Source organism: Pseudoalteromonas sp. SMS1 (genome assembly GCF_021530565.1).
Classification (GTDB): Bacteria; Pseudomonadota; Gammaproteobacteria; order Enterobacterales; family Alteromonadaceae; genus Pseudoalteromonas.
Map to the genome: position 1 here is coordinate 1 of NZ_JAKGBI010000008.1, position 115,343 is coordinate 115,343.

The 115,343-nt window shown below is 42.4% G+C and carries 87 protein-coding genes and 1 tRNA gene (1 of these 88 running past the window's edge); 18 read left to right on the forward strand and 70 right to left on the reverse strand.

Annotated features, from left to right (window positions below; genetic code table 11):
• Nucleotides 1-7 precede the first annotated feature (7 nt).
• Nucleotides 8-98, reverse strand: a tRNA-Ser gene (locus L1286_RS10905).
• A gap of 262 nt (nucleotides 99-360) precedes the next feature.
• On the opposite strand from L1286_RS10905, the gene L1286_RS10910 reads away from it, so the two are divergent.
• Genes L1286_RS10910 through L1286_RS10930 form a run of 5 tightly spaced genes read left to right on the forward strand, consistent with a single transcriptional unit; the run spans nucleotide 361 to nucleotide 2,395 of the window.
• A complete protein-coding gene (locus tag L1286_RS10910; RefSeq protein WP_235407057.1) occupies nucleotides 361-1,029 on the forward strand; it encodes a Bax inhibitor-1/YccA family protein in 669 nt (222 codons plus the stop codon).
• A gap of 54 nt (nucleotides 1,030-1,083) precedes the next feature.
• Entirely contained in the window at nucleotides 1,084-1,437 is a 354-nt protein-coding gene (gene tusD / locus L1286_RS10915) for a sulfurtransferase complex subunit TusD (protein WP_235407059.1), read from the forward strand.
• Complete coding sequence (gene tusC / locus L1286_RS10920; RefSeq protein ID WP_235407060.1) at nucleotides 1,434-1,793, forward strand: sulfurtransferase complex subunit TusC; 360 nt, start codon at nucleotides 1,434-1,436, stop codon at nucleotides 1,791-1,793. Before tusD ends, tusC begins: the two co-directional genes overlap by 4 nt.
• Nucleotides 1,790-2,062: a DsrH/TusB family sulfur metabolism protein gene (locus tag L1286_RS10925; RefSeq protein WP_235407062.1), complete on the forward strand. Its 273-nt coding sequence runs from the start codon at nucleotides 1,790-1,792 to the stop codon at nucleotides 2,060-2,062. The genes tusC and L1286_RS10925 overlap by 4 nt, the downstream gene beginning before the upstream one ends.
• 3 nt (nucleotides 2,063-2,065) lie before the next feature.
• Entirely contained in the window at nucleotides 2,066-2,395 is a 330-nt protein-coding gene (locus L1286_RS10930) for a TusE/DsrC/DsvC family sulfur relay protein (protein WP_235407064.1), read from the forward strand.
• A 38-nt stretch (nucleotides 2,396-2,433) separates the two neighbouring features.
• Here the strand turns inward: L1286_RS10930 and L1286_RS10935 are convergent, their stop codons facing one another.
• The 7 genes from L1286_RS10935 to L1286_RS10965 all read right to left on the reverse strand — a co-directional run bounded on the left by L1286_RS10935 (nucleotide 2,434) and on the right by L1286_RS10965 (nucleotide 14,324).
• Complete coding sequence (locus L1286_RS10935; RefSeq protein ID WP_235407066.1) at nucleotides 2,434-4,101, reverse strand: hypothetical protein; 1,668 nt, start codon at nucleotides 4,099-4,101, stop codon at nucleotides 2,434-2,436.
• A gap of 814 nt (nucleotides 4,102-4,915) precedes the next feature.
• Nucleotides 4,916-5,305, reverse strand: a complete 390-nt coding sequence (locus L1286_RS10940) for a hypothetical protein (RefSeq protein WP_235407067.1) — start codon at nucleotides 5,303-5,305, stop codon at nucleotides 4,916-4,918.
• A 98-nt stretch (nucleotides 5,306-5,403) separates the two neighbouring features.
• Nucleotides 5,404-8,088, reverse strand: coding sequence for an ATP-binding protein (locus L1286_RS10945; RefSeq protein ID WP_235407069.1), 2,685 nt, complete (start codon nucleotides 8,086-8,088; stop codon nucleotides 5,404-5,406).
• A 32-nt stretch (nucleotides 8,089-8,120) separates the two neighbouring features.
• Nucleotides 8,121-10,352, reverse strand: a complete 2,232-nt coding sequence (locus L1286_RS10950; protein WP_235407071.1) for a TonB-dependent receptor — start codon at nucleotides 10,350-10,352, stop codon at nucleotides 8,121-8,123.
• A 113-nt stretch (nucleotides 10,353-10,465) separates the two neighbouring features.
• The gene (locus L1286_RS10955; protein ID WP_235407073.1) at nucleotides 10,466-12,712 is read right to left on the reverse strand and encodes an NAD(P)-binding protein; all 2,247 of its coding nucleotides are present in this window, start codon (nucleotides 12,710-12,712) and stop codon (nucleotides 10,466-10,468) included.
• 16 nt (nucleotides 12,713-12,728) lie between these two features.
• Nucleotides 12,729-13,688: an acetoacetate decarboxylase gene (locus tag L1286_RS10960; RefSeq protein ID WP_235407075.1), complete on the reverse strand. Its 960-nt coding sequence runs from the start codon at nucleotides 13,686-13,688 to the stop codon at nucleotides 12,729-12,731.
• Between the two features lie 24 nt (nucleotides 13,689-13,712).
• A complete protein-coding gene (locus tag L1286_RS10965; protein ID WP_235407077.1) occupies nucleotides 13,713-14,324 on the reverse strand; it encodes a hypothetical protein in 612 nt (203 codons plus the stop codon).
• A 300-nt stretch (nucleotides 14,325-14,624) separates the two neighbouring features.
• Here L1286_RS10965 and L1286_RS10970 point away from each other — a divergent pair, with 300 nt between their 5' ends.
• Nucleotides 14,625-15,464, forward strand: coding sequence for a TIGR02285 family protein (locus tag L1286_RS10970; RefSeq protein ID WP_235407079.1), 840 nt, complete (start codon nucleotides 14,625-14,627; stop codon nucleotides 15,462-15,464).
• A 37-nt stretch (nucleotides 15,465-15,501) separates the two neighbouring features.
• Here the strand turns inward: L1286_RS10970 and ttcA are convergent, their stop codons facing one another.
• From ttcA to seqA, 7 genes are all read right to left on the reverse strand, one after another.
• Entirely contained in the window at nucleotides 15,502-16,395 is an 894-nt protein-coding gene (gene ttcA / locus L1286_RS10975) for a tRNA 2-thiocytidine(32) synthetase TtcA (RefSeq protein ID WP_235407080.1), read from the reverse strand.
• 204 nt (nucleotides 16,396-16,599) lie between these two features.
• A complete protein-coding gene (locus L1286_RS10980) occupies nucleotides 16,600-18,162 on the reverse strand; it encodes a dihydrolipoyllysine-residue acetyltransferase (protein WP_235407082.1) in 1,563 nt (520 codons plus the stop codon).
• 9 nt (nucleotides 18,163-18,171) lie between these two features.
• Nucleotides 18,172-19,149, reverse strand: coding sequence for an alpha-ketoacid dehydrogenase subunit beta (locus tag L1286_RS10985; protein WP_235407084.1), 978 nt, complete (start codon nucleotides 19,147-19,149; stop codon nucleotides 18,172-18,174).
• The gene (locus tag L1286_RS10990) at nucleotides 19,149-20,366 is read right to left on the reverse strand and encodes a thiamine pyrophosphate-dependent dehydrogenase E1 component subunit alpha (protein ID WP_235407086.1); all 1,218 of its coding nucleotides are present in this window, start codon (nucleotides 20,364-20,366) and stop codon (nucleotides 19,149-19,151) included. The genes L1286_RS10985 and L1286_RS10990 overlap by 1 nt, the downstream gene beginning before the upstream one ends.
• A 245-nt stretch (nucleotides 20,367-20,611) precedes the next feature.
• Entirely contained in the window at nucleotides 20,612-21,643 is a 1,032-nt protein-coding gene (gene astE, locus L1286_RS10995; RefSeq protein ID WP_235407087.1) for a succinylglutamate desuccinylase, read from the reverse strand.
• Nucleotides 21,644-21,712: 69 nt separating this feature from the next.
• Complete coding sequence (pgm, locus tag L1286_RS11000) at nucleotides 21,713-23,350, reverse strand: phosphoglucomutase (alpha-D-glucose-1,6-bisphosphate-dependent) (RefSeq protein WP_235407089.1); 1,638 nt, start codon at nucleotides 23,348-23,350, stop codon at nucleotides 21,713-21,715.
• 9 nt (nucleotides 23,351-23,359) lie between these two features.
• Nucleotides 23,360-23,911, reverse strand: coding sequence for a replication initiation negative regulator SeqA (gene seqA / locus L1286_RS11005; protein WP_235407092.1), 552 nt, complete (start codon nucleotides 23,909-23,911; stop codon nucleotides 23,360-23,362).
• 126 nt (nucleotides 23,912-24,037) lie between these two features.
• Here seqA and L1286_RS11010 point away from each other — a divergent pair, with 126 nt between their 5' ends.
• From L1286_RS11010 to fur, 5 genes are all read left to right on the forward strand, one after another.
• Nucleotides 24,038-24,811 carry an alpha/beta fold hydrolase gene (locus tag L1286_RS11010; protein ID WP_235407094.1) on the forward strand — a complete coding sequence of 258 codons (774 nt, stop codon included), beginning with the start codon at nucleotides 24,038-24,040 and terminating at the stop codon, nucleotides 24,809-24,811.
• 88 nt (nucleotides 24,812-24,899) lie between these two features.
• Nucleotides 24,900-25,121, forward strand: a complete 222-nt coding sequence (locus tag L1286_RS11015; RefSeq protein WP_023399386.1) for a DUF2788 domain-containing protein — start codon at nucleotides 24,900-24,902, stop codon at nucleotides 25,119-25,121.
• Nucleotides 25,121-25,399 (forward strand): LexA regulated protein, encoded by a 279-nt coding sequence (gene ybfE / locus L1286_RS11020; protein WP_023399385.1) that lies wholly within the window; start codon nucleotides 25,121-25,123, stop codon nucleotides 25,397-25,399. The genes L1286_RS11015 and ybfE overlap by 1 nt, the downstream gene beginning before the upstream one ends.
• Before the next feature lie 13 nt (nucleotides 25,400-25,412).
• Entirely contained in the window at nucleotides 25,413-25,940 is a 528-nt protein-coding gene (gene fldA, locus L1286_RS11025; RefSeq protein ID WP_235407096.1) for a flavodoxin FldA, read from the forward strand.
• A 116-nt stretch (nucleotides 25,941-26,056) separates the two neighbouring features.
• A complete protein-coding gene (fur, locus tag L1286_RS11030) occupies nucleotides 26,057-26,500 on the forward strand; it encodes a ferric iron uptake transcriptional regulator (RefSeq protein WP_235407098.1) in 444 nt (147 codons plus the stop codon).
• 61 nt (nucleotides 26,501-26,561) lie between these two features.
• On the opposite strand, the gene L1286_RS11035 is transcribed toward fur, so the two are convergent.
• From L1286_RS11035 to L1286_RS11125, 19 genes are all read right to left on the reverse strand, one after another.
• On the reverse strand, nucleotides 26,562-26,861 hold the full coding sequence (locus L1286_RS11035; RefSeq protein ID WP_235407100.1) for a hypothetical protein: 300 nt from the start codon (nucleotides 26,859-26,861) through the stop codon (nucleotides 26,562-26,564).
• A gap of 125 nt (nucleotides 26,862-26,986) precedes the next feature.
• Nucleotides 26,987-28,807, reverse strand: coding sequence for a protein kinase domain-containing protein (locus L1286_RS11040; RefSeq protein ID WP_235407102.1), 1,821 nt, complete (start codon nucleotides 28,805-28,807; stop codon nucleotides 26,987-26,989).
• Nucleotides 28,808-28,906: 99 nt separating this feature from the next.
• Complete coding sequence (gene glnS, locus L1286_RS11045) at nucleotides 28,907-30,568, reverse strand: glutamine--tRNA ligase (RefSeq protein WP_235407103.1); 1,662 nt, start codon at nucleotides 30,566-30,568, stop codon at nucleotides 28,907-28,909.
• Nucleotides 30,569-31,357: 789 nt separating this feature from the next.
• The gene (locus tag L1286_RS11050) at nucleotides 31,358-31,966 is read right to left on the reverse strand and encodes a hypothetical protein (protein ID WP_235407106.1); all 609 of its coding nucleotides are present in this window, start codon (nucleotides 31,964-31,966) and stop codon (nucleotides 31,358-31,360) included.
• Between the two features lie 46 nt (nucleotides 31,967-32,012).
• Nucleotides 32,013-32,504, reverse strand: coding sequence for a hypothetical protein (locus L1286_RS11055; RefSeq protein ID WP_235407108.1), 492 nt, complete (start codon nucleotides 32,502-32,504; stop codon nucleotides 32,013-32,015).
• Between the two features lie 81 nt (nucleotides 32,505-32,585).
• A complete protein-coding gene (locus L1286_RS11060) occupies nucleotides 32,586-33,161 on the reverse strand; it encodes a hypothetical protein (protein ID WP_235407111.1) in 576 nt (191 codons plus the stop codon).
• 226 nt (nucleotides 33,162-33,387) lie between these two features.
• Nucleotides 33,388-37,104, reverse strand: a complete 3,717-nt coding sequence (locus tag L1286_RS11065; RefSeq protein ID WP_235407113.1) for a contractile injection system tape measure protein — start codon at nucleotides 37,102-37,104, stop codon at nucleotides 33,388-33,390.
• A gap of 2 nt (nucleotides 37,105-37,106) precedes the next feature.
• Entirely contained in the window at nucleotides 37,107-42,089 is a 4,983-nt protein-coding gene (locus tag L1286_RS11070; RefSeq protein ID WP_235407115.1) for a hypothetical protein, read from the reverse strand.
• Nucleotides 42,086-44,758, reverse strand: a complete 2,673-nt coding sequence (locus L1286_RS11075) for a hypothetical protein (protein WP_235407117.1) — start codon at nucleotides 44,756-44,758, stop codon at nucleotides 42,086-42,088. The genes L1286_RS11070 and L1286_RS11075 overlap by 4 nt, the downstream gene beginning before the upstream one ends.
• A gap of 101 nt (nucleotides 44,759-44,859) precedes the next feature.
• Nucleotides 44,860-48,063, reverse strand: a complete 3,204-nt coding sequence (locus L1286_RS11080) for a hypothetical protein (protein ID WP_235407118.1) — start codon at nucleotides 48,061-48,063, stop codon at nucleotides 44,860-44,862.
• A gap of 151 nt (nucleotides 48,064-48,214) precedes the next feature.
• Nucleotides 48,215-48,616 carry a GPW/gp25 family protein gene (locus tag L1286_RS11085; protein ID WP_235407119.1) on the reverse strand — a complete coding sequence of 134 codons (402 nt, stop codon included), beginning with the start codon at nucleotides 48,614-48,616 and terminating at the stop codon, nucleotides 48,215-48,217.
• 13 nt (nucleotides 48,617-48,629) lie between these two features.
• Entirely contained in the window at nucleotides 48,630-50,219 is a 1,590-nt protein-coding gene (locus L1286_RS11090; protein WP_235407120.1) for a phage late control D family protein, read from the reverse strand.
• Between the two features lies 1 nt (nucleotide 50,220).
• The gene (locus tag L1286_RS11095; protein WP_235407121.1) at nucleotides 50,221-50,958 is read right to left on the reverse strand and encodes a CIS tube protein; all 738 of its coding nucleotides are present in this window, start codon (nucleotides 50,956-50,958) and stop codon (nucleotides 50,221-50,223) included.
• Nucleotides 50,959-50,960: 2 nt separating this feature from the next.
• Nucleotides 50,961-51,194: a hypothetical protein gene (locus L1286_RS11100; protein ID WP_235407122.1), complete on the reverse strand. Its 234-nt coding sequence runs from the start codon at nucleotides 51,192-51,194 to the stop codon at nucleotides 50,961-50,963.
• A gap of 17 nt (nucleotides 51,195-51,211) precedes the next feature.
• Nucleotides 51,212-51,673, reverse strand: a complete 462-nt coding sequence (locus L1286_RS11105) for a phage tail protein (RefSeq protein WP_235407123.1) — start codon at nucleotides 51,671-51,673, stop codon at nucleotides 51,212-51,214.
• Between the two features lie 48 nt (nucleotides 51,674-51,721).
• Complete coding sequence (locus L1286_RS11110; protein ID WP_039609825.1) at nucleotides 51,722-52,168, reverse strand: phage tail protein; 447 nt, start codon at nucleotides 52,166-52,168, stop codon at nucleotides 51,722-51,724.
• 120 nt (nucleotides 52,169-52,288) lie between these two features.
• Entirely contained in the window at nucleotides 52,289-53,989 is a 1,701-nt protein-coding gene (locus L1286_RS11115) for a phage tail sheath family protein (protein WP_235407124.1), read from the reverse strand.
• Between the two features lie 539 nt (nucleotides 53,990-54,528).
• Nucleotides 54,529-54,939, reverse strand: a complete 411-nt coding sequence (locus L1286_RS11120; protein WP_235407125.1) for a hypothetical protein — start codon at nucleotides 54,937-54,939, stop codon at nucleotides 54,529-54,531.
• Nucleotides 54,940-55,045: 106 nt separating this feature from the next.
• Complete coding sequence (locus L1286_RS11125; protein WP_235407126.1) at nucleotides 55,046-55,870, reverse strand: enoyl-CoA hydratase-related protein; 825 nt, start codon at nucleotides 55,868-55,870, stop codon at nucleotides 55,046-55,048.
• 122 nt (nucleotides 55,871-55,992) lie between these two features.
• On the opposite strand from L1286_RS11125, the gene L1286_RS11130 reads away from it, so the two are divergent.
• Both L1286_RS11130 and L1286_RS11135 read left to right on the forward strand, forming a co-directional pair.
• On the forward strand, nucleotides 55,993-56,598 hold the full coding sequence (locus L1286_RS11130) for a FecR family protein (protein WP_235407127.1): 606 nt from the start codon (nucleotides 55,993-55,995) through the stop codon (nucleotides 56,596-56,598).
• Nucleotides 56,599-56,954: 356 nt separating this feature from the next.
• Nucleotides 56,955-57,743, forward strand: coding sequence for a hypothetical protein (locus L1286_RS11135; RefSeq protein ID WP_235407128.1), 789 nt, complete (start codon nucleotides 56,955-56,957; stop codon nucleotides 57,741-57,743).
• A gap of 53 nt (nucleotides 57,744-57,796) precedes the next feature.
• Here the strand turns inward: L1286_RS11135 and L1286_RS11140 are convergent, their stop codons facing one another.
• The 17 genes from L1286_RS11140 to L1286_RS11220 form a co-directional block, all read right to left on the reverse strand.
• Entirely contained in the window at nucleotides 57,797-59,116 is a 1,320-nt protein-coding gene (locus tag L1286_RS11140) for a hypothetical protein (protein ID WP_235407129.1), read from the reverse strand.
• 528 nt (nucleotides 59,117-59,644) lie between these two features.
• Entirely contained in the window at nucleotides 59,645-62,479 is a 2,835-nt protein-coding gene (locus tag L1286_RS11145) for a hypothetical protein (RefSeq protein ID WP_235407130.1), read from the reverse strand.
• 119 nt (nucleotides 62,480-62,598) lie between these two features.
• Entirely contained in the window at nucleotides 62,599-64,074 is a 1,476-nt protein-coding gene (locus tag L1286_RS11150) for a hypothetical protein (protein WP_235407131.1), read from the reverse strand.
• Nucleotides 64,075-64,257: 183 nt separating this feature from the next.
• Entirely contained in the window at nucleotides 64,258-65,697 is a 1,440-nt protein-coding gene (locus tag L1286_RS11155) for a hypothetical protein (protein WP_235407132.1), read from the reverse strand.
• A 120-nt stretch (nucleotides 65,698-65,817) separates the two neighbouring features.
• On the reverse strand, nucleotides 65,818-66,525 hold the full coding sequence (locus L1286_RS11160) for a hypothetical protein (protein WP_235407133.1): 708 nt from the start codon (nucleotides 66,523-66,525) through the stop codon (nucleotides 65,818-65,820).
• Between the two features lie 158 nt (nucleotides 66,526-66,683).
• Entirely contained in the window at nucleotides 66,684-68,939 is a 2,256-nt protein-coding gene (locus L1286_RS11165; RefSeq protein WP_235407134.1) for a GNAT family N-acetyltransferase, read from the reverse strand.
• Nucleotides 68,940-68,964: 25 nt separating this feature from the next.
• Nucleotides 68,965-69,360, reverse strand: a complete 396-nt coding sequence (locus L1286_RS11170; protein WP_235407135.1) for a hypothetical protein — start codon at nucleotides 69,358-69,360, stop codon at nucleotides 68,965-68,967.
• A 33-nt stretch (nucleotides 69,361-69,393) separates the two neighbouring features.
• On the reverse strand, nucleotides 69,394-69,774 hold the full coding sequence (locus L1286_RS11175) for a hypothetical protein (RefSeq protein WP_235407136.1): 381 nt from the start codon (nucleotides 69,772-69,774) through the stop codon (nucleotides 69,394-69,396).
• 53 nt (nucleotides 69,775-69,827) lie between these two features.
• Nucleotides 69,828-70,247 carry a hypothetical protein gene (locus L1286_RS11180; RefSeq protein WP_235407137.1) on the reverse strand — a complete coding sequence of 140 codons (420 nt, stop codon included), beginning with the start codon at nucleotides 70,245-70,247 and terminating at the stop codon, nucleotides 69,828-69,830.
• A 144-nt stretch (nucleotides 70,248-70,391) separates the two neighbouring features.
• On the reverse strand, nucleotides 70,392-72,419 hold the full coding sequence (locus tag L1286_RS11185; RefSeq protein WP_235407138.1) for an Ig-like domain-containing protein: 2,028 nt from the start codon (nucleotides 72,417-72,419) through the stop codon (nucleotides 70,392-70,394).
• A gap of 17 nt (nucleotides 72,420-72,436) precedes the next feature.
• On the reverse strand, nucleotides 72,437-74,503 hold the full coding sequence (locus L1286_RS11190; protein WP_235407139.1) for a tail fiber domain-containing protein: 2,067 nt from the start codon (nucleotides 74,501-74,503) through the stop codon (nucleotides 72,437-72,439).
• A gap of 94 nt (nucleotides 74,504-74,597) precedes the next feature.
• A complete protein-coding gene (locus tag L1286_RS11195; RefSeq protein ID WP_235407140.1) occupies nucleotides 74,598-75,233 on the reverse strand; it encodes a DUF4255 domain-containing protein in 636 nt (211 codons plus the stop codon).
• A 1-nt stretch (nucleotide 75,234) separates the two neighbouring features.
• The gene (locus L1286_RS11200) at nucleotides 75,235-77,196 is read right to left on the reverse strand and encodes an ATP-binding protein (RefSeq protein WP_235407141.1); all 1,962 of its coding nucleotides are present in this window, start codon (nucleotides 77,194-77,196) and stop codon (nucleotides 75,235-75,237) included.
• A gap of 5 nt (nucleotides 77,197-77,201) precedes the next feature.
• The gene (locus tag L1286_RS11205) at nucleotides 77,202-77,636 is read right to left on the reverse strand and encodes a hypothetical protein (protein ID WP_235407142.1); all 435 of its coding nucleotides are present in this window, start codon (nucleotides 77,634-77,636) and stop codon (nucleotides 77,202-77,204) included.
• Nucleotides 77,633-78,148 (reverse strand): transcription termination/antitermination protein NusG, encoded by a 516-nt coding sequence (gene nusG, locus L1286_RS11210; RefSeq protein WP_235407143.1) that lies wholly within the window; start codon nucleotides 78,146-78,148, stop codon nucleotides 77,633-77,635. Before nusG ends, L1286_RS11205 begins: the two co-directional genes overlap by 4 nt.
• 324 nt (nucleotides 78,149-78,472) lie before the next feature.
• Nucleotides 78,473-79,054, reverse strand: coding sequence for an RNA polymerase sigma factor (locus tag L1286_RS11215; protein ID WP_235407144.1), 582 nt, complete (start codon nucleotides 79,052-79,054; stop codon nucleotides 78,473-78,475).
• A gap of 294 nt (nucleotides 79,055-79,348) precedes the next feature.
• Nucleotides 79,349-80,602 (reverse strand): hypothetical protein, encoded by a 1,254-nt coding sequence (locus L1286_RS11220; protein ID WP_235407145.1) that lies wholly within the window; start codon nucleotides 80,600-80,602, stop codon nucleotides 79,349-79,351.
• 210 nt (nucleotides 80,603-80,812) lie between these two features.
• Between L1286_RS11220 and L1286_RS11225 the strand changes: the two genes are divergently transcribed.
• The gene (locus L1286_RS11225) at nucleotides 80,813-81,883 is read left to right on the forward strand and encodes a DUF3083 family protein (RefSeq protein WP_235407146.1); all 1,071 of its coding nucleotides are present in this window, start codon (nucleotides 80,813-80,815) and stop codon (nucleotides 81,881-81,883) included.
• Nucleotides 81,884-81,915: 32 nt separating this feature from the next.
• On the opposite strand, the gene L1286_RS11230 is transcribed toward L1286_RS11225, so the two are convergent.
• The 10 genes from L1286_RS11230 to sdhC form a co-directional block, all read right to left on the reverse strand.
• Nucleotides 81,916-83,724, reverse strand: a complete 1,809-nt coding sequence (locus L1286_RS11230; RefSeq protein ID WP_235407147.1) for a diguanylate cyclase domain-containing protein — start codon at nucleotides 83,722-83,724, stop codon at nucleotides 81,916-81,918.
• Nucleotides 83,725-83,823: 99 nt separating this feature from the next.
• Entirely contained in the window at nucleotides 83,824-84,858 is a 1,035-nt protein-coding gene (locus L1286_RS11235) for a hypothetical protein (RefSeq protein ID WP_235407148.1), read from the reverse strand.
• Between the two features lie 333 nt (nucleotides 84,859-85,191).
• Nucleotides 85,192-86,064, reverse strand: coding sequence for a succinate--CoA ligase subunit alpha (sucD, locus tag L1286_RS11240; RefSeq protein WP_235407149.1), 873 nt, complete (start codon nucleotides 86,062-86,064; stop codon nucleotides 85,192-85,194).
• Complete coding sequence (gene sucC / locus L1286_RS11245) at nucleotides 86,064-87,230, reverse strand: ADP-forming succinate--CoA ligase subunit beta (RefSeq protein WP_023399327.1); 1,167 nt, start codon at nucleotides 87,228-87,230, stop codon at nucleotides 86,064-86,066. Before sucC ends, sucD begins: the two co-directional genes overlap by 1 nt.
• Nucleotides 87,231-87,415: 185 nt before the next feature.
• Nucleotides 87,416-88,903, reverse strand: coding sequence for a 2-oxoglutarate dehydrogenase complex dihydrolipoyllysine-residue succinyltransferase (gene odhB, locus L1286_RS11250; protein ID WP_235407150.1), 1,488 nt, complete (start codon nucleotides 88,901-88,903; stop codon nucleotides 87,416-87,418).
• A gap of 10 nt (nucleotides 88,904-88,913) precedes the next feature.
• Entirely contained in the window at nucleotides 88,914-91,727 is a 2,814-nt protein-coding gene (sucA, locus tag L1286_RS11255; RefSeq protein ID WP_235407151.1) for a 2-oxoglutarate dehydrogenase E1 component, read from the reverse strand.
• A gap of 88 nt (nucleotides 91,728-91,815) precedes the next feature.
• Nucleotides 91,816-92,541, reverse strand: a complete 726-nt coding sequence (locus L1286_RS11260; protein ID WP_063356399.1) for a succinate dehydrogenase iron-sulfur subunit — start codon at nucleotides 92,539-92,541, stop codon at nucleotides 91,816-91,818.
• Nucleotides 92,542-92,551: 10 nt separating this feature from the next.
• Nucleotides 92,552-94,324 (reverse strand): succinate dehydrogenase flavoprotein subunit, encoded by a 1,773-nt coding sequence (sdhA, locus tag L1286_RS11265; RefSeq protein WP_065788901.1) that lies wholly within the window; start codon nucleotides 94,322-94,324, stop codon nucleotides 92,552-92,554.
• Nucleotides 94,325-94,672: a succinate dehydrogenase, hydrophobic membrane anchor protein gene (gene sdhD / locus L1286_RS11270; RefSeq protein ID WP_235407152.1), complete on the reverse strand. Its 348-nt coding sequence runs from the start codon at nucleotides 94,670-94,672 to the stop codon at nucleotides 94,325-94,327.
• Nucleotides 94,663-95,040 (reverse strand): succinate dehydrogenase, cytochrome b556 subunit, encoded by a 378-nt coding sequence (sdhC, locus tag L1286_RS11275; protein WP_235407153.1) that lies wholly within the window; start codon nucleotides 95,038-95,040, stop codon nucleotides 94,663-94,665. The genes sdhD and sdhC overlap by 10 nt, the downstream gene beginning before the upstream one ends.
• Before the next feature lie 415 nt (nucleotides 95,041-95,455).
• Between sdhC and L1286_RS11280 the strand changes: the two genes are divergently transcribed.
• A complete protein-coding gene (locus L1286_RS11280; RefSeq protein ID WP_235407154.1) occupies nucleotides 95,456-96,742 on the forward strand; it encodes a citrate synthase in 1,287 nt (428 codons plus the stop codon).
• Nucleotides 96,743-96,862: 120 nt separating this feature from the next.
• Here the strand turns inward: L1286_RS11280 and yccX are convergent, their stop codons facing one another.
• From yccX to L1286_RS11295, 3 genes are all read right to left on the reverse strand, one after another.
• Nucleotides 96,863-97,153: an acylphosphatase gene (yccX, locus tag L1286_RS11285; protein ID WP_235407155.1), complete on the reverse strand. Its 291-nt coding sequence runs from the start codon at nucleotides 97,151-97,153 to the stop codon at nucleotides 96,863-96,865.
• 98 nt (nucleotides 97,154-97,251) lie between these two features.
• Nucleotides 97,252-99,918 (reverse strand): TonB-dependent receptor plug domain-containing protein, encoded by a 2,667-nt coding sequence (locus L1286_RS11290; protein ID WP_235407156.1) that lies wholly within the window; start codon nucleotides 99,916-99,918, stop codon nucleotides 97,252-97,254.
• Between the two features lie 223 nt (nucleotides 99,919-100,141).
• Nucleotides 100,142-100,585, reverse strand: a complete 444-nt coding sequence (locus L1286_RS11295) for an exonuclease III (protein ID WP_235407157.1) — start codon at nucleotides 100,583-100,585, stop codon at nucleotides 100,142-100,144.
• A 241-nt stretch (nucleotides 100,586-100,826) separates the two neighbouring features.
• Between L1286_RS11295 and xthA the strand changes: the two genes are divergently transcribed.
• Genes xthA through L1286_RS11310 form a run of 3 tightly spaced genes read left to right on the forward strand, consistent with a single transcriptional unit; the run spans nucleotide 100,827 to nucleotide 103,095 of the window.
• On the forward strand, nucleotides 100,827-101,636 hold the full coding sequence (gene xthA, locus L1286_RS11300; RefSeq protein ID WP_235407158.1) for an exodeoxyribonuclease III: 810 nt from the start codon (nucleotides 100,827-100,829) through the stop codon (nucleotides 101,634-101,636).
• 35 nt (nucleotides 101,637-101,671) lie between these two features.
• A complete protein-coding gene (locus tag L1286_RS11305; RefSeq protein WP_235407159.1) occupies nucleotides 101,672-102,292 on the forward strand; it encodes an energy-coupling factor ABC transporter permease in 621 nt (206 codons plus the stop codon).
• On the forward strand, nucleotides 102,289-103,095 hold the full coding sequence (locus L1286_RS11310; RefSeq protein WP_235407160.1) for a putative RNA methyltransferase: 807 nt from the start codon (nucleotides 102,289-102,291) through the stop codon (nucleotides 103,093-103,095). The genes L1286_RS11305 and L1286_RS11310 overlap by 4 nt, the downstream gene beginning before the upstream one ends.
• 62 nt (nucleotides 103,096-103,157) lie before the next feature.
• On the opposite strand, the gene L1286_RS11315 is transcribed toward L1286_RS11310, so the two are convergent.
• From L1286_RS11315 to L1286_RS11340, 6 genes are all read right to left on the reverse strand, one after another.
• A complete protein-coding gene (locus L1286_RS11315; RefSeq protein ID WP_235407161.1) occupies nucleotides 103,158-106,931 on the reverse strand; it encodes a PKD domain-containing protein in 3,774 nt (1,257 codons plus the stop codon).
• Nucleotides 106,932-107,170: 239 nt separating this feature from the next.
• A complete protein-coding gene (locus tag L1286_RS11320) occupies nucleotides 107,171-109,189 on the reverse strand; it encodes a Hint domain-containing protein (RefSeq protein ID WP_235407162.1) in 2,019 nt (672 codons plus the stop codon).
• A 23-nt stretch (nucleotides 109,190-109,212) separates the two neighbouring features.
• Complete coding sequence (locus L1286_RS11325; RefSeq protein WP_235407163.1) at nucleotides 109,213-112,317, reverse strand: M4 family metallopeptidase; 3,105 nt, start codon at nucleotides 112,315-112,317, stop codon at nucleotides 109,213-109,215.
• Between the two features lie 22 nt (nucleotides 112,318-112,339).
• Entirely contained in the window at nucleotides 112,340-114,265 is a 1,926-nt protein-coding gene (locus tag L1286_RS11330) for a calcium-binding protein (RefSeq protein WP_235407164.1), read from the reverse strand.
• Between the two features lie 6 nt (nucleotides 114,266-114,271).
• Entirely contained in the window at nucleotides 114,272-114,784 is a 513-nt protein-coding gene (locus L1286_RS11335; RefSeq protein WP_235407165.1) for an Lcl domain-containing protein, read from the reverse strand.
• A gap of 1 nt (nucleotide 114,785) precedes the next feature.
• Nucleotides 114,786-115,343 carry the end of a DUF1566 domain-containing protein gene (locus tag L1286_RS11340; protein WP_235407166.1) on the reverse strand. 1,509 nt of this gene lie beyond the right edge of the window, so only the last 558 of its 2,067 coding nucleotides appear in the window; its start codon lies off the right edge, out of view — the gene reads right to left on this strand; its stop codon occupies nucleotides 114,786-114,788.

Here is a 115,343-nt window from a genome sequence, read left to right on the forward strand (position 1 = left end):
ATTGTAGTGGCGGAGAGATAGGGATTTGAACCCTAGATACGCTATTAACGTATGCCGGTTTTCAAGACCGGTGCTTTCAACCACTCAGCCATCTCTCCGCAGCGGTGCGAATAATAGGGAAAGCGATCATGAATGTGAAGCTTTTTTTTTGCTTTTTTTACTGTTTGGCTAATTTTCAGCACTTTTGCTGCTAATTCCTGCAAACATGCCTATTTTTTTGCCAATTATTTGTAATTGTAGAACTATTTATCGCTTTTTATGGTCTACTATTCGAGAAAGGTTTGCTCAACTAATTAACTCTTGGTAATCTTTGGTAAGATTAATTTTCGGAACATCGTGTTTCTATTAAGGAGCTATAATATGGCGTTCAATCATTCGTACACTACTGAAAAAGCGGTAATGTCAACGACTGAAACTAACAAGGTGCTAAAAAGTACTTATTTTCTTTTAGCGATGACTTTGGCGTTTAGTGCCATCACTGCTGCAATCTCAATGACAATGGCGCTGCCTCGTTTTACAGGCATGATTTGTTCACTTGTTGCAATGGGTTTAATTTTTGTCATTCACAAAAAAGCGAATTCATCATCAGCGATTGGCCTGGTTTTCCTGTTTACTGGTATTTTAGGTTTTGGCTTAGGCCCGCTGCTCAACTCATACTTAAACTTACCTAATGGCGGCCTATTGATCGCACAGGCACTGGGTTCAACGGCTCTAATCTTCTTTGGGTTGTCAGCATATGCACTTACCACCAAAAAAGATTTCTCTTTCATGGGCGGTTTTTTAACAATTGGCATTTTAGTTACTTTTGGGGTGTCTATCGTGAATATCTTTATCGGTAGCCCAATGGTTTTCATCGCGATTAACGCCGTATTTGTGCTGCTGATGTCTGCAATGATATTGTTCGAAACAAGCCGCATCGTGAATGGTGGTGAGACTAACTACATACTGGCGACTGTTGGACTTTACGTTGCAATTTATAACTTGTTCACGTCATTGCTAATGTTGCTTGGCATGTCAAATGATGACTAATTGATTCATTCTGATAAAATAAGCCCCATCTGGGGCTTTTTTTATGGGTTTCTTTTGAGCCAGTTTATTATTTCGTTGCATTGTGGTCCAGATGCACACGACTCTTTACAATGTATGAACCGATTTGTGCAAGCCGCACTCAAACAGAATCATACGATTAAGTGCATTTTTCTGTATCAAAATGCGGTTCAACATGCGAGCCAACATATCCAGCTTGCAAGCGATGAATTACAACTAAACACGATTTGGCAAAATTTGGCCGAACAAGGCATTGCTTTAAAACTATGCGTCACCGCAGCTGAAAAGCGAGGGATCAATATTCAAGATACTGGCATTTTCACCGTTGCAGGACTTGCGGAATTTGCAATGGAAACGTGTAAAGCCGACAAGTGGATACAATTCAAATGAGTAAGAAAATTCTTGTTATCAGTGACGCAGCCCCATTTGATGGGCAACGAATTAGGGAGTGTTTAGATATGGCGCTTATTTTTGCCGCCATAGATCAGGAAGTAAGTTGGCTGTTTACAGGAGCTTCGGTACTCGCATTGACGGGTCAGAATAATCCGGGCGCTATAGACATTAAAGATTTTATTAAGCAACTCAAAACATTAGAAATATATGATATTGATAGCGTGTTTATTTGCAAAGACGCGATGCAAAACTACCGCCTTAGCGCTGAACATTTAAATGTGGATGCCACCGCTTTATCTTACTCTGCTCAGCAAGCGCTCATTGGCAAACAGGATTATGTGGTGAAACTATGAGTATCACAATTCATATTTTTTCGAGACCATTAGATTATTATGGACGCGGCTTTAACACCGCACTGGTTGGTAAAAATGACAAAGTACTGCTTCAACAGGATGCTTGCTATGATCATGCGCAGTTTGCAGACGTCTTCACAGACAATCTCTATATGTTAGAGACCTGCTCAATTGCGAGAGGGATTACGGCCACGGCTTCGGTTAAGCTGATTGACGATTTAACTTGGGTAGACCTAATTGCAACCAGCGATAAATCAATTACTTGGTAAATTATGTTAGTAATAGACAATAAAACAATAGAAACAGATAAAGAAGGTTATTTATTAAACCACCTAGATTGGTGCGAGGACCTCGCGCCAATTATCGCCGCAAATGAAAACATTACGTTAACCGATGCTCATTGGGAAGTCATTAAGTTTGTTCGAAGCTTTTATGAAGAGTATGGGACCAGTCCTGCCATTCGCATGCTGGTGAAAGCCATTGCCAAAAAACTAGGTGAGGACAAAGGAAAAAGTATCTATTTATATAAGCTCTTTCCAAAAGGGCCTGCTAAGCAAGCAACTAAAATTGCTGGCCTACCTAAACCAGCAAAATGTATCTAACTGCACAATAAAAAAGAAGGCCCAAGCCTTCTTTTTTATTATTCATCTGCAGGCCAACTAAAAGGGACATCCGGTACTTTAAGTCCTCTGGCAAGAATCGACTCTGCCACAGTGAGTGTTGGATCAGTAGGTGCCCATAAATCATTGTTGAATGACATGGCTGCATCTTCTTGCGATATATCTCCAAGCGCACCGCTCACATCAATATCGAATACAAAGCTGCCGGTTCCGTCATAATCGCAATTATTTGTGGGTGCGTATTCAATATTAGCACGATGCTCTGTTCCCAAATATGTACTGGTACTGCTGTCATATTCAAAAAACTGTCTTTGCGTATACGCTTGTAAGGTATGGTCATTACCAGGCCCTGCCCAATTACAAATAAACCCTTGGATTAAACCATTGGTTTGATCGATATCGGTGCCATAGCCAAAATGTGCTTCTCCATTCTCAAGCGTTGCATCATTAAAACCAATATTTAAAATGCGGCTATGTGAGTCATTCACGCCAGCTTGCCAAACATAAGCGTAATCACCTGCCAAACTCGTCAAATCAAAGTCGGCGCCAAAGATAGCAAAATTTTCACTCCAACCATCTGGGTTATCCGTCGAATGATACTTGTTTTGCACATTAACTTGTTGGTCGCTATTGAAGGCGCCACTCACCGAATGACCGCATAAGGTCGCAGTCCTTGCCTGAAGGGACATTTGTTGGTCTGCACGCTCATACGCCAGTGAACCAACCAAAGTACGTTGATTCTGAGAACAGTTTCCACCCGGGAATTCAATTCCCAACACACCAACTTCTCCTTCAACAGAATAATTGAGTAAACCCGCGTAATTCGATCTATCTCCGCCAGGCGTGTGTGTCATGGTCAGGTCGATATCATAGCGACTGCCGCCCACAGTATATTCTAAGGTAATATTGTATTGCCAAATACCGGAAGTAAGGCTAATAGATGCTGTGCTAAAGTTTACGTTAGCCAAACCTTTACTATTCATTTGAGTCGTGAGGTCAACAGAAGCTCCCTCCTCGGGCAAGCCAGAGCCATCATCGATTGCTGCTGAAACCATACTTGCTAAGGTCATCAGTGCCATTCTAGAGCGCTCTTTTGTTCCATCCAGTAGCGCATTGGTTTGCGCCACGGCACAAGCGTTCCCATCACTTTCACTTGCAAGCCACAAACCTAAATCACCTGAAGGAAGAGTACCAGAGTTAGTTGCTGGATCTGCTGAATTCGGATGCCCTTGATACACAACTTGGGGACCAAAACAGTCTGCATTTTTGCCGATTCTGTAGAACGACTGTATTCTAAACACATCTAGTAAAGGTGTTTCTCCATCAAGCAATGCATCAATTCTCCGTGTCGCCCAAAAATAAGTAGGTGACGCCGGGCCCCTAGACATATAAATGCGTTCTTGTTCATCGCTGCTGTCCCCGAAAGGCGACGCCACAACCATTGATTTGGGGAAGAATAAACCTCTATCAGTTACAATGGGTTCTTGCGTATCTCCACTTTGGTCTCCTGATGAATCATTATTCGTTCCACTATTTTGACCATTGCTTTGGGAATTCGAATCATCCGTCGGGGTTTGTTGGGTAGAGTCTTGATCTGTAGCCGTTGCCTGTTGTACATTTTCGTCGCCATCTGAGGACGAGCAACCTACTATAAGAGACGCCATAAGTACTGGAATATATGATTTCATGTCTGCATACCTCGTTTGTCTAACCTGTAACTAAGTTAATTCAAATACGACTGCCAGACAAAATTACGCCGTTTACAAGTGTGATTAAGTGTTTAAATAACACCTACTTTAGGATTGCTTTTTTAACTAATACCGAAACACCATAAAGTGAATATAAATTCACTTATTTCGAAACTAAATTCACAAACTCGATAACCTGCGGAATTTTTTTGAATTATCTCTGCATGTAAAATTTTAGTACAATCCAACAGGTTCAATACAATTTATTACATTTATCATTGAACTTTTTTGGATTCGCTGCTGGATTTACCCAGCTTTATGACGTGCTATCTTGCTATACTGATTGGCGCAGCACTTTTTCGTGGACCCGTCGTAAAAAAGGAGAAAGCCCCTTTAAACTGAATAAAAGTAAACCAATAGTGGCAAGTTAAGCTGTGATAAGAAGCTTAAGGCGTTTTTCAGTTGTTGTAGTGAAGTTCACATGATCGTACTCTTCTCAGTACAGTACCAAACGCAGCGGACTATCAGTATGATTCTTTACAGGTATAAAATGACAGAGCCCCGTCGCTGCAAGTCCAGAACCTTCCTTTTCCTTGCAAAACAACCTTCCCTCCCATCGCTATGCTTGCTAGCCGTTTTGATGCGATATTGCAGATAAAAGAGACGTGTATAAGATAAGTACAGCCATATTGTGAACTTGATAAAAATAAAAAGAGGCCATTTTAGAGGTAAAAGAAGGCCCAATATTTGGCCCTGTCTTTCATTAGGGTGGGATAACAGCCTCTAAGAAAACGACGGTAATGAATTAAAAAAGTTATTCGACCCGCTTCCAAACCTCGTATTCAATAAATTTGCCATCTTCAACCAGTTTGTGGTGCCATAAGCTATCTTTGACTTCGAAAGTAAACGCCATTTTCCTTCCGATTAAGCTTTCTACATTGCCTAATGTCACCGTCTCAATAAAGTAGTTGTCTTTAACAATGTAAGTGCCCCCTCCTGCATAGTGAAACTTATTATCACTACTCGTAATGTAGCTAAAATGAGTCTTATTAATTATTTTTGTGGATGTTACATGTGGCGAAGCAGCATGCACCCTCCCCTCTGGAGTTGCATACTCTCCTTTTACAAATTCCCATGTACCAACTAAAGGATTAGCCATTAAGTTAGTAGAAATACAAGCGGCAATCAAAGCCAAAAATCGCATGTTATTGTCCTTACTATTGTTATTTAAGGTACTCGCCAGTATATGTTGATGTACCGTATTACAACAATGCAAAACGTCCTAACATGCAGATTTTTCAGCTACACGGCTTGGTCGCAGTCAGACTCTTTAATTACCTGTGCAATCAGCTCAAATAGCCTGTTCAAAGCCCTTTCAACGTCGAGAAAGTTCTCTTGTTTCAGTAGTTGGTCTATTTGTGTCACTGTCTGATAGATCTCATGACAATCAAACATAGCTGACGTGCCCTTTAGCGCATGAATGGACTTCCCTAGCCCTTCATAGTCTTTGTATTTAAGCTGGTTTTGCAGTTGAACTAACTGCTCATGAAGGCCGTCAATATACTGCATCTTAAGCTGCTTGAACTCTGCATCAGGCAAGCTTAACTCTTCATCAACAGTGATATTCAAATAATGAGATATTTTCTGCGCAAATCTCGTCCTGTCTATAGGCTTCGCTAAATGATCAGTAAAACCGAGCTTGATGTAACGTTCAACCTCATGGCTCATGGTGTTCGCAGTTAACGCGATAACAGGTGCTGTACAGCCCGTAGCTTGAATAAAGTTAAATGCTTGCTCACCATCCATTACGGGCATTTGAATATCCATTAGAATCAGATCAAACTCGTTGTCTAAGACGGCCTGCACCGCCAATTGACCATTTTCTACTGCAGTAACATTTAGACCCATCCGTTCTAGTATTCTGGTTATGAGACGGCAGTTATCACTATGATCTTCTGCCAGCAACACCTCTCCTTTTAAGTCTTTAGATTCTACTTCTTCGGCCAATTGTTGGCTGATATCATTTGAGTGATGAATTTCATCGAAGGAGTTTACCCACGTAGTGCGCTCAGTTGTGAACAAGCTCAAAGATAAAGTAAATGAGGTACCCGAGCCCACTTCACTTTCTACCTCAATATCACCATCAAGTTTTTGCGCTAAGCTTTTAGAGATGTTCAAACCAAGACCTGTTCCACCATACTTACGGGTTGTAGAAGAGTCTGCTTGATAAAATGCGCTGAACAGTTCCTTTTGCTCTTCAGATGTCATGCCGATCCCAGTGTCTTTAACACAAATGTGCAGCCGGTCCCCCTGACAACTCACTTCGATTGATATTTTACCCACAGAGGTAAATTTGAGCGCGTTCGACGTTAAATTAAGTAGTATTTGTCTGAGCCTCGTAGGATCAATCACGACGTAATCAGGTAATGGGAATTGATAATTTAATTCAAACTCTAACCCTTTATCTCGAATTTGTTTACCGAGAAGAGATTCTACGTGTGCAATAGATTGAAATAAATTTGCTTCAATCAGTTCTACTTCCAACCTATTTGCCTCTATTTTGGACATATCCAAAATATCGTTGATCAATCCTAGTACGTGCCTAGAGTTTTGCAAAATGACCGTAATAGCATGGTTGCGCTCATGAGGTTTGATATCCCCAAGAATAATGCCATCTGCATAGCCAATTATTGAGGTCATCGGCGTTCGTATTTCGTGACTCATATTCGCAAGGAAACGGCTTTTCGCCTCACTGGCATCTCTAAGTTCAGACGCTAATTGCTCCAGTTCATACGTCCGTTTGAGTACTTTTGCCTCTAGGTTTTTATTAAGCTCAATGTTTTCTTCGCTGGTTAATCGGACTTTATCTGCCACAGCAAACGCCAAGAACATCGCGTCCAGTGCAACCCCAATGAGGCCAAGCAAATAAAGATTAACAGCAATAGGTGGCAATAAGCCTAAATTGGTAAAGTTGCCTATCATATTAGGGACTGCCATACAGACATAGGCGAGGATAAAATATCTAGCCGGCTTAAACCCTTCCAGAATTCTAAGAACACCAATATACAGCCCCAAGCACAATGCCACACCAGTGGACAAGGTTGCCCACAGGAAGCCAAAACCAGGGAACAATATACTAAATGGCGTACCTATTGCGGCCACTACACCAACCCATATAGACGCCGAAGATAAATTCGGGTGTGTTTCCTTAAGTTTTAGCAAACAATTGTAAAACAGCGCGTTACTTATTGGGGAAAGCGTGAAACCGAGCCAATGTAGATGCGGAGAATAAAAGCCAAATAATTGGTCCGATATATGGAAAAAATGGCTCCATGCAAACACCATCGTCGCCGCAAAAATAGCGTAGTAAAGGTGGGTTAAGTCTTTCGAGCCGATGTAAATTAACAGGTTGTAGAGCCCTAGTACAATACCGACACTGAAACAAAGTATCATGATCAAATTATCGATCACCACTTGCTTTTTGAAGTCAGGTACAGGCACCAGTTCAAGTTTTATTGGTGTATAAAAGAAGTCACTTTCAAATAACGTAACAATATAATACTTTTCGTTGGGATTGAGCTTAACGGTATTGCCGTAATGAAAAGCAAATTCATTCTGCACCATTCCGCCAGTATAATACCTCTCTACCGATGATTTAGAGTAAATCCGTGTTTCTATGTTGGACAAAACGGTGTTGTAAGGATATAGCACGAGCTCTTCGTACATAGACGTATTAACAATTTCAGTGACAAGCCAATATCGCCCAGAAAACAACGCCCTTTCTGTTTGGGGCTCCAAACTGTTAGCCCAAGCTTGCACGCTCTCAAAAGAATCTGGAAAGCGCATATCGTCTTTAGAAGCTAACACCAAACCCTTGTCATGCAAATTAATGCCTTTCTCAATACCGTTAAAAACATACTCCGTACTTTGAACATGCGCTGAAAACAGTACAACAATTGAGAACAAGATATATTTAATCAAGTGCATTAAAACACCTAAAATGAGCTTGTAGAGCTCGTTTAAAAGTTATAAGTAACATCCAATCCAATTCTCTGTCCTTCTCCCTTAAAGTCTTCTAACATGCCAAGGAACGAACTTAAATCAAACTTTAGATGGCTATACTCTTTGTCAAATAGGTTTTTTGCCCACACGCCTACTTGCCAATCGGCATATTGGTATGAGACATTAGCTCGCCATAGCGCATAACTACCCTGATATGCATACGGGTTTTGATTTTGATCGAAATAATAATCAGACTGAAAGTCCATACCTAATACTGCATCTAGTTCACCACCATTGATACTCATAGAATAAGACAACTCAGCCGCAATATTCCACTCTGATGTAAAGGGTAATCGATTGTCCGTCAGCTTATTACCCAGAGGGTCTGTAAACTCCTCAAAGTTTGCTTCTGGGATATACCCTAACGCTAGACGGCTAGAGAGTGTGTTGCTAATAGTGTAGTCAAGTTCAAGCTCCGCGCCATAAATCATAGACTCCCCCACATTTTCTAATAACTGTAATGGGGGGGCACCTGGTGTAGACGCAGCTTGGTTCATAAAAACTTGCTGATCTTGATAGTCATAATAAAATAAAGCCGCGGACAAAAAGTAGTCCGAACCACTTAATTTCAGCCCCAACTCATGAGACATCGTCTCCTCTGGTCCATAATCCGCTAGTTGAGCTTGCTCTGGAGATGAGAGTAATCCCCCATTGTACCCGCCACTCTTACTCCCATTAGCGAGTGAATAGTAAATTAGTATATGTTCTCTAGGTGTATAGTTCCAAGCAACTTTACCCGAAATGCCATCGTCTTCAACTTTACCTACCACAGTATAAAAAGGGATAATACTGCCAGCTAGATTCGCTGGGTTAGTCACGACATTTAGCCGAGAGATCGAGTCGTACTCTACCGATTCATCAGAGTAACGTAGCCCAAATGTCAACATATGCTTCTCAGAGAGTTGCCATTCATACTGAGAAAAAAGCGCGATAGAGTTAGTAATGATCTCATTGTCGTAGAAGAATGTCGTCGTTAATTGCGGTGCTAAAATGCCACGAAAATCGCGTAAGATATCATTATAATTATTTTGATAGATACGCTCTTCCAGTTGGAATACTCCTATCGTTATGTGGTCTTCATCAAATGCAGCTTGGTATCTCAATTCGTTTGAAATTAATTCGCTTTTTAGGCCTAATTCACCTTCGCATAGCCTTGCAGGGCTGCCATCACAATTAAAAGCATGGTCTCTATCAAGGCGGTTAAAACCATTCAAATAGGTTACATTGGCATTGTCGCTCGGCTGCCACTGTAGCTCGATACCCCACCCTTTATAAATGCTCAAATGTGGAGAGTCATTGTTGACGCTCACCGCCCAAAAGTCATCATTACCATCATTAAAACCAAAGCTATCGACGCATCCTATTTTACCGGCTTCAGCAGGTGTACAACGCACTTGATTAACCGGATCTTTAAAGATACCAATGTTACCTACTGGCTGCACTATGCCATCCCAGTGCCCATAATACCCTTTAACAAAGGCGCTCCATTTGTCCCATTCACCCAGGTAACTCAATCGCAAGTCACTTTGTTTGAGGCCAGCCTCAGGCGCGGACTCAAACAGATTGTAACTTGTGTATTCATAGTCTGTGTGGCTAAACGCGAACCTAATTGCGCTCTCGTCGTTTAGGCGACTATTATAAGCGCCTTGGGCACGTTTCCATGCATCACTACCAATTCCGAATTTGATATAGCCATAATCACCATCATCTGGCCGCTTTGTCCGAACGAGTAACGCCCCTCCGGTACTATTTCTGCCAAATAGTGTGCCTTGTGGCCCTTTCAACACTTCTACTTGCTCAATATCAAACAAGTTCGCAATTTGGTTATTTGCAGATCCAACACTGTGGCCGTCGACGTACATTGCAATTGGCGACGTGTTCGCTGTGTTATAGTCAAGCAGTCCAATACCGCGAATATTTATTGCAGGAGGTGTGCCTTCAGCAGCATTTTGGCTTATCTTAAGGTTTGCAACGAAAACCCCAAGCTCAGTCACGTCTTTAACGCCTTGGCTTTCTATTTGTTTGGCACCAATCGTAGAAATGGATACACTGACATCTTCAATATTTTGTTTACGCTTTTGAGCGTATACCTCGATTGTTTCCATCGAGTCCGAGTCAGCAGACAGACCTATGGATGGGTTAACGAATAGTAGGGATATAGATATTGATAAGGCAGAGAGTTTAAACATGTCCGTTCTCGTTTGTATTAGCGGTGTTCACTTTGCTCACTTGAGTATAGTCCAAAAGAAAAGACCTCCAATAAAATTGCAGGCCTTTTCTGTTACTTAACCTCTATTTTCGCTTAAGTTCCGTCTGGCTCAAAGCCATTTTCACCACTTATTTCTTCTGGTAGACCGCAAATTGCTCGCGAAGTTTGCATCCCTGCCATCACTGCGGCTTCAACACAACCGGCATTCACCCCTGTTTTAATCCAGTCTCCAGTAATATATAAGTTTTTAAATAGTGTCCCGTCTGTGGCAAGGCGGAAATCACTGCTACCAGTCACCGACAATACATATCTTTCGCTAGGATCGACATTGACCCGCCAATACTGAGTATCAAAGCGGACTGCCGTTGCAGACGCGTGAGGGTCATAAACCACATCCCAAATAAATCGGCCGACAGAGTCATACGCCAAAGGCCAAAGAGGCTGCATTTCACTTTCCAGTTTTTCGACTGCATTCGACTTTACTTTTGCCGTTTGTTCAGATGGGAATGTATGTTCACTACTGGGCGGATAATAATCACACGTAAACGCGCTGCAAAAATACGCAATATTGCAGGGCTTATCATTTGGCCAGTCTTCAACGTCAAGTAAATTAGACATAGCAGCCCAAGTATCAAATGGCTGTGAAAAAGCGCTTAAAATTGGTCGCTCTTCACTCGGTGGCGTATAACTAAAGCCAAGCTGTTCGTCCGTTTTGTTAAGCCATACTTGAAATGCTTGTGTTGCCACCGTTTTAATTTGCGTACTTTGCTGTTTAAATCCGTAGTCTAGGGCTAGTAATTCAGGACATAAATGCGCCAATGACCCCACCGAAATACCAAAGACAACTTTATCAAAATCACGCATTCTTTTGAGCGTTTTTCTCGGTAATGGGCGCTGATAGTGCTGTTCATAAATTTCAGGCCAATCCGTCCAAAAAGACTCAAGATTCACATTATGTTGTTGTAACAAAGCCACTTGCTCAGGTTCGATGTATTCGAAGTTTGGCTTAGCTGGCCAACATGGCAGCCCTTTTACATCAACAAATGGGTGGTAATGCCCATCCTTAAGTGCAACTTGTTCTATGACGGATATTTCTTCAACCACATAATCGCCATGCTCATCTTGTCCCGGCTTTAATGACTCAATTTGGTTAAAAAATTCAAACTTTACGCCGCGCTGACTCAGTAATTCATAGATTGGAGAGAAGATGATATCCCCCATGCCTGCTTGCATCTTCCACATGACACCGCCTTTATAGCACAGCATAATCCTCAGCATCGCCAACGAAGCCACGCCAGCTTCTACATCTCCGTTCTCAAAATCACCATCAACGTATCCAAAGACTAAATCATAGAACCCTCTAACAGGCGCTGATTCTACCGCATATTCTTTGTCTGCACCGTTTCTGGCAAGCCAGTACTTAAAGTCATATTGATTTAAAACACCAAATCCATTTGCATGCACTCTGTCACGTATCATGCCGACAGTCATCGCTATTGCCAAATCGGCACAAATATAGGCTCTTCTGACAGCGGGGTTTTCGTCAATCAAGTCTAGTGCCTCGCTGCGTAACCAGCGCTTTAATTTTCTTACAATATACCAAGTGACAAGTCTGTCTTTTGAATTCGACAGCTTTTTGTCCTTTGCTCTTAGGCTCATTAATTCATGTAATTGCGATATCAGCAACTTAGGTGTGGACAAGATATCCTGAGCTTCATCAACAGCACTGTCGAAGAACGACTTCACTTTATCTTCCACAGTATCAACAGCATCAGAAATTTCGCTTGCAAGATGCTGTAACAAACTTCTATCTCGGCTTTTACGAGTTTGAAGCGCGACTTGCCTGTGAGACGCCTCAATGGCCTCTTCAAGTTCATCAATCCACTTATGCAACCAAGCAACAACAAGCTCAATTAATTGCCAAAAGTGCAGATCTAAAGTCCCATCAGCAGGGTTGCCTTCGATCAGTGGAAAGTCAACGGGCCATGTTTCCCACTCATTTTCAATATATTCTTGCAAAACGACAAAGCTATGTGGTTTAAGTGCTTGCTGCCAAGTGTGAATGGGTATACTGCTTGGACGGTTTAATTCATTATATACTGTCTCAATTGCCCGAAATGAATTGACGTAGGCACCAAACCATACATGTAAGCCATGCTCCTCGATTCGTTCACCATATTTAGCATTTCGGCCACTCGCCCCTTTTCCTCCTAATCGCCAGCCCAACTGATATACCGTAATGTCATATAAGTCCTGCCAGTTTTCTTTCTCGGTAAGGTAAACTGCAGCTGTCATAGCCGACACTCCCCCTCCGAGGATCGCGATATTTTGTTTCGTCATGTCAATTCCTTAACGCCTACAAGTCGGCAGTTACAATTTCTTTAGCACCGTCTTGATCAAAGTCCATGCACAAGAAGTAAGGCAGCTTTGCAAACTGCTCACCCACCTTTATACCGAACATCTCTTCCAACGGGAAAGCATCAACCTGATTAAACGTGACTTTATATTCATCTTTTAAAAAGCCGAGTTTATGTATTTTTTTGACCGTCGACGGCGAGTGAACAACAGCACTATATACACTATTTTCTGCATAGCCATCTGGAAACTGTTTGAATAGGATCTGTGCAAGTTGAGGGTTCGAAAAACCTGTAAAGAGTTGTTTGAAGAAATCGATGCCAACCCCAAGGTCGTGAACGCTACTATGGATAAGTTCGGCAACCTCTTTTCCGATTTCTATGGCCTCTTCAAACCAAGTGTCGTCATCTGCAACCCTTTCGATCGAAAGTAGTTCATACCAAGCCATTTTTTTGTCTGCTTGAAATGGTTGAAACGTTTCTAAGCTCAACGAAAAGTAATCTGCACGATGCTGACTTGTTGGCATCTGGTATTTGCACAGATATTTGTTGTAACCCCACGTTTCTCTCCCATTTACCAGCGCATTAATATTATTGACCGTAATAAACGCAGGATACCAGTACAGATGCGTCATCTTATTTTCTTGTTTGCTAATTTGTGCGATCGGCAACCAGACAATAATATCCGTTTCTTGCATATAACCGTAATTGCTAAACGGTGGGACTTTAGAGGCAATGTTTTCAATGTCAGTAAAAGTTAAGAGACAATACGAAGATAGAGCTCTAAATGCAGTACTTTCGCTTGGTACTGAATTGAGAGTTAAATCGACGTAGTTTTGAATTGTTTCTAGCTCCCCTTTGACAAAAAAGCCATACATCATGGCATTGAGCATTCTGCATGGCGGCTTTGCAATCGGGTTACCGGGATAGTGTCGATAAGGAATACGAGGCTGATCTGACATACATAACTCCTTCTACTTTATGATTTACATAGTCAATTCTAGTCCACTTTTTATTCTCCGGTTGGCTAATTTTAACTTAATTGCTTGTGAGATATTCTGCTGACATATACTTGTATAATGGTGATAGGCTTCAGCAGAAAAGTTTTGTGACAGTGCATTCATAAAACCGTGCTGATACCTCGTTCTAAAACATTGAACCCCATTCACATCTGATAGGTGCGCGATTACTGGCTTGACATCAAAGTGGCTTTCTTCATACGGAAAGTAGATATCTACATCGCACTTGGGGTGTAACTGTAAGTGGTTGCGTATTTGACTAGGATAAAAAGCAATCAGCTTAGTTGCGCTTTTTATTGGCATCGCAGAAAGCGCTCGCCAGCTCGCCACTGCGCCGGCTGAAAAGCCAATTATCAAATCTGGCTGCTTACTTGAGATAGCCTCTACCACTTTTTCGACATACTTGTCATGTCCTGAGGTTTCTAAAAACTGCTCGTATGCAGACGATTCATCTCTATCGAGGTGCCCTTGACGGAAAGGGTAAGGTGAACAGATAGCGGTACTGCCATCGAGTTCATTAACAAAGCCTTCGAGGCTTTTTGTTTGACCGAATATATCACTCACTACAAGCGTAATCATAGCGTTTCTCTTATTATTGAAATTTACTTGATACGCCAACCCTGTATTTTACCCTAAGCGTTAAATTAAAACACTTTATACTCACATTAAAGCAAGACCAATCCTTGAACAAAGTCTATTGGCCACCGCACTTATTCCCACAAAAAGGTTGGTGTACAAACTCAAATGTAGCAAAAACAATAAAATTGTAAAATTAATTACAAATCCAAATTTCATAATTTAACGTAAGTAAGGTAGTCTAGGTTGGAAATTACACCGTTTTTGCTAAGCTTTATTGATAAGAAAATAAGAGAGTTAAGCGTGCGCAAAACATTATTTTTGTTATTAATGCTAATTGGGCCTGCTAAAGCCAAGTCTATTGACTGGATCATCACTGATTTCCCTCCATATTACATGATCAGTGACGATCTAGAAGGAACAGGTCGGGACGAGTTAGTGATCAATTTACTTCACAGTCACTTACCCGACTACAGTGAAAACAAAATATTCTTTCCTGCCAGCCGGGCCATTCGAGCGTTAAGTGATAAAAGAAAAACATATTGCATGTTGTCTCTTTACAAAACCAGAGAACGGCAAAAATTTATGCACTTTAGTGACAGCTATGCAACGGTGGGCCTATCCCCTACTCTGGCGATTTCGAATAAAACGCTCGCCGCGTTGAACAAACAGCAACTTGAAACTGTGAGTTTAAAACAATTTATTGAAAAACATAATTTAGTGCTAGGCGTGGCGATGCAACGCTCTTATGGCAGTGTGTTAGATGACATCATTAAATCTCTCCCTAAAGAGCAAGTACTTACAAGGCCAGGGCAAGATGCGTTGGAGAGCTTGACTAACATGCTCATTAAAAAGCGAGTAGACGCGGTCATCGGATATCCGAGTGAACACCATTACATACATAAACTTACCCATACCAAAGCTGAGTTATCACAACTGCTGCTTGATGACATATCACCACTGGCATATGGGTATGTAGGGTGTACAAAAAACGAAAACGGTAAGGAGATTATTGGTGTGATAAATGAAACCATACCTGTATTGACCAACTCACAAGCTTTTAAAAGCATCATGGTCAAGTGGCTGCCAAACTATTTAGAAACTAAACTAGATAACTTACTGAAAGGCAAAGTAAGTTCATAAATCAGATACGCGAAAATACGTATCTGATTCAGAATTTTTAGATGTTTGTCACATCAATAAATAAAGACTCATCAATGTTGGTTGACGACACCGTCGCTTCACTAAACTGATATTCGTCTCTTTGTGCTTCCCTATCTATTGGTAGATTTTCAAAATCAAATAGATTTGTATCAGCTAGTTGGCTTGGGCTCACATTTTGCAGTGATTTAAAAATACTGTCTACACGACCTGGCGTCTTGCTATCCCATTCAATCAACATCGCTTTAATATTTTGCCTTTGCAGATTTTCTTGAGAGCCACACAAATTACAAGGAATAATTGGAAATTGCTTGTGCTCTGCATACTTAATAAGATCTTTCTCACGGCAATATGTTAATGGTCTTATGACTACATTTCGTCCATCATCTGAGCGCAATTTAGGTGGCATGGCCTTTAACCTTGAACCATGGAACATGTTTAAAAACATCGTTTCAACGATGTCATCCATATGGTGGCCAAGCGCCAGTTTTGTCGCGCCAATTTTTTCAGCAAAAGAATACAAAGTGCCGCGGCGTAATCTTGAACATAAGCCACAAGTCGTTTTACCTTCAGGTACTTTCTCTCTAACCACTGAGTACGTATCTTTATCCACAATATAATAAGGGATATCTAAACTCTCAAAGTACTCAGGCAATATATGTTCAGGAAAGCCTGGTTGCTTTTGGTCTAGGTTAACAGCGACAACATCAAATTTAATCGGTGCAGCTTTTTGCAAGTTCAGCAATATATCAAGCATGGCAAAAGAGTCTTTACCACCACTTATGCAAGCCATTACAACATCACCTTCTTCGATCATATTGTAGTCTTTAATTGCATTCCCCACGTTTCTACGTAGTTTCTTTTGCAACTTATTAAATTCTAGTACTTCTTTTCTATCGTCTTTCTGATTCATTACGACTTCTCAAGGGCCCACAAAACGGTTTATTTAATTGCTACGGGTAAAAAAATTCAGGGTGAGCATTATACGGACTTTTACAACCAGTTGGAATATATCCTTGTAGATAAACTATGGCGACTAGGGTTGTTTCTATATAAAAGCAAAACGCCCCCAAAACAAGGGTTTTGGAGGCGTGTAAAGGACCTTTACAATCTAGATTTAGCGCATCGCCATCATCATTTTTGCAGGCTCTTCTAAGTACGATTTCCAAAGGTTATTGAATCGCGCAATGGTGCCGCCATCAATCACTCTATGGTCTCCTGACCAGCTTACTTGCATTATAGAACGTGAAACCACATTACCTGTCGCATCAAAACGTGGTAAATGCTGTAATTTGCCCAAAGCAACAATTGCCACTTCAGGTTTATTAATGATTGGCGTTGCAGTCGTACCGCCGATTGCACCGATATTGGATATCGAAATTGTGCCACCTTTCAGTGCATCAGGTGATACACGCCCTTCTCTTGCCGCATCTGTTAACTGTGTAACAGCTTCAGCTACATCTACTATCGACTTATTCTGACAACCCTTGATATTAGGCACCAATAAGCCCAATTTGCTATCTACGGCCATCCCAATATTGTGGTCATCGAAATAAGTAATTTCTGTACAGTCATCATTGACTTGCGAGTTTAGAATCGGGAACTCTTTTATTGCTAAAGACAGCGCCTTAATGAAGAATGGCATCATTGTTAGCTTAATACCTTGCTTCGCATACTGCTCTTTTAATGACAACCTCAGCGCAATCAGTTCTGTTAAGTCAATTTCGTCACTGTAGGTAAAGTGTGGAATAGTCGAGACCGAAGCAACCATCTGCTTAGCCATCGCAGCTTTCATACCTCGAATTGGTTCCACACGCGTGCCACCAGAGCGATTAACACTAGATTCTGGTGCAGAGACTTTCTCAGGCGAGGATAACACTGGTGCAGGTGCTTGACCGCCTTTCAGATAACTTTCCAAGTCTTCCTTATAAACACGACCATTTTTACCACTGCCCTGAACGAGACAAATATCAATATCCATTTCACGGGCACGTCTTCTTACTGCAGGAGACGCCACGGCTTTCCCAGAAACGGGCTTGCCATTTACCGGTGCAGGTTGAGGCTTATGGATCTCTAGCTGTGCTTCTACTGACTGAGACTGTTCACTGCCAGCCCCCCCATTGCCCGCAATGCGAACCTGGAATAACGGGCTATGAACTTGCGCAATGTCGCCCTTTTGATAGTAGAGCTTTTCAACTACGCCGTCGTACTTAGCTGGGATCTGAACCAGTGCTTTGTCTGTCATAACGTCACACACAGCCTGATCTTCTTTGATCTCTTGCCCTTCAGTTACTAGCCATTCAACAATTTCACACTCGACAATACCCTCACCGATGTCCGGTAAGATAAAGTCTTCAAGGTGCGAACCCGTTGCAGGTGCCTGAACAGTTGTATTTGCGCTTTCACTACTATTTATATCAGTGGCTTGTGACGCAGACTCGCCTGCGACATCCATCGCAAATAAAGGTTCATGCACTTTGGCAATATCCCCTTTTGCATAGTGTAGTTGAGTAATCACACCATCATGGACAGCTGGAATTTGTACAAGCGCTTTGTCCGTCATCACATCACAAATCGGCTGATCTTCTTTTACAGTATCGCCAACCGCAACCAACCACTCTACGACTTCACATTCTACGATGCCTTCGCCGATATCTGGTAAAATAAATTCTTTAGACATGACTTATCCTTAAAATTCCACTGACTTTTTAATCGCTTCAAACACTTTCAGTGCATCAGGCACATATTCTTTTTCAAGCGCTAATGGATAAGGTGTATCGAGTCCACACACACGCTCAATCGGTGACTCAAGATGCAGGAAACACTCTTTTTGGATTGTCGCCGCAATCTCAGCACCAAAACCATTTGTAATGGGTGCCTCATGGCTAATAACCAAACGTCCTGTTTTGGTTACTGACTTTATCAGTGTCTCTGCATCCCAAGGTAAAATTGAGCGCAAGTCGATTAGCTCACAGCTAATGCCTGCTTCTTCAGCTTTTTGAGCGGCTTGTTCAATAATTTCCATCTGCGCACCCCAGGCAAGTACAGTGACATCTGAGCCTGCTTTGACGACTTCAGCCGTACCTATTTCAATACTGTAATCTTCTTCTGGTACTTCGCCTACTGACGCGCGATAAAGTCGTTTAGGCTCAAAGAAAATCACTGGGTTGTCGTCTTTAATACACGCTCTTAATAGGCCCTTAGCCTGATACGGGTTACGAGGAACAACCAGTTTTAAGCCTGGTGTATGTGCAAAATAAGCTTCGGGTGACTGAGAGTGGTATAAACCACCTGCAATACCACCACCATATGGTGTGCGGATTGTTAAGTTACCGACATTAAATTCGTTACCTGAGCGGTAGCGGAATTTGGCTGACTCATTAACGATTTGGTCGAAAGCAGGGAAGATATAATCTGCAAATTGAATTTCAGCAAGTGCCGGCGCACCAAATGCAGCTAACCCGTTAGCAAAACCAAGTATGCCCTGTTCTGTTAAGGGGGTGTTGAAAACACGGTGCTTACCATACTTTTCTTGAAGCCCAGAAGTGGCCCGAAATACACCGCCAAAGTAACCGACATCTTCACCAAAGATACAAGCTTGCGGGTGTTCAGCCATACTGATATCAAGCGCCGAGTTAATGGCGTGTAACATATTCATTTTAGCCATTATTTAATTCTCCCTGCAGTTACTGGATAAGCGTCCGGATATTTTTTAATGTGCGCTTTTAGTTCTTCATATTGCTGTTTTAGCGCCGGAATTGGCGTGTCGTATACGTCAGAAACAAGTTCTTCTAATGCAGGCTTTTGTACCTTCTCGGCCACTTTTAGCGCAGCTAAGATCTCTTCTCTGATCTTGTCTTTGATAGCTTCGTCTTCATTTTCATCTAGCCAACCTTGTTTTAGTAACCAAGTTTTAAATCTTTCAACAGGGCAGCTATTTTTAAATTCAGCTTCTTCATCTTTTGTACGATAGCCCGACGGATCGTCTGATGTAGAATGGGCACCTAAGCGATAAGCAATAGACTCAATCAGTACCGGTTCGCCTGTTGTCACGGCAATTTCACGAGCTTTTTTAGTGGCCTCGTATACCGCGAGTGTATCCGCGCCATCCACACGGATAGTTTTAATACCATAACCTACGCCACGAGATGCAATGCCATCCCCTTTGAACTGCTCATCAGCAGGCGTAGAAATCGCATATCCGTTGTTACGGGCAAAGAAGATCACAGGTGCTTTGTGCACAGCTGCCATATTCAGGCCAGCATGGAAGTCCCCTTCAGAAGCGGCGCCTTCACCAAAATAACAGATCGTGACGTTGTCTATTTCTGAACTCAGTTCTCCCGAGGCTTTGTCGATATGCTTAAGCTTTTGCCCGTAAGCATACCCTGTCGCCTGCGGAATTTGCGTGCCTAATGGAGAAGAAATTGTTAAATAATGAAGTTCATTAGAACCATAATGAACTGGCATTTGACGACCTTTACCCAAGTCTTTTTCATTTGAAAAAAGCTGGTTCATAAATTGTTCTAACGTGAAACCACGATAGTGTAATGCCGCTTGCTCACGATATTGAGCCATGATCATGTCATCTTGTTTTAATGCCGCAGCACTTGCTGTAATTGCGGCTTCTTCGCCCAAACACTGCATGTAAAAACTGATACGGCCTTGGCGCTGTGCAGCTTGCATACGTTCATCCAACAAGCGGATAAATCTCATTGTGCTATATATCTTAAGCGCAGTTTCTTTATCTAGTTCTGGTGCTGCCGCACCGTCTAAGATATCTCCTTGTTCACTCAAGATTTTTAATGTTGGAATATTAAGCGCATGGCCATCGATGAATTCGAGTGCATGGCTTATATTTAACGATATGTTATTGGGGTTAGTCATAACCTACCTTCTCTTGTTGTCATCGCCAATTTGCAATACTTGCAGTCAATAGCATCGACATAAAGCCCGCGAATAGAGTTTTGAATAATTAGTGCGGTAAATGCAAATTACTTAAATTAAAGCTTTTGCCACTTTACGTTAACGTAAACGGTTATTCAACTAATCCTAGATGAATAACCGATAATTTGCATTTTTATTCTGGAAAGATTTCGATACGGTTATGAAAGAGCTTTTATTTCAGTAAGTTAAATGAAATCCTCGTTTACTTCCATAGGAATTACGGTTAACAATGCACGCTGGCCAAGGGCAACTTTAGCATTTGGGAAGATGATTGCTTCTCCTTCAACATCAGCAAAAACCTGTGTTTCACCATCAGTGGCTAATAATTCACCTTTAGCAAAACCGGTGAAATTTACAGCACTGTCGGGGAATGGGAAAGAAAAGTCTTCACATGTGCGGTTTATTGTTCTATGTACTGTAAATAGCTCGAAGTCACCTGCATCAAAATCCTTATAATTAACACTTTCTTGGCTAATTAATGCAGTCAATGTTTGCTTTGTCGCTTCAAAACTCGCCATATTATTCTCACCAAATGGCTTAACCTGACCAAGCTCCACGGTAAACGCATCTGCGCCAAATTGCTTTGACGAAAAATAGCTGAACGTCGTTGCTGCGGCGCTCATCATTAAGACGGTATTGACACCACAGGACAGCAAGAACTGAAGTTGCGACTTTTTCCAAGGCTTACCATGCAAGAACGGGTAAACAGCGAACTTTTCGTTTTTGGAGCCTCGTATAGCGGTATGTAAGTCATAATGAGCTCGGTATCTTCCTTCTTCAACACTTGTAAAAAAGGCACGTACATATGATTCTAACTTAGCAGCTCTAACTTGCTCTGGGTTGTCTGAGCGGTTTTCATGGGCGCCATTAAACAGACGATTTAGATTTTCATCCACAAAACGATGACCAATATTAATCGACTTAGGATTGCCATAAATAAATAATACACGCTGTTTTAATTCAAGTTTACCTTGAATAATCTGTTGAATAAGCGCATCACAAATTTCAATGGGTGCGGTCTCATTACCATGCACAGCACTGGACAACACAATGTCTTTCGTGGTCTTACAACATGGTGTGAACTCAATAACACCAGTGTCGATTACTTTAACCTCTGTCCCATTTGCCAAAGTAAACTGACTTGGCTCAAGTGAAAATTCATTTTCACGAGTAATGGTTAAAAAGTCCCCTGTGGTTTTTAATGTATCAAGGTACATACTGTCACCTTATGAGAGAAGAAAAAAGAAAAGGCCATTAAATTAATGGCCTTTAAGAATTGTACGACATTAACTAATCACACTATCTACCAGTGCTTTCGCTGCATTCTCAAGCTCAGCTAAATGTGCTTCGCCTTTGAAAGATTCTAGATAAATCTTGTAAATATCTTCCGTGCCCGATGGTCTTGCCGCAAACCAGCCTGACTCAGTCACGACTTTCAGCCCACCAATCGCTGCACCGTTTCCAGGCGCATGTGTTAAAATATCTGTAATTTGGTCACCCGCTAGCGTTGTTACTTTCACATCATCAACACTCAGCGCTTTTAATCGCGCTTTTTGAGAGCCTGTGGCAGGCGCATCAATTCGCTTATAACTTGGTGCACCGAACTGTTGTTCTAATTCCCGATAGCGCTCTGACGGTGTTTTTCCTGTCACCGCTAAAATTTCTGCCGCCAACAGCCCTAGAATAAAACCGTCTTTGTCAGTGTTCCAAACATCGCCATTCATCCTAAGGAAAGAGGCACCTGCACTCTCTTCACCACCAAATGCAAGCCATTTATCACTGAGCCCCTCGACGAACCATTTAAAACCAACAGGGACTTCGTAAACTTCATGACCGAGTTGGGTGACGACTTTATCAATCATGCCGCTAGACACTAGAGTCTTCCCAACCTTGACGTCTTTTGACCAGTCACGATGTTGAAGTAAATAGTCAATCGCGACAGCAAGAAAATGATTCGGGTTCATCAAACCATCTTTGGTTACAATGCCATGACGATCGTAATCTGGGTCATTCCCTATTCCAATGTCATAGTCATCTTTCAACGCAATCAGGTTTGCCATTGCAAATGGCGAAGAACAATCCATTCGAATTTTGCCATCTTTATCTAATGGCATAAATGCAAAGCGGGGATCTACTTCGTCATTCACAACAGTCATATTGAGATTATAGCGTTTCGCAATCACGGGCCAGAAATTAATCCCTGAACCACCTAGCGGATCGATGCCAATGTTAACACCGGCTTTAGCAATTGCGTCTAAATCAATCACATTAGCTAGATCTTCAACATAAGGGGTAATCAAATCTTCATATTTAATAAAGCCCGAACGTTTGGCTTTGGCATATGGAAACAGCTCCACTTCTACCAAGTCTTCACGCAATAACTGGTTTGCTCGTTGCTCTATCCAGTTCGTGACTTCAGTGTCCGCTGGACCACCATTTGGCGGGTTGTACTTAAAACCGCCGTCTTCGGGCGGGTTGTGTGATGGCGTCACAACTATGCCGTCAGCCAATTCCTGTGGGTGAGTTCTATTGTGGCAAACAATCGCATGGCTAATAACCGGGGTCGGTGTAAAGTCATCTCCTTCTTGGGTAATCACTTGCACTTCATTGGCAACAAGCACTTCTATAGCAGAATTAAAAGCGGCCTCTGAAAGCGCATGGGTGTCTTTACCCAAGAAAAGCGGTCCAAAAATATTGTTCGCTTTTCGGTAATCACAAATCGCCTGTGTAATCGCCAATATATGTGATTCATTAAACTTCACATTATACGAGCATCCACGATGGCCAGAGGTGCCAAAAGCAACACATTGCTCTGGGTTGACTTCGAGATCAGGCTCATTCAAATAATATGCCGAAACCAGCTTCGGAATATTCGCGAGCTGGGATTTGGGAGCTGGTTTGCCTGCGTTTGGATGGTTTGCCATCACATTTCCTTATAGGTAGTCTCTAATGGTTTCTGCTTGCTGCTGAGTGTAGCCTAGATTAAGCGCTACTTCGTGCAGCATCATCTTCTTGCGCGTGGTATTTGAATTGGTCATGACCCAATATTCACTGTCCGTGATATTTTTTGGGTTCATACTGCTCCCACTTTCAAGTAACGCTTCTTTGCTTTTGGCAAAGTAGATTCTGTCTCTACCCTTAATATCAAGTACTCGATTGAATTGGGCTTTGTGAGTTCTATGAAACGCAGCCAGAATGAATAAAAACCTGCCCACAACGCCCTTTTGCATTGCGAGTTCTTCTTTATTCAAAATATTAAACACATTGGCTGTTTCTTTAACGGGTTCTGGCACTTCCTCCACAGCTTCCGCTGACTGAGGTTGCTCAACTGCTTTTTCAACTTCGTTTGAAGCTTTAACTGAATCGCCTTGGGAAGGCTCTAATTCTAATAAACGACGCAGGATCTGTGAGGCGCTCTCACCAATACTCTGCGTATTGCTTGCAATGTATTGATATAGCTCGTCATCTATTTCTATTGTTTTCATGCTTGTCCTGTCATTTTGTACATATACCGCATCTGCGAGAGATTATATCTAAATTTATCATATTCCTCTACGGCTTTGATTTTTGAATTAACACTGGCAAAATAGCCGCGCAAACTTGGAGGTTGTATGTTACTCAATTTTAAACAAAGTGGTTTAGACCCAAATAATGCCAAAACTGTGATCTTGATTCACGGCTTATTTGGCTCACTAGAGAACCTAAATGTTATCGCTAGGGCACTGGAGCCAAGCTTTCATGTCATCAACGTCGACTTACGAAATCATGGCCGCTCCTTTAAAGGAGACAAAATGAGCTATGATGTGATGGCTGCAGATATTTTAGCGTTAATCGATCATCTTGGCTTGCACAATGTCAACCTTGTTGGTCACTCAATGGGAGGCAAAGTCGCCATGCAGGTTGCAATGATGGATGAACAGAAAGTTGAAAAGCTGATTGTTCTGGACATTGCCCCCGTAAACTATCACCCCAGGCATGACACAATTATCGCGGCGTTAAACCAAGTGAGCCAGCAAACACCCGCGAGCCGAGCCGATGCAGATAAAATACTGTCGGGTTACATTGAAGAGCTAGGGGTCAGACAGTTTTTATTAAAAAGCCTCGCCAAAAACTCTCAGGGTATACTGGAGTGGCGTTTTAACCTATCGGTTATCGAAGAAAATTATTCTAAGATTATCGCTAACATAGATACACCTCGTACCTGTTTGTGTGATACGCTCTTTATCAAAGGAAATAATTCCGATTATATTCTACCAGAGCATAGAGAGGCGATTGTCGGCGCTTTCTCCAAAGCAAAAGCTAAGATCATCCAAGGTGCTGGTCATTGGCTACATGCTGAAAAGCCAGAAGCTGTCAATCGTTCAATTATTGATTTTATTCAATAATTGTCAGAGATTTTTATGCGGGGCTGCTTAATTTATTGTAGATAGATATGCTATAGTAGCCGCCGTTTAAGGTTTTAGTAGTGCAAAGATGATCAGTCAATACATAAATGAGTTTGAAACTCTTGGTTTTTACTTTGCTCTCGCATGTATATTCTTTCTTATTGGAATGGCGATACAGGACGTTCTAAAGAAGGGTGACGTGCCTAAATTTGGTCGATACATCGTCTGGCTGGTGTTGTTTTTAGGTTGTTCAGGTTTCATAGCCAAAGGTGTCATCCAAGTGTTTTGGCAAGGTGCGGGTGTTGGTTAATGGCCAAGTCTGAATTAGATAGAACAACTATCGACTTATTTGAAAATGAAAAGCGCCCTGGTCGGCCCAAAACAAATCCCTTACCGAGGGAGATGCAGCTTAAGATCAACAAGCGCAATCAAATTAAAAGAGATAGAGCAAGAGGGTTAAAGCGCGTAGAGTTCAAAGTTTCTTCAGAACTTTACCAAGCGTTGAGTGATATGGCTGAAGAACAAAATATCAGCCGTAGTGCACTAATAGAAACCATCTTGCAAGAGAAATTAGCGATTAATAGATAAAGGTAAGTAATTAATGGCAAGCGTAGGTATTTTTTTCGGTAGTGATACGGGTAACACCGAGCACGTTGCTAAACAGATCCAAAAAGAATTAGGTAAAAAATTAATTGATGTAAAGGACATTGCTAAAAGCAGCAAAGCTGACATTGAAGAGTTTGACCTGATTTTATTTGGTATCCCTACTTGGTATTACGGCGAAGCCCAATGTGATTGGGATGATTTCTTCCCTGAATTAGAAGAAATTAACTTTGAAGGTAAGCTAGTTGCTATTTTTGGTTGTGGTGACCAAGAAGACTACGCTGAATACTTCTTAGATGCGATGGGCATGGTGAATGACATTGTTACAGAACGTGGTGCAATTGTTGTCGGTCACTGGTCAACTGAAGGCTATGAGTTTGAAGCGTCAAAAGCGCTTGTCGATGACAACCATTTTGTCGGCCTAGGTATCGATGAAGACCGCCAACCTGAACTTACTGAGCAACGTATTAAAGCTTGGTGTGCGCAGGTATATGATGAAATGTGCTTGAGCGAATTAGAAGATTAATTCTTTTAATTGATAAAACAAGCTTTGACTTGTTGCCCGTGCACGTTATTCTTAAGAAAATGGTCGTGCTTATTCTTAAGAATTGAAGTAAAAGAAAATAGATTGAGACAGATTAAATGACTGATCACAACTTAGAGCTTAAAAAGGCGGGCTTAAAAGTCACCTTACCGCGTATTAAAATTCTGGAGATTTTACAATCTCCAGAAAACCAACATATCAGTGCTGAAGACGTTTACAAAATATTGCTAGATAAAGGCGAAGAAATTGGTCTAGCAACTGTTTACCGTGTACTAAACCAATTTGATGACGCTGGTATTGTGACTCGTCACCACTTTGAAGGTGGAAAGTCTGTGTTCGAGCTATCGGGCAGCACACACCACGATCACTTAGTATGCTTGAAGTGTGGTAAAGTAATTGAGTTTGAAGATGATGTTATTGAAACTCGCCAGGTTGAGATTGCAACAAGCAATGGTATCAAACTAACTAACCACTCTTTATACCTATACGGTGAGTGCGTGGACGAAGAAGCCTGTAAAAAGTTTACTGAGTCAGACAACTGATAATAACGTAAACCTATCACGGAATCTAAGCCAGCATTGTGCTGGCTTTTTACTTTGCGATTTAAGTCGTTTCCAATCCGTATAGGGCATCAGCAACACGCTTTAAATCCACCTCCGTCACAAAATCATCCGACAGTGTTAAAATTGCATTGAGATTGTTTTTGAGCTTTTCTTTACACATGGGCTCTGGCTTAAGTGCAGTTTGTAATAAATGGAGTGACATATCAGCTATCAATAGGCGTTGCTTTTCCGGCCACGACTCATCTCCTTGCACAGCTTTATGACGCGTTATTGCCTGTTCCACTTCATCATGGATCCCCCAACTCAATGTTAAGATTTCCTGCCTTTTCTCTTTGTCCATAATTCCTCCTTTGTCTCAAGGGTGCAACATGCTGCTCAGAATTACAATTGACAATTCGTCATATACTATGAAAAAAGCCGCGTTGCATGCCAATCGAAAAGTAGGCACTAAGCATGGGAGTCGATCTAGGCAATGCAGGTTTTTGGGTTTTTCGGGTAATAATGTTCAGGCTGGCGAGGACACAGTGAAAATTCACGGGTATTCTTATAGGGCAGCTTCATAAAACCAGCGACGCCATAATCTTGGATACTTACCGTATACTGAATAATTTCTCGAAGTAAAGACGAGAATTTTTCTTCCTGTGCCGCATCTAGCAGTCGATAGTAATAGTGTATTTTTAATCTATCGCTTAATGATTCAAATATGATGCAGCCAGTGTGGTGAATTTTATTTAATTCAAATACGCACTGTATGATTTGTTTTGGTAAGTTAAGTTGTTCGTCAGGATCTTTACCATCCTCAAAATATGAATGTGGCCTTGTAACCTCTGAAGCAGTCACGTGACTGACACTATATTGCAGTTCAGGTAAGTTTTCAAAAATATACGCACCTGTATCATCTCGCTGTAGCTGAATAGTTTGGCGAGCATCAAACAAACAGCATTTAAACAGTCCTTTTTGCTCTATGCCTTGGGCCAACATGACGGTGGCATTAACTGCATCAGTAAAAGCGGAATTTAATGACTCATCGTGCAGCATCAAACTCGATTCAACAAATACAGACTCTGCCTGCCAGTGAAAGCTTAACCCACCAACCACCGGGTACTTTGCCAATCGACTGATGGAGGCCAAAAAGGCTTTTTCAGTATCTCCCGTATCAAACAAGAACTCTTTATAATACCTGTCCAGCTGGGCATCGTTCACATCTAATAATTGCTGATTATGATCCGCCCTTCGCAAAAATTGTTTACGTGAACTGTACACAACGGTATCGGGCTGCTCTTGCAAATGCGTAATCCAAAAAGGAATTGGCGCCTTATTCTGTGCTTTCTCTAGGTCTGGTAAATACGCTTTAGCCATCGCAGGCATATTACGCATAAAATAGTCACCAGCGCGATCTCTCACTACTTTATCCTTACTCAACATCCCATCAATTACCCGTGCAAACTCTTTAGGTAACCCTAAGCTTGTTGCTGGGATCACACTCGCACCAAAACGGCAAGATTGCGCACTTGCTAACGCATAAATGGTCGATGCGACTCCCTGTTCGTCAAACCGAGGAGAAGATCGAGCCCCTGACATCTGCTCATCTCCAATAAAGTACACATCGCCCATTCGAGCATTTGTACTGGCGATGTCTGACGACATTAAATCCATAATATTGCTCGCAATGGGTTCTCCATGCACATCAACCTGTGCATATACCGAGCTTCCCCAATCCACCAGTGCAAAAGAATCTGAAGACTGTTCCCATACTATGTTTGAGGGTTTAATGTCCCCATGTACTATCGGCTGGGGCGACATGCCATTTTTCCGAGCTCTGAGGTCAATCAAAACATTACGAAGCTTGAGTGCAAGCTGTACTAAATCTCGGGCAGTGAATCGTCCCTGCTTGATCGATATCTGTTCTAGATCTTCACCTTTAGCACGTGCCATCATCAAAATGCCCTGCTTCTTTACACGTTCAAACGCGAAAAACTCAGGCACCATTGGGTTATCAATTTGAGATAACATGTAAGCTTCGTCCTCAAGTCTGTCTCGAATACTTTGTGCTAAAGTAATACGCGAAAACTTAAATACCCACTCAGCGCCTCCCTCCTCGACGCCGGCAAATACAAAGCCGAACGCGCCAGAGCCAATCAATTCCACATCTTGATAACCAAGCAAGCTAAGTTGCTTTTTACATATATTTAGCCATTGACGGTGCTTTTTAGCATCATGGTGGGACAGCAAATAAATGGACTGCTGCTCATTAATATAGAAATTATGAATTGACTGTTTACTCACGGCGAGCACTTCTCAAACTAGTGTGATGAATATATTGAAAAAAAGGCCGACACTTGTCGACCTTTTTTATCATAAACGGCACATAATCTTTGCGACGCTTTATGCTTGTTCAATCTTAGCCCAAGAATCTCTTAAGCCAACAGTTTGATTGAAAGTTAACTTCTGCGCTTTGTTGTCACGGCTATAGTAACCGAGTCGCTCAAACTGGAAACCTTGTTCTGCGGCAGCGTTCGCTAGAGAAGGTTCTAGCTTCGCACTGTCGATGACCACAAGTGAGTCTGGGTTTAGTGTCGCGGTAAAGTCATCGGCTGCCGCTGGGTTAGGCACACTAAACAAACGATCATACTGGCGTACTTCAGCTTCGATACAGCGTGTCGCAGATACCCAATGAATTACACCTTTAACTTTACGACCATCCGCTGGGTTTTTACCCAATGTTTCGTCATCATAAGTACAATAAATTGTTGTAATATTGCCAGCATCATCTTCTTCAATGCGCTCAGCTTTAATGACATATGCATTACGCAGGCGTACTTCTTTGCCTAAGACCAAACGTTTGAACTTTTTATTTGCTTCAACGCGGAAGTCTTCACGCTCGATGAAAATTTCTCTGGTAAATGGCAGTTCACGCTCACCCATATCTAAAGTGGGGTGATTTGGTGCACAAAGCATTTCAACTTTGTCTGCATCGTAGTTCTCAATCACAATTTTAACCGGATCAAGTACCGCCATCGCGCGCGGAGCATTTTCGTTGAGGTCATCACGGATACATGCTTCCAGCATCCCCATTTCGACCATATTATCTTGCTTAGTGATACCAATACGCTTACAGAACTCGCGAATTGAAGCCGGTGTATACCCTCTGCGGCGCAGACCTGCAATTGTTGGCATACGCGGATCATCCCAGCCTTCAACCTGACCATTTTCGACCAAGTCATTGAGTTTACGCTTTGACATCACCGTGTATTCAAGGTTTAAGCGTGAAAATTCGATTTGCTGTGGCTTGCATTCAATGCTGATGTGCTCCAGTACCCAATCATATAAACGACGGTTGTCTTGGAACTCTAGTGTACATAGTGAGTGGGTAATGCCTTCCAATGCATCAGAAATACAGTGTGTAAAGTCATACATTGGATAAATGCACCACTTATCGCCCGTTTGGTGATGGTGTGCAAAGCGAATTCTGTAGATAATTGGGTCGCGCAAAACCATGAATGAGCTAGCCATGTCAATTTTTGCACGCAGTACACATTCACCTTCTTTGAACTCACCGTTTTTCATTTTTTCAAACAGGGCTAGGTTCTCTTCAACAGAAGTATCTCTGTGTGGGCTGTTTTTTCCTGGCTCTGTGAGCGTTCCACGGTATTCACGTGCTTGCTCTGGTGACAGAAAACAAACGTATGCTAGTCCTTTTTCAATGAGTTCAACAGCATAACCGTATAAATCATCGAAGTAGTTCGATGAGTAACAAATCTCACCGTCCCAACCGAAGCCTAACCACTTCACGTCGTCCTGAATAGAATGCACGTAGTCGATGTCTTCTTTTTCTGGATTAGTATCATCGAAACGAAGATTACAAAGACCTTTATAATCTTGTGCTATCCCGAAGTTAAGGCAGATAGACTTTGCGTGGCCAATGTGTAAAAAACCATTTGGTTCTGGCGGGAAACGCGTGTGGGTTGACGCGTGTTTACCGCTTGCCAGATCCCCGTCAATAATATTTCTAATGAAATTAGTTGGGCGATTCTCTGTATCCGCCATAGGAGGTCTTTCCTCTGAATTTGTAGCTTGTTAACTGAGGCATTATTACAAAATAATCTGGCAACGAACAGCGCTTATCTACTGATACTGTAGATTTATTTCGCGTTTTGTTTAAGTCGCTTAAATTATGCGCAAATATACCTATGCGGCGCCTGTAAAAAGTGGCTGAATAAAGTAAAACGTGATTTAAAATTACACTCACTTTTCATCCATCACTTGATATAGGGTCGCCTCCCAGATAACTCAACTCATGAACTTTGGCTTCAAGTAGGGTATTTATAATTTATGTTAATACGAACCGATTGATTAAGGTGCCCCCTTCAACAAGTCACGTACCCAATACACTCCAAGGCTCCATATTACAACAATGGAAATACGCACAATGATTGCGCGACAAAATAGCCAAGCATGGCTCCAAATCCCAAATAAAGACATCGATAGCCTTGGTTGTGTTGAGGCCGTGACGAGGACCAATAAACGATGTCAGAGGGTCATCTTGATTGGGATAACATTAAGAATCGAATCGAGCTCGCTGTAAACGATTAGATGTGGCGGCCCGCGAAATTAAGGTTCACCTAACCACCAGCCATGGGACAAAAAAGTAAATAGGGACAAAATTACCCCGGAAGTTACCTAAACAACTCGGACCCAGTTCTACAAACGACAGGATATTGCAACCATATTATGGATTACCAAATCAGTTCGACCGTCGTGAGCCATAATCGCGAGTCATATAAGTAACTTAGCAATCGCGAATACAATTGAAGCTGCACGTGCAGCTTCAATAAATTACGTCTGTTCGGTCAAATATGCTAAACGTTGTTTAAAACGTTCTCTGGGCACTTTGTGCCATAACTCTTTGTCAGACATTTCTTTGCTAAATGAAGTGATATCGTTTTGTGCTACATACCGTTGTATGCGACGACGCGTTGTCGGCGTGTAGTCTCCACGATATCTTAAGTCAATAATGATGTCTTTAATTTTTGGATGTAAGTTATCCCAATCCACTGCACCATAGGCATCTACACAGTCTGGTTTCTCACAAATTCGCTTGACATCGTGCGTCATGGCCGCATAAGTTTGTTCGAATAAATTAATTTGTTCTTGATGGCTTACTTCAAATTCTTCTAATCCATGGTCAACAATGAACTTCTGTGCAGCGTCACCGCACAGTCCCGCAGCATTTGATAACACTCGAGCAAGCTCTAGGGGTAGCCCTGCCATTAGCAGTGCATCAACGACATCGTTTGCACTTCGATGTTTTAAATCAAAACCTCGCCCTATGGTTAACCCTGAAAATTGCGACGGAACGTGTAAAGCTCGGCTATGATATCGTCCACCTTCGTGACCCTCTTGTTCAAATGTAAACTGTCCGACATTCGGTAATTTTTTGGTCATCTTTTTTCCCCAATTTACTGACTACACCCTAAAGCAATATGGTGTATTACACTGTTAATATACCTATATTGGGAACAATTCCACCCTTTACAGCACCTTTACCAGAAAATTTTTCATGTGTTAACGATCGCCGATCCGACACTAACTCATAATATGCCAAGCTCGCACTCAGCCACTGCTGTACTTTGCAGGCCGGCATGCTGTTAAGATGCTGTACCGTGCTGCTACACATTTCAGTACTTTGCTCAAGTCCCAAAAAGTATTGAAGTTCTCTTATCAAATCTTGTAACAATCCCTTGGATGCAATAAGTAATAATAAGCCCGCCGTTTTTTGATCAAAAATTTGCGCGCCACGAAGAATCCGCCAAAGTTCTAGGCCATATAGGCCATTAAAGATCGCATATAGCTCTTCTTGGGAGAACCCATTACGTTTGAGCATCTTCCAAAGGGGTAAGTCATTTAAATGAATTTGAATTTCACTCGAGTCTGTCAAGTCAAGTGCGAATGCGTATTCGAATGCTTGTTGATAATCCGCCACAGAGTCACCTCCTCTTTCAACTTACAGGGTTGACGCTTGTCAGTGACAACTGTGAAAAATTCTTTCAAACTTGTATGGAACTTAACTTAACTTCCCTCTTATTTGTAAAAACACCAAGCTTAAAAAATCGGATAACATCGACTTAAACTCACTATGTTCTTCAAAATTTGGGGGGCACGGCCAGTGAGGAAAATGCACTTCGGATGCTGGCAGATGTTTATAATAATAATCATCAGCAAAAAATAAGGGCTGAACCTGGCTAGTCACCAGCTCAGTAATATACTTTGAGTAGATAAACGAATGATTTGGCCGTGTAAAAATGAGAAGCCGATTTAGGCCAATGTCTGGTTCTTGTTGATTACCTGAAAATAGCAAAGTAACTTGAGTAATCACCTCAATAGCAGACTCTCCTTCAAAAAGTGTTTGCTTATCAATTTCAATTGACGCCGTATATCCTTGCTCTATTAGCAAAGTTTTTGCGGTTTCCAAATGCGGCAGAACTCTATTCTCAAACAAGCTATTCAAATGCTGTAAAAGGCTGTGCCGGTTATAATCCAAGTAGGATTGAACTTTTGATTCAGCCACTTGATATTGTTGATGGCGCACCTGATGTTCTTCGATCAGGGCACGTAAGTTTGAATAATTGTTTACAGGCATACACTTCTCCATTTTTAGTTGAGGTCGGATAAAAAAAAGGGTTGCCAACCCACTAAGTACCTTGCCGCTACTGGGTTGATGAAACAACGTCCTGTTTTGATCCGCTATTATTGTTTTTTTTAAAACGCGCGTGGACGTAATTAGTGAATATTTAAAGAGAACAGCATGCTCAAGGTATCTATAGTCTTAGGCATGCGCTATATTTGATGAGTAGCTCTACAGTGTGTTACACACCGTATTTCCACTCGATATTGATAAGGTCGTTACCAAGCCATGGTAATTGTGCAATCCCTAAACCCCAAGGTAGTTTCATCATTAAGATATCTTGTGGTTTAGTCTCTACGACAATGCTAACTCCATTGGCCGTTAAATTTACTTCACCACTACGACGTAAAAACATCTCCATAAATGTGTTATTTGGCATGCCTTTGAGCGCCTCCCAGCGGGATATAGAAACGTCGAGCAGTCGTTCAAGTTCTGTTTGTTCAGCGTCATTAAGTGGGGTCTCATGTTCGACCATATGTTCTAAAGGCAATCCTAATAATGCATTGATCGCATATGTTTCGTGTGCCAGCGGATCAGTACCAACCAGATAACAAAGCAACTGATGTGCTTTTTGTTGGCTCTGTTCATCACAAAATACCGTTTGGTTTGATTCATCTTCACAAAGTAGCGCCAATTTACGAAACAGTGTTTCAAAAAATGGCCACAACAACACAATGCCTGCGTCCTCACTAATGAGCTTCTGTGTACTAAACTGATACGCGTGCTTAGCGCTGCTCAAAGCCTGCGTTGTTTGATATTTGAGTTGCTCCAACCCAGCCTCTTGTATTCGAGTATTTTGTTTTTGTACCTGTATTGATAATCTGCCCATCAACGCCTTACTACGATCCAAAATACGCTGCGCACTCGCATAGTATTGCCGCTCAAAGTCGTGCTCTAAGACATGGATATCTACTGCCGTTTTATCAACAGCTGCATCATTTGAGTGTGTTTGACCTTGTGCAGTGGTCTTTTCAAACACAGGGACCACATTATTGAAAGGTTGAGCATATAGTTCACCCTCACTGCGTGACAGAACTGGACCGTTCGAGCCAGCAACCCGTCTCTCTGTCAACACCGCCTTAGGTGCCGCATCTAACTGAGGCTGTTCACTCTGAGGAGCAGGACGATGTTGTTTCAATAATACTCCTTCGAGCTTTTCAATAAATTGAACGAGCGCTTTTTGTATTGACTCAAAACTACTCGCCGTTTGCATGCTGATAAGGTCTTCTAACAGATCTGCAGTCTCGAGCCCTTTAAGCGCATGACTACCATCCTTAAGTTTGGTGGCTATAGCTGATGTTACTCGCCGTTTATCCCGATATGCATCCTCAACTTGCTGCTTTGATTTATTCAAGAACGCCACCTCATTGGCATTGTCAGCTAAAAATCCAGCCCACCAAGTCGACGTTTTTTGTGTAATGCCTTCTAAGTAAGGGTTTAGGGACTTGATCCTGCTCTGCAGCTTTTGTAGCTTCGCTGAACTGAGGTCGAGTGCATGAATCATATTCGTAAGCATAGGTAACGCTTCATCTGCAGTGAATAACGTTCGCCACCGCAGGCAACACACCGCACACTCTTCTACGAGCTGATATAGACCCACTAAACCCATATTCGAATCTAAACTGCGCATCTGATGAATCGTTTCTGCAATAAAGGCACGTAACCTAGCAAGTACCTCAAGTAAATGTACTTCCTTCAAGCGATCAATGCCCGTCACATTCACCTTTTCAGCCATTGGACTCACCTCGTCCATCGGCTGCTTTGGCTCGACACTCCTTTGGCTGGACTCGATGCTTTGTGCGATGTTGTGCTGCTCTAAAGCCACATATGTGCTGTCAACAGCTGACAATATTGAATCAAAAAACTGCTTGATATTACGCTCAATTTCTTTTTCAATGTCGCAGGAAATTTTCTCTTCAGGTCCTGTTGTTTTTACTATGTCATCGTTATTCGTCTGTATGATTTGCTCAGTGCTGTATTTCTGTACTAGTAATTTCAGTACCTCCAAATCTGCCCCGACTAGCTGCATGTCCAAACGCGACTTAGCCACTGTATCTAGCCGCTGCTTAATGACACACAATATTAAGCGGTATTGGGCCACTTGTGCCTGGGTAAAATCCTTAGACTGCTGACGCGCGACGAGTAGAGAAACGGGCCCTTGGAGTTCAAGTATAAGGGGTACTACAGGCTGACTCAGCGTAGCATGTGTTTCCGGTGATGCGCTTAGGTCATGTACATAGCTTGCCAAAGGTGGGGAAATGAGTAACGAATTTGTTTCTAAGGCATCGTCAAAAATATAGGACGTCGACTCAGCATCAATTTGGCTTATCGTTATTGCATTTTTCCTGTTTATCAACCAGTAGCTGAGTGCATTTAATAACGCACTGTACGCCTCTAAATTAACATTTTTTTGTAAAGGCGCACCCATCACGCGCACTGCCGCGCAATGACTCTGAAGCCGTTTTAAAATATCGCTAGGCGCATCTTCAACAGCGCACATCAACGCCCTAATTCTATTTGCATATACATAATTGAATAAACGCTCGGGCGAACTTTTAATTGCAAGGTGTTCGCGTTCCACTAGCTTTAACAAGTATTCAATTTTTTTCAGTTGTTTATTGGCTCTACTCTGTGGACAAACCAAAGCTTGCTTTAACTGCACGAGCAATCGATAGATTGGCTGCGGTAAGTCTTTTATCGCTTGTGACGAATTAAATAATAACACCCATTGTTTGCGATCGAATATGGACAATTCAGGGTTTTCACTACGATGATTTAGTAATGCACTGAGCTTTTTCAACGCGCGATAGGAAGATCGGAACCCCTCTTTGAGTTCATGATAAATAGGTATTGAATTGCCTTGCATGCCTGCTCCAAAAGATAGCCCGTTTGGCAATTCGACTTCACCGAAGCCACCAAATTCATCAATAAAGGCTTCCATTGAGGCACTGCTCATTCCCCAGCTTTCTGTAAGCAGCAACCCATATGACGCAGAAGGCTTTGCTAAGGCACTGTTGGCAACACGTGCTAATGTCCGTCGATCATTATCCTCTGGTGGATACGAAGACTTTATCACAAACCAAGTTTTTAAAAGCTTTACGTCACATGCTGGGCGTTTCAATACCGCAACTATTTTGTCCAATAAGACATCGTCATTGGCACTTTTGCCTGAAAACATACGATAAGCTTGTGAGAGGACTAAAATCCGTTCTTGAATTTTGCTCGAGCTACTTTGGTTTGAAAGTAACACAGATTCAAAATCAAGCCAGAATGAGAATCGCTTTTGCGTTGTAAGTTTACTGAGCACGTCGACAGACGTTGCTTGCTGTTGTGCAGCTAACGCCTGTATCCAGGTCGCTAACTGTGTCGCATCAGAACACATAGCCCGAATAAACACATTTCGTATCGCTGGCCACTCAGCCGACTTCATTAGCGCTATAAATGCCGATTTACTGGTTGTTAAGCTTCGAATGAATGCGTCCTTCACATATTGCAAAACTTTACCATCTAATATGTGTTGAGGGATTTCTTCGGCTCTGTGTATCGAATGCGCGCCCACATTCTCCATCACAACCCCCTCAGCGTGTAGCCTAGTTTCTATAGTAAGCTTAAAAATACGGCGAATGACAGGACTAAAAACGCTTTCAAAATATCCTTGTGGATCTGCATTTAATGCATCCAAATCGATATCAGGTAACTCTATGTTAATATCATCTAAGATCAGCTGTTTCCCTGCCAAAATCCCTGTGTCAGAAATGTCGACTTTAAGTTGATTGATGGCGTGGTGAAGCCATTTTTTTAATAGAGATTCTAGGGCAGACACACTGTACTGCCCTGACTCTATCAGCGATGAAGGGGCTTCTATATCAGCCCCAATTTGCGCGATTGCTAATTTCATAATTACACGTGGTCATTACGCCAAAAATAGCGAGAATCGTTCATTGGTCTATCTAGGAATAGCGCATGCCATAGGAAATCTCCTTTGTGCTCCTCTTGCTCTTCTAGGTGATAGCACCCTGCACTATAAATGTGGTCGCCTTCCCCTTTTTGTGCAGTATTACGACGCCAGAAACCCTTACAGATTAAGTTTTGACACTTATACGCACCCCCGCCATGCAATTGCGCAATATTATTGATTGCCACAACTTCACTTTCATCACAATGTGCCACTGCACCACCACGCTCAGCCTGACAATGTTGTGCTTCGACCACCGCATAACGCAGGCCATAGGCCGCACCACCTTGTCGCCCAGCCCGACAATTGCGAATGTGTTTCGCTACTAGGTTTGTCACATCTTCACCGTAAATAGCGCCACCATCACCGCTTACACAATGATTTTCAATCACACAGTTGAGCTCAATTTGGTCAGCATAACGTAAGTTAAACGCACCACCGTTGCCTTCATACATGCTCATTTCTCTAGACACTTCATGGATTGCACCATCAAATGTAAAGCCTTGCATTGAAACATGCTTGACCGGGGCGTCGCGATCACCGCGAATGATAAACCGGCAACCCACATGTGCTTTAACAATACGCGTCTCACGTTCATTAAAGCCGATAATGCTTAAGTTTGAGCCAACTTGGACTGAGTTTTTCAATTTATAAGCACGACTGACTTGTCTATGACCATTGTGCGGGAACAAGAGAATGGTCATATTATTTAAATTCTCTCGGCTAAATATCGCATCGAACTCATCTTGGTTGTGAATAGCAACCACCTTTTTCCCGCGACCAAAGCGCCATGCGTGTTCATCGACATATGCTTTTACAGCTGCTTGTGTCGCAACGACATGATCCGATGGCGTTTCACCACCCAATTCAATGTCCGCTGACGTTGCTTCAATACAAGGACCTGAAGGCATTTTCAATGTTGTCGGTGAAAGCTCACCCTGGATTGAGCAATCACCGACAATTTGTGCACCTTGGTCTAAATGAAGTTGGTTCTCAAGAATAAGCTCGCCTTCAACCTTAAGTTGCTCTGAAATACGAACATCGCCTTGCACATCCAGCTTATGCTTGGGCTGCACGCAGCCCAAACCAAGATTTGCATTGCCATCCAGCACCAATTCAGAGTTACCGCGCACCCCAACATCAAGTGCATTTTCGCCTTCACTTGTGTTCACTGCTAACATAGCAATATCAGTATGCGCATCACCGATGTTCATTTTATGCTGAACATCAACTTTTGGCACTCTCAACATATCTGCGAATTTCGCCGTACCTTGGACAGACAATGTATTCAACATGTTAACTGCTGGCTTAAGTTCAACCTTGGCTTGCGGATCTAGTCCCTCAACGGTTAAGCTGCCGCGAATTGTTGCGTCTTTGTCTAAATGTACTGCCTCTTTAAAATAGGCATTTCCATGCACCGTCAGTTCATCACCAAGGCTTAAGTTTTTCGCAAATACCGCGTCACTTTCGAGTGTTAGCTTACGCTCAATGGTCGTTTGGCCTTCAATGGTGACGGTGTCTTTAAAGAGCGCATCATCGTACACCGTCAAATCAGAGCGAAGCTCTACATCGCCTAAAATTTTAGCGCCATCTAAACATTCAAGTTGACCCGTGCCACGTAACACCCCATTGAGTTCAATGTCGCCTTCCACTTTAACATCACCAATAATGTCAAGTTCAGCTTCTGGCCTGTCGGTACGAATACCAACTCGGCCATCTTGAAACACGATTGGGTTAGCCCCTTTGTGATACACCGCAAAAGCGTGTTCAAAGTGGTTTTGCTCTAGACTCAGCTGTGCACTGCGCAGCAACTTGATTTCGTCTTCGTCAGACGCATGCATTGCAACACCAATACGGGTTTCACCCAATAGTTCTGACGTGCCATAAACATTGACGTTGCTTCTAAAGCTCGCATACTCATTGACGTGCAAACTGTCATCGATCTCTAGGCGTCCCTGAATCGCGAGGTCTTTTCTGAAACGCGCATCTTCAGCGACATCAAGCATAAACTCAGGCCGTTCCATACCAAGACCTAAATAGCCTCGACTTACAACCATTTGTACATTGCCCGCAGGGTCATCTATGCGTATTGCATGCTGATCTTTTTCACTAATATGGAGTCGCGCACTCGCTTGATATGGAACCAGAGATAAGTTGCCCGCGACATCTAAGTCTGCTCTAAAGCTCACATTGTTATCAACGGTCAACGCGTCTCGGCCCTGAGTACCTTGGATTACGACGCTACCTGTTGCAAAATGCTCTCCGTGAACATTTAAATCTTCGCCAATAATTGTCGAGCGCGCCACTTCCAAGTTAGAACTCACTGCCGCATTACCACGCACCAGTAAGTCGTGATCAAGCGTGGCTTGTTGAGTGACATGTAATTCGCCATCTAAATGAGATTCACCTGAAACCTGTAGCGCCGCTCTTTGCACGTCCCCTGTATTGTTGGTGACACTAACAGCTAAGCCATCTTTAAGCTTTGCATGACCTTTCAGCATGGTTTGACCATCGACGGTCAATGCCTCACCATTGTGGCTAACATTCAGTTGACCAGCCACCTCTGCACGGCCTGTCACAGCAAGATTTGTACCTTCGCTAGGAAGCGTTTGATTAATCGCCAACTGACCTGGTGCAGCAATGATTTCAGCATCACCCGCTCTATTCGCCACTGTGAAAATCGGTTTATTGGTATCTTGTATCAGTTTAAACTGGCTTGAAGAGAAATTGACTGCGGTGTGCTCATTGTCAATAATGGAGAATTCACCGATTAAATGGGTGTTGCCAAACACACTGAGATCGGCCGACTTTTGCGACGACCCCACTTGTGTGTGTGCAAGCGTAGCACTAAACCCACCATTTTCACTGCGTTCATCCAAGACATAGACACCCGTCATCGATGTCACATCTTTATCGAACAGCGCGGCTTCACCAACATGCAATTGTGCCTGCGGGTTAGGCTGAAATAAACCAATATTTTTTGCTTTAGCATGGATGAGCGACGTTGTGTTCAGGCCATCGAAGTAGCTCACATCCACACTCTGCGATTGTTCGTTGTGTGCTAAAACAGACAATTTTGCGTTGGCAATCCAATCGCTCTGTAAGCTGTCTTTGGCAATCACAATATGCTCGCTAAAATTAGCCTTATTGACTTTAGCGTGCTCTGTTACCGCAAGTAGTGGCGTATTCACATCGCCTTTTACATCTAGTGAAATAGACTGCTGCGCACTCCCCATAACCGCTTGGCCTTGCTTAACACGGACAAGGTGTTCACCCTCTTTATTTTTCACAAGCAATGCGGGCTCATCGGCAACCGTAGCTTTGACAGTGAGCGTCGCTTCGTCAGAAATGCTACTTTCACCGACAGTTAGCGCCTGTTTCACAACTGCTTCTGGCGAAATAACTTGCGTATCGGACTCAATATTACTTTTTGCATAAATTGACGTAAAGTCCGCATGGGCCCGAACATCCAATGTAGTATTGATCAATGCGCCCGCATCACTTTGCACGGGCATATTGGGCTGCTCACTAACTTGTAATTGGCGAGTACGTGTTTGCCCCTGCACTGTGGCGTCTTGTGCTACGTCGAGTTTATCTAGATCACTCGCACCGGCATGGAGTGTCATATCAATTTGGGCATGTTTGGCACGGATGCTTTCGCCGACCTGTAAATTTTCAGACACCAGGGTATCTGCCAAGATATTTACAGGCTGTTCTCCAACGAGCGGCGTGTTAGTCACTTTAATTAATGTGTCATTCGTATTACCGAGGTTTAATATGTCCCCTTGGTTACTTTGTACATCAAGTTTTGCATTTGGCGATTGAGTTCCAACTGACAAAGCAGCTTCGACATGTGCATTCGCACCAAATGATGCATTCCCATTCACATCTAGCGACTGCTCAATCTCTACGTGGCCCTTAAAGAGACCATTGCCTTCGCCACTGAGCAGTATATGTGCATTTTCTTTATTTTTTCCCACCAGTACATTTTTTGTAACATGGAAGCTTTCATCTGGTGTGGCAGTTCCAACCCCTACACGTCCCTCGGGGTTGATAATAAATGGCGTTGCATCTTGGTTTAAGTCGTCGACACGCAGTAAATCGCTGGTATCTGTTGAGCGTTTACCGATGTGCAACTTAGCACCTGTACTTTGTTCATCTAGGCCAACTCCCAGCTTAGCGACCTCAACGTGTGACTCAAAAATAGACGGTTTCGCAGCGAACAGTTCACCCTGTAACATGGTTTTTTCCGCCACTGTCAGCATGTGTGCGGTTGTGTCTCCGCCAAGCTCTGCTTCACCAGACACGCTTAAAGAGGCTGACTGAATATCTTTTTCAGCGATCACAGACTCATGTGCAGTCAACGTACCTTGTGCAGAAACATATGGTTGATTGTCGCCATCTAGGCCTGCTTCCAACGCTTTTACAGCCCCTTTTCTAACACTTAATGCGCCTGCTGTAACTTGCTCGCTGACACTGGCCGTTTGTGATTTTATTTCACCCGTTGATTTTACATTGCCACTGACTTGTAATAGGTCATTGCTTTCGCTATCGACTTTAACTTTGTCGTATATCGTCAAAGTATCTGCGTTGACGTGCAAAGCATTTGTTTCGCCGCCATCCGGTGAAACATGTAGCCGGTTTTCAATGGTTACTGCATCACTGTCGACCTTAAACTGCTCGGTTTCTCCATCAGGGCTAACCGATAACGCTGACGTGACAGCAATTTCTTGTGCTTCACCATTTTGTACAACTGCAATCGGATCATCAATTTGATTAAACCCAGAACGGATCAGGGATTCAAAATCATCGCCCGTTGGTGTTTTAAGGTCGTCAAATTTGTCAATTAATTCAGCCCGGCTATTTTTGGTAATCACAGACGCCGTATCGCACTCGGCTACAATTTCTTGGTCACTGACTTTGTTCATTCTTCGTTTCCTTCAGGATCTATTCGATTTGGCACGCTAGTAGCTACGATAAATTTCGAAACTACCGCTGTATTTGAGTTAATTTGAGAAAAAGACACCGGTAAAATCGGCTTGAGATAAGCCAGCGGTGAATAACCGACGGTGAATCGGGTATTACTATTTGGCGCTGTAAACGCGTTGGGCGTGCATATGTGGTCTATACATAATTGCGTCGCTAAGTAAATCACTTGTTGTGCATTAAAGCCTTGCGGGTACAAATCAGCGTAGGTTGTAATCACCTCAGCAAGCCGATTCATGATGGCTTGGTATGAATCACCTCTCACCGCTAAATCATCTGGAAGCGGTGCAGATGCATAGCCTTGCAGTATTTGGATTAGGTACTTTTCAAGGACTTCTCCCCCCTGTGGTTTACCTAATACATACTCGATAATAAGCTCTATCATCATACCCGAATCAAGTAACAGGGAATCCAATAACTTACCTATGTCCTCGGACACATTCGCAATGTGCGCCTGACTCGCTGTAAAGCGCTCTCTTTGCGCCTGACCATAAAAATTCAACCAGCCATAATACAAACGCTCGAACAAGCTCATTTGCTCACGCTGCAACCACACACAGTGCACTGTCATATGTAAAGGCACATGCTGTGCAATCTGGCTTTCAACTAAACTTTGGAAGTTGTCGTTATTCAGTCTCGTCGTCCAGTTTGGCAACACAAAAAAGAGGGTTTCGCTTCGCTGATCACTGATAAGGTCTCCCTCTAGCAAGTAAAAGCTTTCACGATTGTGAGTAGCCAGTGGCATTTGCCCTTGGTGAGAGAATCCTAAATTACGCATTACAAGTTGCGATAAACTAGATAGCTGTGCCGTTTTAGGACACTTTGACAAGTAGTTAAAACCGCGACACCGATTATGCCCTAACCCCCCTATTTCATTTAAAAGCCTGCATTTGTCTACATACTGTCGCAATAAGACGATACGAGTCAGCAAGTTTTCTTCGGGATTTGGATCGTATTTGCATTGGCATAACGCACTGACATAAAAGTCAAATGCTTCGCGATACTTTAATAGGTTGGCATTTGGTAATTTGATTGCAAACCTTGCTAACAGGTGTGCTGCGCTGTCGTTTAAACGGGTCAGCTGTGCAATAGAAAAGTCGGCTTCCAACTGCTGCTGTAATCCCTGCTCTTGATAATCCGGCATCGCCAGCTTAACTAAGTGATTTATGCCGCTGATCCCTGTAACCGCTTGGCTTAGTTGTGTATGAGGTAACTGAATAACCTGCTGCCAAAATGTGTGCAGTATTTGCTCCGAAATTGCCTCGCTGGCCAACATGGAATCTAGCACTCGAGCCAAAAACTCAAAACTTTGTTGCTGTGGCAGCGCCAACACATGTGGCAGAATATCTATTTGCTTGTGTTGATCTGCAAGTAATTGATCAAATAAATGTAAGTAACCTTTAAACTGCATTAACTGGGCTTTTTGCGCCGAATCAATTTCACGGTTCAACATCTGTTCTGTCACTGCATACGATTTCGGTAACTCGTGTTGCAATGATGCGTAATAGCTCAGGCGCATATATTCGCCTTGGCTTTGAGTAAAACTCTGTGCTTTCGACGTGAATTGTGCGCTCAGCTCGGTACTGAGATTGGCTTTAATTTGTGAGATTTCTTGCTCACTTAAAGGATATGCTTGCCCCTCAATCACGATAGACAGGCCATCAAAGAAAGCGTCACTTAAAAAGCCAAGCTGTGGGGCTAAATTAGCCTGTTCAGGGTTTAAATCCGCGACCTCTACTTGCCAATATTCATAGCCTGGTTGGGCACCGCCTTCAGTAATAAATCTAAACTCTTCAATTTGCTTGATATTTTGATGTTGGCGTAAAACATCTAAAATATCTGAGCTATAAATGTATTTCTTAATAGGCGTATTTTCGAGATCGCTGTCTAGAATATACCCATTGTTGAGTGGTGGCCCTTGATATACATCTTGAACGTATAACCCCCTTTCAAACAGTTCGCTTGCACTGTAACGCTTCACATTTGGCGAGATCTCTAGTGCGACCTTCGCTAAAATATCAGTCAACGCGTCAACGACGCTATCCGTTTTCTCCAGCACCATTTTCATTCCCAAATGGACGTCGGCCGGATTGTAAAAAGCAATCTCACCAAGTTGGTGCGTGACGCATCTCGCCTGGGCGAACACCTGGTGAATGCGATTTTGAACTTCGCTCATAAGCTCAGGTTCGCGATGATATAACTGTACAATTAAATCGAAACAGGTTTCACCATTGGTTGTCTTATCGCTCGTTTGTATGTCTAAGTTTTTAATAATCGGGATATCTAAAAACAAACGACGATAGTCTGCCAGCGTCACGCAGTGACTGAACATGACCTCATCAGACGTTAAAAACTGATTTGGTGCGCAGTCCGTTTGTGGGTCCACTTCAAGTAGATCAGCAACTGGGTGACTTAATTTGTAGCTTAAATCTGACAATACATATGCAAGTACTTCTAGCAATGTAATGCCTGGGTCAAAAACGTTGTGATCACTCCAAGTTTCAGGTGCCAACTTTTGCAGTTGCTGTATCCCTTGCTGGCGTAACCCATTTAGGTCTTGCCCGGGGTGTAGCAAAGCATCTGAAGCAATTTTCAGTGCATTGGGTTCCATGTTTTTCCTCTGGGAGTTAAGTCAATATTTGAGTAGACGGCCTGCGTTCAAATCTGTGAACGCAGATGAAGATGTTTAGAAACTGAGAAAAAGCGGTGCGCTTACTGCACCACGAAGTTATGTTGGATCTTCCATTTACCAATGCCTTCAAAAACATCACCAGCGACATTGGTCAATGATATTTTGTGATTTCGGCTAGGGACTAAGATCTCATCCATGGATTTAGGCGAAACTTGCGCATATTGGCGAATATTGTCATCAAGGCGCTTACCGCGGATAACTTGCACCATTTTCACTGCTTGGTGCATTTCCAGCGCTTGAGCAACATCCGCCAGATAGATAGTGTGTGATAATTGCTCGTCACTTTTATTCCAGGGCGTTAAGGTATCCACAATGAGGTCATTGAGCTCAACTACCGTCGTTTGAATATCAAATCGAGGATCTATTTGGATAATGATTTCCAGCTGAACTTCCACGTAAATTGGATCGACCACAGTAATGTCGAGATTCGGTACCGAGCGTAGCTCGACTTCGTCTTGAATCTGTCGCATCAAATACCGCGGGACTTTCGGCTGCAGTAACTCAGAGTCATGGTTTAGAGGGATCACCATCATGTTCACACCATCACTCGTTTTATAAGCGCGAGCAGTGTGTAACTCTGGGAATGTTTGCAGCGTATGATGCTCAAAGTCCCACCCAGTCAATAACCTATCGCGGTGTCTTAAGCGTTCACTGACACGCTGGTAAAGTCGACTATCGTCTTCTGTCACTCTCGCACCAAAGCTATCGAAAGGCTGTTCTACGGTAGCAATGGAGGGATCGGTGATGACCAACGAACTAATGCTCTCTGCCGGGAGCGGTTTCAAGTAATGCGACTCTGGATGTCCAGTAGATCCCAAGGTCACTTTTACTGCCTGTGAAAAGACCCCTTTCAACCTCGAGTAAATTGGATGCGAATAATCACTTGAGAGTACGCTGCTGTCAATTGCCGCCCGGATCCACACTTTACCATCATGGTTAAATTGATCGGTCTCATCAAACGCAGGTAATGAGAAAATAATTATGCCCGAGTCTAGTAAATCATAGGTATTGTCTTGGAGTATACGCCCTTCTCCGCCAGTACCCTGTGAGTCTTCGCGACTGAAATGATGCCATTTTCCTTGGTTGTAGTATTCCCATTTAAAGTCAGGTTGCTCTACAAAGTTGTAGCCATCTACTGCCTCTAATTGAAATAATACACTGCACTGACCTGGTGTCGTCATTGCGCCCAATGCAATATATAAATAGCCTAAATCCTCAATTTGCGGCAGTAGGTGCAGACTATTTTGCCCCTCGAGCAACTGTAGCTGCCTACCAATTGGAGAAATATGTTCAATCCAAATAGCGTTGCCAATGGCATCCCTTTGAGCACGAGAAATGCTCTCGCTGTGATAATTTAGCTTGACCGAATCTAACAGAGGTGTGTATGGCTCAGGCACCTGAGTGGGTATGAAGTCACCATTGGCCGGATCCCATTTAGTCAGGTTTATACTATTTTGATACGCATAGTATTCAGCCACTTTCAAATAATAAGGGTGACCAAAGTCTTGGTTTGACAGTTCAAATGTGTACCATTTTGGCCATTCCTTCGCCTGTGTCAGATTAAACGGCAAGCTAAGATAGTCTCTTGCGCCGTTGTCATCCTCAAAGGTAAAAGCCAACCGGTTAGTTGAGATATTATTCTCATTGCTAGGCAAACTCGTACTTTGTGAAGCACTTCCTTTCACTCCCTGACCAGATGCCATATCCCAAAGGTTATCATTGTAAAATAAATCAGCCTTTATTTTGTGATTGAGACTGTGATAGGTTTCATCCGATTGTGAGATTAAAACCTGATTTGTCGGCCAAGTCAGCGACTGCGCTCGCTCTGTTTTGCCTTCTACTGGCGTAATCACATTTTGGTAGTTTAGATAGGTTTTATAATACGCATCAAAATCATCCGGTCGCCCTACCCAATTCAGCTCCATACTGGCTCTGGAAATTCGTTTACAAAGTAACTCCGGGTGCGTAAATTCGAACTTTTCGGCTAGCTGGGGTGCAAAGCCAAAAGGCTCAAATGGTTTAGATAAGTCTAAGAAGCCGCTTCCATTGTTGCCAATTAGACCATTCGCACCAATGACTAAGGTACTCAATCGTACTTCTTGTACTTCGTTTAGCGTGAGTACTTCAAGCAATTTGTCACGCTTGGCTAAATCAATACCGTATAAAGACTGATATTTAGACTTTTTAAGTACAAAGGCCAAGTATGGCAGCACCTTTTCTTGACCAATAAACACGTCAGCAATTGGCGTAATTGGCGCAAACAATTCATCTATATTAATGATGATTTCACTGCTTTCCGCATTGAGGGAAACTTGCTCAGCGGATAAAAGGACCGGGCCGTCCTCCGTACTCACCCATACATCAAAGCTGTCAGGCCAGGCACTCAGATCAAGCGGACTTTCACCAAACTCATCACTTGAGAAACGTAATGAGATAACACGCTTGCCACTTGACAAAAATAAGTCTTGAGAAGCAACCTTAAACCCTATTTCAACTTCGGTATCAGAGTCTGATTGCTGCTGGCTACCAAATGTCATTGCACTTGATTCAAGTTCAATACCTTGTGCTGTATCACTGAGTACATGACGACGAATATCTAGTCCTGCGTTTATTTTAAGTTTGTTCACAGTGGTAACATTGTCTACAACAGCACGGTTTATTGCACATGGTTCAGCAGAAAAGTAGGTGAGATCATTGCCATCATCGTCTTTCCCCCCATCAAATTCAGTACCTGGCTGTAGGGTCATTGATTCCACGTCATTTAAACTAATAAGCACGTGCGCAGAATCAGGTTCAGCAGCCAGAGGCGCAAAACCCAAAACAGACTGGTAGTAATGGTTTAGATGACGTTCAATAAAATCATTAAATTGAGTTTGTGTATAGGCAAGTAAGTCAATAAAAGTCAGCAATAGCGCTAAATCTGGTCGCGACGCTATTTTATCTACTATGTCATCCGCTTTACCGACTAAAACCAATTCGCTCAGTGCCGCGAATTTCTCAGCATCTGGTAGTACTTTGTACCAAGTTTGGACGGGACGCCATGAGTCGGTCCCTATAAAATGTGTATGATTGGCAACCTTGCTGAGGTAGCTTAACCATTGCTCAATTGAGCGTGGCTCAATTTTGTAAAACCCACTAGAGAGCTCTGGTATTTTACGTCCAGTTTGGCTCAGTCCTGTTTGATAATGGGTAACTTGTGAAAGACTACGAAACTTAGAAGTCATGTGATTACCTTATTAATTCGATAACGAACACAAAAACGTGCCCAGCAGCATGAAGCATGCATAATTTGCCACCAGTTAAGGCGCTCGTACTATTGCGGTGGTGTAAAGATAAAAGTGAAGCGTGTCGCTTAATGCCAGAAAGTAGTGATTTTTAAACTGACTGCTCAGACAAATAGAAGGGATAAACCATATTGCTTCGGCTATTTGTTTTACGGATTAGATATGTCAGCTCGATGAGCAGTACCCCTTCGTAGAGCGCCTGTGGGTCAAACGAAATAGCTTCTAATATGATCCTCGGTTCGTGATTCAAAAGCACTGCCGATATTTCTTGTTTAAGCGTCACAAGTGCCGATTCACTCGCATCTTCAAAGACAAAATTTGAGAGCCCTGAACCGAGTTCAGACCAAAAAGGTCGCTCACCTTTTAGTGTATTCAAAGCAATCGAAATCGCTTGTTTTACTAGCGCTTCTCCTTGTGCCATGTCAGGCCCAGAATCAGGGCTTGCGAATTGAGGCGGAAAACCCCAGCCTTGCCCCAGAATTGATTGATCCATTTTTAACTCCTCATTATCCAATTTCCATTTTGTCTGTCACAACTGCCACCTTTTTACTTTCTATGGTGATGGATTTGTCCATTTTAATTTGGCTGTCATCCGGTGTTTTAATCACAACATCTGTTTTTGCAGTCATACCCGCTTTGTCCTTTTGCGACAAGCTATAACCAGAGCTTTCACCCAGTGAAATGGAGTGCTCTTTACTGCCTTCCATAATAATATGCGGCTTTTTAAAGGTGAATTTCAAACCCATTGCCTGCTCTTTAAACACCAGCCCTCGCACATCGTATTCTTTTTTATATCCACCCAAAGGAGGCTTCGCGACTGGGTTATGAACCGCGCCAACAATGACAGGGAATCGTGCATCCCCACCGATAAAGTCAACAATGACCTCAGTGTCTTGATCCGGTGGTAGGAACAGCCCCTCTTCTGGGCCAACGTAAGGCGTCAATAGCCTCGCCCAGATGGGCTCTGTTGTCAGCGTGTGAAGTGTCAGTGGGATGCGATGCAGCTTTTCTTTGTCTTCTTTAAATGGTGCGACCTTGCCAATAACCAACGGCGTCGGTGCTAACGCTTGCCATTGTGACCAACCGCTATTTACAAGTGACAAGCCCAAAGTAAATTCACAAAACCAGCCCTGATTGGATAAATGATGATGAATTTCACTAACCATATAGTCAGCTTTATTGGCCTCTCCCGCACCAGATACCGTTATGGCCTCAAGCAATTTAAGCTTATGCAGTGATTCAGCGACAGACATATCGACTTGGATTCGGCCTTGTTGCGTATCCCATAACCGGTATGTTTGTTCGGCCTTTGCTTTGGCAGCCAATTCTATTTTGTCGATTGGCGCTTGCGACTTGATCATGATGTCTTGGGTTGCACCATCCTTTTTCTCTCCAGAGTCATGATTCTCGCTTAACAAAGCTTGTGTTTTAATGTCCCACGCACTATGCTCGACTTTTTTTGCATAAGAACTATTATCTAAACACAGTTCAAATTCAGTGCATCCATCCATGGCGACATTAAATTCTGTGGCAGCTGGCTTATGCTTAGTTAAGTCTACAATGTGGATGCCACCATCTTCTTCGTAAAAAACAAATCCATTCGTTAGAATTCGATTCATCATGACTTCCCAAGGCTTTTTCTCAACCATGAGATATTGATAATGTTTGATTTTGCTATCCGCGACCGTCTTTTTTCCGGCACACGGCTTGAGCAAATCGTTGAGGATATCTGTGTCAGTAGAATCAGGCTTATACAACTTGCTTACGCGTGATTGACAGAGCTTGTTCGCCTCTCCCTTGGCAGTCACTTCAACAAATGGGGTGCAACAATAGCCTATTTTACCGCCAGTGATCACCCCCGAAAAAACGGTTACTTGCGCCGCATCCCCTATCCCCGCTTTTACTTCAATTGTTTTGCCTGGAGGAAAGTCACTTGACAGGGATAATTCGTATTTCTCTTCCGCCATATCACCGTCTTCAAATATAATCGACAGCTCGGGGATCTGGTTCACACCGCGATGCGAAACAATTTCCTTTACCCCTATTTCCAGTTTCTTCTCATTGCCATCGACTAAAATGGTGTAACGTATGTCCATATCAGCGCTCCAATGGTGGGTAAATAATATCAGTCCCAACATCTGCACTACGAATTGAAGCCAACTTATTTACGCTCGCAACTTGGTGCACATAGCCAGGCTCACCGTAAATTGATGCGACTTGACCAATGATACTATCACCTGCTTTATGCTGAAATACATGGGTTAAATCTGGTGAGCTTTTACCCGTTCTCAGTTTAATTTCTTTGTTTGATAGGCATTCTGATACATGACAAATAACCTGTGCTTTGACTCGGTTACCTTTGCCGTTTACCAACTCGCTAATCACATGAATGTCGTTCAACATCCCATGAAACCCACCATCAGCGCCATGATTTAAAACCATATTCAGTGGCATTATGGTTACAAATGCTGGTAAATGCGTTTCCCCCTGTACCGCCAAGCCATACTTTAATAGCTGCTGTATGCTATCTTCTGTCTCCGTTTCACCCGTTTCTGCCATACCAAGTTGGCCAGGCGTTTCTATGATAGTATCGTCGAGTAAAAACTTAATTGTCAGCATAGAGGTTGGCGATTTTTGGTAGCGGGCCGCACCACTTTCAGAACCAATAATTTTGGATTCCACAAGATGATTTTGGTGAGTCACATTTAGTGATTTTGGATCATAAGGGAGCGTCAGCTCCCCAAGTTTATTACCATCACCACGTTCGATTTTCTTATAAAATGTTACTTTGCAAAGGGGTAACCCACTTGCATTAATACCGCTTGATTTACTCATCGTCAGGGCCTTTTTTCTTTACCAAATTTTGCAAATCTAAACTCTATATGACGCTTTAAATCCGCTTCCAATTGACAAAGCAGCGCCTGAATTTCGTAGCGGCCAAGCGAATTACTATGTTGCTCCGGTGCTGGCGTTTGCAGAGAAGGCTCGGAGGCATTATCATCAGTCGGCTCATTCGCTTGATTTGCTCGAATACGCGCTTTTACATGAACTTGATTACACTTTATTTCCATAGATTGCTTACTCCTTATTACGAAGGTAAGCCCGGTACTGGCACTGAAACTAATTCACGATAACTAAAACTTAATGACTCAATTAATACGTCATTTCGGCTTGCATCAATTCCTTCCCACTCCCAGCTCTCTAAAAATGCGTTTTGAACTAACCAAGCCTGAGCGGGCAAAAAATTGTCATCCAATATCGTGACTAAAATATCGTTCTTAACCAAATAGGTACTCCATGCATCTCCTGCAACCAAGTTTTGTAGCATCAGCAAGCTTCCTCCTTGAAACAGCCCTCTTTTTAACGTCAGGGCCCTAGCCTGTTTTGAATTTGCAACACTTACTCGGTTATTTGTGTACTCGATGCTCCTAGCCATTTTCAGTCCACTGACTTCTTTAAAAAGGATATCAACGGGATTGGGAATACCAGCAGTCACAATGCTAACAAGAAAGCGATACCCAACCATCGGCGTTCTAGGATCTTGAAACATATTTCACACCTAAATGGGCACTTTCGTGCCCCATAAAAGAGAATAAAATTAGTGGAACTCAATCTTGATGTCATCTGCCATCATTTCTAATGACTCAACACTTGCCTCATTTGAGCCACCATTGATGCTTGGCGCTGTCAACTTCTTAGGAAATGCATTAATTACTTTCCATGTAACAAGAGGCTGTGAACGATCTTCATTCGTCAATGAAATCGTGATGTCCTTTTTATCAACTAGGTTTAGACTAATTGACGAAATCCAATCATAGAATTGGCTCTTCTGCTTCACTAAGCCACGTTTCAATGTAATGTTCACATCAGTTGGTTGCCCAGGCATGTGCTTCTTACCATAGCCATCTTTATATGTAATCGTTTCAACACCGATGTCTAAGCCTGAAACTTCAGAAAAAGGGATGCTCTCTTCGCCAAAACTGACAACAAATCGATAGACCGGAATTGGATATTCTGCTGCGATATCTGCTTTAGTAGTAGCCATATAATAACTCCAAAAAAATACTTTAATTACAGCTATGCTGTAGTGAAAAAAAGGGGTCTACTTGGCACTTAAATTTGGCCAAATAGACGTTGTGTTTCGCTAAGAACCAAAAGCTACGGCTTAGCCTTCTAAGCTTTTGTGAGAGAAAGTCAGTACGATGAACTCAGCAGGACGAACTGCTGCAAGACCGATTTCAATGTTCATTAGGCCATTATTAATGTCATCTTCAGTCATTGTCTGACCTAGACCAACATTAACGAAAAACGCCTGCTCTGGTGTTTCACCAAAGAATGCACCTGAACGCCATAGGCTCTCTAGATAACTCTCAATCATGGTTTTAAGCTTTAACCATGTGAACGGTGTGTTTGGCTCAAAAACTGCGAAATGTGTGGCTTTTTGAACCGATTCTTCGACCATGTTGAATAAACGACGCACAGAAACATAGCGCCACTCGTTATCGTTACCCGCAAGCGTACGCGCACCCCAAACTAATGTGCCTTTGCCAACAAATGTACGAATAGCGTTAATTGATTTACCTGAGGTTGCGTCAACGTTCAGCCCTTCTTGATCGGCATTGTCGATGGTCAATTTAGGCGTCAGGACTTGAGCAAGCGCAGCATTGGCTGGTGCCTTCCATACTCCGCGGTCTTTGTCAGTTTTAGCCATGACACCAGCGATAGCAGGTGACGGCGGTAGGTCAAGATAGTTTTTACCAAGTTCTGCTTTAACTTGGTTGTAAACATCTGCAGATGAGAATGGGTAAGCAGGGTCACCAATTGCTGCGAGTTGAAGCGATGGTAACATCACAGGTGTGAGGGCAAATTCATTTTCGATAACCAGCGGTGTACCGCCAGTTTCAACGATCTCGCCGTCTTCAAGTTTCACTTCTACCCCATCTGTTAAGCGGTAGTAGTTTGTATCATCTGTTGCAAAAACAGTCTCAGGAACTAAGTAACGTTTGCCTGCAGGGTTGTATTCAGCTGATGTGATGTCATCTGAATTGTCTTCATTGGGCAGTAAATAGTCTTGTCCGATCTCAGTCCAACTACCTGCGTTTAGGCAAACCAGTTTGTGGGATGGATCCTTTGGCCACCAGACTTGTGCAGTAAGCGGTGTGCTCACAACAACTTTAGTTGCATCGTAAGCACGTGCAATCGTCGTAGTTAGATACGGATAGTATGCCGCGCCATACTTAAGACCCAGTGTTGCACCTGCACGCAGTGCGACGGCATCTTCAGAGATAGGGTCGATGCTATCGGCATCGGCTTGCATTTGAACATCGACAAGTGCAAATCGGTCCATTCTCTTTTCAGCATGTACCAATGCTTTATTTTGTACTTCGTAATGTTTTGTTGTACTCAAGCCAATTGACTCTGGGCTAGAGATTAGCGTTACTTCGTCAACTTTATTGAGTAAATCAATTGCCTTAGTAAAGCCGTCAGCAGACAACATGTCACCAGCTTTACCAATGCTCACGATATAACAAGCACCGCCACCATTCGCAAAATAATGGCTTACAGATTGATGCAAGAAATATTTTGCATCTTCGAGCTCGTTAGCACCAGACATCACAGCAAAACCACCTGCTGACTTAGGCTTAAGCGTAAAGCTTTCTTGGTAAGCGCCACCAAATACGGCTTCAAACTCAACCATGCTCGTAATGCGAACAGGTGTATTCAAGTATGCTGGTGCATTACCTTCTTCGTTTAGTTTGGTCGTGTAACCAATGAAAGCCGGAATGGCGGTTGCAACTTCTGCCACTGAAGGAGGCAATGTTGATTTCTCTTGGACATAGACGTCTGGGGTTTTATATTGAGGCATAATATTTCCTTACGTTGATAATTACATTCTAATGAGCCAGTACGGCAAGAATTTGGGTAAATGAGGCGCAAGACCCGGCTAACTGAAAAACCTATCGAATGGCAAATCAATGGGAACAAATCCATTCGAGCAAGCCTGCGCCTCTTAAGACAAAGAGCCTGTACCACGGCTCCGCCACATCAGTCCCAACCGATGTGTCTTGTTAATTAAATTGTATGGCTAAGACGCCCCTTAAATGGCACTGTGAAAAATAACCGACGTTTTTTTCAAATATTTCCTATCTCAATAATAAGTAACAGAAAGTAATACGTACTCCCTTAGAATACGTTGATAAATTGCGGGGTAAATGAATACAGGTAAGGCAAGTTGATTGTAAATGAACAGATCACAAACAAAATACACGCTGCGCTAGAAAATGCGATAGCGCGGCAGCGTGTATTTTCTAGCATAAGGTGTGATTTAAGATCGAATATCGCTAAAACGGAAACGGAATGTGCAACGCAAGCAGGCTGGTTCGTGTCAATGAATGCTGTAAACGTTTACTTTGATACAGTGACAGGCTGTGTGGGCACAAATTTGACGGTTAGCTCGGTAGGAGGTGATGGATCTGGTATCCCTTTATCATTCAATGCTGGAATGACACTTAACGAACACTTTATATCGCCTTTTAGAACAATGGGGGCGCCACCTTTAAAAGTAACATCTGACAACACGATATCGTTTATGGCGCTAAAAGTGACCGCGCCACCAGCAACGTGAGCTCCTTGTATGTATGGCGACATATTGACTTTCTTTTTCAGGAACTTTTCGATGTCATCCTGAACCGCAATTTCACCATGACAGATCAACCCTTTGGATACGACATCCAGTGGTCCGGCTGTTGGCACAATCAGTACACCTTTATCCAATAACAGGTTAAATACCGTGCTTGCATTCAATATTTTTATCATCAGCTTCTTCTTGTTGTGTTTTCCAATCAACCGCATGCGTAGTTGTAAAAAAGGCAAACTGCGCCCCATCCTTGGGCGCAAAACAGTTTGCCAACTCACACTACTCTCATTCGCCTTGTAACCGACCTAATCTCCGCATGTAGTGGATCAGGCGGCTGTCTCCATTTGTAAAATTTGCAACCCATTTATCAGCTAAAAACTTCTTCGTTTTGCGTGAAAGTCCTGAGTGGTCAGCCCGATATTTTTGCAGTGCGAGATGCCCATGTGAAGATGACTTTATGCGTGCAATCAGCTCGTATACTGCTTTTTCTGCATGGTCTTTTTCGCATAAAATATCCACCAACCCCAGTTCATATAAGGTTTCAGCACTAACTCTTTTTCCAGAACACAGTACTTCCATTATCGTGTTAAGGCTGGCTTTACGCTTTAATTTTTTTGCAAATACCGAACTGGGGTATTCACCACACAAAATGTTGGAATTCATAAATTCTGCCTGAGGCTCCGCAATGACAATATCTGCCGCAAGAGCCATAAACATGCCAGCGCCAATTGCTTGCCCTTGCACAACTGAGATGCAGGTCACGTTGTCCTTTTTACCTGATAGCATTTGGTCGACTAAACTCAAATAATCAGAAGCATAACGTTGTAACCCCGTAACATCTCGCAGCTGTGCTAGTTGCGACAACAAAGTTAGATCGGCCCCCAAACAAAAAGCGCCTTGTTGATTGGCACTCAGTACTTTAAAAGTTGGAGATGAATGCACCTGTTCAACTGCAAAGAACCGATTCAACTGGGCGATAATAGAGCCACTCAAACATGCTTTTTCATTGAGCTGCATTCGAGCCCAATGAAGTGAGCCCGCCTTCATTATCGCCAAAGGTTCACTCTGATGTGTTGGTATTTTTCTCACATGCACAAAAATCGCTGCCACTTTGGTTTTTCTACACTCATTGACGCAAGCGACTTAAATTTGTGACCGATTATTTGCGATTAATTTATTGAGGAGCTAAAACCTACATTAGAAGGATGGTTAAACGAAGCAGAAGGTACGGTATGAAACTGATTCTACTCTCTTGTTTAATGTGTTTCTCGGTCAGCGCAGAACAAGTGGCTCAAACTATATTAGCCAAACATCATGTTGTGGCAAACACACAAGACACATCCAGAGCTCTAAAGCGAAAGTCTAAGATTTTTCACCAAGACTTTATCACTACTGGTAAGTTGGCTCGCGCGCAATTTAGATTTCAAGAGGGCACGATTCTTACACTAGGCGCAGATACTCGATTTTTGGTGGCTGACTTTAGTTATACACATGCTCAAAACACATCAAGTGCAAGCTTTGAATTTATTCAAGGCGCATTTAGAGTTGTGACGGGAGAAATCACCAAAGTAGCTCGACCTAATTTTAAAATCAAAACGCCCCTTGGATCTATCGGTATTAGAGGCACTGATTTTTGGGGGGGACATTTGTATGACACTGAAAGTATTGAGGTCATTTTACTCGACAGCGAACATCCCCTTACAATAGAAAACCAATTTGGCAAGGTCGTTATCTCTGAACCAGGTACTGGTTCTACCTTACGAAAAGGTAAACCGCCCACTCAGCCTGTAAAATGGTCTAAACAAAAGCTGCAAGACGCTGTAAAAACAATTCAATGACACGCGATATAGACACTAAAAAATACAAAGCAATCAGTTTTTCGGCATATAAATCCTTATATTCATAAAATGAGTTGCGTGGAATCCATGAGGGTTCATTATGAATTTTTTCATTAGGCATAAAACCCCACCTCCAAATCACTTACAAAAACCATATCTAACTGATAAGTAAAGATATAATTATCATTACAGACATACTCACCAATCCTAATGCGTCAATTTGCGTGTCCCTTTTTTGTTTGCTACTTTGCACCTCGTTAGCACTTTGGGCCCAAGTGATAACCAACTAAAACTGATAAAACTGACAAGTGAAATCCAGTGGTGACACTGGTAAAAAACTATCCAAAGGATTAAAAATGAAAATGTTTAAATTAGGTACATTCGCCGCTGCAATGCTAACTTCTGTAAGTGCAGTTGCTGCGCCTATCAATATCGCTGATACAAATGGTTATGACCGCCACACTGTATACGCAGATGGCCCAGTTAGCCGTGTTGTCATCACCAGTGAGTTTGCGCACAACTTCTCAGCTGATATTGAACTGCGTGACGGCGCTCGTTGTGAGTACGGTAACCTATATTCAAACGTTGATGGCAGCCACATTGTAAATGCGGCAGTTCAACCAGATGCAAACATCGTTGGCCAAGCGACTATTGGTGTTAACAACGGTATTCCTGAAGAACGTCTGACAGATTCAAAATTACTTAAACTTGGCTGCTACGATGCTGACAATACTTGGTACCATGTTTTAGTAAATGTACCAGGTGCACCAATTGTAAATTGGGATATTACTGTTGAACCGGCGGGTGAGTTTGTTAACCAGCCGTATTCTTTCGGCTACCACTCTGCATACCGAGTTAAAAGTACGCTAAATGTAGATAACCAAAACCGTTCTCAATCTTATTGCCACACAGTTGCAAACCGCGGTGTTTCTCTTGGCCTTTTCCACGGTAAAGACACGTCAAACGTATTCCACGCTGATGTATTCACACAAGACAAAGTATATACCAATGACACAGCTCAGCCGGTACTTTATCAAATCATTGAGTGTGAAAATGCTGCGGGTAAAACAATGGCAGTCAAAGTATTTAACTTGACAGATCCAAACGGTATTTACACTTACGAAGACCAACTTATCATTAAGTAATTGTCTCGTAAGAAATCAAGAAAAACGGCAGCTAGTTCGCTGCCGTTTTTTATTTAATTAATGAGTGTTTCTTCGTTGCTGCGAGACACAAGTAAAATGAAAACATTATCTCCTGTTGTCGCTTTATCTGTGTGAGTGTACAAATATTGCCTGTAATCAGAGATATCTCTTGGAGCACCTTCAAAGCCTGATAAATGCAAACGCGTTTGCCTTACTTCATGGTTTGTCGCATTAAACGCTTCACCATAGGTTAAGGTAGGAATTGTTGCATTTAGAGGGCCAGATACATGCCAGCGCGTGTTTTCAAAATTATGTTCCGAAGCGTCAAAGTCGAATTGCCATTTTGCGGATTGAATACGACTATCAAGCGTACTGAAACTATAATCAAACTTCATTTGCTGTGTTAGAGCCAGTTTAGCAGCACTTAATTGACCACTTAACGCGTCAGGGACAGTGGGCAGCACAATGTCATCTATCGTACCGTCTTTGTTGATTCGCGTCGTCAATCCCGCGTAGATCATTTCATAATGCTCTGTGAATGTATTCCTCAAAACAGTATAGTTATGTAGTACGTTTGTTTCTGAAACAGTCGGATAAATAGTCAATTGTGTTGAATCACTCACAAAATCCATGTTTGACAAGATTCCGTTACCATTATTATCTGTACCGTTTACAAACGCTTGCGTGCCATGCGCCAAACTGGACGTAGAGACACTCACCCCCTCATGGACAAACTGACTACCATCTACGACCACCTTGGACAACACCTTTGGCACATCAATGGCAGCCACTGTGGTCAACTCATAACCAGGTCTTGCAAGCGTGTAATAGAGTTTTGCATTGTCACCACAGACTGAGGGAGAATCTTTATAACCACTGACGGTACCTCCTCCATCTCTCGTTAAATAATATTGACTGTGAGAAATCGCCAGCGCACTGAAGTCTATTTCAACTTGACGACAATCGCAGTACGCCATTTCATCTTTAAACTCTATTGTCTTTAGTTCTGCGCCATTGCCAATATCTAACTCAGTGAAGATTGTCCGTGTTTTCGTATATGCGCTATGGCTCTCAATACCAACGAAAGACACTGATTGCGCACCTTCTGGTAGCTCTTCGCTATAGAAGCCGACACTATTTGGCGAGTCGATTAACAACGGGCTGCCGTCTTCGCCATGAAATACAATATTAGCCTGAGGATAACCAACTAATTCACCACACCTATTGCGCTTTTTAACGTTTACAGTGAGCTTTGGCTTAGTTGAATTTCCTGGAATAAAAGTATCCTTATCAGCAGTACTATGTGACGACCCTCCACACCCTCCAAGCATCAAAGTCGCAGCCATGATTGAAGACACTGTATATTTGTTCATGTTCATTCCATTATAAGTAGATATTCGGCGTCATTGTACACAAAGCGGAACCATGTTGCTTCAAACATACGTGATATTAATCGTTAAAAATGAAAATAATTATCAAAAAATCATATAGTTGTATTAAAAGTATGCGATGTTACTCCTCGCTTTTAAGCCGCTGAAACACTTTATTTTGTCCTTTGTAAAAACAGGCGCGTAATAATAGTGAACCTCTCAAGTTTGTACGACAGTTTATTGATTATTCCGCTATTAGATTACATAGAAAAAAAGCAGCCAAAGGCTGCTTTTTAATTGACTCATATATCAGATGTATAGAGAGTGTGCTGAGTCAGACATTAAGTTGCCTATAATGATTAAGCATACAGTTTGTTCCTTTACATGTTGTACCAAAGTAGCCGAACAAGTGCGCTGCTTTGCCGCACGTTCAGCCTGCATTGACCTTAACGGTAAAAGTTTAAGTAAGGTATTACATGTCGATTACACTCATTGCTTTAATCGCAACACAGTTAATGCCACTCAGCACAATTACATTAGGAAAAGCCTTTCTTTGTCTATGCTGTCTAAAAACTCCTGTGCAGCGGCTTTGTTTTCCTCATTCTTAGAGCGATTTGTACGGTAGTCCGAGGCAATTTCCTCAAGCTTTTGTAAGATAACCCGGCGCTCTAAAATAGTAGATGCCTTGTGATATTCATCTAGCTTATCCGCCACCTTCGCCTTACTCCAGCTAAGCTCAATAAACCAAAAATTCTTTCTTTGAACCGCTTCACTCCAAACTTTAGATGTCCAAATATAGGTCCCACTGTTTGGCAGCTTTTCTCTCTCGGCTTTCAGTTTATGGTAAATTTTGCCGAATTTTAGCTGTTGTGGCATCAGCTTGAGTAGGTTGGTATACCTTTCTCTTATGTCTTCTTTTTGAACTGGGCTAAGCGGACTATACACCGTCTTTCGTGCGACCTCTGGTAACTTTCTTTTTGCCTCTTCATCCGTGTATTCAATGTGACTATCATCCTTCTCTAGCTGAGTAACCCATTTATCAATACTCAGGTTCTCTTTTGTCACTTTTACCGGCTCTGGCTTCTTATTGGCAAACTCCCCCTTTGAGCGCTCAACATGATATCCCTTGCCGTTTGGATTCTTTTTAATTGTGCCATCTAGGGAGTATTCACCCAATGTCCAGTCGCCTATTGAAATCGAAGCAATTTCTTTTTCAAAAGTCAGTACCTTCGCTTTGATTGATGCACCCACTTCGGCTTCCAAAGAACCCGTTAAACTGAAGTCCCCCTGCATTGGCCAGTCTTTGTCTATGCCAAAGTGGCCAAAACTACCACCTTCTTGACCGCGGGTGTACTTAAGACGCCCTGACGTCAATATTTTCCCTTCAATGCCTCCTCTAATTTCACCAAACAACCCGCCTTGAACCTTGGCTAGATAGGGAACACCTACAAATGCCCCTGCTTCAATCCGTGCTTTTGCTTTCGCCATTGCAGAAGCCTCACCAATGACATTGAAAACCATTTCTGTATCGGTATTCTCTTCCTCTTTATTGCGTAGTGAGGCCCCTATGCCCGCGCCAAATTCAAAACCACCACTCACGTCAATGGCAACTCCCGCAAACCCCGCACCGACCGGAAAGTCTAAGGAAAAAGCGGGAAAATCGATTCCCTTTTTCCATTCTCCTTTGATCCCCCCTTCACGTTTGTCATTATCATAATAAGCTTCCAGCCCCAAAATACGTGCCCTTAACAGCTGTAGCCCATTATTCTGATCCTTGTCATAGGTAAATTTACCCCCTTCAAACTTGATTGAAGACAATCCTTGATGCACTTTTAACTGCTTGAGTTCAAAAACTTTACCAAAGTCAAAATTCCCCGAGAAAAAGCTCGAATCAATAATCGCTTTTTCATTCACGATTTTAGAATTATCGTGATCTAAGTCCATGTGGGCATTTTCAGCCTCAATTTTATCTTTGGTAAACTTGGCTTTACTCATCGCAAGGGTCATTGTCGTGTGCTTGCTGACGGGAATTTCAATATCAGCCTGTTCTATTTCGCCACCGAGTTGTTCGTCATGGTACATCACTTTAGCTTGTGTCACGGAGGCTTTCACCCCTGCTGGCAGTCCGTATAAGGATACGTCGGTTCCTACCTCAAACTCTGGCGCGGTGTCTTTTGCAACTTCAACTTCACCAGATAAATTGCTCACCGACAGATAATTTGGGATCACCTCAAAGGTGTCTGCAGACGCAATTTTAGCGCGTGATGACTTAAACTTGCCCGCCGTGTCGAGTTTGAGGTCAAAATCACCATCTAACTTTTTCTTATCCCAAAGAGGGATGTGCGCATCACCAGAAAAATGTACTTCCTTCTGCTGCTTGTTGTAGTGTAATGACAACAAGTCTGAATACACCCGTTTGTCAGCGATATCCAACCCAACAATACTGGCTTTGAAACTCGATAACCCTTCATCGTTGATGACAAGCTCATCCCCTAGTACTTGGTGAGCACTGATAATCCCACTGAAGCCAACTCCTTGTTGACTTGCAAAAACAGGAGCAACAGATACCTCCCAACCGGAACCAAAGGGAAGTTTTATGTCAACATCACCGCCAAATTGCTGACCAAGTAAATTTACTTTCGCAATGCCTGTGCCATGTAAACCTGCTCGTTTGGGTTTATTTGTCCCCTCTTCCCACTCCATCAATTCTGGTTGATTGATCCCAAGGGAGATAAATTTATTGTCCACCATATTTGGCGACGACTCAGAGTCAGCATCGTTATTTAAAGCAGGTTCTTCTTGTGCGTCTTCATCAGCGCTAATTCCCATTAGCCCAGCCACTCGGCTAGATAATTTGTCTTGAATGTATTTAACCCACGCTTCTAAGTTCTCTACCAGTGCACTGAGTGCCGCATGTGCATCTTTACCCTTCTTCAGCCACTGGTAAATATACGCTTCATCGATATCGCCCCAAGCCATGGCAATCCAACCTCCGTTATAAAACTTATTGGCTACCCACAGCCACATCTTGCCGATAGCCCAAAGTACGGCAGAGACCACACCTGCTGGTACTTTCGCAAGATATACCAATGCTTGGGCAATGGCTGTCACCCACGGATTTAATGATTTTAAAGACGTCATTGCGTAGTTAAAGACACTGGCAATAATTAGTTTTGCGGTTTGGTCTCCATTGAAGTGATCCCACACCACTTGTGAGGCATAGCGTTTCGCTACGTCCACTCCCGATGACAGAAGATCGACACCCACGGAGTCAGCATCAAGTGCTTTACTCACCGACAGCGCCGTTTTCGTTGGGTACATTTGCGAAGCAGGACTCAGGTTCTGCTCTTGCTGTTGTTTTTGCATTTCAAAAGTTTCCTTTTGTTGAGACGAGAAATTTGGAAGGTGACAATAGATTGTCAAAGAGTTGAGTAGGGAGACTGCTGGCCGAAGCCATACGCGTAACTAGGGCTTATCTTTTGTGCTTATTTTAAGGCTGCTTTGAGCGCATCTATACGGGTTTGATCCCAAGTCCAAAACTTGCTGCTTTTTTGATTGCTGGTCCAATCGTTATAGTCCTTAAGGATGTGTTTATCATCCTTATGTGATTTTCCTAGCGGTCGAGTTAGACTTTTTTTACTGTACCAAGGCCGTTTATAATCATTGCCATCAACTTTGTTGTCTTTGCTCTTAGTCGCTTTGTTCGCAAATGTTTTTAGTGGATCCACGTCTCCTGTGGCACCATGCTTTTGCTTATATTCTGATGTAATTGTGATATCGAATTCACCTTGTGGATGAAATTGACTGACGGTATCAGTACTCGTATCACTGAGTACTTTGACAGTGCACTTAAAATCAGCCTTGGGCGCTGCCCCACTTCTATATCCAGATGCTGTTTCGACTTGATGGGGTGCAGGTGTTGTCGGATTCACAGTGACTTTATATTCCACTATGTACCCCGCTGCTACTAAGTTTTTAACATGCAACTCAACTCGCGAATGATGCTCTTTGTTCGCAAAACCGGTGATCGGGTATAAATTAAACTTCAGCGCAGAACCACCTAAGTTATCATTCAGAAGATGCCCTCTTATCCAGCCCTTTTCATTGGCATTATTGCCATTATTATTGTAGACCAACGTCTTTTTCATTAAGTCTACCTGATCTGCATTTACTTCTGCCGACTCCCCTCTCGGTGCAAATCGAGATAACCTAGCCTCAAATTTATCACCAACGATACTACTCATTGTTTGAGTCACCCCACTTGCATCCACATAACTAAAATCTTTAGCCGCAAAAAATCTTATCTTTGTATCGTTAATTGAGGTCACCCCAGCAGTTTCATGGATTCTTTCTTCACTACCACCCGCCGGTATCGCGATATTCCAAGCAGGGTTGATAGAAAATTGCGCATTTACAAACTCTAAATTATGGCTGTAACCAAAATCATGAATTAAATAGGCTCCAGGCATGGTCTCTAAGGCAAGCTGATTTATTTGGTCAAATGCAGAGCCTAAATCTGACCGTTTGGGGATCAATAACTTGTAAATATGACTCAATCTATTGCCAACAATTTGATAGTAATGCCGAGCCACTTCCTGGATCTGCTCCTTATCTAACGCCACATTAAAGTGTTTTCTCGCAAAGCCATCTATATTTTGCTCTACGCGGTCTGTGGAGGTTAACTGATGCGTTTGCCAATCTAGAAGTGGTACAAACACATCGTAGTCGTCTGTTGATATACTGCCTTCATAGTCTTCTTCTTCAAGTTCAATCGTCTCAATTTCATCTTCAAACATGCTCGCATCGGATTCAAAACGAGTCACTTTTTGGCCAACGCTTCGGATCGGACTTCGTTCTCGAGGTGAGAATACAGGGTCGTCATACTTTGTGTGCCTTGATCTTCGATTTTCAACATCTCTCCGTCGCTGGTTTTGAAGAAATTGTTCAGCCTCAGATATCATATATATACTCTCCAATTTAGAATAAATTTAAACGCCAAGTTTTGGTGTGACCGTATATTTAAAAAAATTGACTATCAGGCATTGCCAAAACTGCGCCTTAAATAACACATCAAACTTTGAACATTTAAAGATAAAGCGCAACAAAACACATAAGAAGATTAATATATAAGGAGTTAATTCTCATTATTGCAAGTCGGTATACTTCTCCTGCAAATACGTTCTAATACGCTCTTGCTTATGATTTATGGAGGTGCCATTGACTTTGATTAATTTATATATTTCACTGGCAATAATTGGCAATTCCTTTTTCATAAATTGTTTGGCGCGTTTAGACTGACTATTCAGAGGGTGATATTTATTATTTTTGATATATCTAACTACCATTTCTAACACTTCTTCTTGCGACAGCCCTACTACGCTCTGTGGTGGATTGTCACCCAATATTTGCGCTTTCGCTAAACCGCTCATATCTACAGGAAAGTATTGATTACTTCTAATTGGGATTTTGTATTGTGCTTTTTTACTTTTGAGGCCATCACGATGCTTAACCATATATCGTGAGAACTTCGCTGCAAATGCGCGCCCTTCTTTTGACTCAACCCTTGCTGCACGTTGCTTTCTCCCATATGAAGGTAGCTTGTTAAGGTCAGTTGACTCCTCCCCCCAAGGGTAACTCTCTAAAAAATTGGCCCAGATATCGTCTTCGATGCTCTTGTGGTAAGTCAATGTCAATCCTGGCTCTGCAGGATAAGCTTCGTTTATCACCCTCCCACCAATGTGACTCAATACACTGGCGGTATACTCTAGTAAGTTTGCTTCCATATTGTATATGTAACCAGGTGATGAAAAGGCAATGCCCTGTTTATTCTTTTTTCTTATCGAGACGTCAAGGTCCGCTCTTTTACTATTACCCTCAAGGATACTTTTTATTGTGCCAGGGTTTTTTATTTGCATATCATCATCTAGGTTTATAATAGAGACATAATCTCCACCAACTGACTCTCTTATTTTCGATATGATGCCTAGATTTTTAATTTTCTTTATTACTTCATTGCGAAGCCCTCGATGAGGAATAACAAAGTTTTTATTTTCACTCACATACTTTTTAGTCAACGTACGTAAGACATGTTTGGCTTTTTCACGCCCTAGCTTTGGACTAGAAATTTTATCTTTTGCTTTTGGGTCTTGAGGTAAATCTTTCCATTTATCAAGCACACTCTCATGGTTTTCTTCATATTTAACTTGGTTTTCAAGCGGAAATAAGTTGTAAGGTAAACTCCAACCACTACCAAACGCAGTAAGGCCTTCGCCCGTTCCGCTCTGAGGGATTTCCTCATATCCAGGGGTTTGATATGTATTGACATTCGTGACGATATGAAAATTTGGGTCAGACGCTACATAGCCAGCCCTTTTTCTGATCCGCTGGACGTTGTTGTTTAATTGTGTAAAATTCCAACCAAATGTTTTTCCGTGAGGGACTAAACCAATTCCCCCTCTATGAATGCGCTTATTGAAGACTTTGTTCGTATCAAATTCACGCCAAAGTTCCGCATTGGCTGTCATATTAGATTGGCCTTTAATCATTGCGCCAACCAATACATGTTTTTCTTGCTGTGTTTTCATTGTGATACTCCCTGCTAACACTCAACATCTTTTCTGATGAAAAACTTTTAACACTGACATTTTAATAATTAATATGCGCTATCTAATGAGGTTCGCGATGAACCTCGAGTATTAATTAGATTAAACAATAAAAATTTTGTTTTCACTAAACGTATAGTTTGCAGAGTCCTCTAATTTCATGTTGCCATTTTCATAATCAGACTCAACCTTAAAACTGCTTGATTTTGCCAAATAAGTAACTAACTTTATCAATGTGTTATAATCTGTATCTTCGACTGCATCACTGTTAGGAAACAGCGCTTTTGCTTCTGCTTCGCTGTAAAAGTTAACATTGTATTCCACATCAATATGCGCAGCATTCTCAATATCGCTCCCATTCGCCTGTTGTTTTAGCTCTAAGCCATTTTCGAGATTTTTAGCCACAACGGTCTTTTTTAACTCATTTAAGTTTCGATCTTTTTCGACCCATATTTCATTCTCAAACTCTTTGGTCCAATGTGCTATATTCGCCTTTCCACCAGTTCCCCCCCAATTCTTTTTAACCTGATGCGCATTGTGTACTTCGCTCATTCCTTTTATTTTCGTATCACTTGCTAATGAAGCTATTTTGCCTATGTCGCCACCATTATCTCTTATGTCCTGCATTACACACTTAACTTCTGGTTGAGGGTTTTGACCACTTGGCCACACGAGTTGCGGATTAGCAGTTTTATAGTGTGAGCCTTTCCCCGGTCCATTTTGGCTATCTGCAGATGTGGGAATATACCCTGCTATGCAGGTTATTTTTTCACTTTCTCTCTTACTCTTTGTTTTTAATTCACTTAGCATACTTGATCCATTTTCCGATACGTAGGTTTTATGGTTATAGATCCGCCCTAGTATTACTTTATAGATCAACAACTTTAAATATATGATTTTATGATTGCCGACTATCGACTTGGGCAGCTCAACCACAACATTTAAACTTATTACTTATTTTTTGGTATTTATATTTTTATTCTATAAAAAACTTCTTCTGTCACCTCCTTTCCTTTCTTTAATTCGATGCTTTTAAAACCGGTGTCACTTAATATTTTTCTTGATATAATATTATGTGACCATGCTGATGTGTGAATATTAGAAACGCCCAGTTTTTTGGCATAGTATTTAATATGTGAAATCGCTAAAGCAACAGACAAACGGCCAAACCCTCGCTTTTGAAAGTCACACCCTATCCAAAAAGATAAATGCGCCCCGTGACCCTGCTCATTGCTGTTGCCTGGCTCGCAAGGCGCAAAATCAATCACTACCGCACCGACAAAACCAAACTCGGCATGTATCACGGCAAAATGCGCTTTTTGTGCATGTAATTGCTCTTCTAACCATGTTGGCCAAGTCATTTTCAGCTGTTTAAAGTCTCGAAACCGCACTCCACGCAAACGCTCAGCAATATCTGGACGTCGATACTGAATGAAAAACTCCCCTAATTGTTGTTCACACAGCGGCATGATCTTAATTGGCGCCGCTTTACTTTGTTGTGATTGAACGTGCCAATCAAACCAAGGTAATCGCTCACAGCGCTTCAAATAATCTGACATATCTGCTTTTAACTGCTGGACTTGCTTATCTTGCGAGTTTAAATCGAGTGCTAGATTAATACTCTGTTTCGCCACTTCCATGTCGCCTGTTGCCCAAGCTGCTAATGCTAAGTTGTGCAAACATGCTGAGCTTGGCCCATTGATTTCCATTCGCATGAGCATGCAAGTTTTTGCCAATGTCCAATGGGCCAAATCAATGGCAAATAGACCTAATTGGAATGCAAAAACTTCATTTTCACAGTCGACAATATGGTTTTCCCATACCTTGGTAAGCATATTGCGCCATGCAGAGCGCGAATTAACTGGTACCCCTTCTTCTATCAGTCGCGTTAAAAAGATGGCCAAAACCTGAGGGTCATATTGACTTTGTACGATATATGCTTGAATTTGCGCATCTTGCAAAGTATCAACCGTATTTTTTAAATGACAGTTTATGCGGGTTTGGCTGTCGGGGGGAAACGTACGACAAGCATGCTCGAACGCATAGCTGACATAGTTAAATGTCGCACTTTTATCATGACGTAATGCAAGAGTGAGCGATTGATTTCCATTAGGTAGCTTGATACTTTGAATCTGAAAATCAGATTCATAGATCATGAATAACCTTTTTAGGTCAACGGCCAAAGTGGTGTTTCTTGGCTGTGCTGACTGTGTGAGTGTTAATCCATGCTCAGACTGAAAGTCGTCGCTCACTAGATGTATGACCCCTTGTGGAAAAGCCTTTTCGATATTACTTAGCACGCCAGCTGCAGCCAATGGTATTGCCACTGTTTTACTGGCTCCTTGCATTAGGTAGGTACTCAATAGGCTATCCAACCAAGGAGCCAAAGGACCACTTAACTTATCGACCTCATCGCCTCGCTGAACTTTTTGCCATCGCACCGCTAACTGTTGAATACTCGGTTCATCTGCGGTTTGTGCTTCTCGCGGTTTTTTCAGTGACCAGAGTAAGGGGATGTCCGATAGTGTATCGTCGGCGTTTACTGTGCCATCACCAAATTCATCTGCTGGACCAACTGTCGCAAACTCAGCATGATACAATTGGTGATAATGGACATGATAAATCGCCTGCGGCAACTGAGAAAATATACCATGTGCAATAAACACCATCGGGTTGAGGTGTGCATCTATTTTACTGCCATCTATGGCAATTAAAGGGAAATCATTAGGACACGTGATATCCCAATCAACTATCAGCGCTTGTTGCTGCTCATAGAAATAACCAAAATCAGGGTGATTGACCAAAAGGTTTTGTTGGTAATCTCCCTCTACCGTAAAAATCATACAAAGCGCTATATCATTGAGACCTTCAGCCGCAATCGCTTGCTGTAACTTGTGTAAAATCGATAATCCACACCGATACGTGCCAGAACCAGCTTGCAGCAAATAGACAGGTTTTGTTGTATCCAAAAGTTGACTGTCTTGCGCTTCATGTAGCCAAGCTAGAATGGCCGTTACATATAGATGTATCCAAGCCTGGTTGAACGGTGTTTCAGACACCACTGTCGGCCAAATTGGCGCATCCATTGATGCTTGGAATTGGCAATGTTGTTTTTGACGCGCACTTAACGTTGTTGACTTTGGTGCTTGCGAAAGGGTTGCATACTCAACGCCGTTCATCACCTCTTCGCAGGCGCGTGCATTAGTGGGGCTTTCTATTGTCATTGTTATGACCTACGTTTGTGTTTATCTATACCGTCTTGATGATGTAGTTGAGAGCGCCAGATTGAATCTTAGGCGGTGTAATCAGCGGTCTTCCATCTTGTCCATCGCAGATCCTGTAACCACTGGGGAGTACCTCTCCATACCACAAGCAAATCGCCCCAGTGGGTGTATCGGCTACTTGAGTGGCCACCATATTTTGTGTTTGAGACGGTGCACCTTCAGACAACCAAAAAGTACCATCGACAACCAAATTACCCCTCACCGTAAGGCTTTTTGAGATTTCGATACCTGATTCATTTTTAGATACTCCGTCTTCTCCAAGTAGTAAACATGCCTCTATCCATGTTGCGAATTGAGATTCAGTCGGTTTTGCACCGCGTTTGAAGAAAGACTTCAGCTTTTTTCTCAAAAGATTTGCCATGATAATTTCTCAACTGAGATGATTGCGTTTTATTTAGAATGATTTGTGAAAAGGCACTGATTTTAAATCCAAGCTTTTCCAAGTTTGCTTGTCAGCATGCAGCGCCGCAAGTTTATAGTAGTTGTTCGTATCGCCTTGTAATGCAACAACATTTCCAACCTCTAAGCCTTGCGATACCTTTCCCCAATCACCTGTCGTGGAGATATCATATAAGCCATTTTGGATTTGTTCGGTCTGGGCAATCAGCAGAATACGAGTAGCCCAATATCTGGGGGGCAATGGCTCGTCTAATGATTTATTAAGATCAAATACCGCATCAACAGTGCCAAGAAATCCGATGTATCGCTCAAGATGCTGCTGATGTCGGCTTGTGCGACGCAGCAGCGCATTGACATTAAAATATTGCAAAGCCATTTTTTCGGCTCCAAGAAATTAAGATGGCCAAGTTTGTCACTTGGCCGATAGGGTTATACTGCAATGACACCATCATTAAATGTCACTGAGACCCATAGATTACCTTCTGTCAGTTTATAAAATTCGGTCGAGGTAGTTGGTGGCGTACCCAACAATTCAACTAGATTACCCAGTTCAACATTTGGATAAGTGATCTGATTTAACGTATCAGCAATGCGTTGATACACGCCATTTTGTGCCGTTGTTGATTGCTTGGTCAGTAAAATCTTCTCACCATCCGCCAACCCCAAGGTGTGCGTGAGGAAGTTATCATTGTTTGCTGTAGATAAATCGACATTTGCATCCGTTTTTACTGCATTAACGCGATCGATAATACCAGTATATCTGTAGAGGGATTTCGTTGCGGTCATGTTAACTGCAATTTGCTCTGCATCAATCGCAGCGAGGATACCAGATAGAGTTTTCTGTGCCATTATGGCCTCCTTGAAAAGAGGTAACGAGAATTAAGATCTCAGTTACAGGTTAATAAATGAAGGGGATGAAAAGCGATTTATCTGCAAACGACACATATTCAAAATCGCTTTTTTACTGTAATCGACTACTCACGATCCGCTTGTTTAAGCGTTTTTATCGAATAACCGGTAGCTTGTAACTTGATAGTGGATAAACGCACTGGTGCCATTATCATTGCCAATTTGGGTAATGCGACCAACAATGCCACCTTCAAAGGCCACTGTGCCCCCAGAGAAATCAGTGGAGCTAATGTCTATGCTATTTTCTGCAAACCAATTTTTGCTGCCCAGATTATTAAAGCCAGGGTTTGAAGTATGATGTGTATGTCCTGACGTTGTCGCAAGAGATGGCTTACCTTTTAAGTAGTTTTTCTCTTCTTTGCCGGATGTGTATAACGCAACAACCCTGCGACCAGACGGTGCACCGTGTTGCGCGAGATCTTGATCGAACAGCACATTTTGACTTTCATCAAGTAGCTTATTGTCATCCCATTGACTACTGTCCACCAATTTACCCAAATAAGTCACTGTGTTTTGCGCTATCAAAAAGCGCTCTTTACTTGATGGGTTATACACCTTACGAATGTAACCAAGATGGCTTTGCAGACTACCAGAAATAAGCTGCCAACTGCCATTGATGTACTGCCAAACAGTATTGTTTTGCGCATCATAAATTTTTGAGACGTCTAACCCACCACGTAGGTCTGTATCCAGGTAAGTTGAGTTGGGCTGTGAATAAGTGATGTAGCCATAAGACTGCTTGCCCTTAAAGCGCTGAAGTACCGAGTCTGAGTTCAGATCAACAACAATCTCACTGGCAGATTGAAAGTTGCTTAGCTGATCCCAAGGCGTGACATAGAACTTAAATAGGTCTCCTTGACGTTGAACTTTGACACGAACTTTACGGTTACTCCACCCTCCACCTGTACCAATGTTATATTGGCCGAGCAATTTGTCTGACCCGCTGCCAACACCCGCATACCCGAAGTAAACCCCACACCCCGTTGAGTTAGGTGGTGTGCCACCGGTATTTAGCACAATCGTCAAAACATAGTTGATACTGCCTTCTCTCACAAACGCAGCGACCACTCCAATGGTGTCATTATCGCCACTATCCGAGGAAAGGGTCGCTTCAAGTGTATAATTGTCTACTTTTTCAGACGAAACAAAACCGTTAGGCGGTGCAACGTTAAGTGGCATTACTACGCTATCGGACGATGCATTGTAATACCAAGCCGTTGCATTTGAGCTGCCACGAGATTCAGCATCTTGTTTGTTGATAAAGTATTCATTACCGTTAAACCTAGCCCAGTTATTAAATATGTCTTGCATGGTCGGCGGGCTATAACTTTGTCTTGCTTGTTCCGCCTGCTGCTGCGTTAGATAAACAAAAGATTCTAGTTCAGGCAGTGGAGTGACATTGATGTATACAATGCCTGTTTGCTCGATACTGTGACCATTGCGTACTTTATAGTTAAACTGAGCAGGCTGTTCTGCAAGCCCTGTCGAGGTGAATGTGATCGTGTTACCACTGAGTGATACGGTACCACCTTGAGCATTGCTCACGGAAATGAGCGTCAAACCCGTTCCCGACCCATCTTCATCATTTTGAATTAGCTGCTGTTTACTGATCAGTAATGCCTCTCCCTGCTGCAAGCTAAAAGTATCTGGATTACATACAATTGGCGGCACGGCAACCACTGACATCGTCACAAAGTGTGTTTTTCTAATACCGGTACTGTTTTCGACTGTGTATTCAAAACGCGCTGCACTGCCCACTACATTGGTCGAGGTAAATTCGACATTCGCGCCGTCGATGCGAACAGTACCAAATTGCGCATTTTGCACTGAAATTAAACTCACTGGATCATTGCCACTCGTGTATTCGTCAAAACTTCCAGCAAGAAGATTAGCAATGGGGATAATTGCCGTGCGTTGTGTGTAAACTTCAAATGTTTTATCTAATAGTCTGATAGTCATGGCAGATCGGCCATAGAACTCACTGATTGCGAGAGTCTCCCCGGGTACCTTTTCAACATGCTCGCTATAAAAACTGAGCGCATAAGGCACGGTGTCTCGGTACTCATCACCAATGTCCTTCAGTGATATTGGCCCGTTACTTTGTAAAGTCATCGTCCATCACCTCTTGGTTATTCAGATTCGAGCTTAACGAGCTTGCTTTGCAGGCTTGCCACTTTACCATTGAGCTCTTTAATGCTCTCAACAAGCAGGCCGACTAAATTACCATATGCGACTGACATGTATTCCCCTTCCTGATGTACTGCCTCGGGGAAAGCCCCTTGTACTTGCTGCGCAATAAGGCCCGTGTAGCGTCGCTTATCATTGAAATCTGCACGCTCAAAAGTAACACCGTCTAAGTTATTCACAATGTCCAGTGCATTATCGATCGGTTTAATCTCTGTTTTTAGGCGTTCATCCGAAAATGCAGTGACATCGCCAGTCGCCGTTATGGCGCCTGTCACCTCTAAATCACCGCTAAAGGTTGCTTCCGTGATATCTATTTGGCCAAGGAGTTTAGTGTCAACAGACCTTAAGAACTTCTGGTCTGATTCCGCCTTGGTATAACGATTGGCAGACTCTGCTGAGCGTGTCGACACTTCCAGTTGTATGCTTGACTGCAGCTGCGCAACCTGCTGTTGTCTGGTGGAAATTTCACTACCTAAGTCTTCCTCAATTTTCTGGCTTCTGGCGTCATTCTCCAGTACGTAGGTCGCAAATGCCGCATCTGACTCCGTATCTATCGAGTTAATTAAATCAACAATCTCTTTGAATGAATCTGCATCAGCCTCACTGGCATGCAAAATGCTGTCAATGCGATCTTTTTGTTCATTAATCTTTGTTGTGTAGTCGGCCGTCAATCCTTGCTCTGACGCCATCAGTTTTTGCTTGAATAATGCGGCATCGAGTAGTTTGTTCGCCCTTTGAGCCTCCACATCAGCTGCGGTAGCAATATCGGCTGCATGCTGATTATTGGTGACTTGAATACCAGCACCTGCTAATGTAATTTGCTCACTGAATGCCCAAATATTATCAATATCACCATTGTTGTTTTCAAACTGAGAAATTAACACAAATACCTTATACTGGTGTGATGTACCTTGTGAGATTTGTACAGCTAAACCATGGCGATGATAGATCCCATGAGATGCCTCTGGCGTAACCAGCTTGCCATCCGCTTGATATTGCCAGATACCATTTTCAGCAGCATTGTCCTGCGCAGTCAGCAACACCAGGTTACCAGCTTGTAGTACCACACCATCGATTTGGCTTGGCGCAGAAGAAAGGTCTACATGATTGTCGATTTCTGCACATAAGATCACCGCATCACTCAGTACCGGGTTTGCGACCTTATCCATCTTCTGATTTAACCATTGACCATGATCTGCGTTCAGCACCTTTACAGCGCTACCTTGACGAATATCTAATACCTCAGCAAAATCCAACATATCTGCGGGGACTTGGCCACCTTTTAGTTCATTGGCATTTAGGGAGGTCAAGCCAAACCCATTGCCTTCAAAGTACTTAGCTTTAACTTTTGAGTCATCGGCAATTTGAGTAAGATCTATCTGGGCCGGCAAACTGGCATTATTCAAGTCCGTGATGCCATGACCATTCCCTGTTAATCGGTCCGCAGTGATGGCCGAGTTAGCTATTTGCCCCCCCTGAGTTAAATCTATGTGCTGGGGAAAACGTGCATTCCTAAAGCTTGAAGCGTAATAATCAGGGACATCAAAGTTTTCCACTTTTTCCCATTGCAAATTTTGTCCAGTATCACTGTTATTTACATAGTGGTAGTAGCTCGCGCTCACATCCTGTGAACGATTCGCTTTCACAAGCATCCCTTCGTACTCACTGATTGATTGCTTAGTTAAAGTTGCAATGGTGCCTTCTTCCAGAATGCGGTGACCATAGGTGTAAACGCCATTTTCCGATTGGTCATCTTGCAAATATAACAGTACTGACTCCCCCGACACTAGTTCATATTTTGCAAGCGCCTCTGAGAGATCATCGCCGAGATCTGCCAGAGGCTCAGTGACTGCGCAGTCGACAATCATTCCGAAAAGATGTGCAACTAAACTGTATGTTGTTCGATTATCCGTTGCTGCATCGATAAGCTTTCTAAATTCGTCTTGAGTGGGAATATCCCCATTTTCAAAATACCCTCTTAGCTCCGTATTAAGCTCTGAATGTTTCATATTTTACCTTTGGTGATTAATCGTTTATGTGAAGAAGCGCAGCTACTCGAAAAGAGTAACTGTCAGGAAATGGCTTAAAACTGTTTTTAGAGACTTAAACGGATTTATTTTCCATATCTGTTTCAATCTCTTGGATAACTGGCAAGACATCTGGTGTGAATACCGGCACTGGTACAGATAGTGAGAGTAATAGCGTCGGTTTTGGGGTCGAGCCCAATGCTTGCCACACATGACCGCTGACTTTTTCGCTGTGCTCATTACCAAACAACTGTGTTCGAATACCATATGGCTTATCTTCGACGCCATAGTTGTTTAATATGTCTTCGGGTAAGAAGTCGTAAGCACCTAGCCCTGACAACAAATAGCTCAGCACCATATGCTCGAGCTCCGCGCTACCTGCTTCTGCTTTACTCCATACGGTTAACATGTATGTCAGTGACACAAATCTGGGCTCTTTTTGATAAACACGGTGTGTTTGAGCCGTATTTAAGTAAGTTCTGGGTGGCTCACTTTGCCTTCTTGTTACATCCTCAGCGATACCAATCAGATAACAATTTACAGTGGGTTCATCACTGACGGACTTATCAAAAAAATTTTTATCGGGTGCGACAAAACTCAATGCAATGGTTGAATCTTGTGCAGTACCAATATCAAGGTCCACCGACAAAATTCTTTCATTAATAAAGGTTTTGAGCGCTTGCTGCACTTTGTAGATAATTTTGGGATCCATTTTAATTTCCTTCTAACCAATCTCTAATTTCGTGTTGCGCCATAAAACCTTCATGCTGCTTTGATAGCTCTGTACGTAACGCTTTCGCAATATTTTCCTTACCAATCATCGGTCGTTTGAGCATGAGGCTTTTCAATAAGGCCGTTTCTGTAATATTGATAATTTGGGCTGCACTCAATTCAAAGCGCTTTGCCAAACCGTCCAGATCCGTCAATAGTTCTTCGCTGGCGTTGTTACCTAGCACGCGCTGCCATATGGCAAGTCGTTGAAGGTAATTAGGTAAGGTAAATTCCACAACACTATGAAAACGACGAATAAACGCATCATCTAGATTTGCTTTGAGATTGGTACTCAACAACAACAGTCCTGTGTAACGCTCCATTCTTTGCAGAAGGTAACTTACGCCCATATTGGCGTTTTTATCATGACTTGACTCAACCTGACTGCGCTTCGCAAACACCGCATCTGCTTCATCAAACAACAGCACCGCGTTGCTTCGTTGGGCTTCATCAAACAATTTAGCCAAGTGCTTTTCCGTTTCACCTATCCATTTACTGGCAATATTTGCTAAATTGACAACATACACGGGCAACTGCAACTCCCCTGCAATTGCTTCCGCAGCCATCGTTTTCCCTGTTCCTGGTCGACCCCAGAACAGTGCCTTACATCCTTCTGTAAACCTTGGTAATCGATGTTTCATTTCAGACTGGAAGTTGCAGCGTGCGACCAATTCCTGTAATTGCTGTAACGTGCTCTCCGCAAGTATCATATCGTCAAGGCAATATCTGGGCTCAATTAATGTTGCTAATTCTTGGGGGCCTTTTTTTTGTTCTAAAAGGCAAAGTTTGGCGAGTGACTGCCAATAATCTTCCCCGTCATTATGCAAAACTGCATGCTCGGCCAAAGATTGCATACGAGAGAGCGGGATTGGGTAACGTGTCGCTAAACGATATGCATGCTGCTTATCTTGCGGCGTAGGTAACGTGGCTGGGGATAAGGCTAGCCAGATATTCGCCAGCGTAGATTCATCAGGATAGAGCAGTGTTCGTACTTTGAAACTTTCACTTGACGTGTAAGGATCGCCGAAAAAACAACACACAATATTCGATTGGCTATCGAGTACGGGGGCAATTTCAGCGCTTGCATCAAATAGGCACTTTGCCCAGTGAGGCATGAGCACGACAACCTTTTTCTCGAACGCGGACAAAAACAGCTTCGTCAAGCCATGTTGCATTTGTCTGGGTGTTATACCTTCCTGTACGTCAGCAGATAATGTAGTAAATGACGCATTTTGGTTGTAGGCTAACTGTTCAACATACCAATGAACAAACTCAGCATCTCGATGTAACACACTGTTCAATTGATGTTTTACGATTTGCTCAGCCATGTCAGTTAGTGGTTTGTTAAGTAGGGGAAAAGCCTTGCCAACATCACGTTTTTTTAAAGGAGAAAAAATGCTCGCTTCGCCCAATGAGGGTTGCCCAGCCTGCAAAAAGCATAAGGCTTCAGGAGCGAGGTATAAGCCTTCTGTGAGCGCCAATGACGCTTTTGATTGTAAGAGGCCCCATTTTAACGCGTTGCCATAGTTCAATTCTGCACTTACTTTCGACTTTAAATAAGCATGCTTATGAGACAATACTAAAAGCTTATCGAGGCTTAGATAAGGCCCGTGCTCATACCAGGTCAAACCAAGGTAAGGTGTCAGACAATCAGGCTCAATAGCTTGAATAAATGCTAACCCTATCAGCTTTATTTCATGCTCTTCTAACTCAAAGCAAAAGCGCAGAAACTGAAATCGCTCAAGCTCAATTAGCTGCTCTAATGCCTGATGTAAACTCGCTAAATTTTTTGCCAAACTCTCATCATTACTTTGAAGAGAATCCCCCACCAAATAAAAACACTTCGCCAGCGCTCTTTCTAATTTGAATTGCGATTGACGTTGCGCAGACAAACTTGCAGCCATATTATTCACCCCGCCTTCATCATCATCGATAACTCTTCTTTTCTATCTAAGCAGCCCGGTATCCAGTTGGTATGCAAAATCTCATTTGCTGCGATCGTGAAGTCTTCAACGCACAGTGCTGCAAGCAATTTTCTCTGTGCTTTTAGACCACCTATGCGGATAGTAAAAGCGATGTTTAACAAGACCAGCTTTCGAACTTCACTCAGCTGATTAAATATGGGAAAAGCCTGACTAACTTCTTCTTGTAATTGCACGATATCGCGTTCAAGCATCCATTCGGCTTCATATTCGCTGACCCCTTGCTGATATAGGTTTCTGCCAAAACCAATCGACAATTCACCAAAGCAGTTTTTGGTTGGCACTGTGGCGAACCCTTCGTGGCAAATTAATTGAACTTTCAGTGCTTCAAGATTCTCCTGAGATATATTCCGATTGCTCATGACTCACTCACCATGCTAAGCATCGAAGCTGGAATAGACATCAACAGACTTTGATTTAACCCGTGCACATCAATTGCAAACAATGTGTTATTTTTAATCTCAACGAGATTACCACGATACCCACGTAAACTGCCTGTTTGAATCTCGACAGTCTGGCCGACCCTAAATTGATTCGAAGCAGGTTCGCACGAATACCCAGAGGCAATAATGCTTTTTATTTTAGCTATTTCATTGGCGTTTATAACACTAGGTTTACCATTAAATCTGATATATTCAACAAACCCGTTTATCCTTTTTATATAGTGATATTGCACCTCATCTAAATATACAAACACATAAGATTTAAATAGTGGTCTAGAGACTGATTTAACCCGATCACTCCATTGCCTTTTTTCTTCTATTAGGGGCAGGTAAACATCACAATCAAAAGCAAGTTTCTCAATTTGATCTGCAAACTTTTTCTCCATATTTGGCTTTGTATAAACCACATACCAGTTTTTATTTATTGTCATTATAAAATCCACGTACGCTCCGCCACATCACCCACGTAGTAGGTCAAGTGAAACTAGAGAAGTTATCTATACATGGTCAAAAATCGAAAAAGTGCTTTGACCACTAATGTAAACAACAGACGCGGTGAAATTAGTTTCGTGAAATAAATTTTTAAGTAGGAAAATTGGCAAGAGGAAAGTAAAAAAGGGTGGCTTAATTCAAGCCACCTCTTTAAAGGTTGGGCTATAGTTCAAAAACCTAGCGATAATAAGACGAAGCAATGTGACTTATGTGATTTTTAAATTGTCGTTTTAAATTTTATTTAAATATTCATTAAGCTCTATTTAACTAAGAACTCGATACTCATCTTTCAAGACAGATAAACGCTTTCGAGCGAGCTGCACCCGCTTTCTTACATTCTCTGGTGATAACTGTAATCGACTAGCTATTTCTGTATACTCCATTTCATACATAAATTTATACTGCATTACTAATCTAAGGTCTTTTGGTAAGATATCAATTTCTTGGAGTAATTTATTATAGAGACTGAGGTTTAGGTGTTCACTCTCTAAAGATGCTGATTGATTATCAGCAAAGTAAAATTGGTCAGGAAGTTCTGAAACGTGATTTACAATATCTTGATGTTTTGCATTCGCTCGATGCACATCCATACATAAATTGTGCGCAATTCGGCATAACCAAGCAAACTCGTTCTCAATCATAGCACTCGAGCGAGTGTACGCCTTAAAAGCTTTTTCACAGGTATGCGCAATAACATCTTCTATTTTATCACTATCATTTCTCAGCCAACGATAACAACAACTTAATAGTTTTTCTTTATTTTCTAACCAGAGTCTCCAAAACTCACTATGTCCTTCTAGCTGCCTTTGCTCTGCTGCAACTAACTCCCCTGTATGTAACATCATTTCTCCAATAAAAAAATTTATATCGGAGGAAAGACGGGGTCCCGACGACTCTGTGAAAACAAAATTAACACATTTTGTAAACCATTGTGTCTACGTTATTCAATATTTATATAAGTAAACACAACAAATTAAACAAAAAACAAAATCCTATCATCAAAACAAGGAAGTAATTACTCTAATTAAGATGAATTTTCACTTTATCTTGGCCTTTATTAGCTGATCACTTGCGAGTAACTATCAACTCAAATCGAAATTAAAAACTAAATTCATTTAGCCTGGGTAATAAAAATAATTCTATTTAATTGCCTGAATATTTGCCTTAATTTCATTCATTATAGAAGACACATCATGGCCTCTATGCGCCAATGAAAGTCTCAATTTTTGCCGATAGGTGCTCATCACAAACGCCAAACCAGCTGGAGGCAATGGCACGCTAAAGTTATAGACATCCACAATCTCATGCTCACCTAAGTGACTCAAGTCAAACTCCAATACACCTAAATTAGACAGGATCATATTTCCCTTAAGAAAAAGCTTTTTGTAGATATTTACAAGCGCCTTTAATGCTGTTCTCGGTAAAAGATTTATAGTAAACGCTTGGATTTTTTGCTGAGCCTCAAACGTTTTGTAGTTTTTTGACTTAACTTTATCCAAATGTTTTCGATAACCTATCAACCAGTTATTGCCACCACCGATATGAGATTCAAAAACAATAATGAGATTGTTATAAGCCCATTCAAGATTCCTTTTCGACCGGCTACGAATCGACATTGTTTCCAGTATACTTAATTTACTTTTTCCGCAAATTGATTCACTTAATATATGGTTAAGTGCTACGTTTACAGAAACTTGATTCTTCTTTGACCAATCGACCAGCTTTTTAGTTGCAGCTTCACCAAGATCAATGTATTCAACCTGCCAGTCCTCTGATATTTCACATTTCAAGTCAACCAACGAGCGACGACGAAGCAAGTTTGTAAGTAACCGTCCGGACGCTTTTACATAAGCACTGAAACCGCATGGCTCAAAGAGGCTATGGTCATTTTCAAATGCATTATCCACTACTTTTACGGCCTGAGCATTTAAGTGTGCATTTAGTTGTTCAAATAACAGGTATCCGCTTCTGGCATCGGATGCCGTGTGTGAAGATATGAACAACAATGCGCAATATTGCTGATAATGAATACAGACAAATTTGACAGGTGAAGAAGCGAATGGATCAATGACGTCATCAAATAGATACCTTCTAAGCGCACTGTGCCATTGCTCAAAATTTGCATAATTTTCTGACCAATCTAAAAACTTTTTCTCTGGTAGTAATTGACAATCATACTCCCAATAGTAACGGCAGCGTTTGCGAATAATACGACTTTGCATGATAGGATGACTTTTCGCGATTTGGTCGACAGCGTGTTCGAGTTGCTGGTTACTAGGCCGGCTTTTTAAAATTATCAGATCACATGAATTGCCATTGCCGTTGGCGTCAGCAAGCGCTAGAAAATTCAAAGCCCGTGCGCTAAGCGGGATAAGAGGATATGATTTATGCATAGAAGTTCCTTTTTTGAAAACAAACATTAAACAAGAATCATTCCTATGTCTACTGACTATTGTAAAATCGGATATAAAGGCGCAGATAATTGTAACTTTTTGTCTTTGACCTTCCGCAAGTAGTGTGACAATTATTGTTCTAGCGCAATAAAATCGTCATGTAAATTCAATAATATGAAGCCAATTAAGATGTATTGTTAAGGACTAGAAATGGCATCAATGAATTTACACCGCGTCTACATTCCCACAAATGCGCGAAATAATCACTATATATTGGCAGAGTTTAAACCAGATGACTCTTTTTACAGTCGTTTTGATGATTTAGATAGCGCATACCAACGACTCGGAAGAAAGCTGTTTGGTTTGTGTGATGAGTTTGAGCTCTACAACGTGCAGTTGATAGTCAATGATAAGCTGCCTGTTGTTCGCTATCACGAAGAGACATACAACTTACAAACCGATAAACAAATTTTATTCTTTTATAACCCCAAATATCACGAAGCGCATAAAATCTATAGCGACAAAGATCATAAGGCCCGTAAAATACGTTTATTATTCTTAGCGACCGGTGATGAATTACGTGCTAATGCAGCTGCATTTCACAGCAAAGTAAAACGTACCCTTGACGCATTGCAGTCTCTCTATGCTGACCAAAACATGCAGTTTCGCGTTCGCGATCACCAACATCTAACTTATGATATATTTTCTAAGATCAAAGGACATAGAGAAACATATGGATATAAACTACGTAGTCTATATCCTAGATATCAAGCAAGAAACTGTACATTGCCAGAAATGCACAGCGAAATCACATATGTTACGTTTTCAGTACCCATTACTCGCGCGATTAAAACAGATTATCAGCACTTATTGAGACCAGGTGACTATACTGGCTTTTATCAAACCATTGAAGATAAACTACTCACTATCTGTAGCCAGTTACAGTTAAGTCATGTTGGGTTCGTCGCAGATGGTAGAATGCCAATCGTAAGAAACAGCCAGATTGACAAATCAGATCATAATAGAGAGCTACAAAAACTCAGCTTTGATACATCACTAGAGGATGGTCAAACACATACTATATGGGACCCAGAGTATTTGTGCGAGGTAATGCACTTTGTTGTTGTCGCTAATGACAAAGACAATAAAGACGTAGGCTATGGCAAGTTTATGAATAATGTTGAAACGATGGTCAGGCGTTTTACAACACAAATGCCGATAAACCCTGAAAAGCAAGATATTACCATGCGATTCTTTCAGCACATAAGTTACACCTACTAAATAGAAATACCATTAATGTGCATAGGGGCGGGCTAAAATGCAACAACCTGCCCAGGCGCATTGCGCTTAACGTGTACCAAGCGACTCTCTAATTCAGCAAATATATTGCCAAAATCTCCTTCTTCAGAGCAAATCAACGCACCAGAAAAGCGGATATTTATAAGGTTCTCCTGACTTTTCAACGCAGTATTAAATGCAGACAACCGCTTTTGTAAGACCACTTTTTTCATTCCTTCACAAAGGATTACAAATTCTTCTTCACTGACTCGACAAACTAGGTCTCCGTCGTCTCTGAATTGCTTCAATATTAAATCAGCGACCGTTTTAAGTCGCTCCTCTTGACTTCGACTTTGCAACTCCGGGTCTCTGACACCTTCAAGTTCAATTAAGGCCATTGCATAATCTATAGCGCGATTAGACACGACTTCAAACTGCTCAACAAAATAGCGTCTGTTGTAAAGCCCCGTACCGAAGTCTTTGTAATTGAGCACTTCTGTCAGATTGCTCCTTGAGCGCCGGTAATAAGCGACCACAGCCAAGAGCGCAATGACAAGTAGCGCAATGACAATATAAGCTTTTATTAAATCGTGCTTTTTCAATTCTTCACGCTGTGACACTGCGGGAGAGTCACTATTAAGGGGCGACGACACCAATTGATACTTTTGACGCTGAGACTCTAACAGCCCATTGGTATAAAGCTCAGTTTTATTTTTTGATACTGCATCATTTTCTTCTAAAAATTTTACGTAGGTTCTTAATGCAGCTATTGTTTGGGGGAAATCCTGTTTAGCTTGATATACATCAGCTTCAATTTTCAGAGTCTGCCGAGTGTAACGATTGTTCAGTGCATTATCGTATGATTTGAGTAGTACTTTAGATAAACTAAGCTGCTCTAAAGCTTGATCAAATTGCTTAAGTTCCGAATAGGACAGCGCCAAGTTATTGTTTAATACAATTAAGTGAGCCGGATTAATTATTGCGTTTTCTTGTACCAACTGCGCACGCTGTAGATAACCAATTGCATCTTCAAACTCTTTTTTGTTCAGCGCAATTTTGCCTAAACCAGAAAGCCCCCAAAACTCATACCTAGGTAACTCCCTGACATGTGCCAGTTCATGCATTTCTTGATAACACTGCTCCGCCTTATCAATGAGGTTTGATCTCAGTAAAACTAAGCACATATTGTACTTCACAGGTAACCCGTCCAACAAATTTCCATTCGCGCGTGCTAACTCTTGTGCTTGATAAGCATAGCCAAGCGCTTTAACATAGAATTGAAGGGTCAAGTAGTAGGCAGTAAGGCTATCGTAAACCATTAATTTCGTTGTATCATCCACCCCAGCAGGGTTTCTTGAAATATATCCTTGTGCGGTTTGAAGTGACTTCAGGGCCAAATTATACTCTTCTCTCCACACCGAGATCACCGCTTCCATAGCATCTGTCCTAATCAATAAGTCTGACGCTTTTTGTTGTGTAAAGCTCAATCTCGCTTGTTTTATATACTGCTTAGCTTTGACTAACTCACCCTGCTCTATTGAAAAAAATGCGCGATACAAATACCAGTATCCTGAACTCAAGCTAAGTGGTTTTTCCTTAACATAGCCCTTTGCGTTATCATAAAACTGTTTTGCAGATTGAATGTCCCCTTTAAAGAAAGCAGCTCTGGCTTTAAGCGTAAGCCAGAATGCACGACTCACGCCCTCAGGTTTATCTTTTTCAGTCAGGATTTTAATCGGATTTTCAATAACGTGGGATTCAAATTCAAGTATCTGCTGCTTGGTCATAGCAGCAGATAAACCTGAAAATAGCCACAAGAAAAGGATAACAAACTGTAAACGCAAAGAGAAAAACCCTAGAACTTTATACTAGTTTTAACTGTAATCCTTAATTTCAAAATATACAATAAATTAAGTGCTATGCTGACACTGACATCGCCTGCATCAAGCAGTCTCATGTTCATTAGACATCATGCTTTTTCGCTTGTTGACATTGGTCGCTACCGACGTTTTCGTGCCTTCAACTTGTTGCATTAAAGCCTGTTTTTTATCTATGGGTAGCGTTAATTCCTCAGCGATCATCGACAATAACTGCCTGTTAGTATCCTGAGTAAGTGAAATACTCTCTTTGAGCTCTTTATTTTGTTGATGTAGCTGCTCAGCTAAATCAGCTTGTGTAAGCGCACTTTTGACTTTTTCTTTGGTTTTTTGATCCGAGCTTCCGAGTAATTGATTCAATACATCAACCAGTCGATTTAGCACACTGTAAATCACATCTGCAGCAAAGCCACCTAACAATGCAGCTAGCGGTTTATGAAAATCACTAATTGATGCATTATTATGTGCGAGATCAGTGGTTGGAATTAGCTCTGCAATGATTAACCCGGCCATAAAGCCCATAATAACCATTGACCAATATGTGGAGTCATATTTAGGGTCGTAATTACACTCTTTGATGTAATTACGAGACTTGTGCAAGCAAGCAAAGGTCGCGCCTAACCCCGCACAACATAACAAGAATAACTGATTCAACAGTAAGGTTTTTCCTTCTGAGTTAAACAGTCCTTCGTTAATTGTTCTTTGATTTACCTCAGGAGAAATCGATAACCCGATAATTGAAAGTAAGAAAAACACAGCCAGAACAGACATGTGTCTGACAAGTTTGACAGGTCCTAAAAACCTAATCCACCCAACGGAAGTTGACTCTCGGTCCATAATAGCAAGCGTCAACGGTTTCGCAGGGCATACCAATAAGGAAAGTTCTTTGTGGCACTTGGTTAACTCGGATAATTCATGCTCATAAAAACCAAGGCCCCCATCCAAAGTTGAACCTTCAGACTCTATCACATCTTGTTTTCGTTGAAGTTGATATACCGTATTTGGCATATAGCTGGGTATCGTTTTACCCTGCCCTGATGCATAGCGAATCATCACATCACACTCTGTTAACAAGTGACTTATGAAATCCTTTTGAGACATACTCTTACCTTTCAGTAATATGGGAGAGTGCGTTTATATCAGTTAACAATACTTAACTTCAAGTACATTTAGTTACGAATTAAAAAGATTTATGAGGATGAGTAACCGTATACGATAAACTTAGGAATAATTCAGTATTAGGTACAAATGATCTCGTATGTTAATTCTAGGATAAAATGAGTATCCCCTCTCCAAAGCAAGCCTTTGGTTGGTCGGTTGTGTTTTTAACTCTGGGGATCACGGCTCGCAGCAGAATTGAATAGCGAGGAAAAAACAGGGCACAAAAAATAAAAAAGGCTCCCAAAGGAGCCTTTTCCTGATTGGAATCGTAGATTACCAACCAGCTTTTTCTTTAAGTGCCGCACCGATCTCAGCTAGAGAACGAACAGTCTTAACGCCTGCTTCTTCTAGCGCTGCAAACTTCTCGTCAGCAGTACCTTTACCACCTGAGATGATTGCACCAGCGTGACCCATACGCTTGCCCGGAGGCGCAGTAACACCAGCGATGTAAGATACAACTGGCTTAGTCACGTTGTGTTTGATGTACTCTGCTGCTTCTTCTTCAGCTGTACCACCGATCTCACCAATCATAACGATTGCTTCAGTCTTAGAATCGTTCTGGAACATTTCTAGTACGTCGATGAAGTTAGTACCAGGGATTGGATCACCACCGATACCAACACATGTTGATTGACCGAAGCCAGCGTCAGTAGTTTGCTTAACTGCTTCGTAAGTAAGAGTACCTGAACGAGATACGATACCTACTTTACCAGGTAAGTGGATGTGACCAGGCATGATACCGATCTTACATTCACCCGGAGTGATAACACCTGGGCAGTTAGGACCGATCATGCGAACGCCAGTTTCTTCTAGTTTCACTTTAACATCAACCATATCTAATGTAGGGATGCCTTCAGTGATACAAACGATTAGCTCGATGCCACCGTCAATCGCTTCTAAGATAGCGTCTTTACAGAATGCAGCTGGTACGTAGATAACAGTTGCAGTCGCGCCTGTCGCTTCTACAGCTTCACGTACAGTGTTGAATACAGGAAGACCAAGGTGAGTTTGACCACCTTTACCTGGTGATACACCACCAACCATTTGCGTACCGTACTGGATAGCTTGCTCTGAGTGGAAAGTACCTTGACCACCAGTGAAGCCCTGACAGATTACTTTAGTATCTTTATTAATTAGTACAGACATTATTTGCCCTCCGCAGCAGCAACTACTTTCTCTGCAGCATCAGTTAGTGATTCAGCAGCGATGATGTCAAGACCAGAGTTAGCTAGTACTTCACGGCCAGCTTCAGCGTTAGTACCTTCAAGACGTACAACTACTGGTACGCTTACACCAACTTCTTTAACTGCACCAATGATACCTTCAGCGATCATGTCACAACGAACGATACCACCGAAGATGTTTACTAGTACTGCTTTAACGTTGTCATCAGAAAGGATGATCTTGAACGCTTCAGATACACGCTCTTTAGTCGCGCCGCCACCAACGTCTAGGAAGTTAGCTGGCTTACCACCGTGTAGGTTTACGATGTCCATTGTACCCATTGCTAGGCCTGCACCGTTAACCATACAACCAACGTTACCGTCTAGAGCAACGTAGTTTAGTTCGAAGCTTGCAGCGTGCGCTTCACGTGCATCTTCTTGTGAAGGATCGTGGAATTCACGGATCTTAGGCTGACGGAATAGCGCGTTGCCATCAACACCAATCTTACCGTCTAGGCAGTGTAGGTTGTTTTCGTCAGTGATTACTAGAGGGTTGATCTCTAATAGTGCGAAATCGTGATCAATGAACATGTTCGCAAGACCTAGGAAGATCTTAGTGAACTGTTTAATTTGAGCAGGGTTAAGACCAAGCTTGAAGCCTAGCTCACGACCTTGGTATGCCTGAGGGCCTACTAGTGGATCGATTTCTGCCTTGTGAATTAGTTCTGGTGTTTCTTCAGCAACTTGCTCGATTTCTACACCACCTTCAGTTGAAGCCATGAACACGATCTTACGTGAAGCACGGTCAACAACAGCACCAAGGTATAGCTCATTTGCAATATCAGTGCAGCTTTCTACTAAGATCTTAGCAACAGGCTGACCTTTTTCGTCAGTCTGATAAGTAACTAGGTTTTTACCTAACCAGTTTTCAGCAAATGCGCGGATCTCGTCTTTGCTATCAGCTAGCTTAACACCGCCAGCTTTACCACGGCCACCCGCGTGTACTTGACATTTAACGACCCACTTGTCGCCACCAATCTTACCAGCAGCTTCAACTGCTTCCTGAGGAGTGTCACAAGCGTAACCCTCAGATACAGGTAAACCATATTCGGCAAAAAGTTGTTTTGCCTGATACTCATGCAAATTCATGATGCTTTATCCAATTTTTTATACTAAAAAGGCTGAATATTTATGCAAATAATCAGCTATCCCAAATTGCGCCCATAGTATAGATCCCACGGCGTAGTAAGAAAACCCCAGTAAGACCAAAGGCGCAAAAAAAAAGCTGTATGTTGCTTTATTGCACTCATACAGCTTAAGATTTAATCTTTTGATTAAACGTCTAGAAGTAGACGTGTTGGATCTTCTAGTAATTCTTTAATTGTTACTAGGAAACCAACTGACTCTTTACCATCAATTTGACGGTGGTCATAAGAAAGCGCTAGGTACATCATCGGTAGAATTTCTACTTTACCGTTTACAGCCATTGGACGCTCTTGGATTTTATGCATACCAAGAATCGAAGACTGAGGTAAGTTGATGATTGGCGTAGATAGAAGTGAACCGAATACACCACCATTTGTAATAGTGAAGTTACCGCCCGTCATGTCGTCAACAGTTAGTTTACCGTCACGTCCTTTAAGCGCTAGTTCACGGATGCCTTTTTCAATTTCAGCAACTGATAGCTTGTCGCAATCACGTAGTACTGGCGTTACTAGACCACGTGGTGTTGAAACAGCGATGCTGATGTCAAAGTAATTGTGGTAAACGATATCATCGCCATCGATTGATGCATTTACTTCTGGGAAGCGCTTAAGTGCTTCAGTCACTGCTTTCACGTAGAAAGACATGAAACCAAGACGGATACCGTGACGCTCTTCGAATACGTCTTTATATTGCTTACGAAGATCCATGATTGGTTTCATGTTCACTTCGTTGAAGGTCGTCAACATTGCTGTTGAGTTCTTCGCTTCAAGAAGACGGTTAGCAATTGTCTTACGAAGACGAGTCATTGGTACACGTTTCTGTGTACGGTCACCAACTGGTGCCGCAGGTGCAGCTGCCGCTTTAGCAGGCGCTGCAGCTGGCTTAGCCGCTGGCGCTTTCAAGAATGCGTCCACATCTTCTTTAGTAATACGACCGCCTTTGCCCGTGCCTTTGATTTGTGCTGCATCAAGGCCTTTCTCAGCGATTAAGCGACGCACTGAAGGAGTAAGCACGTCTGCGTTCTCGTCAGATGCTGCTGGTGCTGCGTCAGATGCCGCTGGTGCTGCAGGTGCGCCACCTGCCGAAAGCTTACCGATAACCTGTTCGCCAAGCACTGTATCGCCTTCTGCATGTAGCTGCTCACCCATTACACCATCTTCAGGTGCAACAACTTCAAGAACTACTTTATCTGTTTCGATGTCAACTAGGTTTTGATCACGGCTTACTGCCTCACCTGGTTGAACGTGCCAAGTTGCGATTGTAGCGTCTGCTACTGACTCTGGAAGTACTGGTACTTTAATGTCCACTTCTTTACCTTCTGCTGCTGGCGCCGCTGCTGGCGCTGCTGGTTGTTCATTTGATTGAGCTGGCGCTGCACCTGCAGCACCTATTTGTGCAATTACTTGCTCACCTAGTACAGTTGCACCTTCTTCTTCAGAAATGGCAACGATTACACCATCTTCAGGTGCAACAACTTCCAAAACAACTTTGTCAGTTTCGATGTCAACTAGGTTTTGGTCACGGCTTACAGTGTCACCAACGCTTACGTGCCAAGTTGCTACTGTCGCGTCAGCAACTGACTCAGGAAGAACAGGAACCTTAATTTCGGTTGTCATCTCTTATTCCTTATTTCTTAATTGTTAATGCGTCAGCAATCAACGCGTTTTGTTCTTTAGTGTGGGTAGACATGTAGCCACAAGCTGGAGCAGCAGAAGCCTTACGACCTGCATAAGTCAGTTTTGCTCCACTTGGGATAGCTTCCCAGAAATGGTGTTGAGAACAGTACCAAGCACCTTGGTTCTGCGGCTCTTCCTGACACCATACGAAGTCTTTTACGTGTTGATAACGTGCCATAATTTCATCCATTTCCTTGTGTGGGAATGGATATAGCTGCTCAACACGTACAATTGCAACGTTGTTCAATTCAAGCTTACGGCGTTCTTGTAGTAGTTCGTAGTAAACTTTACCACTACAGAAAACAACACGTTCAACATTCTCAGGATTGATTTCGTCAATCTCGTCGATCATGTTGTGGAATACACCGTCTGAAAGCTCTTCTAAACTAGAAACCGCTAGCGGGTGACGCAGCAGTGATTTCGGTGTCATAACAATCAGTGGACGACGCAGAGGACGTACTGATTGACGACGCAGCATTGCATAAACCTGTGCAGGTGTTGTAGGAACACAAACTTGCATATTGTGGTCAGCACATAACTGAAGGTAACGCTCCATACGTGCAGAGCTATGCTCAGGACCTTGGCCTTCATAACCGTGTGGAAGTAATAAAGTCAAACCACACAAACGACCCCACTTCTGCTCACCAGAACTTAAGAATTGATCGAATACAACTTGAGCACCGTTAGCGAAGTCACCAAATTGTGCTTCCCAAAGTACCAAAGACGTGGGCTCTGCTGTTGCATAACCGTATTCAAATGCAAGTACTGCTTCTTCAGAAAGTACCGAGTCGTAAACTTCAAAAGTCCCTTGCTCTGGGCTGATATTTTGCAACGGCAAATATGTTGAAGCGTCGTTCTGGTTGTGAACAACTGCATGACGGTGGAAGAAAGTACCACGACCAGAGTCCTGACCCGTTAGACGAATATCAGTGCCTTGGTCAACCATCGTCGCGTATGCCAATGTTTCTGCCATACCCCAGTCTAGTAACTTGTCACCCTTCGCCATTGCTTTACGGTCATCGTAGATTTTCTTAACACGAGACTGTGCTTTATGGTCTTCTGGGTAAGTTGCAACCTTTTCACCAAGCTCTTTTAACTTCTCAACAGAAACACCTGTTTCGTAAGGCGTATCCCAATCATGGCCAACATACTTTGACCACTCAGAAGAGTGCTTAGTTTCTGGTTGAATTTCATCAACAACACAAACGCCATTGTCTAGACCATTTCGGTATTCATCTGCAAGCTGCTTTGCTTCTTGTGCAGATAAGACACCTTCAGCAACTAGCTTATCAGAATATAGCTGACGCGGGACTGGGTGCTTTTTGATCTTCTGGTACATTAGAGGCTGAGTTGCATTTGGCTCATCTGCTTCGTTGTGACCGTGACGACGGTAGCAAACTAAGTCGATAACCACATCGCGCTTAAATTTATTACGGAAATCTAATGCAACCTGAGTGACTAAAGCCACAGCTTCAGGGTCGTCTGAGTTAACATGGAAGATAGGTGCTTGGACCATTTTAGCGATGTCTGTACAGTACTCTGTAGAGCGCGTATCTTCAGGCTTAGATGTCGTGAAACCAACTTGGTTGTTAACAACAATGCGTACTGTACCACCTACGCCATATGCGCGCGTCTTAGACAGGTTAAATGTTTCTTGAACAACACCTTGACCTGCGATCGCTGAGTCACCATGAATCGTGATTGGCAATGCTTTTGAGCCACTTGCACAATCTAAGCGGTCTAGACGAGCTCTTACAGAGCCCATAACCACTGGGTTGACGATTTCTAAGTGAGACGGGTTAAACGCCAATGCCATGTGAACATCGCCGCCTTTAGTACCAAAATCAGAAGAAAAACCCATGTGATACTTAACATCACCAGAACCAGCAGATTCACCATATTTACCAGCGAATTCGTCAAACAATTCTTGCGGGTTTTTACCCAATACGTTAACAAGTACGTTAAGGCGACCACGGTGTGCCATACCAATAACGACTTCTTCTTGCCCGCTCTCGCCTGCTCTATGCACAAGCTCTTTAAGCATGGGTACTAACGCATCGCCACCTTCTAGTGAGAAACGTTTTGCACCTGGGAATTTCGCACCAAGGTATTTTTCTAGGCCATCAGCTGCAATCAAGCCTTGTAACAGGCGTAGTTTGTTTTCTTTGCTGAATTGAGTCTGTGAGAAACCAGCTTCTAAACGTTGTTGTAACCAGCGTTTTTCTTCTGTTGATGTGATGTGCATATACTCAGCGCCAACAGAGCCACAATATGTAGACTTAAGCGCTGCGTATAAATCTTTTAATTTCATTGTCTCTTTGCCACAGGCGAAAGAGCCAACATTGAATTCTTTATCGAGATCTACATCATCTAGATTGTGGTAAGCCAAGTCGAGTTCTCTCACTCGCTCTCGTTGCCATAAACCCAACGGGTCTAGGTTGGCATTCTGGTGGCCCCTAAATCTAAATGCATTAATAAGCTGCAACACACGCACTTGTTTTGCATCTGCCGCACCTTCTGCAGAAACTACTACTTCTCTGTGTTTGTTCTTAGCAAGCTCAGCAAATTGTGCTCTTACATCCGAATGTTTAATATCAACATCAACACCTTCAACTTTAGGTAGTTGATCAAACACTTCTCGCCATTCTTCTGGCACTGAAGCCGCATCGTCAAGATACGCTTCATATAAATCTTCTACATACGCAACGTTACCGCCGTATAAGTGAGAAGATTCTAGCCATGCCTTCATCACACCTTCGTGCATTTATTAGCCCTTTTCTCTAGCGCAGAAACTTTAACTTAAACGAAAACAAGATGGCATGCCCAGCATGCCATCTTAAGATAATAATGCTTTAAACCGAACGGTTTAATAGCATAGATTTAATGTGTCCAATCGCTTTGGTTGGATTCAAACCTTTTGGACAAACGCTAACACAGTTCATGATACTGTGACAACGGAATACGCTGAACGCGTCATCAAGACCAGCTAATCGTTCTTCTGTTGCTGTATCGCGGCTATCTGCCAAGAAGCGATAAGCATGAAGAAGTCCAGCAGGACCGATAAATTTATCTGGATTCCACCAGAATGATGGGCATGAAGTAGAACAACATGCACATAAAATACACTCATAAAGGCCATCAAGCTTTTCACGATCTTCTACTGACTGAAGACGCTCTTCGCCGCCTGTTGGCTTATCATTGATCAAGTAAGGTTTTACTTTCTCGTATTGAGTGTAGAACTGACTCATGTCAATTACCAAGTCACGAATAACAGGCAAACCTGGTAATGGACGAATGATAATTTTACCTTTGCCATTCTTTTGTAATGCTGACAACGGAGTAATACATGCAAGGCCATTTTTGCCATTCATGTTTACACCATCAGAACCACATACACCTTCACGACACGAACGACGGAACGAAAGAGTAGAGTCTTGCTCTTTCAACATTAACAGTGCGTCAAGCACCATCATGTCACGCCCTTCTTCAACCTCTAGTTTGTATTCCTGCATACGAGGTGCAGTATCTACATCTGGGTTGTAACGATAAACAGAGAATTCTAAAGTAGCTGTTGCCATCGTTTAACTCCTAGTACGTACGAGCTTTAGGTGGGAATGCTTCACGAGTCGTCGGCGCAAAGTTTACATCACGCTTTGTCATTGACTCGCTCTCAGGGTGGTACATTGAGTGACATAGCCAGTTTTCGTCATCACGATCTGGGAAGTCAAATCTCGAGTGCGCACCACGGCTCTCAGTACGGAAGTTTGCAGCAACCGCTGTTGAGTATGCTGTTTCCATTAAGTTGTCTAACTCTAAACACTCGATACGTTGTGTATTGAATTCAGTTGACTTGTCGTCAAGGCGTGCATACTGAAGACGTTCACGGATTTCTTTAAGCTCTTTAAGGCCATCCGCCATTGAATCACCCTCACGGAAAACCGAGAAGTTAAGTTGCATACACTCTTGTAAGTCTTTCTTAATTTGTACTGGATCTTCGCCTTTACCAACTTCTGACGTTTCCCAACGATTGTAGCGTGCAAATGCCGCATCAACGTCGTCTGTAGAAGCTTCACCAGTCGATTCGAAGTCTTTCAGGTAAGAACCTAAGAAGTTACCCGCAGCACGGCCGAATACAACTAAGTCTAGCAGTGAGTTACCACCTAGACGGTTTGCACCGTGTACAGATACACATGCAATTTCACCTACCGCGAACAAACCTTCTACGATACGCTCTTTACCGTTTACATCAACGTCAAGTACCTGACCGTTAACGTTTGTTGGCACACCACCCATCATGTAGTGACAAGTTGGAATTACAGGGATTGGCTCTTTAGCTGGATCAACGTGCGCGAAAGTCTTAGACAGGTCACAAACACCAGGTAGACGAAGGTTAAGCATTTCTTCGCCAAGGTGATCAAGCTTAAGTTTAATGTGAATTCCCCAAGGGCCTTCACAACCGCGACCTTCACGAATTTCTGTCATCATTGCACGTGCAACAACGTCACGACCAGCAAGGTCTTTCGCGTTAGGCGCATAACGTTCCATGAAACGCTCGCCATCTTTGTTTAGAAGGTAACCACCTTCACCACGACACCCTTCAGTTACTAGCGTACCCGCGCCTGCAATACCTGTCGGGTGGAATTGCCACATTTCCATGTCTTGCATGCCGATACCAGCGCGCACAGCCATACCAACACCGTCACCAGTATTGATGTGAGCATTTGTTGTAGATGCATAGATACGACCAGCACCACCAGTTGCAAGTACGACCGCCTTAGACTTGAAGTAAACGACTTCGCCAGTCTCGATTTCAATTGCAGTCACACCAACAACGTCGCCCTTGTCATTTTTAACCAGATCAAGTGCATACCACTCAGAGAATACGTTGGTTTTATTCTTAACATTCTGTTGGTAAAGACAGTGAAGAAGTGCGTGACCTGTACGGTCAGCTGCCGCAGCAGTACGTGCTGCCTGCTCGCCACCAAAGTGCTTAGACTGACCGCCGAAAGGACGTTGATAAACACGGCCATTCTCGAAACGAGAAAATGGTAGACCCATGTTTTCTAATTCAGTGATCGCCTCAGGACCTGTTTTAGTCATGTATTCGATAGCGTCTTGGTCACCGATGTAATCAGAGCCTTTAACAGTATCGTACATGTGCCATTCCCAATTATCTTCATGAGAATTACCTAGCGCTACAGTGATACCACCCTGCGCAGATACAGTATGAGAACGCGTTGGGAATACTTTTGAAATAAGCGCACATGTCTTTCCAGACTCAGAAATCGCTAGCGCTGCACGCATGCCTGCGCCGCCGGCGCCAACAACTACAGCATCAAATTCACGGACATTATATTTCACTTAAACACCCCACAGAACAAACAAACCAACAGCAACGTAAGCAAGTGCCATTAGATTCAATACAAAGCCTAAAACTGAACGCATTGTTGAACACTTAACGTAATCAGTTAGTACTTGCCACAAGCCAATACGAGTATGAACCATTATACAAATTAAAGTAATAATAGTTGCGGCTTTCATCGCTAAGCTGTCGAACAACCCAGACCAAGCTTCATACGTTAATTCAGGAGTTAATGCTAAATATCCAACAATAAATACAGCGTACGCTGCAATGATTAATGCTGTAGTGCGTAGTGATACATAATCTTGTACACCATCACGTTTAAGAGTTGCTTGATTTAAGACCATATCCACACTCCACCAAGGATCGCAACGATTACCCACAGGACGATTGCAATTTTAGCACTTGCATTGCCAGACTCTAGCTCTTCCCAATGCCCCATGTCTTGGATCATGTGACGGATACCGCCAATGATGTGGTAAGACAATACAGCGAAGGTGCCCCACGCAATAAATTTGGCTATAAAGCTTGTCATAAGCTCTTTCACAAATTCAAAACCTTCAGGAGAAGAGAGAGATTCAGACCACGCCCAAATGACAAATGTCAGCGCGAAGAACAACGCGACACCAGTGACACGATGCAATATCGACGCCTTTGCCGTTGGCGGCATAGATATAGTCGTAAGATCTAGATTTACAGGTCTTTGCTTTTTCACAGTTACTTGCCCATCTTTGCTCGATTAGAGCTTCATCTACTTGTTTTTATCAACCCACTTGCACGACATGCACAAATGGCACACTCTAGATAAACCTGTTTAAACACTTAAAAGATCACTTGCCTGTAAAACTTCGATGTAAAAATAGGTTTACCCACAGACGACACGGTATAAAACCGTTGACAGTATATAAGGCTATCCGTGTTTTTACAATTCTTGTTTAGTTTGAGACGCTTGCGAATTAGCCAATGGTATAATATTTAATCTGCTTAGAATATTTATTATACATTTTTGCATAATTCCGAGAAAAATTGACTTTTCACCCCATTTATAAGTTACAATGATCTGAATTTGCTTAACATTAGTATCACAACATAACAATCAGAATGTTGTTATTTCATAGGAGATAAGATAGATGGCAGATAAGAAAGCCACAGTCCATATTGATGGGCACGATCCAATCGAACTACCGATCCACTCTGGCACAGCCGGCCAAGACGTTATCGACGTTCGTACGTTAGGTGCTCACGGCTTCTTCACATACGACCCTGGTTTCATGTCGACTGGCTCTTGTGAATCATCTATTACTTACATCGATGGCGCGAAGGGTGTACTTTTACACCGTGGCTATCCAATTGAACAATTGGCAGAAAACTCAAACTACATTGAGCTTTGTTACCTGCTACTTAACGGTGAATTACCGAACAAAGACCAGCTTGAAAGCTTCTCTGACGAGATCACGCGTAACACTATGATGCACGAGAAAATCGCAGCGTTCTTCCAAGGTTTCCGCGTTGATTCTCACCCAATGGCAATGCTTTGTGGTGTCGTCGGTGCTTTGTCTTCTTTCTACCACGACGACTTAGACATTTCAGATGCAGAACAGCGTATGCGTTGTGCAACTAAACTCGTTGCTAAGCTGCCTACAATTGCAGCTATGGCTTACAAATACAATGTAGGTCAGCCGTTTGTATACCCACGTAACGACTTAAGCTACGCAGAAAACTTCTTACACATGATGTTCTCTGTACCGGCTGAAGAATACAAAGTGAGCCCTGTACTTGCAAAAGCAATGGACCGTATCTTCATGCTTCATGCTGACCATGAGCAAAACGCGTCTACATCTACAGTGCGTTTAGCGGGCTCATCAGGCGCTAATCCTTACGCGTGTATCGCGGCAGGTATTGCATCACTTTGGGGTCCTGCTCACGGTGGCGCAAACGAAGCGTGTTTGAACATGTTAGAAGAAATTGGCTCTGTTGACCGTATCGATGAATACGTCGCTAAAGCGAAAGACAAGAGCGACCCTTTCCGTCTAATGGGCTTTGGTCACCGTGTGTACAAGAACTTCGACCCTCGTGCGACAGTAATGCGTCAAACATGTCATGAAGTACTAGAAGAGCTGAATATCCAAGACCCACTTTTAGACGTTGCAATGAAGCTAGAGCAAATTGCATTGGAAGACCCATACTTTGTTGAAAAGAAACTATACCCTAACGTAGATTTCTACTCAGGTATTATCTTGAAAGCGATTGGCATTCCTACAAGCATGTTCACTGTGATCTTTGCTATGTCTCGCACAGTTGGTTGGATTTCACATTGGAACGAAATGCTTTCGCAAGCAGGTCACAAAATTGGCCGTCCACGTCAGCTATACACTGGTTATACTGCACGTGACTATGAGGATCAAGGCGAACGTTAATCATCGCTTTGACCAGAAAAAGGGCCTAATGGGCCTTTTTTTTCGCTCAAAATTTAGCCACAACAAATATTCGTACACGATTCCTTACACTTAATGCTGCCGAAAAACTTTTGCTCAAAACTAAAGAATTTCAAAGCCTGAGTAGCTTTTTTGTTCAACTTTTTGTTCTATGACGTTCTCTACTTTTGCCATTGTGGGACCACTGCTGAGCCAAATCGCCATTTCAGATACACTGCCATCGAACCCATGTACCACCACCTCAACACTTCTGTCCGGTAAATTTTTAGCGAATCCGGATAACCCGAGTTTTATGGCAATTTGTTTAGAGTGATACCTAAACCCAACACCTTGAACCACACCCGTAACAATAAATTTAGCAGTTTTCATCATATAACTCGTATGCTTCATCATAGTGACTAGCTTAGTTTCCAAAGTGATGAAATTGAAATTTTTAAAGAAAAAGGCCCCAAATGGGGCCTTATATTAGAACAACAATCGCGTACTTCTATTTAGAACTTATAAGCAAACTTTACGTACGCTTGACGCCCAAGAATACTATGCGTCTTGTTATCAACTCCCATAGATTCTGACGGTGCAAAAGGTGCTTCTTCATTGGTTAGATTTGAAGCACCCAGTGTGACTGTAAGTTTGTCATAGCCGATATATGTCACACTTGTATCAATTGTGGTCCACGAATCAATTTCAAACTTGTTGCCTTCACTATCAGCTAAGTCATTGTATGAGTTAATATAGTTTACACTGACATTTGCAATCCAATCATCAAGTGCCCAATCTACTCGCGCATTCCAACGAAGATCTGGGTGTTGATACTCGCCGTTTTCATCGATGATAACTGATACAGAATTACCATCTTCATCTGTTCGAATTAGCTCTTCATCAAAGTTCAAGACATAAGTGACGTTATAACCAAACTTGAACTCACCTAAACCTTGTGTTTCGAGCCTGTACTCAAGATCAAGGTCAATACCATCCGTTTTGCGGCCACCGATGTTGACGAACGTGTCGTTGATTTGGCGAATTCGCCCTGGTGTGCCACCCGTGCTCGCCTCTCTTATTACCAAGTTTGGATCATCACCACAACAATCCACGATATCTTGTGCGCCAATTTTCTTAATTAGGTTTTCTTGATCATAGTTCCAGTAATCAACGCCTACACTAAAGTCGTCCGTAGCCTGCCAAATAACCCCAAGGTTATAGTTTGTTGACTCTTCCGGTTGTAGATTTTTGTTACCAGCCACTTCTGCCGTATATTCGAATGGCTCACAATCTAGTGGGTCTTTAGTAATAACACAACGATCTCTGTCGATCACGCTTGGCGATTCATCAGTTCTACCTAAGTGGAGTTGAACGAGAGAAGGCGCTCTGAATGCAGTCCCCCAAGAGCCCCGAACTACGATTTCGTCTGTGGGTGTCCAACGAAATGCAACTTTCGGATCAGTTGTGTTGCCAAAGTCACTGTAATCCTCATATCTTAACGCAAGCTGTAATTCCAAGTTTTCAGTAGCTGGTACATTAAATTCAGCAAATAACGCAGTGTTGTCTCTGTCACCATTTGCTTGTGTCGCTTCAGTACCAAAAATTTCGTTGTTTAAATACTGGCTATCAGGATTGTCTTCAATTTTTTCATAGCGATGCTCTAAACCAAATGCCGCTGCAACATAGCCATCCCCGAACTCGAACAGCTCACCCGAAATAGTGGCATCGAATGACTGCATGGTAGATGCACCATATCGCGTTGTGGTCGTTTCGATTTTGTCCAACACCGCTTGGCTGTTTTGACTTGGTTCAAACGGGTTCCATTCACCACTGTCTATTGCCGCTTGCGCTCTTAACTTGTTCGGGAAGCCGTCAAAGCCTTTTTCTACTGCACTTGAGCGGATTGCTGAATAAGCGAATTCCCAGTCCCACTCTTTAAACTCACCACGCATACCCATTACCGCGCGATAATATTCAGAGTCTACATCTTTTTTACGATTGCCAATATCAACCGTACGACGACGCATCGAAATATCTACGCCGTGCAAGAAATGATCGGGTAATGCTGCAAGTGGATGATTGGGGTTGTCGCCGGCCATGGTTAATTCTGTAAAACTTGGGCTAGCTGCACCTTGAATAAAAGTAGAAGTATGTTGTGCAGAAAACTCAGCAAACCCCTCTACGCCGTCCATGATTTCTTGAACACCATTGTAATTAAAACTAATACGCTCGGTAGAAGGGATCAGCGTCATATGTGGTGCATAGTCATAGCGGCAAATATCACCAATAATCATATTTTCCGGACATTTATCATTGCCCCATACATCGGCAAAAATAGTTTGTCTCACTTTGGTGCCATCATCTTCAACACGCGTTACTGGTAAAGCTTCCCATTGCGCGTCCGTAAGTTGACCTCTTACAACTTCAATACTGCCTGGAAAGCCTGATGAACTTAGCGCGTTATTACCGCCTCTGAACCTTTGATCAGCCGTTGAGGCATAGTCACGGTCCGCGTAAAATACATCACCACGTTTGAAATAATCGAGTGAGAAATTATGGTGGCCTTTGTCTGTTGAACTTCCCCAAAGTAAAGTAAAGTTCTCCTCTTCTGCACCACCATCGGCCGTATCAGAAATTTTACCTGCAACTTCAAATCCATCAATATCATCACGCAAGATAATATTAATAACCCCGGCAACCGCATCCGAACCATAAGTAGCAGAAGCGCCGTCTTTTAGTACGTCGATTCTTTTCACTGAAGATACCGGAATGGTATTTAAGTCAACAAATGAAGTCTCAATGTCTTTTGCAAATGGACTTACAGCAACACGGCGACCATTAATCAGTACCAATGTTGAAGAAGCACCTAACCCACGAAGTGCGACACTCGAACCGCCATTGGCTGTATCGTCACTTGAGTTACCTTGGGTACTGAATGTACCAGCGCCTGCAACAGGCAGTTTTTGTAATGCACCGATCAGATCTGTAGACCCTGTCGCTGCTAAGTCACCTGCTGAAATGGTTTGTACTGGTGAAGGCCCCTCTAAATCAGAACGCTTGATATGTGAACCAGTCACTTCAATACGTTCAACCTCAGATTCATTTGCATTTGCGATACTTGCTCCCCCAAGCAATGCAATACTAACTGAAGATGCTATTAGCGTAATCCCCTTTTTCATTATCTTTATTCTCCGTAGTGTATAAAACATCTTTTTAACTTTTATAACACACTAAAAAAACAATAAAAACAACAAAACACCCAAAAGAATTTACATAAACCAAATTTTTATAAACACAATTTTCAGCTTTTAATGTAAAAAAGCATAAGAATAATAACTTTCAAAAATTTGGCGCAAAAAAAAGCCCAGCGAGAACGCTGGGCTTAGAGAATTTATCAGATTATTAAAGAGCTGTACTTCTAACTTCTTTAACAAACTGTTTTACTGGCAAATTATTACATTTTAAGTTTCTAGCTTGGCTGCGGTACTTGTGTAAACTCGCAACACCTTCTTTCGCTGCTTTGATACATAACTCGGTCGCTCGAGAGGTATTTTCTGCAACAAGTTTCGCTTTAACAGATTGTTCAGTATTCTGCACTTTCTGCTGAGCTTTCGCGAATGTACGAATATCTTCACCATTGCACTCTACAGAAGATGAAAAACGTGATACAAAAACACCTTGCTTAGCACCAAATTTTCGCGCTTCACTCAAACCTTGATTTGCAGCAATCTCACATACTTTTGAAATTGTAGACGCATCGCTTGCTACAAAGTTCTGACTGCCAGCAGCAAATGCAGATGTTGAAGCGATAGAAATAAGAGTAGCAATTGAGAGAGACTTAAACATAATTTACCTCGAAAGAACGAATTGGTGCGCATTATATAGCCAATATCCAACGTGTAAATGGCATTTTTGAACTTTTCTGATCATTTAATGAGCTATTTACAAATCCATAAACTCGTTGTTCAAACCTGCTAAATTTTGCCCTTTAATTAACAACTCTTGCGCATGAAAAAGCCACATTTTTACCCATTCAGAGCGACAAAATGATACACTTCAGCCATCGTTTACTCTCAAAAACAAAAATATGAAAGTTATCTCTTTTAACATTAATGGCCTTCGTGCACGTTTACATCAATTGCAGGCACTTATCGACAAGCATCAACCAGACGTAATTGGCTTACAAGAAATTAAGGTACACGACGAAGCATTTCCGGTGGAAGATGTTGAGGCAATGGGTTACAACGTATACTTCCATGGACAAAAAGCGCATTATGGCGTGGCGTTATTATCGAAAAAGCCAGCTAAGTCAATTCAAAAAGGGTTTACTACAGATACTGAAGAAGCTCAGAAGCGCATGATAACCGGAATTTTTGAAAGTGAAAATGGCAAGCAAGTAACCGTCATGAATGGTTACTTCCCGCAAGGTGATAACCTTAGCCATGAAACAAAATTTCCTTACAAGCGTCAATTTTATAAAGATTTGATGACGCACCTCAATACTTACGAAAAGCCAGATAGTAACCTAATTGTTATGGGCGATATTAATATTTCGCCAACAGACAACGACATTGGTATTGGGGAAGCAAACCGAAAGCGCTGGCTCAAAACGGGCAAATGCTCTTTCCAACCCGAAGAGCGCGAATGGTTACAAACGCTCATGGATTGGGGATTTAAAGACACTTTTAGAGAGCTTACGCCTGACGTAGAGGATAAGTTTTCATGGTTTGATTACCGCTCCAAAGGTTTTAATGACAACCGAGGCCTTCGTATCGACGTTGTATTAGCAACTGAAAGCTTAATGGCGACATGTAAAGAAAGTGACATTGATTATGAACTGCGAGGGATTGAAAAACCTTCTGATCACGCACCAATTTGGGCCACTTTCGAGATCTAGCAGTTAAGCAATCACCGGATAATGGATGTTAGATCATGACGATTGTGTTTGCTGTATGTGCTTTTGTATTGAGTTTTAATAAGTCACAATATTTAGCGCTTTTAAATACGCCGCAAAGACAAATTGGCGTGTTGAGCTGCGCATTGTTAATGGCACTATTATGGCAAGTAAAAGCAGGGATATTACCCAGTCTTAACATCCATATTTTAGCAGTTACGGCTGTGACACTTGTATTGGGTTGGCGACTCTCATTGTTGAGCAGTTTGCTGGCCTCATTACTTAGTTACTTCTTTGCGCTTACTGAGGTGAACTTTTTCTCGTTTTGGCTGCTCAATGGGATTCTGCCTGTCTATATCAGTTATGCACTGTTTGTTATTTGTTATCAGTACTTGCCACGCCATTTTTTTATTTATATTTTTGTGTGCGCTTTTATGTGTGCGGGACTCGTTGCCGCCTTAAAAATTATGCTATCGGCAGTATATTTTTGGTCGATTGACCTCTATGACTGGCAGGTATTGAAAGATAATTATATGTTTTATTCAGTGATCATGTGGTTTCCCGAAGCGATGCTCAATGGCATGGCCATGACACTTCTGATCACCTATCGCCCACATTGGGTGAGAACTTTTTACGATAAGGAATACTTAAATAGATGACTGTAGAATATCGTTGTCCAATTTGCTCTGAGCCCCTTGCCCGTGATGGCAATAGCTTAGGATGTGCCAACCGTCATCAATTCGACTATGCAAAAGAGGGTTACATAAACCTGCTTCCTGTGCAATTTAAACGCTCAAAGCAACCAGGAGATAATCTTGAGATGGTGCAAGCAAGACGAGCTTTTTTTGCCACCCCGCACTATCAGTTTTTACAACATGCATTGGCTACATTGATAGCAAACCAGCACCCCAATTCTGTGATTGATCTGGGATGTGGTGAAGGCTTTTATACTCACGCAATTGCAGAAGCCTTAGATGAAAACTGCTCTGTTTATGGTTTGGATATTAGTAAACCAGCAATAAAATATGCCGCAAAACGATATGAAAAGCCCAATTTTAGTGTTGCTTCGAGCAAAGACGCGCCTTTTAAAGAGGCGTGTGCAAATGTTGTTTTGAGTGTTTTTGCACCGGTTTTTGCCAAAGAATCAGCAAGATTACTCGATGAGGAAGGCACTTTAATCGTTGTAAGCCCAGGGCCTCACCACCTACATGAACTAAAACAAAAAATCTACGACGACGTCCGCCTTCATCAGGCGCCTGAATGCCCAGACGGTTTCAATCAGGTTGAGCAAGTGCTCATTCAAGAAGTCCACGCCATCGAGACAGACGTTATATCTCACCTTATTAAGATGACACCGTTCGCGTGGAAATTTAAGCCTTCCCACTTTGAAGATTTATCCAAGCAACCACATCATGACATCACCCTGTCATTCCTGGTGACGCAGTTTAAAAAAAGTCAATAACAACGAATAAGGCCGATAGACATGCATGTCTATCGGGCCTGTTTTAGTTTAGAATCTTAACTCTATGGGTTGATTTGAGATGCCGAGAATTCGAAGCTTAAAGCATTCGCTTTTTGCTGTTTCCACACAAAATCTAACCCTATGTCAGGATACCCTACAACTTGTCGCTCTAATTCCTCTATAACAACATCATTTTCAACGACCTGAAGCCTGACACGATACTCACCACCAAGTTCACCTATGGTGAAATTTACCATTTCTCCAATTAAGCGCTCTGACTCAATAAACCAAATAAACGTCAAATTCTCCGAGGTGTCACCACTGGCCTTTAGTTGCAGTACTTGATTATGTTGCGTAGTATTAATTTCAATAACAGGCACTGGCTTACCTAGTACTATATCTTGAGTCGCCGTAAACAGCGCGTTTTCGCCTAATATTAGCGATACTTTCGCAGTAAAGCTGCCAGAATCCACGTATGAATACGACACAGTCGGGCTATCAGTCGTCACCGAACTTCCATCACCGAAAGACCACACATACTGAACTTGGTTACCCAAATCACGGTGTTCCGCTGTGAACATACATGTCTTCTCTTGCAGTGTGCAATTTAAAGTTAGCTCCGGGTTGGGAATGTAATCTAACTGTATGGCTTCTTGTTTAATAACCACACCGTTTTTCTTCACAATAAAGTGCAAATCTGTGGGTTGATTTGGTAAGTTAACCAATGTGCCTATTGCATCATGCGGGTATTCAATACCATCAACAACCCATATCAGTTCGTAACCAGCTGGCAATGGATCCGATAACATGAAAGTAAAGTCCATATTCTGCTGTTTGACCTGAAAATCAACTGTAGGTACTGCTTCAAGTATGATTGTTTCTGAGTGCGTAAATTGTGTCGCCCCATCATCAATAGACATCATCACAGATATCGTATGTTCGCCATATTCCTCAAAGTCATACTCAAATGGTGTCAATGTATCTTTCTCAAATGCATCACCATTGATTTGCCACTGGTAAGTTGCTCCTGAAATTTGATTCTCATAACTGAGGCTAAGCTCACACAGCGTACCATTCTGAGCACATTGTATGTCAAAATCAGGTTCCGTTCTGACCACAACTTGCTGCATAATCCGGTTTACTTCTACGCCATCCCGTAACAAGAGCAAGCTTACGTCTGCGCTTTGCTGCATATTCCTCGTATATTCATAGACATTGGTGTCTATTTCCTCACCTTGGACGATCCACCTAAATGAATATGCATTGCTATATTGATGTGGAATGGTGAAATTAATATTTTGGTCGACTTGCTTGAACGCAAAGCTAATTGAAGGGGCAACAAACTGACCGTGTTGATAAGCAAACTTGATATCTACTGTTTGTGCCTCAGCTTCGTCAGTACAACTGGATGGGCCCGCTTGCTCACCAATCACTAAGCGCACCATCATCGGCCCTTGACTAAGCTCGCCAAATGACAACGCCGGGAGCAAAATTGTATTGGTCACATCAGGTGGTAGCGTGAGCTCTTCATCATCAAAATAGCCATTTCGATTCAAATCAACATAGGCTTTTATCGCCAAGTCACCCAACGGCTCTGACAACATTATTTTTAGCGGCTCACGAGCATATACAGGATCGATTAATTCTACATGTTTAAAACCTGCTTGCACTGAAACGCTTTCGCCATTAACAACAACATGTCCAACATGGCTACCTGTGCTGGTCTGAGGCCTACAAATTGCTTGATCTATCAAATGAGCAATTCGATTACTGCCCAGCGTGGTGCCATCTTTAAGTTCGACCTGCCAATAAAGATCATGGTCTCCGGCACCCAGAGTCAAAGTTTTTTCAGCCACCTGTTGCCATTCAGTTTCACTGTCCGAGCGCCAATCGAGTATCACCTCTCCATCCTTTCTTAACACAAAGTGCGCCAGGTTGTTCTCTGCCAGCCGTGTATCATCAATTTTATATAAAACGTCTTCAAACAGACGTTCAATGGTCACGTTAAGGTTGCTCGCTTGTTTTTCTTGTGGGATGAGACCGACTTTTAGGGCAAGCGCGGTAATATGCTGTTTATCAGTGTCGTCGGCGACTTCAATGAGACAGTTTGAGGCTTCGAGCATTCCAGTAGTTTCATTGAAGCAGGCTGTCATTGCTTTGACCACCAAGCGATATGCTTTTTCTACATTCCACCCCTCGCTAGTCGCGATTAAGTAAAATAATTTGCTAAACGCACCTGCCCTTTGGTGTGAGCCACTTACACTATCAAAATCACGATAATCATCTATGCTCACGCCATCTCGCCTTGGCTGTTTTACAAATCTCGAGTAGGCATTACGCAATCTAGCATCCCAACCAATTGCCCAAAAGTATGCGTCATCACTCGATAATTTGGAGAAAACATCCGTCTCTTTCCAATTGGAATCTGATGGTTCTGAAAGTAGGTTTCTAAAATAATGATCCTTGACGGCAATGGCTGTAATGTCTGCGAAGCTCTCATGAAGCGCACTTCTTTGCTGTCTGTTATTATCCGGATCACCAATATCATCTACATCAGAAATAATATTGCCAGTATTCCACTCGAGTATGGCATGGCCAATTTCGTGAGAAACGATGTCGATAGAACTGCCATGCGGAAAAGGCGCACCTCTAAAACCACTTGCATAGTTGGTAAATTCTCCATCCCAGCTACTTTGCGCAATGTTTCCTGAATCGGCTCTTTGCTTTATGACATTTAAACAGTAACTGCCGCCCTCTGGACAACGTTCGTTTTGATCGGGGTACAAGCTCGAAAAATGCTTATACAGCAGTTGCGCTGTAACGCCAGCATAAAAATGGGCATCATTGACAGATTTAAACGCGCCTTTTGACAAATAGTAAATGTATGGGTCACCCACAATGCCATAACTCTCTTCAACCCCATTTGTACAGTCATATGAATAAGGTGACTGCGCACTTGCGTAATAAGTTTCAACTAAGTTATTGGTGTATATACATTGCCCATTTTCTAATTTAACCACCATGGGATATCCATCAAATTCAGAAAAAGCGCCTGCTCCTGGGTGCCGAAAGAAAAGATGACTCACAACTGGATCAATTGGGTAATATAACTGAGCGATTGGGTGCGCTTGAGGAAGTTCAGTATTTTGACACTTCTGAGTTCCCATACTTGGAGATTGATGGCAATTTAGTCCTAATTTATAATTCCCTGTGGTAGTCGCAACGGCATGATAATCCGAGGAATGTGGAGGTAAAAATGATGCGGTCGCATTATATTTTGAAACGACCTTAAGTGAACTGGAATCAAGCGTGATGAATATTCTCTGATGATTATTATCTATAACTTCTACTTTATATATAGAAGAAAAGGTTTTATTGTCATCTAGAGCAATAAACTTATTGATATTTCGAATATTAGACTTTTCAATTTCATAGTCTTTCGAGAGCTGTTCAATCAGTGCTTTGTCGTCATAAGGATACAATACTGACAACGTAGTATTGGCAAGATTAGTCTCTTTTAGCTCTTCTGTTAAAAGCAATGCACCTGAGACCACTTTTTGTGCTTGATTGCTATCGATACGGGTAACGATATCTGTATTTAATACTTTGATATCATGCCAAAAAAGTGCATGATGTTCCAACCTTGATTTTTCTGAAATAACAACTGACTTTGTTTTTTTATATTTGAGTAAAGAAGCGTTATTAAGTGTTCCTATGCTTAATATATCAGGAGCTTGACGGACATGATTATTTTTATCTAAAGAATGATACGATAATTGACTACTCGCAGCTGAGAAGCAAGCAAATAGTGCAACGACACTTCCTAGTATGCGCACTGCCTAATCCTTATTTCGTTAAACTAACATCTATTTTACACAACTTACTATTATCTTCTATAGCTACCACTTTAAAAAAGTACTTTTTTATATGGTTTTAATGACTGAACTTTCTGTCCAGAATATAACTATACCAATTTTTTCAATAAAAAATTTAATATAAATAGCTTTATTCAACGTCTTTTCCAGATTAAATAAAAAAAGCTGGCACTAGGCCAGCTTTTTTTATTACTAAACCATTACTTGGTTTCTAAACTGTTTAGGTAATCAGCATGCCACTCTTGAGGAATACGTTGCAATACTTCTTCAACCGTTTCCTTATGAGTGTCTAGCTCATTTTCTGTTTGCATCGCAAGGTCACCAACTGACACACCATTTGCAAACATGATGAAAGTTTCACCCGCTTCTTGCTTGCCATTAACACGTGCTAGCTTAAGGTTGTAAACGTTGTCTTTATAGTCAACTTTTTCAAACTTAGTAATTTTAGCTGGACCCTGAGCCGTTTGAATCACATCTCCTGCAGCAACATTTAGCGCCCACACAGCTTTTCCGCCTTCACGTACAAGAGGGTGAGATTCAGTAAGTGTCAGCGTTTGACCTAAATCTGTTGTCAATTTAACCATTGGCAAGTGCTCGACACCAACAGACACATCTACAACTTTAAGTACTTCTGTATTGTCTGGCTCAAACTCACTTGCACCCAATACTAAATCACCAACATTGAACGTTTCAACTGCCTTCGACTGCTTGTTAGGCATTAAGATTTGCGTCCCTTTTGCTAGACAGCTGAAAGAGAACTGAAGTGGTGCTTGGTCGTATCTAGCCATGTCTTTTGGCAACTCTGGCGCTTCTTCAGATGCAATGATGTAAGAAGTGTAACCAGTAATGTAGTTATACTCTTCTTCCGTTGCACCAAAGTAAGTCATCGCGTCTTGTAAGTTACCCATCCAGTTAACTTCCAATGCAATATTCATAATCCAGTATGCATCAGCACGGCGCTGGAAAATACCAGGACGAGCGAAAAGCGCAGCTTCACGTGGAATATCCCAGCTCAACGTTGTAACTGGAGACCAAGTCGCTTGATCAAAACGATAGTCAATTGTGAAATACTGCTCAAATTTCGCTCTCATGTTTGGATTATGTAGAGATAACTTATCGTGGAAAGCTTCTTTTGATTGAATCATCACATCAGTTGGTGGCACATTTTGCGCACCCAAAACGTCATCTTCTTTAAATAAGACACGAGAAATGTACGTCGGCAATGTAATGCTACCTTTGAATGGAATGGTTACATGCGGGATGTTGTTGTAATCACCACCAGCTTGAACCATCGGATAATCACAATCTCCGTAATCACGGTTCAGACATACCATGATGATGCCATCTTGACCAGCAACATTCTGCTTGTTTGCATCGGCTTTACGGAAGTCTTTCGGATGATCAACAACGTGTTGGAACGCATCAAATTGCGCGATACCAACATCGCCAGCTGCTGCAGCGAAATCTGCTTTAGCCATTACCATAGGCGCATTTGCTGGACGGTTATTGACTGGTAGACCCAACTCTTTCGCTAACATACCTAAGATTGCATGCTTGTCATATTTGACATCAATCTTTTTCAATACTTTCGTGCCGTCCGCAAACATCACGTAAGCAGTACCTTTACCGTATACCTCTTTAGCACGCTTAACATGCTCGTAAGCACTTTCGACAGTCGCTTCACCGCCAAGTACTTTACGATTTAAGTTCGCACCACCATCGCCAAAAAAGCGTGCTGTTTGCTGAGTTGTGATTTGCTCACCTTTTTCGTTTACTAACTTGATAGACAGAATTGTTAAGTTAGTCGCTTTAGGCTCCGCGTTTAATAAGCGGATTTTGAATAATTTAGACGCACCTTCACCAACAATGTTGAAACCTAGGTGGCTAAAGTAAGACTCAAGTTCAGCTTCCGTTGTATCACTACTGTTATAACTTCTTACAAAGCGAGCATTTTGCACGTCAATTTTCGCTTGAGGCGTACGAAGTTCTTTGAAAAGCTGTGGACTATTCTTATCATTCCAACCAGCTTCATTGAACAGCTTTTCCATCTCAGCAATTGCCTCTTTGCTATCAGGGTCTACATACTGAACACCTTCTTGTACGTTAAGACCTTGAACAATTGGCGTGCTTACTTTTTTAGTTATTGGTTGTTCGAATGCAGCGACAGATCCAAATGCCAATGCCGAACTAACAGTAAGCGCTAAAAAGCTAAGTTTCATTTTATTCTCCTTAATTTATATATTTACTTCACTATTTTAAATTGCATGCTATCCGCGCCTTCTTGCGGAACACATGGTACTGCTGAACTACCTTGGTCGTCCGTATATGCAACAACACATACATTCATGGACTTATTAGACAAACTCAGTTTTGAGTCGTACTTATTTCTTTCGTTGGCTTCATATACACCATTTCTGTTAGCATCTACCCACATCTCAGTTTTAATGACTGAATTCGCGCTGCTCGTGGCATTTACTTTGATGTCTTTCAGACACGCTTTGCTGTAATTTGTTGAGTTGTTGATAGTGTCATTGTCACGTATACCTCTGAATGTTTTATCGTCCCAGCACACCCACCAGCCGTACTCTAGAGATACATCAACACTAGAGATAGTAACGACATCAGGTGGTGTAACATCTTCGAGCACAATGGTTTTTTTAATGGTGTGGATAGCGCCATTACTCAGTGTCAACGCCATGTAAATATCATGGGTGCCTGCCTGTGCGAACGTATAGCTCCATGGTCCTGACATATCCTGAGGCTGATGCCAAACTCGCTCCACATTCCAGCGCAAATCAAGAATATTTAGAGTGCCTAACTGTGGTGTTAAAGTGACTTTTAACGGATCTTGTTGTGACACGTCGACATCAAAAGAAACATCGTTCGGTAAAGACTCTACATGGACGCGTCTAGACGCAGTGAAGCGTGCGTTTAAGCTATCTAGGTATAAGTCTAATGTCACATCAAATTGACCATATTCACGGTAATCAAATGTGAATGCTTCGTTCGTATAACGAGTCGTTTTGGTATTATATCTGTCACCGAAACTCCATAGATAACGAGGTGATGCAGTAAGATCATCATGTTGTACTGCAAACTGACACTGAGTCTGCTGGACAGTGCAGCTGAAGTTTAATCGCGGAGAAGCGACTGGCGTCACATTTTGCTCCGTACTTTGAACAACTTGGTCGTTCAACAGTAGGTCTACACGAACGGCTGTTGTTTCTGTCATCTGACGTGTGATCTCAGCGGTATTTTGCGCAACTTGCTGGCCATTGAAATACCAGTTGTAAGTTGGGTTATCAACACCCGTGCTTGAAGCTGTCAGCGTCATCTGGTCATTCACTTGCTGATGTGTGAATTCAACTGTCTTGACATCGCTACCTTGAACAAAGTCAACAAGTAGATCAACAACCTGCCCAGTTGTCGCTGTCGCACAGCCGGCTTGTTTTGCATCGTCAACTCGGATACGCAGCAGCATAGGGCCCGCTTCTACATGCTGGAAGTTACTGAAATCAAAACTAACGTCAGTGGTGACATTACTTTGTGAAATCAGCAACTCGTTACTTAATAAGTCCGTTTTTTCTTCGAATACACGATTTCGATTAAAATCAGCGAACACATTCACATGGCGATTATTCAATTGTGTATCAAACTGAGCACTAAACTGATTTAATGAGTACACAGGTTGCTGTAATGAAACAAATGCATAACCAGAGTTTACTGCAACTTGTTGACCATTTATTGTTAGGCTAGACAGCGCAACATTGGCAGTTTCAGGAATACACCTGGGGGTATCAGCACCATAAACGATTCTATATGCATTCTTTTCCTGCCCATTGGTCAATCGTACTTGTAGCTCAATAATACTCTCACCATTGTCCAATATTACATTCTGGCTTTTAACGGTTGAATAGCTTCCCTGACCGGTGTTCTTTGTCCAGTCTACTTGCGCAACCCCGTTGACTAAGACTTTTAAAGTATCTACCTGACTGTAGCTAAAACTGCGGTCTGTGATGTCATATTTAGCTTCATCTAGTAGCCTTGTGATATCAAACTGTAAGTTATCAACACCCGCGTTACTCGGCGTTACGCCAACATGTTGAAGTAATGTGCTAACGAGTACTGGGTCACTGGCGTGCCTGACGAGACAATATCCAGCATGATCAATGTCACTATTCGTATTAAAACATTGCTTTGCTGCACTCAGGACTAATTTGTATGCTTTGGCAATATCCCAACCATTTTGCTTACTCAACAAATAAAAGAACTTACTGAGCACGCCTGACTTTTGGTGTGGGCCAGAGGCCTGATCAATATCTCGATAATCATCAACACTGATTAGATCGAAACGAGGAAAGTTGACATATCGAGAAGGTGTACCATTGAAATTGCGATCGGCTGCAAACCACCATTTTTTCTCATTTGAATTTTGCCATGATTGTCCAAACGGCGTGTCTTGAAACGCATCTACTGTTGGCTGTAAATTTTTGAAGAAGTAATCTCGAGCAGCAATCGTTGTCATGTCTGAAAACGCTTCATGAACCGCTGACTGTTCTCCACCACTGTATTGTAAGTCACTGTTCCACGTTAACAGCGCATGGCCGATTTCGTGAGACACGATATCAAAAGAACTACCATGGGCAAACTGACCAAAAGCGTTACCACCGGCAGCTAAATTCACATAAGTTCCATCCCAACTACTACTGTAGGTTTGACCATCTACAGAATAGTTAACCCGCATCTGCATTTGATTGATACAGTATTGAGCGTTCCAAGCGGGACATAGGGAGGTTTGCTCTGGATATAACTCAGAAAAATAGTCAACCGCCATCTGCATGGTGATGCCCGCATACAAGTGCGCATCATTTTGTGGTTGAAATGCCCCACTCACAATATATTTGTACAACATATTACTGTCGTCATAGCTTTCTTCGTCACCATTTGGACAGTCATATGAATATGTTGTGAAATCTTCGGGCGCGACATTACGCTCAGCAATAATGGTATTAACCAATTCATTGCGTAAGTAACATTTTCCCTGATCAATTTCCACCACCATTGGATACCCATCAAAGTCAGCAAAAGACTTCGCTTGCGGGTTACGATACATTAGATTATTCGTTGTTGGCGGAGTTGGAAATTGTGCATCGATTCTTGGATTCGTTGGAGGCACAAATTGACCGCACTTTTCAGCTTTATTGGTTACCAAGTCTGTACCAGGTGCATGAACACAGTTAATGCCCATCGTTGCATTTCCTGTAAATGCAGGTACAGCTTGATATTGAGTCGCCAGTGCAGGCAGAGCAGCAATCATAAAGCTCGCAGCACATGTTAGGTGTTTCACACTCTTCTCCTTGTAGATTTCTTTAAAGCGGCTGTTCTGATATAACCGTAAGTTGTTTTGTTGTTAAATTAAGTAAGAACTGGGCAAAATATCCCTGCCTGATTCGCTCATACAAAATGAATTCCACATTCTTCAAGTGGTAGGTTGCAGTACTTGTTTGCAAGGTGACACCGTTGTCAAAAGTAGCCCCATAGTGAACTTGAAACGTATCACCTGAACGGTCATCAGCGATGACACCCGCAACAAATCGATCTACACCTTGAGCAAGGTCAATTGCGATTGTGCTGCCAGGAGTAGTTTGCTGAATTTCAAGGACATTAGGTTTGGCGTTGCCGAGTAAAGACTGTACATTTTTTAGTTCAGAGATACGCATCAATGTCGATGCATCCTCCTCAAATTGAACCTCATTATTGCCTGTTCCCCCATCAATCACACCCACAGAGAACTTTAACTTGAATGTATCGTTGCCATTGCCCCCGAAGTACTCTCCAGCACCGGAGTGCGCAATCAAAACATCATCACCTTCGTCACCAAATAGCTTGTCTTGCCCAGCCGTACTTTTAAGCGTGTCATTCCCCTCTCCTCCCAACAAAGTTTCATTTCCATGGGAGTCAAAGAGCATGTCATCCCCTTTTCTTCCTTCAACATAAGAGATGCCGAAGGCGGGAATAAGTTGATTATTTTGATCGTTGCCAGCTAAGACCTCGATACCGTCTATTTGCGTATTTAACGCGATAAGGTCCAGCCCTCCGCTGACTTGGATAGTATCTCTTCCCGGACCACCATATATTTGGTGCCGATTAAAACCTGCATCGTCGACAAAAAATAAGTCATCGCCGTAACGGCCATCCATTAAGTCTGTGCCCGCTGAAGTGTAAAAAGTGTCGTTTCCCCAATCTCCGTCGATTAGGTCATCACCATTTTGCCCATATAAATGGTCATCGCCATCCCCGCCAGAGATAACATCGTCGCCATCCCCTCCGTACAGCGTGTCATCACCAAAATTCCCATACACATAATCAATACCGCTGCCACCGTCGAGAACATCGTTACCATCGTCACCAAAAAGGTGGTCACCATGCGCCCCTCCATATAAATGGTCCGCACCATCTCCGCCTTCAAGCGTGTCATTTCCCGACTCACCAAATAGATGATCAGCGCCATTGTCTCCAAACAACTCATCATCGTGGTTGCCGCCATGAAGGGTATCTATGCCGTCCCCACCCCACAACTTATCGTTACCATCGCTACCGAGTAATTCGTCATCACCAGCGCCACCAAAAATTTGGTCCGCTCCAACACCGCCATCTAAATAGTCATGACCCAAGTAAGCAGGGCTTTCATCGCCATGCAATATATCGTCACCACTTTCGCCAAAGAGCGAATCATTTCCATCGCCTCCTTTGAGCTCATCATTGCCAGAGCCCCCTTTCAGCGTGTCTATTCCTTCGCCGCCTGAAAGCAAATCTTTCCCTTGGCCACCAAAGAGCTGATCATTTGCACTGTCGCCATACAGTTTGTCGTCACCTTCATCACCATGAACAACATCGCTTCCTTGGCCTCCACGAATGTTGTCATTATCTTGACCACCATAGAGTGTATCCGCGCCACTTTCGCCAACCATGGTATCTTCACCACTGCCGCCAAAAAGCTCATCATCTCCTTCGCCTGCAATTAATATGTCATTACCTTGGCCGCCATCTAACTTATCGTCGCCCGCATAAGCAATGATTTCATCGATTCCATTGGTACCGACTAAAACATCATCACCGTCTGTGCCTTCAATAATGCCTTGAACTGACAGTGCGCTCACGTAATTGTTTACTCGACGAACGGTTCTAACGTATACGTAAGGGGTTTGTTTAACTTCAAATGGAAGTTGCTCTAAACTTCTCGGCAGCCCGGGGTCTATTGCCACTGTGGCCAGTGTAATCATCATTATCGACATAATTATTTACTCCACCGGCTGGTCAATATCACGTACTAGCAAAATGGCTGGCCCACTGCGGTTAAGCCCCCATGGAGAGAGCTGTGTACTGGCCGTACTGAGTACTAATAGCCCTGCAGAGCTTCCGCTTGATGCGGTCGTTGAAGTCCAAACATAGTTAAGACGCTCAGGTAATTGCATGACCTGCTTGATATCATCGCCCTCGCAATCAGGCGTAAATAAACTCATGACCTCTTTGACATTCGGTAACCGCCAATTACTGTACCCTGCCAGTGTGGCATTTGTTGCGACATTGAGCGCGAGTTTCCCTGTCGTAGAAAAAGAACTCAGATTGTCACTCAAACACATCTCTGTGGTAGGGTCTATCACACAATCCATCCACATCAATCGATGCTTGTTATCAAGCAAAATATTGTCCACCGCTTTGTCAAACCTAATGGGTCCATCATTCGTACACTGCGCACTCGCAAATGCCTGACCACATACCAGCATCCCTAAAACAAAAATACACTTATCCATGTTATTGCTCCGCTACCAATAAAAATTGCGCGTTTTCTGCTGTGTTCTTCCACGTACCATTGAGCTCATTGCCATATAAAAGAAATGCATAGTATTTCTGATCTTTCATGGCCGATGTTCTCAAGTTCAAGACGCCTTGTGTGCTCGCTAGCTCATTATTGCTAAGCCAAGCAAGTGTCGAGTTTTGTTTATTGCTACTCAAAACAGACAGCGCTTGATTGATATTTGGCAGCTTCCAATCCATTTTCCCGCAAGCGCGCCTGGCCGTGAGGTCTCGGATCAAAGCATTGATGGAACAAGTTGAATCTGCGCACATATCATCATCCAGTGGCAGTGCTTGTTCTAAAGGATATGAACCAGCTGATTTTAAGAGCCAAGTAAGTCCTGACACGTTGTCATGTAGGCAATATGCTTGTGCTGAAAAATTTTCAACAAAGTGGCCTTGTTCATTCAAGAATATGAAATCAAAGCCGTCAGGGCCGCTGCCTAGTTTTATTAAGTTTAACTGGGCATCTCTACCATGCTGCGCATCTAGTCCTTGCAGTACACCATTAGAAAC

Bases quoted from the DNA above. Each gene is read 5' to 3' on its own strand.
- L1286_RS10955 (WP_235407073.1), bottom strand. From the start codon at position 12,712: ATGACGAAACAAAATATCGCGATCCTCGGAGGGGGAGTGTCGGCTATG.
- L1286_RS11110 (WP_039609825.1), bottom strand. From the start codon at position 52,168: ATGGCTACTACTAAAGCAGATATCGCAGCAGAATATCCAATTCCGGTC.
- L1286_RS11145 (WP_235407130.1), bottom strand. From the start codon at position 62,479: ATGCAAAAACAACAGCAAGAGCAGAACCTGAGTCCTGCTTCGCAAATG.
- L1286_RS10965 (WP_235407077.1), bottom strand. From the start codon at position 14,324: ATGATTACGCTTGTAGTGAGTGATATATTCGGTCAAACAAAAAGCCTC.
- fldA (WP_235407096.1), top strand. From the start codon at position 25,413: ATGGCAAGCGTAGGTATTTTTTTCGGTAGTGATACGGGTAACACCGAG.
- fur (WP_235407098.1), top strand. From the start codon at position 26,057: ATGACTGATCACAACTTAGAGCTTAAAAAGGCGGGCTTAAAAGTCACC.
- L1286_RS10990 (WP_235407086.1), bottom strand. From the start codon at position 20,366: ATGACTAACCCCAATAACATATCGTTAAATATAAGCCATGCACTCGAA.
- sucA (WP_235407151.1), bottom strand. From the start codon at position 91,727: ATGCACGAAGGTGTGATGAAGGCATGGCTAGAATCTTCTCACTTATAC.
- L1286_RS10940 (WP_235407067.1), bottom strand. From the start codon at position 5,305: ATGCGATTTTTGGCTTTGATTGCCGCTTGTATTTCTACTAACTTAATG.
- L1286_RS11120 (WP_235407125.1), bottom strand. From the start codon at position 54,939: ATGATAAAAATATTGAATGCAAGCACGGTATTTAACCTGTTATTGGAT.
- L1286_RS11175 (WP_235407136.1), bottom strand. From the start codon at position 69,774: ATGGCTTTGCAATATTTTAATGTCAATGCGCTGCTGCGTCGCACAAGC.
- L1286_RS11035 (WP_235407100.1), bottom strand. From the start codon at position 26,861: ATGGACAAAGAGAAAAGGCAGGAAATCTTAACATTGAGTTGGGGGATC.
- L1286_RS10960 (WP_235407075.1), bottom strand. From the start codon at position 13,688: ATGTCAGATCAGCCTCGTATTCCTTATCGACACTATCCCGGTAACCCG.
- L1286_RS11195 (WP_235407140.1), bottom strand. From the start codon at position 75,233: ATGGATCCCAAAATTATCTACAAAGTGCAGCAAGCGCTCAAAACCTTT.
- L1286_RS10985 (WP_235407084.1), bottom strand. From the start codon at position 19,149: ATGGCTAAAATGAATATGTTACACGCCATTAACTCGGCGCTTGATATC.
- seqA (WP_235407092.1), bottom strand. From the start codon at position 23,911: ATGAAAACAATAGAAATAGATGACGAGCTATATCAATACATTGCAAGC.
- L1286_RS11085 (WP_235407119.1), bottom strand. From the start codon at position 48,616: ATGGATCAATCAATTCTGGGGCAAGGCTGGGGTTTTCCGCCTCAATTC.
- L1286_RS11160 (WP_235407133.1), bottom strand. From the start codon at position 66,525: ATGCTAAGTGAATTAAAAACAAAGAGTAAGAGAGAAAGTGAAAAAATA.
- L1286_RS11050 (WP_235407106.1), bottom strand. From the start codon at position 31,966: ATGACCAAAAAATTACCGAATGTCGGACAGTTTACATTTGAACAAGAG.
- L1286_RS11140 (WP_235407129.1), bottom strand. From the start codon at position 59,116: ATGAACAAATATACAGTGTCTTCAATCATGGCTGCGACTTTGATGCTT.
- odhB (WP_235407150.1), bottom strand. From the start codon at position 88,903: ATGACAACCGAAATTAAGGTTCCTGTTCTTCCTGAGTCAGTTGCTGAC.
- L1286_RS10935 (WP_235407066.1), bottom strand. From the start codon at position 4,101: ATGAAATCATATATTCCAGTACTTATGGCGTCTCTTATAGTAGGTTGC.
- L1286_RS11220 (WP_235407145.1), bottom strand. From the start codon at position 80,602: ATGCATAAATCATATCCTCTTATCCCGCTTAGCGCACGGGCTTTGAAT.
- yccX (WP_235407155.1), bottom strand. From the start codon at position 97,153: ATGATGAAGCATACGAGTTATATGATGAAAACTGCTAAATTTATTGTT.
- L1286_RS11305 (WP_235407159.1), top strand. From the start codon at position 101,672: ATGACGATTGTGTTTGCTGTATGTGCTTTTGTATTGAGTTTTAATAAG.
- pgm (WP_235407089.1), bottom strand. From the start codon at position 23,350: ATGGCAAACCATCCAAACGCAGGCAAACCAGCTCCCAAATCCCAGCTC.
- L1286_RS11320 (WP_235407162.1), bottom strand. From the start codon at position 109,189: ATGAAACTTAGCTTTTTAGCGCTTACTGTTAGTTCGGCATTGGCATTT.
- glnS (WP_235407103.1), bottom strand. From the start codon at position 30,568: ATGGCGGATACAGAGAATCGCCCAACTAATTTCATTAGAAATATTATT.
- L1286_RS11170 (WP_235407135.1), bottom strand. From the start codon at position 69,360: ATGGCAAATCTTTTGAGAAAAAAGCTGAAGTCTTTCTTCAAACGCGGT.
- xthA (WP_235407158.1), top strand. From the start codon at position 100,827: ATGAAAGTTATCTCTTTTAACATTAATGGCCTTCGTGCACGTTTACAT.
- ybfE (WP_023399385.1), top strand. From the start codon at position 25,121: ATGGCCAAGTCTGAATTAGATAGAACAACTATCGACTTATTTGAAAAT.
- L1286_RS10925 (WP_235407062.1), top strand. From the start codon at position 1,790: ATGAGTATCACAATTCATATTTTTTCGAGACCATTAGATTATTATGGA.
- L1286_RS11335 (WP_235407165.1), bottom strand. From the start codon at position 114,784: ATGGATAAGTGTATTTTTGTTTTAGGGATGCTGGTATGTGGTCAGGCA.
- L1286_RS11105 (WP_235407123.1), bottom strand. From the start codon at position 51,673: ATGTTTCAAGATCCTAGAACGCCGATGGTTGGGTATCGCTTTCTTGTT.
- tusC (WP_235407060.1), top strand. From the start codon at position 1,434: ATGAGTAAGAAAATTCTTGTTATCAGTGACGCAGCCCCATTTGATGGG.
- ttcA (WP_235407080.1), bottom strand. From the start codon at position 16,395: ATGAATCAGAAAGACGATAGAAAAGAAGTACTAGAATTTAATAAGTTG.
- L1286_RS11165 (WP_235407134.1), bottom strand. From the start codon at position 68,939: ATGACAATAGAAAGCCCCACTAATGCACGCGCCTGCGAAGAGGTGATG.
- sdhD (WP_235407152.1), bottom strand. From the start codon at position 94,672: ATGGTCTTAAATCAAGCAACTCTTAAACGTGATGGTGTACAAGATTAT.
- L1286_RS11115 (WP_235407124.1), bottom strand. From the start codon at position 53,989: ATGCCTCAATATAAAACCCCAGACGTCTATGTCCAAGAGAAATCAACA.
- L1286_RS11290 (WP_235407156.1), bottom strand. From the start codon at position 99,918: ATGAAAAAGGGGATTACGCTAATAGCATCTTCAGTTAGTATTGCATTG.
- L1286_RS11100 (WP_235407122.1), bottom strand. From the start codon at position 51,194: ATGGAAATAAAGTGTAATCAAGTTCATGTAAAAGCGCGTATTCGAGCA.
- L1286_RS11260 (WP_063356399.1), bottom strand. From the start codon at position 92,541: ATGGCAACAGCTACTTTAGAATTCTCTGTTTATCGTTACAACCCAGAT.
- L1286_RS11135 (WP_235407128.1), top strand. From the start codon at position 56,955: ATGAAAATGTTTAAATTAGGTACATTCGCCGCTGCAATGCTAACTTCT.
- L1286_RS11010 (WP_235407094.1), top strand. From the start codon at position 24,038: ATGTTACTCAATTTTAAACAAAGTGGTTTAGACCCAAATAATGCCAAA.
- L1286_RS11130 (WP_235407127.1), top strand. From the start codon at position 55,993: ATGAAACTGATTCTACTCTCTTGTTTAATGTGTTTCTCGGTCAGCGCA.
- L1286_RS10910 (WP_235407057.1), top strand. From the start codon at position 361: ATGGCGTTCAATCATTCGTACACTACTGAAAAAGCGGTAATGTCAACG.
- L1286_RS11225 (WP_235407146.1), top strand. From the start codon at position 80,813: ATGGCATCAATGAATTTACACCGCGTCTACATTCCCACAAATGCGCGA.
- nusG (WP_235407143.1), bottom strand. From the start codon at position 78,148: ATGACAATAAATAAAAACTGGTATGTGGTTTATACAAAGCCAAATATG.
- L1286_RS11065 (WP_235407113.1), bottom strand. From the start codon at position 37,104: ATGAAATTAGCAATCGCGCAAATTGGGGCTGATATAGAAGCCCCTTCA.
- L1286_RS11150 (WP_235407131.1), bottom strand. From the start codon at position 64,074: ATGATATCTGAGGCTGAACAATTTCTTCAAAACCAGCGACGGAGAGAT.
- L1286_RS11090 (WP_235407120.1), bottom strand. From the start codon at position 50,219: ATGGACATACGTTACACCATTTTAGTCGATGGCAATGAGAAGAAACTG.
- L1286_RS11015 (WP_023399386.1), top strand. From the start codon at position 24,900: ATGATCAGTCAATACATAAATGAGTTTGAAACTCTTGGTTTTTACTTT.
- L1286_RS11080 (WP_235407118.1), bottom strand. From the start codon at position 48,063: ATGACTTCTAAGTTTCGTAGTCTTTCACAAGTTACCCATTATCAAACA.
- L1286_RS11310 (WP_235407160.1), top strand. From the start codon at position 102,289: ATGACTGTAGAATATCGTTGTCCAATTTGCTCTGAGCCCCTTGCCCGT.
- L1286_RS11070 (WP_235407115.1), bottom strand. From the start codon at position 42,089: ATGAACAAAGTCAGTGACCAAGAAATTGTAGCCGAGTGCGATACGGCG.
- L1286_RS11200 (WP_235407141.1), bottom strand. From the start codon at position 77,196: ATGGCTGCAAGTTTGTCTGCGCAACGTCAATCGCAATTCAAATTAGAA.
- L1286_RS11095 (WP_235407121.1), bottom strand. From the start codon at position 50,958: ATGAGTAAATCAAGCGGTATTAATGCAAGTGGGTTACCCCTTTGCAAA.
- L1286_RS10950 (WP_235407071.1), bottom strand. From the start codon at position 10,352: ATGTTTAAACTCTCTGCCTTATCAATATCTATATCCCTACTATTCGTT.
- L1286_RS11235 (WP_235407148.1), bottom strand. From the start codon at position 84,858: ATGTCTCAAAAGGATTTCATAAGTCACTTGTTAACAGAGTGTGATGTG.
- L1286_RS10930 (WP_235407064.1), top strand. From the start codon at position 2,066: ATGTTAGTAATAGACAATAAAACAATAGAAACAGATAAAGAAGGTTAT.
- L1286_RS10945 (WP_235407069.1), bottom strand. From the start codon at position 8,088: ATGCACTTGATTAAATATATCTTGTTCTCAATTGTTGTACTGTTTTCA.
- sucD (WP_235407149.1), bottom strand. From the start codon at position 86,064: ATGTCTGTACTAATTAATAAAGATACTAAAGTAATCTGTCAGGGCTTC.
- L1286_RS11180 (WP_235407137.1), bottom strand. From the start codon at position 70,247: ATGGCACAGAAAACTCTATCTGGTATCCTCGCTGCGATTGATGCAGAG.
- L1286_RS11060 (WP_235407111.1), bottom strand. From the start codon at position 33,161: ATGCCTGTAAACAATTATTCAAACTTACGTGCCCTGATCGAAGAACAT.
- L1286_RS11075 (WP_235407117.1), bottom strand. From the start codon at position 44,758: ATGGAACCCAATGCACTGAAAATTGCTTCAGATGCTTTGCTACACCCC.
- L1286_RS11295 (WP_235407157.1), bottom strand. From the start codon at position 100,585: ATGTTTAAGTCTCTCTCAATTGCTACTCTTATTTCTATCGCTTCAACA.
- L1286_RS11330 (WP_235407164.1), bottom strand. From the start codon at position 114,265: ATGTCGATAATGATGATTACACTGGCCACAGTGGCAATAGACCCCGGG.
- L1286_RS11205 (WP_235407142.1), bottom strand. From the start codon at position 77,636: ATGAGCAATCGGAATATATCTCAGGAGAATCTTGAAGCACTGAAAGTT.
- L1286_RS11190 (WP_235407139.1), bottom strand. From the start codon at position 74,503: ATGAAACATTCAGAGCTTAATACGGAGCTAAGAGGGTATTTTGAAAAT.
- L1286_RS11215 (WP_235407144.1), bottom strand. From the start codon at position 79,054: ATGATGTTACATACAGGGGAGTTAGTTGCAGCAGAGCAAAGGCAGCTA.
- sucC (WP_023399327.1), bottom strand. From the start codon at position 87,230: ATGAATTTGCATGAGTATCAGGCAAAACAACTTTTTGCCGAATATGGT.
- L1286_RS11280 (WP_235407154.1), top strand. From the start codon at position 95,456: ATGGCAGATAAGAAAGCCACAGTCCATATTGATGGGCACGATCCAATC.
- L1286_RS11155 (WP_235407132.1), bottom strand. From the start codon at position 65,697: ATGAAAACACAGCAAGAAAAACATGTATTGGTTGGCGCAATGATTAAA.
- astE (WP_235407087.1), bottom strand. From the start codon at position 21,643: ATGTACCTTGATACATTAAAAACCACAGGGGACTTTTTAACCATTACT.
- L1286_RS11185 (WP_235407138.1), bottom strand. From the start codon at position 72,419: ATGACTTTACAAAGTAACGGGCCAATATCACTGAAGGACATTGGTGAT.
- L1286_RS10980 (WP_235407082.1), bottom strand. From the start codon at position 18,162: ATGTCTAAAGAATTTATTTTACCAGATATCGGCGAAGGCATCGTAGAA.